Origin of the sequence: Pseudomonas parafulva (assembly GCF_000800255.1) — a bacterium.
Classification (GTDB): Bacteria; Pseudomonadota; Gammaproteobacteria; order Pseudomonadales; family Pseudomonadaceae; genus Aquipseudomonas; species Aquipseudomonas boreofloridensis.
In genome coordinates, this window is sequence record NZ_CP009747.1 from 1,821,858 (window position 1) to 1,937,200 (window position 115,343).

Consider the following 115,343-nt stretch of genomic DNA (forward strand, 5'->3'; position numbering starts at 1 on the left):
TGCGATTGGCTCCCATCCCCTTGTTCGACACCTTCTCGCGGTTCAATGAACTCAATTTCTTAGGGGTCAGTGCGGAACGTCCTGTAGTTATTGACTATCTGAGACAATTTGCGCCGGAGCGCGGTGCTATAGACAGCTACCTCATCGTTCGAAGCTTCTTAAAATCTTACGCTGGCAACGAATCCACTTTTATTTCGTTTCGCACTCATGTGGAGCGCCTTTTATTATGGTCTCTGCTTCTAGCCCAAAAACCCATAATAGAGCTCAGGCGCTCGGACGCTGAGAAATTTATGGAATTCTGCTTGCAGCCCCCTGCTTCTTGGGTCGGCCCAGTCGTGAAATCGAGGTTTGTAAGGCTTGGAGGAAGGAAACGTCTTGACTCGGACGACTATGTGATAAATGAAAAATGGCGTCCATTTAGTCACACGATTTCCAAACGTGAGCGGAAAATTTCTTCTGAGAATTCCGCAGATTTACGCGCCCGCCCCTACCAAATGGCGCAAGGTTCTGTAGCGCAAGTTTTTGCGGTATGCGGCAGTTTTTTTCAACACGCTATGGACGAAGGATTTACAGAGTCCAACCCATTTCGAGCCATCAAGCAAAAGTCGGTCTATAAGCAGCGTAATACTCTAGACGCTAGTGCTCGTTCGCTTTCGGAGCTGCAGTGGAGCTTTGTTATAGATTGTGCCGAGCAGATGGCCGCTGAAAATTTATCTCATGAACGCACCCTTTTTATAGTTGCGACAGTCTTTTCGATGTACTTGCGTGTGTCTGATTTAGTCGGTCGCGAAAACTGGCGCCCTACAATGGGCGACTTTCGCAGAGACTCTTCAGGTAATTGGTGGTTTCATGTAGTAGGGAAAGGCAATAAAGCTGCAAAAATTAGTGTCCGCGATGATTATGTAAGCGACTACTTGATTCGCTACCGTAAATACTTAGGACTGCCTCCCCTGCCCTCTGCCCAGGAAAAGACACCGGTGATTAGCACCCTCAAAGGTCGCGGCGGCTTGTCAGATCGGCACATCCGAAAATTAATTCAGGATGTGTTTGATCGAGCTCTGCAGCGGATGCAGAACGAGGCGTGGAATGATGATGAAATCGATGCTCTTCGTTCCGCCTCACTCCATTGGCTTCGACACACATCCGCTACTTTTGATGCGCCATACAGAGATATGAAAGATCTCCAGGCCGACCTACGACATAACAGCTTAAGCACTACACAGAATATCTACTATAATAGTTTAGATGAGCAGCGAGCTTTTTCAGCTAAACGCCTCAAGGTGAGAAAGTGACTACCCATTGCCAATAGAAATTCGCGTACGAATGTCCCGATTTCCGGGCTAGTGGCCTTTGCTTCAAATAAGCAGTGTTCGATCTACACGCGAACCGCGCTCATGAGCACTGAGCTTCGATACGTAACTCCAGTTGATGGATACGTTTGTATGTTTCATAAAGCGAAATCATGGCGCCCTGCGCCATGACCTCCAATGGCGACCTGCCATCAAAAAAAGCATTCTTGTTAGGCGCCCCTGGAAAACCGTAAACATTAGCGGGATTGTCGAATACGCTGCGCAGTGAGGCATGGATATTAAGTACGAGGCTGATCCGCTGCTGTTGATCTTTATCTAGCTTTCGTGGAGATGCCGGCGCTCGCACTGCTCGCCGGTAGGTTGCGTAAGAGATCCGTAAAACTGAGCAGATTTGAGCAGGCGTCGCCTGCCAATCGTGCAAAATGTGCAAGGCCACTTTCAAGCCCACTGCGGTCTTGTTAGGCGAAAGCGCTAGCTGATTTGGCATTTGCATTGACTCCACCTTCCGAATGCTCTCTCATAGTACATCTATAGTGATGTTTCAGCATCCGATCTAAGAGAGATTGGTCTCCACGGCCGCAAAACCGCATTAGTTGACACCTCTTCTGGGCGTTTACCTCACCGAGACTCTTAGCTGCTTAAACGGTAGTGAGGCCCGGCTACAGCGTAGAGGCGTTGCCTGCGATGGTAGCTAGCAAACACACCAGAGTAGGTCTTCGCTTGAGCCTTTTGGGCTACTGACTGCTCAGAGGAACGGTCGAAACGAGCGCAATCAGTGGCTCGTGGTCGGCAGTCGACCATGCTTTGTCTTGTATGTCACTCAGCGCGCGCTGCGTTAAAACCGGTCGAAACGCTTGTGCAATTTGGTCATAGACAGAAACGAAGAAACCTCCCTCAATCGCACGAGACATCTGGCGGTGCCAATAGAATTTACCACCTCCCGATACGTCCCCTTCCGTAAGGACAATGTCGTATTGCTGCGCAATGTATCCAAAGAGCACGCTCTGAGAGATATCGCGAAGCGCCGAAGAATGGCGATGGCTTGCCGATCGCCAAACCCGGTTGTGCGCTGTGTTTCGATTAGTGGGTTGCGGAATGAGAGCGAGCGTGACCTTGATGTAGTACGCGACTGATGATTGGGCATCGTCGACTAGCGCGATCTCGAACTCCTCGCCGCCAATCGAATTCAACTGGCGGTCAACACGGATCAATCGATATCCATTCTCAGCGCTATACCCCAGCTCCTCACCAATCTCACGCAGCCCGTCGGTTCCCGTTAGAGCGGTATAAAGCGCGGCATTATCTGCCTTGCGAGTTAGTCGCTCCGAGAGCATATCGGAAAGAAAAGCGGAAAGAGTCATGGCGGGATCTCTGAAAAGCTAGTGTCCAGTAATCAACAACGCTATCGGATACTCAAGGGCTCTACAAGCGTTCGCGACGAGCAGAGCACTCGGGCTTCTATACAGCGATTCATGCAACGCTTCCGGCCAAGAAAAGCGCTGGTTTGTTCCGTGCCAACTGAGCGCCCCGTTGCAGCAAGCTCTCGGCACTTTCGTGGCGGACCTGTTCGGCAAAATCGCCCACGCACTCTGCAGCTTGGCTCAAGTACTGCGAGAGCCCGCGACTGTCATTACCTTCCAGCGCTGCTGCTGCAGAGCGCGCACCTGCCTCAAGTGACCCCAACTGATCCGCTGCGGTATCATGGTAATGTTCAAACTGCTCACTGCCTTTCTGCTTGGCCTTGCCGAGTAACGGACTGGCCTCAGTAATGGCATGCACATGATCCCGAGTGCTACAAGGTGCGGGTGGGCCGCATTAGGCGACAAGCGGCCGTTCCATCTGTCCACCAGGCTAGAAGCGATTCACCGCTCACAGCCCGCCGGTCAGAGACGTTTCTCGGTCAAAGCAGTCCATGACGACGCGCATAGTCAGCCAGCCTGCGGTACTCTGCACTGTCAGCTAAGCGCGCCTGCGCCTGAATAATATCTTCCAAACACGGGCGAAGATCAGGAGATAGCCAAGCTTGATCGTCCACCACCGCCGCCAGCAGACGCAATGCATCCGCCGGGAACGCTGTGCATAGTCCCGACTCGCGTAACCTATGCACGGCATAATGCATATGCTCTGTGGGGACAAGCCAATCGTAGACGGCCTCCAAAGCGGCAGGAAATTTGTTCCCAGCCGCGATTGACATTCGGATCAATGACTCAGCAATGATAGGTGTCACTAGCTCTTGAGATTTTGGCCAAACATGTGTAAGCGGCTGGTGAACACGTCTTCCATTTTGATGAGGGCATCGCGTGGTCTGACCGTCATCTCGCATTGGCCGACGCGAAATCCTTGATTACACTGAAAAAGGTTTCAAGAGAGCGGGAGATAAACTTGTCTCTGTGATAAATCGCGTGCAACTGCCGTTTGTGCTCAGGAATCATGTGGTTCAACGTGATCAGGCTCCCCTCGGCGATGAGATCTCCAACCACCCAATAGGAAAGGCAACTGATTCCGACGCCAGCCGAGACCATCCGCTTGATAGCTTCTGAACTGCCAATCTGCCGGGCATTGCGCCAGGCACCCAGGTGTGGAAAAAGCCAGCGCTGAACCTCTTCAGCCGTACCCGATCCCTCTTCGCGTACCAGCCAGCGCGCTTCTTGCAGGTCACTAAGCGAAAGCCGCCCCTTGTGTGCCAGAGGGTCATCCGCCGCTGCGACAATGATCAACTCGTCCTCACACCAGGGCTGCACGGCCAGAGTGGGCTGATGGCTCGGCCCCTCGACCAGGCCAACGTCAATTGACAATTGTGCCGCCTGCCGGGCGATCTCTGCGCTGTTGCCCAGGATGACATCGATCTGTGTCCCGCCGGCACGCTCGGCCATGTGTTGCATCAGCAGCGGCATGATGTAGTTGCCAATCGTCGTGCTGCAACCTACCCGCAGCCGCGCGACCACGTCAGTCCGAAAACCACCCTCGATCTCCAGTGCAGCCTCCAGCAGGCGGATAGCCTTGGGCAATAGTGCCTGGCCGTTTTCGTTGAGCACCAGGCGTTTGCCGACGCGGTCGAAGAGTCGAATATCCAATGCGCCTTCGAGTTCTTGGAGTGCTGCGCTGGTGGCTGACTGCGAAAGAGCGAGGGTTGCGCTGGCTTGGGTGGTTGAACCCAGCTGGGCGATAGCGCGGAAGATGTGGAGTTGCCGAAGTGTGAGCTTCACTTTCTTACCTTGAAAATAGGTATGCCATATTCAAAATATCCGTTTTTCCAGATAGATGCATGCCGCTATTCTGAACCTGTTGCCGCATCGCAATCATTCGGAGGTTTTATGCGCGAGATCAGCCTAATCAAGGTCATGCAGGGCGGCCAGCCGCTCTCGGCGCTTTCCAATCCCAAGGAAGCGATTCGACAGTTCACGCCTAACTGGTTTGCCGCAACGATGGGCACCGGCATTCTGGCCTTGGCCCTGGGGCAGTTGCCGGGTCACAGTGTGCTGCTTACAGGTATTGGGGAGGCCCTTTGGCTGTTCAATATCCTGCTGTTTACCGTCTTTACCCTGATGTACGCCGCCCGCTGGGTGTTCTTCTTCGATGAGGCCAAACAGATCTTTGGGCATTCCACGGTTTCGATGTTTTTCGGCACGATACCGATGGGCCTGGCAACTATCATCAACGGCTTGGTTCAGTACGGCCTGCCGAACTGGGGAGACGGTGTGATCCCCTTGGCCCATGCGCTCTGGTGGCTGGACGTCGCCATGGCACTGGCGTGTGGGGTGCTGATCCCGTTCATGATGTTTACCCGGCAGGAGCACAGCATCGATCAGATGACTGCTGTATGGCTGCTTCCTGTGGTAGCGGCGGAAGTGGCAGCGGCGAGCGGCGGTACCATCGCACCGCATCTGGCTGATATCAGTGCTCAGTTCACGATGCTGATCACCAGCTACGTCTTGTGGGCCTACTCGGTTCCAGTTGCTTTAAGCATACTGGTTATTCTGGTACTGCGTCTGGCACTTCATAAATTGCCCCATGAGAGCATGGCGGCGTCGTCTTGGTTATCGCTGGGGCCAATTGGCACGGGCGCTCTGGGCATGTTGGTCATTGGTAACGATGCACCGGCAATCTTCGCTGCCCACGGCATGTCAGGCGTCGGCGTGGTGGCCGGGGGTATCGGGGTAGTATCGGGTGTCCTGTTCTGGGGCTTGGGCTTGTGGTGGATGCTGTTGGCGCTGTTGATCACCGCGCGTTATGCCAAGGGCGGCATACCCTTCAATCTTGGCTGGTGGGGCTTCACATTCCCGCTGGGGGTATATGCGGTGACCACGCTGAAGCTCGGCGCGACGCTGAACTTGGCCTTTTTTGATGTGCTGGGCATTATCCTGGTGATGATGTTGGCCATCATGTGGCTGGTGGTTGCGACCAAAACCGCTGCCGGTGCATACCGTGGCAATCTATTTGTATCGCCTTGTATCGCGTCGCTGAACGCCAAACGCGCCAGTCGCTAACGATCAGACACTCGCCACGTTCACCGCCCGGGCTAGCGTGGCGACAATGTCTTTAGCGACATCAGGATGCTGACACACCGAAAGCGGGCTTGGGTGCGGCATGGCGAACAGCCTGACCTCGGGGCGATGATGCTCGATTTCGGGTGCAGCTCTTTGAGCCACGCGTCCAGCCAAGACCACGACGCGCAGGCACGGGAGCAGATCCATTACCTCTTTCAGCAGTGTGACGCCCTCTGTGATTTTCGAGCGGGTGATCGCTTCGGCAGGACTGTCCAGCTCCGGCAGCCACGGATAAATATTCCACAAAATGGTCTGCTCGCGCGCGAGGCACGCCTGTTCAAGGAAGCGCTTCAGGTTGCGCTGGGAGGGCCCTGTGTTGTCGCGGGAAACGAAGCGTGGCCACGAGCAATCCCTGGCCGGAGATTCCAGCAATATCAGAACAGACGCATCGACCCCACCATCCAGCGGATCAAAGTACGGCAGTCGTCTAGCTCCCAGGCTCCGGGCGTCTACCCACTTGTTCAGAATACCAGCAGGCTGGGAGTACAGACGATGTCTGCGGGTATCTTGAATATTCATCTAGTCTCTAGCCATCGAGGGGAAACCGTGCTCGCGTCAACGATTGCAAAGCACTATTTACGTGACAATCGCGCGAGTGATATGTTGCTTCCAAGGAGATGGCATTCCTCCTCACAACCGCCCCGTGCTGATGATGCCTACGTGAACCCTGGACAGGGTGCGTAGGTGTGCCCCCTGTCCGCAAATCTAGGACAGGAAATTGACTCAAAATTTCGTATTAACTCTCTATCGCAATCTGCGGTTATCAGCACCTCCTCGGCCCTACCAGCTTCGAGGAGATTTGCAGTCATGCTGAAATCACTCTTTGTCATCGCCATCGGCGCATCACTTGGTGCCTGGTTGCGCTGGCTCTTGGGTATGAAGCTCAACGCTCTGTTCCCGACTATTCCCCCAGGCACTGTAGTGGCGAACATGGTCGGGGGATACATCATTGGCCTAGCCATCGCGCTCTTGGCCACATCTCCCTCCTTAAGTCCAGAATGGCGCTTGCTGATAATCACGGGCTTTTGTGGGGGACTTACCACCTTTTCCACCTTTTCAGCCGAAACAGTTGCCCTCATCCAAGAAGGAAGATTGCTGTGGGCGCTCGGCTCAATTTCATTGCACGTCGTAGGTTCGTTAGCGATGACCGCTGCCGGACTACTTTCCTACCAAATGATTGGTACTCGCTGAGGAAATTGAAATGAAAGGCTATATGGTCGTTTTCTTCACCCAACAAAACCGTCGTTATCAAGGAAAGATGCTCGGCGAATGGATCGTCGACATAGCTAAGGAAATGGGGCTGCGCGGTGCCACGCTATGCACCGGAATCGAAGGTTTTGGACACACTGGAAAACTTCACTCATCGCACTTTTTTGAGCTGGCTGATCAACCTACCGAGATTCGCTTGGCAATGACGGAGGAGGAGTCAGAGCTATTATTCAAGCGACTGGACTGTGAGGAAATTTCGGTGTTTTTCACAAAAACGCCAATCGAGATGGGCACACTTGGAAAAGCGCCTTCCAGCTCAGCCCCGTCTACAACTTCGGAGCTATGAACATGAGCTATACGGACATTTCAGCTGGTAAAGCGATTCCCGATGACTTCTTCACCGTTATTGAGATCCCTGCAAACCACTCGCCGATCAAGTACGAGGTGGACAAGCCAAGCGGACAGATCTTCGTTGACCGCTTCCTCAGCACGCCGATGTTCTACCCGGCCAACTACGGGTTCATTCCAAATACACTGAGCGATGACGGCGATCCTCTCGACGTCCTAGTGATTTGTCCTTACCCGGTATCACCTGGCGTTGTCATTCGTAGTCGCCCGGTTGGTGTGATGTACATGACGGACGAAGCTGGAGCGGATGCCAAGGTGATCGCAGTGCCTCATGAAAAACTCAGCTCTATGTACAGCGACGTTAAGGAGTGCTCAGACCTGCCTGCATTACTCCTCGCGCAGATCCAGCACTTCTTCGAAAACTATAAGGCGTTGGAACCGGGTAAGTGGGTAAAGATGGGGCGATGGGGTAGCGCAGATGAGGCTAGGGAAGAAATCCGCAAGTCAGTAGCTGCCTACGTTCCAAAGAGGCTGATGTCTCACTAGAGAATCTGGACTGTTAGAGTGAACCCACTTATGCGGAAGTAGCTCAGTAATCTCACTCGCCCGCTGTGTTGGCAGGCGGGTGAGCACGTCCTTTAGGTACGCATACGGATCATGTCCATTGAGCCGTGCCGTCTGGATCAAGCTCATAATTGCAGCCGCACGTTTACCGCTGCGCAATGAGCCCGCAAAGAGCCAGTTCTTACGCCCAAGAGCCCATGGTCGGATCTGGTTCTCTGCCCAGTTGTTGTCTATGGGTACAGCTCCGTCATCGAGGTAGCGCGACAGCGCTGTCCAGCGTTTCAGGCTGTAATCGAGTGCTTTGCTGATGGCTGAGCCCTCGGGCACAAGATCGCGCTGGGCAATCATCCAGGCATGCAGCTTTTCCATCACAGGGATGGCTTTTTCTTGCCGTATTCGGCGTCGCGCATCCGGCTCAAGATCGCGGACTTCGCTCTCGATTTCGTACAACAACTGGATATAACGCAGGGCCTGCTCAGCCAGCGTGCTTTTGTTCGTGGCGTGCAGTTCAAAGAACTTACGCCGCGCATGGGCCATGCAGCCGATTTCGGTCACGCCAAGTTCGAAACTGGCTTTGTAGCCGCCAAAATCATCACAGACCAGTTTGCCTTTCCAGTCTTGCAGAAAATTGCGAGCATGCTCTCCGGCACGGCTGAGACTGAAGTCGTACACCATCGCTGCCACGTCCGAGAACTGGCTGGTGGCATAGGCCCATACATAGGAACGGTGAGTCTTCTTCGTTCCCGGCATGAGCATCTGCACGGGTGTTTCATCGGCATGAATGACCTGCTGCCCGAGTACCACGTCACGCAGCGCGTCGACCAGTGGCTGCAACTGTACGCCCGTCACGCCCACCCATTGAGCCAGGGTTGAGCGTGGAATCGCCAGGCCAGCTCGACCGAAGATCGACTCCTGACGGTAAAGCGGCAGATGGTCGGCAAACTTGGCGATCATGACGTGGGCGAGCAGGCCCGAAGTCGGGATGCCCTTATCAATGACTTGCGCCGGAACGGGTGCTTGGATCAGCGTTTCGCAGTCGTCACAAACCCATTTGCCACGCACATGACGTTCAACGGTAAACACACCGGGCGTGTAGTCCAGTTTCTCGCTGAAGTCCTCGCCGATGCGCTTGAGGGCGCAGCCGCATGGGCAGTGGGTATTTTCTGGCTCGTGATGGATCAGTGTGCGTGGAAACTCTGCCGGCAAAGCCCTGCGCTTGGGCGTTTGCTTTTTCTCGGTCGGAGTTATCACGGCCTGCAAGCTCTGAAGCTCAGCTTCAATCGCAGCGATGTCGGTGTCTATCAGATCATCGAGCAGGCTAGCCTGCTCGGGATTCATCTGTTCGCTGCGCTTGGCAAACCTCAGACGTTTGAGCTGGGCGATCTCAAAGGTCAGCTTCTCGATCAGCGTTTTGTCTTGGCCGATCTTCTTGCCCATGAAATCAACGGTCTTACCCATCGTCTCGATTTGTTGGTCGAGTGTCGCGACACGCTGCATCAACTGCCCCGCCAAGGCGCGCAATTGTTCAGGGGGCAAATGATCGAGATCGGGTAGTAAATTCATGGCGCCGATATTGCCGGAGCAGGCCAATCGCGGCGATAGAGCGATAGGCTAATGGCAGCCGTTAAAGGAGTGTGATCGAACCTCCAGCACCTGCGCGCTGCCATGGCAGACCCAACACCAATGCCTGAAGTTGCTGGGTATCCAACTCCATTTCAGCGCCATGGCGAACGCCAGGCCAGTGGAATTTGCCTTGGTTCAGTCGCCGCGCCGCCAGCCATATGCCGAAGCCATCATGCACCAGAACTTTCATGCGATTAGCGCGGCGGTTGGCGAACAGATAAGCACAGTGCGGCTGCGCCGCACCGAACACCGCAATCACCTTGGCCAACGCCGTTTCAGTGCCCGCGCGCATGTCCATAGGCTCGGTGGCGAGCCAGATGGCGTCGATGCGAATCATCGGAGTAGGTCTCGAAGAAAAGTCGAGCAGGTAGCCGCATGTTCAGTGGGCCAGTTCACTTTGATGGTGGCGCGCGGATGCTGGATTTCAACGCAGATGCTAAATGCTGCCGGGTGCAAGTTCGCGCTGGTCAGCGAAACAGGTAATGGAACAAATGCAGGTTGCAGGGCTGTGCTTTTCTGCGCTTGGAGCCGAATCCATTTGTGGACGAGGTTTGCGTTGAGGCTGTGGCTGAGCGCGATGCTGGCAATCGAGGCGCCGGGGTGGGCGCACTCTTGAATGATTTGGGCTTTGAAAGACTTGGAATAGGTGCGACGTGTTGGCTGCATGAAATACCCGCTTAAAAGGCTAGAACTGGTGTCCACTTAAATTAGGTGGACACCATGGCCTTCGGCGGTAGTGTCGGGAAGGTGTGTTTGCCGGACGGATACAAACATGTCGCCAGAAGGGCAAAATCCGATTCTGCCAGTACTCCTCCCGCTGCTCTCCTGCCCCCTCCAGCGCTTGCGAAAGGGATTGAGCAGAATCTTGTAAAGCTTTCAAAGGAAAAGCGGCAAAAGCCAGACGGAATTCCTCAGAGCTATATCCTTCAAGGGGACCTAGGGCTGCATAGGTGAAAATCGCAGCAAACTGTTCATCGTGTTCCCCTAAATCCTCGTAATGGCCAGCGGTATCGAGGAAATCAGCCTTGAAAGCCAAGAGAAGCGGACGATATAGGCGCGGCGACCAAAGGAAACCCTCCCACGCCCTTCTAGCTTCGACTGGATTGTTAACCCAGCTGAAAAGCGGAAGTAGATTAGCCCTTGTCCAGGCCTCATCAACTCTGAACAGAGAGATGAGCCTGGACGCGAGTAAAACCCTGCCATGACGGTATCTTTCCACTCGTGCGTCGCATAGCTCCGTGAATAACAGACTGATCTCTTCTGGGAGTCTATCGTCATCGCTAAGCTCAGATTTCTGCCAGATATGCAGCAGCGCTTGGGTTACGTGGCCAATCGGATGGTTGATGGCTTCGGTAACCGGCTGGTTGATCGGTTCGCCATTACTGGTCATGCCCGTATCCGCATCAAGAGGTAGCCCCATTACTCTGCGGCAAAGCCTCAAGAATACTGCGAGGCCTTCAAAACTGGACTTGGAAACCTCATCAAGCCAGCGTGTGACATCGTAAATGGCATCGGAGAGAACCTCATCCGGCATTGCTTCAATCCATGGCGCTACGTGACGCCACGATTTTCGAGCAACACTTGACTCACTCCATGCCTGGAGAGCCTCCCGCCAACGCCTCGCAAGCCACTGTCCCTCCTTCGCGAGGTCCACAAGAGCATAGAGGCTGTTGAGAAGATGCTTTTTACAGACTTCCCGCCATGTGTCCTGATCGAAAAATTCATTTTCGGCTGGGGGATTCCGCAGCCATTGAACGAGCGCCTTACGCTTATAAGGTGCAAGCCTGATAACTCGCTGCTCCTCATAATCTGGGTCTCCGGTCCCGCTCATCCAATGAGAAAACTCATCGCTTTCGTTTTTCGCCAAGCGCAGATGCGGGTATGCCGCTGATAATTCATCAAACCTTTGCTGAGCGCGATTACCGAGGATAAGTCCACCCAGTCGGAGCTTCGCCAAGGTCCTCCAAACCGCATAGTCTACACGCTGTTGGTAGTGCTCATCAGTAATGTCCTCTACGAAATTTTCTCTCGGAGGCCCGAGCAAAACCGCCGCCTCCAGCATTCCTTGAGCCGCCAGAGATAGCCTTTGCCCTTGCAACACAAGCAGGCGATACACCTCTCGCTTCGTGGAAATTGACCACAACCACCACCCATTATCTCTCAGTAGCCATTCAGACCACTCATCTGAGGGAATAGCGCCATCCTGGCTCGCTGCAAAGAACGCCAGACGCTTGAAGGTGGGGTACGGAATCTCAAACCAACCGCGCGCGATCTTCGCGGCAGATTCAGGGTGCTCTCCAAAATTAGCCAACCATGAATCACGTAGCAGCTCAATGAGGACCACCCATTCGCGGAACCCGCGGTTTTGCCAGTGATGGCTTACCGAAGGTAGATCCCAGAATGAACGATCCTCAGAGGAATCAGCACTGCCTAATTCCTGCAAAAGGTCCAAGGCATCACGAAGCAATGCCTGGAAATCTTCAAGGAGCAACGGCAAGGCAGATGTCCACTCTCCATGAGAAGATTCGGAGAGCGTGGATCTCACATGATCAGAGCTTAATACCAACTCCCAATTCACTAGATGGCGCAGATTCGTTGGTGAGACTTCCACATCGTCCGACAATCGAAATGGCTTGGATATGGCAACCACGGGTGAAAGCAGCATCCGCAGTTGTAGTCGAAGGCTTGCAGTCAAACCATCCCGTTTCAATCGCTCGGCCCAGCTGTAAAGGTCCAGCTCTCTCCAAGGCGACTTGATCCGCTCAGCTAGGAACAACCCCCACAGCTTGCGCATGAGAGGTCCTGGCACCGCCCTCGGGGAGCTTTTCCGGATGGCATTTAATTCAGAGATGTTTCCTTGGGTCTCAAGCTTGGCTAGCTGCCCCAATTTATCCTGGATGAGAAATGCAAGACGCTCATGGGCGCATGCCCCTCGGGCAGAGAGCCAAAGCAAGAGGTCCGGATCATCGAGGTGTCTTACAAGCCATCGAGCTATCTGGAACATCACATCATCCCAGTAACCCGAACGCCCTCCGAGGAACGTCATCGGCGCTGCCAAGTGATAAGGGGTTGGCCTTTGAACCAGACTGAAGCTGAGTTTTTTGTCAGGCTCCTCGTGGGGAGAAATCCCAAAGCGCCCGAGATCTGAGTGGCTGTAACGTGGATCACTGAACGCGTCCAACAGCCACTCCAAGGACGGGGCGGGGCTGAAATCTGCAAACCTACGCGCCGGTATCCCTGAGCTATCCGAAAGTGCCCACATCATACGCCCGACAAAATCATCCTGCCGAGTGCTAGATGAGGGCTTGGACAAAGCGTGGGTGGTTACGATCCGCTCCTTTCCAGTCGTCCCATCCTTGTACGTCTCAGCCCAAACTTTCAGCGTCTGATGCAGCCCTCTATGTGAGTTAGCGCCAGGTTGGGTGTGATACAGAATTGGAGCTACGCCTTTGGCCTTCCACTCGGCAGTCTTTTGGCTTTCATCCCCAGGGCTACAGGAACCGAATGCCCATGCTTGGGGAGTGATTTCGCCCAGCATACGGTCAGCCGCCAACGCATCCATCATGTAGCGCAGAACCGGATCACTGACACTGTATCCGACGAAGCAAACCACGTAGTTGCGGAATAGCTCACTGACGAATCGGGCTGCCCAACGCTCGGTCAGGTACGCAAGTCCGAAGTCACCGCTTGTGATAACGAGTCGGTTGAGTTCGTACACGGTAGGTTTACTCGGCAGCAAGCCGTGCAGGTAAACCACCCCATCCCAGCGACTTTTTTTAGGAAGAGGAAGCATCGGGGCAGAGTAGGAACTGAAGGGCTGCTTTATGCGCCGGGCTGCGGCATCGAAGACTCGATCAAAATTTGTTGTGACAAGACGCAGCGCACCGGTCCGATTCCTCCCCAAACTCAGTAACGCTGCGTGCGTGTCTGTTGCCCCTTTGCGCCGAAGATTGGGCGTTAGTGCCCGTGCCAACGCCTCTCGAACGGCGGCCCGCCCGTTCGGCAAGCGCCGCTCAAGTAGATCCAGGGTGGCATCGAACTGATAGTTGTCGAAGGCCTTCTGCTCTGCGCTGTCGAAATTGGTAAGCGCCTCTTTGTAAATGAGCTGTACTAAGCCTTTGAAATCCAGGAGCCCAGCTGGGTAGGAGATACCTGCTCCGCAAAAGAAAACCACCCTTCCCTCTTCATGGGCCTGAAGCAGCTCGTCTGGGATATCCGGACCGTTCGTTACAAATTGCATCCCTGCTCCACCTCGCACCTGATGGCGACAGGCCACCTATCGATGGCCTATTTAGCACGGGTGGCTCGTTTTTACCATCGAAGGACGCTAGCTGAATGTTGCCATCCGGAATCTCTACAAGATGAGACTAAGGCGTAGCCGTACACCGGCCATTTGAAACGCCCCTAGGTTCGTACACACCTTTGGGGCGTCTGCTTTGGGCCGATTTCAGCCCCTCGGCGAAGGGCAACTTTGGGTCGAATCGCGACGGTCATTCCTCGACCGTCGCTGGACGCTGTCAGACCTCCGTCTGCTCTGCCATCTCCAATGCGTCATCGACTTCAATGCCCATTCGTTTGGCAAGGAATATCAGCGCTTGACCGGTAGCAGCGATGCTCCATTTCTGACCATGGGTGATGGAGTCCGCGCCTATTTGGTCACCGATCGAAGTGTGGTGGGGTTCAGGACGAAAGTGCAGGCTCAGCAGTTTCTGGGGCAATTGCAGGAACTGTTGGCCAGGTTCGGTCTATCGCTCAACGCCTCGAAAACACGGCTGATTGAGTTTGGTCGTTTTGCCGTGATGAATCGCAGGAAACGAGGTTTGAGAAAACCGGAGACTTTTGACTTCTTGGGTTTCACCCACTGTTGCAGTGTCAACCGACGCGGTGACTTTCAAGTACTGCGGCTGAATGTCAAAAAGCGTATGCGTGCGACACTTCTTGCGATCCGTGAGGAGTTGAGTCGCCGGCGTCATGACCTTATCCGGATTCAAGGGCAATGGCTAAAACGTGTGGTGAGCGGTTACTTCAATTACCACGCGGTGCCGGGAAACCTGATACGTCTTGGCGGTTTTCGTCTGGCAGTGTGGCGTCTCTGGCGGCAAGCTCTCAGGCGTCGCAGTCAGCGCCATCGGCTTCAATGGTCACGTTTTAGACGCCTTGCTGACCTCTATATACCGAGCCCTAAGAGTGCACATCCTTACCCTGAGGGTCGTTTCGCGTCACACACCCGAGACAGCATCCGTATGCGGTAGTTCCGCACGTTCGGATCTGTGCAGGGGGTGGCAGGTAACTGCCATCCCTACCGCGACCGAATATACTCGCTATCCACCTAGCAAGATTTTTTGTCTATCAGATACTACGCTGGATTTGGTGGCATCTCTTGGATGCCACCAAATCTGTTCGATTATTAATTTAAAATTGAAGGAAACTTAGTTTGGCGATAGAAGTTGATCCAGATGCTTAGCTAGCTTCTGGATGAAGGTATCATACTTTTCTGGATCTAAGTACTCCTCCACGATCTGGGCAATCCGTTCACTTGATGCCGAAACTGATCCTTTCTTAAGCACCGCCCGTTCAACTTCAAACAACCATTTTTCATCGCTTGGATCTGGGCTTGGCTCCGGGAGGCCGGGGAATCTCTCCGCATCAGTATAAATTTTGTTTAAGTCAAGCATCGCGATAAATGACGGTTCAAGGTACATGATTTGAGTCGTACCACTTGGTTCTATTCGTCTGGCCATACGCTTGGAGTGCGAGTCTCCGTCGAGAACGAACACAGCATATTTGCGTGAGTCGCGAAGAAGCTCGAAAAGGCGGACAGATTGCGCGAGCCCGCCCAACGCTACAGCACTCACATCTGAAACCCCTAACCGCTGCACTAGACCAAAACTTCCACGCATTACGTCTACAAAGCGCTCGTCGAATTTTCCTTCAACAAAAAGGGTGAGGTCGATCGCCTTTTTCTTAGGCGGGTGCTCTGTTACGTTAGGCTCTAACGCTGCTTCTGCCTCACGCTCAGCTTTAGCCTCCTTCAAAACCTTTGCCGTGCCTTGGATTCGACCAGCGCGCGCAAATAGTGGCGTCCAGCCATTGCCCCTAGCCCAGATCACAGGTAAGGATGTATTTGGAGTGTTGTGATCAAAAACCAGCAGACCACCAATACTGCCGTAACCCAAGTCTGACCGCGCGGCAATTCGACAGTAACGTTTGATACGATCCAAGGTTCTGGCACGCTCCGACATGGGAAGTCCGTTGTAAAAAATGCCATCGAGATCAGTCACTGTGTCTTTTATCGAGTATTCAAGGGCAGAAATCACCGAGGCCCCCGTCTCCTCGATCACTCTAGAGATTCCCTCTACGTAACCGGCAACCGTAAGAACATATACGTTCCGTGATCTTGACAAGCTGTGTACTTCCTCGATTACATGTGCAATGTCAGTTGCTATCGACTGTCCAGTTCCAATGACATCATCTAGCAAAACGATGTTATCAATTCTACTGAAGTCGATATCATCCTCCTCATCCTGCGTGAAGAAGTCAGCCTCAGAAATCTGAGCTGCTAACCTATAATGGTAGGCCATCACGGCACCACTTTTTGACGCCTGACCAACACCCGCATAGAGCGTGTTTGATTTTTTGATCGGTGTGCCTTTTTCGATAGCTGCTCGCTCCAGCTTGGCCTGAGCAACTTGAAATGCAGCACGGACGTCTCGTTGGGCCAGCACATCAATGTTTTCGAGAATGCGGATAGCCAAGCCGTAATCGTCTCGGTCAAATTGCAGTACCCAACGAATAACGTGGTCAATGGGGACGGACACTGGCCAGTCCCTAATCGCACGCTCTACCCGTTCGATCTCAGTGGCTATGGAAGATGGCAACGCGTTGAGCATTCCTTGACTCCAAAAATAATTTTCCGCGTGAACTGTATCATGTGGGACCTAGATCATAGCTAGATGACAGGAATCCACTATTGCTACCCGCACGAGAGGCAGCAGTGGGTCGACAGCAGCCAGTCGCGATTGACCGCTACCGACCCACAGCGGCCCTTCGCAAAGGGCCGAAATCGGCCAAAAGCAGCCGTATCGGCAATGACAACTTTTAGCCCATAGACTCGTTGTGGCTTTGATCAGTCAACGGTGCCGGGTTCCGAGCAAGGCAGCAGAACATCAGCACCATGGATTGGTGTGTCCGGGACGATACCGGCTTCCAACTCAAGTAAGCGCTGATGCCCAGGATGACTCTCCACTGCGAGCGCTACCAGCCGACGGCAGTTCACCATATCGTTCGCCATCCGGTACCGCTCTGCTAAATCCAGTGAAATCGCTGCTTCATAAAATCGTGGGAAACGTATTCCACTAGGAGAGCCACGTCGTTTGAAATAAGTCTTAATGGTTTGATCGTGTACCTCCAAGGTCCATCCAGGAGCCTTACCTGCGACCGTGTGTACTAGGAGAGCTTCCGGTGAAGGCTGCGATAGGTCTTGATGGATCAGCTTTTCCATCTTCTCAGATACAGGCGCCTTCTGCTCTACAGGGACCACCATGTTAAATAGTGTATAGAGCGCCAGGTACGGTAAACGCGGGTCTCTCTTAGCGCCCAACACATCATGAGCTACCGCACTCAAGACCGGGCGCAAGTCTGTAAGCACCGCACCCTCCTCACCCAACTGGCAAGAAACCAATTGCTCTAAAAAGCCCTCGAGCTTGCTTCGCCCAGCAGCCAGTAAGTCTCCTTCCTCATTACTCACCCAATACTGAGGGGCCATTCGCAGTTGAACGATTTTGGTCCTCTCCAAGTAGTAACCAGGGTATGGCTCTCGATCTAGGGATGGCTGACTAGCTACGAATTTAATAATCACGTTACGCATCAATCGGGATAACCCTTGGAGGGTTAGATAAGCCTTGCGTTCGTGAAGCACTGTTTCACCATAGCCATGACCAAGCACAACTACGCTAGGTAGTAGCATGAGCTGATGTACATATTTAGAGCGGGCCTGATAGGCCATGGACAAGGCCTCGGCAATGTCGGTGCTAGAGAGCGCCTGGCCTGGGACTAACGTTACGTCGCGAAAATATTCGGGCGGTGTATAAGCAATCGCGAACTCGCGGAAGCGACGTGCCAACGCCGTATGCTCCACTTTTATCAGCGCATCCCGAACCCTTTGTCCCAACGCTTGGTCCGCACCTGTCAAAGCTTCGTCAACTGCTTGCCGCTTGCGCTGGTCGTAGGAGGCCCAATCGCTTTCATGACCATCAAAATCCTGCGCTAGCGACTCTACCGATGCCACCAGCAGCGTGTACGCCAACTCCAGGTCATCCGCGATCCGATGCATACCGTTTATGTACGTCCGGATCGCTCTCATTACACCGCGATAGGTCTGACGCGGCAAAGCGATTAGCTGGCCAACAAACTCTTGGAAGAAAGCCACTTCCTCAGGCTTACACCAAAGCTCTGGCTCGAAGAAGCGGCTAACAAATTGATGCGGAGATGCACGAGTTGCTAGGCCCTTTTTTCCACTGGTCAGGCGCCGAGCGAGATCGATATCTGGTGAACATACGCAATTCAGCGCAAATGAAGCCACAACTGCAAAATCGCTTAGGTAGGGTTCAGCGCCACAGGACACGAGTACTCCTGGCCCCTCCTCCTCTGCCTCTATCCTTTCCTGCATCTCATAGACGACTACAGTCGGCTGAATCGAACTTATTGAAGATGGCACCAGCTTTCCTGCTGCCGTTTCTACTACAACCTCAGGCGCGAGATTGGCGTTGGTATAAAGCATGCCGCGTAACAAATTTTCTCTCCCTACGGGGAGACTGAAGAGCTTGCCAGTGGCAATCTGAAGCATACGACCTCCAATATTCCTCAGTGGCCCAGCGCCATTAAGCGGTTCCTGCCTCAGAAACTACTCCGGAGTCTGGAACTCTTGCCCTGTCATAACGCTGTCGTTTATTCCTTCCAAGTACTCCGTCAAAGTCGTTATCACGCGGCGAAACGACATGCGCTTCACCTTCCCATTCTGCAAAAATATGCAGTGCCCAAGGTCATAGTCGCCTTCATTTGGAAATCCGGCGGTATCAGCTGGCATGTTAATCATTCCCATAAACTCGCCAAGTACACCGACCACTACTCCAAAGCAGTCCTTGCCAGGCATAATGAGCACACATGAGCAACTGCTTTGCTGCACAATAATTCTGAACATTTGTAAATTGCTTGGATCGTGTAGCTCTTGCTCGCTTTGGAAGCGGGTGTAAAGCCTGACATCTGGCCGAATATCAGCCAGAGAACTAGCGTTTACTATCTTGCGGGCTTCTGAGTGCATGACGCCTTTTCGAAACAGATCTCCATATGCATAGAAACCCGCGGCCAGAGCTACCTTTGCTACAAATTTGATGTCTGCGTTTAGATCCAGCCTCAGGCCATCGATTTTTACCTGACCTCCTCGGCGCTCCCCTTTTTCCAAATATTTACGTTGCTTTACGTCGTAAATCTGTAAGCCGCTTTTTGAAAAAGTTATTTGTACGGGGGAGCCGTCAATCAGTGTCGCTCGGCGGGCTACTGGCTGCGGCTGGGCTCCCGAATGACCTTTGGCATTCGCCTTGTCCCGGTTAAAAAGCATCAAAAAGTCATTGGCCACAGCGCCATCGACTTTTGATCCCACGGCATTATTGAACTGCCTATCTGCCTGAATGCAGAAGCCGTCGAGCCCCCCGAGCGACATCGGGATGATGTGCTCTTTGCTCAGATCTGCACTGGGGCCATCTAAATAGATGCAGTAGTCGCTCATTACATCAACTCCGTGTTTGATTCTCGTCCGGTGATACGACTTCTGCTCTTGGCCGACAGCAGAAATCCATGGAGGGCTGCTTTGGGTCGTTTAGCGCCTCTGGATTGGGTTGACCATCCTTGTCCTACCTCACATGGAGGACAAGCCATGCCCGGCGAGCGAGTAGGTGAACGCGGCACTCCAAGCGCGGTTATCGACTTCTCCGTCGTTGTCATAGCCACTGCTGCGGTAGCCCTCTGCACGCCCGCTCTGGCTCGCATTCTTTCCTGTCGAGCCACTGATGAACGCGCGTAGATCCGTTTTCAACGAACCCTCGGGGAGCGGGTGAGTATAGGTGAGTCCGATGAAGTGTTGTACTTAGAAATCTTCTAATTTCGCGTAGTAATACTGTGCTGTCAGATTTTTCGAGACGGCATAATCGGCACCGGCAAACACGAAGCTGTTCACGAAGCGCCCGATGTTCGCGTTGTTCGCACCTAATATCGCCAGCCCTTGGTTATCGGTGGAGTTTCGCCCTTTCGCCTGAGTGAGCTTGCCTGCAGTAATTGTTAGCCCTTGCACTTCCTTGCAGCTGATCTGCCCGGCTTCATAGGTTTGAGGCAATAGCCTTCCATCGTTGTGAATCACTACGGGGAGGGTCGGCAACAGCGTACCGTGGCGCACTTCTGTCTTGCCGACACGCGCTTTGAGGGTGGGACCCAGGCTGGAAAACTCATCCACGGCACGGCCGTCACTGTCCGACCCAGCCGCGTGCCCGGCGTCGAACACGGGCAGTAGGCACGGAAGGTCACTGCTGGGAAACTTTCGACACACGCGCTGGGCGTCCGCTTTCTGAGTGGAGCCAAAGCAATTCGCGTTCTGCGCCAAACCCGCTGCCCGCTATGCACCCGCCATACGCGACAGACGGCCGATTGAGGACGCTCCTGCGCTCTACGCTTAGAAGGCGATGGGGAGCGAGACAGGAATCATGAAAATCCTCGAACGCGTGGAAAGCGAAGCGGTCACCGATGTCCGCTGTGATGTCTGCAGCGAATCCACCCGGCTGGCGACCGGCAGCTTGCAATACGGCAGGCTAGAGGCGCAGTGGGGCTCTAGGACGGCACACGACGGTGAGCGTTATGAAGTGCACTTGTGCGAGCACTGCTTTTTACGACCCTCGCCTACCTCCGACAAGAGCGGCGGACCATCCATTTTTTCGAGGATGACGCCCGTCCTGGCGAAGACGAATTGGGTTTGGTCAGCCGTCACGACTGATTCCGCGACGGTGGCTGGCAGATATCTTCAGACCCGCCCAGCTATCACGGTTGTGAACAGGCGTGGCGGCCCGGCTCCAGGGTGATCAAGGCCACAGCCGAGGAGACCAGCTTTTAATAGACAGACTCGCAAAGGCCGCGACCGCCTTGTGGCGGCCGCGCCATATCGTGGTGTTCACCGCCGGAGGTATCTCCGCTGAAAGCGGCATCCCGTCGTTCCAATCAGTTGACCGGCCTTTGGGCCCGCCACGATTCGCAGCACCTGGAAACGGAAGGCCTTTCGCGAGAATCCAGCGCTGCTCTGGTATTAGTATCTGTGGCGGCGCCAACAGGTGCTGCAAGACCAGCCCAATGCCGCGCACCAGGCGATTGCCTAACTGGCTGGCAGCGGACGCCACCTCACGGCGATCAACCGGGCACTTGTCCCGCGTGGGTATCATCAAAGGCTTTGGTGCAACGTGCACGCGACACTCTACTCGCTCACGGCTATAGCTCGTGTGTCGATGCGGTGAAGTCGCAGCTGGGTAGCACCGGCTTTAGGAGCAACCGTCCTGTGCAACCTGCAGCAACTGCTGCAACTTCCTCAGTTTGTCAGACGATAGAGTACAGGCCTTGATTGGCAGTTTAGCCCTGCGCCTCGCAGCCGATGCCGCCATAGCCGCGGACCGCGCTCGCCTGCAATGGCTGCGATGAGCAATCGATCAGCCTTGATTCGACACGGCAACTTGCCCACTACGCACTTCTGAAGCCCAGCACGTCCTTCTCTACTATTATCGTTACCATCTTTCCATTTGTAGATGGTGGACTGCATGCCGGTGGTTCAGGTTATAGCTAAGGTAGTGGTCGACGACACGGGAATCCAGAGCGAGATCCCTGTCTTGATTACTGAGCATGGTGTGGTCTCCTCGTTGGTTGATTACCTCCTGGACAACCACCACCTCAGTCCCAGCTGGCAGCGTTCGGTCACTCAGGCCACTAAGCTGCTGCTGGAGTACATGGAGGCCAGCCAGCACCACTTCTCCGCCCCTCGTGTCCTCTTCCAGACCTTCGCGTCACGCCTGTATACCGGGACTATTGGAGCTGACGGGCTAGATCCATCAGGTTTGGGCTGGATTCCGGCCAGTCGCCAGACATCTAACCGTCATGTCTCAATCCTCAGAGGCTTCACTGACTACCTGGCAGATCTGTACGACGCTCCGACCATGAATCCCTTAGTGACTGCCAGTACTTATGATCAGCGTCTTAACTATGCTGCTTGGCATCGCCGCAACAGTCATGACTTTCTGGGGCACATCAAAAGCAAGGCGATTTCGGAGAGTGTTGAGCAGGCACGGAATATTCGAGGCCGGCGTGTGCTCAGCAAAGCTGATAGCGACGTAATAGCGTTCCCCGAGAAGCTTTTCCAAGCGATGTATATGCATGGTTTTGGTGGAGCTGCTGATCCTAGATGTGCAGTTCGAGACCAACTGATACTGATAATGATGCATGGGGCGGGCTTGCGCGAGAGCGACGCACAGCACCTTTGGATAACGGATGTGGAAGATCACCCACTGATCGAGGGCGGTGCTATGGTTCGTGTCTACCATCCGGAAGAAGGCAGGGCGCCAAACAACTGGAGAGGTCGCAAAGGCACTACAACACGCGCAGCCTACTTAAGGGAACAATATGGGTTAATGCCTAGGAGCCTTCGCCAAGGCACGAAACGTGTCGGGTGGAAGACCAGGTTGGTGGACCACGCGGATAACTACATACAGCTTCACTGGTTCCCTCCACGCTTTAGCGTGCTTTTTATGAAGCTTTGGAGGGTGCATATACGTTATCTGACCACTGTAGAGCGGCACCATCCATACGCCTTCGTTTCCTATGAAAATTCCGTCGCTGGCCAGCCGTATACTCTTCAAGCCCTGAACGGCAATTACAAGCGAGCTCTGGCGCGCATTGGAAAAACCATTTCAAAGTCTGAGGGTCGTTCCACCCATGGCCACAGGCACGCTTTTGGTCGGCGGTTGAGGAAGGCAGAGATTCCCCCGCAGATTATCCGCAAGGCTATGCATCACTCCTCCCTGGAATCGCAGAAGAGATATACCGCACCAGGCATTGCAGAGGTTTCCACCACGCTTACTGCCGCTGGGGATAGGCTCGATGAACTGGCCGTCAGTGGCAAGATCATTTCGCCATTCAACGATTGGCTCGAAGTGCTGCCTGAACCCCTAGAGAATTTAGATTCGCCAGAAATTCGTTATGGAGCCAAAAAACATTGACTCGCACATTACGCCGCGGCTCGCGAAATGGCCGTTCTTCGGACATGAATTTTGACTGGCTCGTACAAGAGCGTGGCGAAGCTTGGGATTGCTGGCGCCAGCTCTTATCCGGCTGGATATCGACTCAGACCGGTTCGATTGGTGTGAAGATCAACGCAATTAATTGGTTCATGACCAATTACATACCGGCGGTGCCAGGTGGGGCCAGTCCAGACGTATTCTTCCAGGTCGCAGATAAGGGTCTGCTGCCTGAGTTAAGGCCGCTTATGGAAGTGTCCATGAATGCCGCGACTGCTGTAAAAAACCAGAACTGGATCGTGGATCTGTTTAGTTGGATCATCACCCAGAGCTACAGCGAGCCGAATGACTCTGGCGTATCTATAGCCCTGGTCAAGAATCCGTTCGCCAAGCGCAAGGAAAAGACGGTAATCACCGAGACTGTGCACAACCCCTTGCCCTACGCATACATTCGGGAACTTCGCGAAATTCTGTGCCCACAGCTCAGGGGGACATTCCGCAACTGGGAATGGGCCCAATCACAGTCCGGCCAACGGCGCTCTGATTTTGGAGATTGGTTTCCGGTCGATCAGTCAGCCATCGATGCTGATGACCCGGACTGCGTATGGCGCTATAGAAATGATGGCTACGAAATGTGGTCGCCCATCAGGTCAATAGCGCTGTACGTAAAGCTTCATTTGCCACTTCGCACCTATCAGGTACGTTTCTTGGACTCTGGTGAAGCAGATACATGGCGGTACGAATCTGGAGAGTGGATTCTGAACAATCGCCATGAATTCTGCCTAGGTCGTGAGGGTAACCCTTGGAAACGAGGGGTCTTCTGCCGAGTTCACCACCAAGATATCGGCGAAGTCATGACAGGCCTCTACATCAGTACAAACAAAACGGCAGATCAGAACAAGGAGTCTCGCGAGCGCGGCTACACGATTCCATGGCAGAACGAAGATGTTCTGTACTGGCTGGAACGCCTGAGGAACTGGCAAGAGAAATACAATCCCATAATCGGTCCTACGCCTTGCGCCGAGCTGGCCGAGAAGCACTTTGGCAGTGTCAAATCTCTAGAGCAGAGGAAAGACATGGGATCGATCTGCTTCCTTTTCCGCGATCCCACAGCGCCTTCAGGGGAGCGTCACAAGCCTATGGGAGGCTACACACTGCCCAACCTATGGTATCGATTGCTCTCCACGCTAGAGGATCGAGTTGCTGCCCGGGGCCACACACTCTCAGACGGCTCTAGATTGCGGTTTGTAAAGCCTCCCGGTCCCAAGAACGTGCTGCCTACCAAAACGGATTATCCACTCCATAGCCTCCGTGTTTCGCTTCTGACGTGCTATGCCATGGAAGGTCGGGTTCCGATTCAGGTGCTATCCAAGCTGATTGCAGGTCACTCTAGAATCATCATGACTTTGCATTACACCAAGCCGACCCCCGCGATGGTGTCCGAGGTGATGGACGTTGCAAGTGGGCGTATCAGTGCTGCCCAAGATGAAACCCTGAAGATCTTCCTTCGAGACGCTGAGATGCGTCAGATCTACTCTAGCACGGCGTTCATTGATGGCAGCGCAATAGAAATTGCGTTGGCTAATCGCAACGCCATTGGCTGGGAGCAGCGTCACATAGGCTTGTGTCTCGTAGGCGGCAACAGCACTCGATCTGATGAAATGAGCAATATAGGCGGTTGCTGGAACGGTGGTGAGATTATCACTCATAACAGTAAGGGCCCCGTCTATGGCCCAGTTCCACACGGCCTAGAGAACTGTTCCCGCTGCCGATGGTTCATCACGGATGCACGCTATCTACCAGCACTTGTGGCTCATCTCAACGTGCTGAGCTATCGAGCCTCTCTCGTCTCATCCCTTGCCGTTGGGATCGAGCAAGAACGGGACGAGCTGCTGAACCAAAGGTATTTCGCAGAGCAGGAAAAACGCCCATTCCTTCTGCACACGGAGCTGCAACAAGCTGAAAGGCGCTATGAGAAGCAGATCAAGGAAGCTGATGAGTATGCGAAGGACTTGGTTTCCTGCTTCCAGATCATCAGCAAGATCGTCGCAATCGAAGAGGGTCGCGATACAGCTGATTCTGCCACGAAGTTGGTAGCTGTGGGGTCTCTGGAGGATATCCAACGGCCCATCTCATTCATTGAAACTAGTAGTGAGCTGTGGCAGATCTCTCAGCTTTGCGAGGATGCTGAAATCTACGCAGATTTGACGGATGAGCTGAGGGCCACACCTGCCATCGAGAAGCGCTCCCGCGCTCTGAATCATCTGCTGATGCGAGGTGGCTACGCACCCATTTTGATGGGAATGGATGACCGCCTTCAGCTTATCGTTGGGAACGCGATGATGAGGTCTATGGCGTTGACGCTGTCTCCTAGCAATCAACTGGAGGGATTCCGAGAAGTTTCTAGCCTGCTCGAGGCCGGAGAAGGACTAATGCTTTTACCAGCCGCCATGGAGTCACTAGAGCGCCATACAAAGCAGCCGGTAGCAAAGCTATCCGATCTAATCGCAACTACCTCAAAACAAGTCCGGGAAGCCATACGTGATCGATCCACAACTCATCTTTGAAGAGCTGGTAGGCCAAGCTACTAAACAGCAAGCTAGGTCCCTATCGGTGCTGCATGGCGTCCTAAAGGCTCATGAGAAAACGGGGAGTCGCAACTTCTCAATTGCCACGATTGCCAGGCTTTCCGTTGAGGCTGGAGGGCCATCTGCCTCAACGATCCGCAATAGTGGAGGTTTCCGTTTCCGCCAACTGATTGAGGCCTGGGCTGCGAGCGTGGGCACAGATAGGAAACTGCCTGCGAAGCCCAAGGGTCGGGAACTACCAAGCGACAACGAGCTGCTTAGACGTATTGACGATCCAGCTCTGCGAGCGGTGTTTACTCAGGTCTTGGCCGAGCGCCGTCGCTATTTGGCTGAACTTAACCTTCTGAAATGCCAAACGGGCATCGTTGTCGACCGCCGTCCGAATGTGGTCGAGATACTCCAAGAGAGCGAGTCAGTTCAGTTGCTGCCCTCATTGAAAGGGGTTCTGAGTGAGATGGAGATCACAGCTCTCAGGGCAGCTATATCAAATGATTTCTTCAACAGCCAAGGCTGGATGGTGACCACGGCTGGCCAGGTGAAAGGGGATTCTGGTGAGATCTACAAGCATGGGTATGTACCTGCGATCAGTAAAATCCTGAAGGAAATCGAATGATCTGACAAGCAAATTAGTGGGTGTATAGTACATTGCCTTGGTACATGTACTAACTTCCCGTAGCGGCTCCAGGCCCTATCCTTGCTGGCCATTGACTATCTTAGTATAGTAGATGATCTTATCTGTGACTATTTAGTTTAGTTATCTACCAGCGTCAACCAAGCGCGGCGGCACGAAGTAAACAAGTTCCCGCTCAACTGTGCCTAGACCCAGATCTTTCCCGTCCCCACGGAACCATCACAACGCAAATCTCTCCAACCCCGCATCCGGTATTCCAGTCACTGGCAGGATGCCGGTCCACCCCAACTGACAAGGACGCTCCGCAATGCGCACCATGCTGCTCCCTTTAGCCATCCTCACCACCGCACTCGTCGGCTGCTCGGACCCCAAGAAAGCCTCCGAAGAAAACTTCGAAAAAGCCGCGCAGGCCTGGCTGGACAAGGCCTACCCAGAGTGCCTGGTCACATCGACGTTCCCGATGAACACCCTGGAGTTCGACGTCTACGGCACTAACAAGACCTTGAATGCCTTGGCCGAGGTCGGCGTGCTGACAGCCGTGGAGACGTCTCGCAAAGACTATCCCGAAAACATCTTTCAGAAAGCCCGTACCGAAATCAAATATCGGTACGAACTCACTGACGAAGGCCGCAAGTACCTCAAAGATGACGCGCGTACGAAGCCTGATGGCACCGTCATCCCGGGCCTGTGCATCGGCCGCGCAAAGGTCGACAAGATTGAGCAGTTCAGCGAGCCTGGGGACATGATGGGCCACAGGATTTCTGAGGTGACCTACACCTACAAGGTCGACGATCTGCCCAAGTGGGCCTCCACCCCGGCGTTGATGGACGTCAATAGCGACGTCAAACGCATGGTTGCCAGCCAGGAAAAACCCATCCGCGAAAAGCGCGCCTTCGTATTGACGAACAATGGCTGGATTCACGAGCGGCTGTTCCGCGAGTAACGGGCGTCAGTGCAGGCTGCGACGCCCTCGTATAGGGGGCGTCGCCCTTCCCCACTTCCTGCAACATCACTACGCCCACACGACCTAACGCGTCCCCGGCACCCAATCAAGAATCTCGTCGATCCCCAGGCACCGCGGTTCCACTTCCAGCGTCCGCCCATGTTCGAGAATCCCTGCCGCCACATCACGCATGGCCATGTAGGCACTGCGCAGCATGTGGTTGGCGTAGATCACCGCGTTGAGGCCAGCCTCCTCCAGTTGGTCGAAGCTCAAGTGCGCGTAGCTGGTGGGCACACAAATCAGCGGTATTCGCGGGCACTGGCGGCGGAACAGTCGGGCGAACTCGAGGACCTCAATGCTCGGCCTTGCCCCCGGTATCGCCGTCGAAAATCATCGGCAGCGAACACAAATCGAAAATTTCGATGCCTGCTCAAAGCTGCAACGCTCGAATCGACGTGGTGATCGCGCGCGCGCACTCCAGCACGGCCGGTGCCAGGCGCCGCTCGGCGTCCTCCACCGTCCAGCGGCTGGTGGGCGCTACCACGTGCACGGCTGCCACCGGAATACCGTCGCTGTTGCGCACTGGCGCCGCCAGCGCCATGTCTCCGAGGAACAGCTCCTCACAGTTGGTGGCGAAACCATTTCTGCGGGCTTGCTCGATCCGCTCGAAGATCTGCTCAAGGGTGGTCAAGGTCTGGTGGGTGTGCTGGACAAGCTCGCAGCCCTCGAGGCGCTCGAGCATCTGCGCCTGGTCGAGCGCACTCAGGTAAGCCCTGCCCGAGGCCGTGCAGTACATCGGGATGCGGCTGCCCAGCGGCAGATGGATAGGAATGAACTTTGGGCCCACGAAGCGCGCCACGTAGATCATGTCCTGCCCGACCGGCTCCGTGAGGTTGGTGGTTTCACCGGTGACCTGGGCCAACTCTGCGAGGAAGGGATTGGCCACATCCACCAGGGTGTTGGAGGCGAGGTAGTTGTAGCCGATCTCCATGATCTCGGCAGTGAGCTGGAATCGCTTGGTGACGGCGTTCTTTCTCACGTAACCGAGCGCTTCGAGGGTGTGGATCATGCGCTGGGCCGAACTCTTGTTGATACCGGCCGCCTGGGCAACCTCACTCAGATTCATCGTCCGGCGCCGGGCGTTGAACGCCTTCAGCACAGCGAGCCCTTTTCCAAGCGAGTGATTGAAAAGAATATTTTCGTCTTCACTCATTATTTTTCACCCTTTGAATATCGATATTCGATACTTATAAATCTCTTTACGATTTTTGTAAATCGCTTATAGTGCGACCAAGGCCCCTGCCCTGATCCCGAGGCCCCTTTCCACCAATAACGATAAAAATCATTCAGTCAGGAGTTCAGTCCATGCGTTCATCCCTTCGTGCTTTCAGTTGCGCCATGGCCGTCGCGGCCACTGTTCTTGCAAGCAATGCCCACAGCGCCGACGCGTATAAAGTGGGTGCAACAGCAACAGGCGTCCCGTTCACGTTCCTCGATGTGAAGACCAACACGATCCAAGGCATGATGATCGACTCGGCACAGGCCGTCGCCAAGGCGGGTGGTTTCGACGTCAGTGTCTTGCAAACCAACTTCTCGGCACTGATCCCCTCCCTGACAGCCAAGAAGATCGACATCATTTCCGCGGCGATGCTCAAGACCCCAGAACGGGAAAAGGTCGTCCAGTACTCCAAGCCCGTCTATGAATACGGTGAAGCATTGGTCGTACGCGCTGATGACACGACGCGCTACACCAGCATGGATGATTTCAAGGACGAAGTGGTTGGGGCTCAAGTCGGCACGGTGTTCATCGACGAACTCAAGCGTCGCGGCCTCTACAAGGAAGTCCGGGGTTACGACTCGATTTCCGACCTGTTGCGTGACCTGGCACTCGGACGCATCAAGGCGGCCTTCGCCGACAAACCCATTCTCACGTATCAGGCCTCCCAAGGCGTGCTGAAGAACGTTCGCCTGGTCGACAGTTATCAGCCGAGCCTCAAAGGCGAGGTGTGCTTGATCGTGCGCAAAGGCGATGAGCAACTGCTGGAGCAGGTCAACCGCGGTATCGATGCCATCAAGGCAGATGGCACGCTGGATTCGATCATTGCCAAATGGCACATCAACTGACGCGATGACCCTCCCCGGGCGCCTCTAGAAACGGCAGGTATTCCCATGCTTCTGCAGAACGTTCTGGACTTCCTCCCCATTCTCCTGGAAGGGGCGGTCGTCACGCTCAAGGTCACGGTGCTTTCCTTCGTGCTCAGTTCGGTGATCGGGCTTGTCTTCGCCTTGATGATGGTGTCTCAAAGCAAGGCAATCTCTCGGACGGGCTACACAGTCGTCAATATCATCCGCGGGCTGCCCATCATCGTGCAGCTGTTCTACATCTACTTCGTACTGCCCGATTTTGGCGTGCAACTCAGCGCCTTCCAGGCCGGTGTCCTGGGCCTCGGTATCGCCTACTCGGCCTACCAGGCTGAAAACTTCCGGGCGGGCATCCAGGCCGTTCAGCAAGGGCAGATCGAAGCAGCCGAATCGATCGGCATGCGCGGCGCGATGATCATGCGCCGAGTGGTGCTCCCGCAGGCCTTCAGGATCGCCCTGCCCCCCTACGGCAATACGCTGGTGATGATGCTCAAGGACTCCTCGCTGGTGTCAACCATCACGGTCGCGGAAATGACCCGTGCGGGTCAGCTGATCGCCTCCTCGACCTTCGAAAACATGACGGTTTATACCCTGGTGGCCGTGCTCTACCTGGCCTTCAGCTTGCCGCTGTCCTACGGACTGCGCCGCCTGGAAGCCCGCTTGGGAACGAGGAAGAACGCATGATCAGCATCAAGTCGCTGCACAAGAGCTACGGCTCGACTCGCGTGCTGGAAGGCATCGATCTGGAGGTCGACAACGGCGAAGTCGTCTGCCTGATCGGGCCTTCGGGCTCCGGGAAGTCCACGTTGCTGCGCTGCATCAACGGCCTGGAAACCTATGAAGGTGGCGATATCTTCGTTTCCGGAGCGCGCGTGGACAGGCACGGCAAGGCCATCCACACCATCCGCACCGAGGTGGGCATGGTGTTCCAGCGCTTCAACCTGTTCCCGCACCGCACGGCGCTGGAAAATGTCATGGAAGGCCCAGTGTACGTGAAGAAGGAAAGCGTCAGTGCAGCGCGCGAGCATGCCTTGGCGCTCCTTGAGAAAGTGGGCCTGTCACACCGTGTCGATGCGTATCCGGATCAGCTTTCGGGGGGCCAGCAACAGCGCGTGGCGATCGCACGAGCACTGGCCATGCGACCCCAAGCCATTTTGTTCGATGAACCGACCTCCGCCCTCGATCCGGAACTGGTGGGTGAAGTGTTGAGCGTCATGCGGGCACTGGCCAAGGAGGGTATGACCATGGTGGTCGTAACCCATGAGATGGCGTTCGCCAAAGAGGTGTCCGACAAAGTGTGCTTCCTGTACGGCGGCAACATCGTGGAATCCGGTGCGCCGCAGGACGTGTTCGGCAGGCCCTCTCACCCGCGCACCCAGGAGTTCCTGCGCCGGATTCTGAACACCGGGGAGTCGACGGGATGAGCGCGAACAGTCTTGCAATGCCGAAGTCCCTGTGGGCCGCCACAGGCGCGCCTGCACCGGCCACTCCTGCGCTCGCCAGCGACACCCGCGTGGATGTCGCGATCGTGGGTGCCGGCTATACCGGTATCACCACCGCGCTGCACCTGGCTGCGGCAGGCACAACGGTGTGCGTGCTCGATGCGGGGGAGCCTGGATGGGGGGCGTCCGGGCGTAACGGTGGCCAAGTGATTCCCGGCCTCAAATACGATCCCGACGACCTGGCCAAGATGTTCGGTGCGCGTGCCGAAGCCATCATCGAGGTGGCCGGGCATGCTGCAGATGAGGTGTTTCGCTTGATCGATCACTACGGTATCGAGTGCGATGCCGTGCGCAACGGCTGGATACAACCCGCGTTCACCCCTACGGCCATGCGTGCGATCGAAAACCGCGCGCGGCAGTGGCAGCGACGCGGCGTGCCGGTGGAGATCCTCGATGCAACGGCCACTGCGAAGAGGATTGGTAGCCAAGCCTACCTGGGCGCCTGGGTCGATCCTCGGGCCGGCAGCGTTCATCCGTTGAACTTCATCAGAGGCCTTACCCGCGCCGCCCTCCAGCACGGTGCGCAGATCCATGGCCAGACCCGCGTGGTCGGGCTCAAGCGCGAAGGCGAGCGCTGGACGCTGACCACGGCCCAGGGCAACCGCGTCACTGCGCAGCGCGTCGTGCTTGCGACGGATGGCTACTCCGACGATCTATGGCCGGGTCTCAAGCAAACCGTGATCGCGGCCAACAGCTTCATCGTGTCTACCCCGCCGCTGCCCGAGGACATCGCCCAGCAGATTCTGCCGCAAGGCGAGGTCTGCTCGGATTCACGCAGGCTCCTGCTGTACTACAAGAAGGATGCGGCAGGACGTTTCCTGCTTGGCGGGCGCGGGCCTTTCTCAGAACCGAAATCCCACAACGATTTCAACCCGCTCAAGCGTGCGGTGACCTCGATATTCCCTCAGCTCCAGGGCGTTGGGTTCGAGCATCACTGGAGTGGAAGGGTGGGCCTGACCCGGGACTTCCTCCCGCACGTGCATGAACCCGAGCCGGGCTTGAGCATTCTGCTGGGTTACAACGGCCGGGGGATCGCCATGTCCACCACGCTGGCCAAGCACCTGTCGCAACGCATTCTCGGCACGACCCAGGCTTTACCGTTTCCCATTACCACCGTGGATCCGATCCCCTTCCACAGCCTCCAGCGTTTGTACCTGGGCGCGGGTATAGCCTGGTATCGGATGCTGGATGCCATCGCTTGATGAGGCTGGCGTCAGGGCTTGCTCGGGCGTTGCCTGTATCGCGTCCCGAGCGATCCCGAGCGCGCACTGAAACTCGATCTGCCGTGCGCAGGGTTAGAAATCCACTTTGCCCCGACCCGCCTTGACCGTACTACGCCTGGCCTTGCCATCCAGGCGACGGGTCTTGGAACCCAGCGTCGGCTTGGTGGGGCGGCGTTTCTTCTCGGTCTTGCCCGCAGACACGATCAACTCGGCAAGACGCGTCAATGCATCGGCACGGTTCTGCTCTTGGGTTCGGTACTGCTGGGCCTTGATGATCAACACGCCATCGCCGGTGATGCGACTGTCACGCAGTGCCAGCAGGCGCTCTTTGTAGAATTCGGGCAAGGACGAGGCGCGGATGTCGAAACGCAGGTGCACGGCGCTGGACACCTTGTTGACGTTCTGCCCACCGGCGCCTTGTGCACGAATATAAGTGAGTTCGATGTCGGCATCGGGCAGATGCACGGTATTCGAAATGGTCAGCATCGCAGAGTCCTCGTGATTGCCACCATTATCACAGCCTCCGGGGCTAGCCCATAGCCTGGAGAGCCGGAGGCGTGAAAACACCGAGACCCATCCGGTCCACGGGCTGCGACTATTTTGACTGTGACCCCTCCCCTCATTCTTGTGCCAATCGCTCACCCAGGCTGCTTGCCACACCGGTTCATGCGTTAATCCCTGCTCCCCACTCCATTCGCACGCCCCGACCATGCGCCGTCTTCTCGCCCTGCTGACCTGCCTGATCGCCTCTACCGGCCATGCTGCCGACTCGCCGCCGCTGTCCCGAGACATCAAGGACTGGAACGTCACCTGCGACAACGTGCGCACCTGCACCGCCGTGTCCACCCGGCCTGCCAGCGCCGAGCTCGGTGAGTTGTATTTTCCACTGCGCATCGTGCGCAAGGCCGGGCCTGATGACGCGTTGCACATCAGCGTCTTCAGCTACAACGACCTGCATGGCGATCCGCTGATCGACTACGAATCGCTGCGCATGCCGCTGGTCGAGCGCAAGCGCGCGGACTTCGACGTGACCGAGGTACCTGAACTGCGCAGTGCGAGCGGTGCAGATGCCCTGACCTTCATCTACGCACTGCGCAACGCCAAGCAGTTGGCCTTCAGCACCTCGGATGGTCCCTCGAGCGCCTCGCTGATCGGCATGACCGGTGCGCTGTTGTTGATGGATGAGGTGCAGGGCCGGATCGGTACCGTCACCGCGCTCGCGCGGCCGGGAGACGCGCCGGCCAGCGACGTGCCGCCGGCCCCGCCCACGCCCACGTTGCCGGTCTGGACCGCTCCGTCCTCCCTGAGTGCCACGCAGACGCAGCAGCTACTGGACACTGCCATGGCTGCGAGCCGCGGCGACTGGCAACAAGATGTCATCGAAGGCGACGAGCCCACCGGGAAGGTTTATGCGCTGACGGACGAACAAGCGCTATTGATCGTGCAGACCGGCTGCAGCGCCTACAACTGCGATTATCGGCTGTACCTGATGCCCCTGGCGCACCCGGAACAGGTTCGTCCTGCCCCCTTCCAGACGATCGCCCAGTTGCCTGACCTGGCTCCCGACGGCAGCGTCCAATTCGATACGGCAACGGGCGAGTTGACCAGTCTGCAGTTGGCCAACGGCATGGGTGGCTGCGGTATATCGACACGCTGGCGCTATGACGGTGAGCGTTTCGTGCTCAGTCATGCCGCGCAGATGAGTGCCTGCATGGGCTTGAACGATGCCGATTGGCCGGTGCTGTGGGAGACCGCCGTACAGCCGTGATCGGGACCGACCTCATTGGCATCACAAAAAAGGCCGCGAGGCCAACTCCAGACCCAGCACTGCCAGAAAGATCAAAAAGCACTGCTTGAAACGCTTCGGACTGATCCGCGTTCGAATGGACTGCCCAACGAACATGCCCACCATCGCAGGAATGACAGCCAGCGTCGACAGACCCACCTGCTCGAATTTCATACCGCCATGCAGCAGCAACCCCGCAGCCAATGCCACCGTCGAGGTGGTAAAGGACAACCCAAGCGCCTGCACCAACTCGTCCCTTTCCAATCGCAACGACTGCAAATACGGAACCGCCGGCATTACGAACACACCAGTAGCGCCGGTGATGGCGCCCGTTACCAGACCTATGACCGGCGAGAGATAGCGTTCGGCACGCTGGGAAACAACGAAGGTTGTGGCGAACAGGGCATAAAGCGCGTAGATGAGCAGCGCAATACCCAAGGCAAACCCAGACCATGCCGGATTGACTGAGACAAGCAATGCCGCCGCCGGCAGCGTTCCCACGGCAATGGCAGCCTGCATGGGCCATAAGCGACGTATCAAGTGGTAGGTCCCTGGCCCGGATACGCACTGCCAGACATTGGTCACCAATGACGGAATGATCAACAGTGCGGCAGCGGCGGACGGTGGCATCGCGGTGCCGAGCAATCCCATCGCGACAGTGGGCAACCCCATACCTGTGACGCCTTTCACTGCCCCTGCGGCGATGAACGTCAACGTCAGCATCACCACTAAAAAATAGGTCTCGTTCATCCCTCGATTGAAGGCCATCGGACCCGGTGCGCACAATCAGGACTTTTTCCGCTACCCTTCGGGCAGTCCGAAGGGTTAAGGAGACGTTGATGCGATTCGATCTAGCCGACCTTCGTCTTTTTCTCTGTGTGCTCGACGCCGGCAGCATCACCCAAGGCGCGCTGTCGGCCAACCTGGCCTTGGCATCGGCCAGTGAGCGACTGCGTAGCATGGAGGTCGATGCAGGGGTTGCCCTCCTGGAGCGCCATTCACGCGGCGTCACCGCAACCCAGGCGGGCGAAGCGGTTGCCCACCATGCTCGGCTCATACTGCAACAACAAGCCGTTCTGAAAGGTGAACTCAGGGGATTTGCATCGGGTGCTCACGGCACACTGGCCTTGTACGCGAACACGGCAGCACTGACCCATTTCCTCCCCCCGAGACTTGCCGATTGGCTGGCTGACCGGCCACACCTGCATATGGACTTGCGCGAGCGAACCAGCGCAGAGATCGTGCAAGGGGTCACCGCCGGATTGATCGAAGCGGGCATCGTGTCAGATTCATCCAACGCTGCGGACCTGTGTGTTCGCCCAATTGCACGGGACCACCTCGTGCTCATCGTGCCCGCCACTCACCCGCTCGCCACGCGCAAAGCAGTGCATTTTCTTGAAGTGCTCAATGAGACATTTGTCGGCCTGGCTTCGGGTAATGCCCTGCAGGACCACCTTGAAGATCAAGCCAAGGCCCTTGGCCGTCGATTGACGCTGCGCATCCAGATGAAGACCTTCGATGGACTGTGCACGATGGTCAACCGGGGGATCGGAGTGGCAATCTTGCCTCAGTGCATCGCTGCCCGACATCGACGGCGTCACTCATACTCGACCTTGGCCATCGAGGATGAGTGGGCGCGCCGCCAATTGTGTGTGGTCTACCGAGAGTGGCTGACATTGTCGCCAGCCATGCAAAGCTTGCTGGAGCACTTGGGTGCCTGTGCCGATTGACCCCATCGTTTCAGCATGAAGAACAGCCCATCCCCAATAAAACTTTCAGCGCCCCGCACCACTCAACCAGGCACTGCGCCACTCTCTGTACAGGGCGCGCCGTTCCTCAACTGCGTAGGTAGAAACGATGATCGCTCGATGGCGCTGGGCTTTGGGTCAAATGACCAAGCGACTGTGGTTCCGTGCCACGCTGTTCTCGCTGACCGGCGTGATCACCGCGCTGCTCGCCATCACCTTGCGCGATTTCGTACCCCCCACGCTACCGGCGAAAATCGGCGCCGATTCGGTCGACAAGATCCTGGGCATCATCGCGTCGAGCATGCTGGCGGTCACCACCTTTTCACTGAGCACCGTGGTCTCCGCCTACAGCGCCGCCAGCAATGGCGTCACACCCCGGGCGACCACCCTGGTGATGGAGGACTCCACCACCCAGAACGCCCTTGCGACGTTCATTGGATCGTTCCTGTTCAGTCTGGTCGGCATCATCGCGCTGAGTACCGGTGCTTACGGCGCGCAAGGCCGGGTCGTGTTGTTCGCCGTGACCCTGGTCATGATCGTGCTGATCATCTACACCCTGCTGCGCTGGATCGACCACTTGTCCACGCTCGGCAGAGTCGGTGAAACCATCGACCGGGTCGAGCGCGCGACCCTCGCAGCCCTTGAGCAGCGTGCCCGCTGGCCGTTCATGGGGGCCGCCCCTTACCCCGTCGACGTCGCCCTCCCCGCGCAGGCAATGACGATCGTCAGCGTGGACACCGGCTATGTCCAGCACATCGATGTGAGCGCGCTCGCGGTGGTTGCCAAGCGGCACGACGTCGAGATCTACCTCGAGGTACTGCCTGGCAGCTTTGTCCACCTGGGTGCGCCCCTGGCACGCCTGCTCAACACGTCCTCAGCCAGCAGCGACCTGGAAACTGAACTGCGCCACGCGATCACCGTGGGGCTGCGCCGCACCTTCGATCAAGACCCGCGTTTCGGCCTGTCGGTGCTGGCAGAGATCGCCTCGCGCGCCCTGTCCCCGGCCACCAATGACTCCGGTACGGTCATCGATGTGATCGGTCGCGGGGTGCGCTGCTTCTCTAAATGGGCTCTTCAGCCCGCCGACACCGATGACATCGACGCACACTGCCGGCGCGTGCATGTACGCTGCGTTGAGGTACACGACCTGTTCGACGACTTCTTCACCTTGATCGCTCGTGACGGCGCGGGCCTGCTGGAAATCGACATCCGCATGATCAAGGCCTTGATCAGCTTGACCGAAATCGACTCCGCCCGCTTCGGCACGCAGTGCCGGTTGCACGCGGCACTGCTGGTCAAACGCGCCGAGACAGCGCTGGTCCTGGATGAGGAGAAGACACGGCTCAGGGCCGTGGCCGCCCCCTTACTGACTGAGTGACCGGCTCAGCCAGCACCGGCACTTACGGCGCGGCGACCCGGCCGCGCACCGCCATCTTGCGGTACAGCACCAGCGTTGCGCTCAACGCGCACAGCGCGGCGAAGGTCACCCAGTACGCGGGCGCGGCCTTGTCGCCAGTCTCATGAATCAGCCAGGTCGACATCGCTGGGGTGAAGCCGCCGAACAGCGCCGTCGCCAGGCTATAGGCCAGCGAGAACCCCGCCACCTTCACATCCTCGGGCATGATTTCGGTCAGCGCGGGGATCATCGCGCCGTTGTACATCGCGTACAGGAACGAGAACCACAGCAGCACTTCCAGCATGTGCGCGAAGCTCGCCGCTTGCGCCAGGTAGGAAAGCGCCGGATAAGCCGTGAACACGGTCAGCACGGTCATGGCGATGAGCATCGGCTTGCGTCCGAAGCGGTCGCTGAGCGTGCCGCCGATCGGCAGCCAGAAGAAGTTCGACACCCCGACCAGCAGCGTCACCAACAAGGCATCGGTGGTGCTCAGGTTGAGAACGGTCTTGCCGAAAGTCGGCGCATACACCGTGATGAGGTAGAACGCGCTGGTGGTCATCGCCACCATCAGCATGCCACCCACCACCACGCCCCAGTTCTGGCCGAGTGTGGCAATCACCTGCTTCATGGTCGGGCGATGGCTGCGGTTTTCGAAGGCTTCAGTTTCTTGCAGGTTGCGGCGCAGGAAAAAGATGAAGGGAATGATCAGGCACGCCACGGCGAACGGTATGCGCCAGCCCCACTCGCTGATCTGCAAGGGCTGCAGCGACTGATTCAAGGCATAACCCAAGGCGGCGGCAACGATGATTGCCACCTGCTGACTGCCAGACTGCCAGCTGGTGTAGAAGCCCTTTTTGCCGGGTGTGGCCATTTCGGCGAGATAGACCGAAACACCGCCCAGCTCTGCCCCGGCGGAGAAGCCTTGCAGCAACCGCCCGATCAGCACCAGCAGCGGCGCCCAGTAGCCAATGGTGGCAAAGCCGGGCACCAGCACGATCAGCAGCGTGCCACTGGCCATGATCGACAGCGTCACGATCAGGCCTTTGCGCCGACCGACGTCGTCGATGTAGGCCCCCAGGACGATGGCGCCCAGCGGGCGCATGAGAAAGCCTGCACCGAAGACGGCGAAGGTCATCATCAAGGACGCGAACTCGCTGGAGGCCGGGAAGAAGGCCCCCGCGATCTGGGTGGCATAGAAGCCGAACAGGAAAAAGTCGAATTGTTCGAGGAAGTTACCCGAGGTGACGCGAAACACCGCAGCGGCTTTGGACCGAGCGGCGTGAGGTGACGCAGGCATAGACGGTTCTCCAGCGTAAATCTTCTTGGTGTTGTGCACTTTACCGTCTGGAGTATGCCGGACACATCCTGAAACGATTAATGAAATCTGTTCATGCCACCCCTGGCGCTGTTCAGGGGTTCTCGGTCCAGTCGAACGCCATCTGCCGGGCCGTGCGCTCGGCCAAGGCTCGGCTGTGAAGACGCTCGACCAAGTGCAGGCTCATGTCGATACCGGCGCTGATGCCGGCCGAGGTGACCAAGGCGCCTTGGTCGACCCAGCGCACGTCCTCGAGCACGTCCAATGCCGGGAACATGGCCTTCAGATCAGCGATGTCTTCCCAGTGAGTGGTCGCCTGCAGGCCATCGAGCTTGCCGGTGCGGGCCAGCAGGAACGCGCCGGTGCACACCGACGCCACCGTGCGATCAGGCCGGCACTGTTCACGGATCCAGTCGATCACCTCGGCTTTGGCCAGCTCAGCAGTGACCACACCGCCCGGCACGATCAGGCAATCCAGCGTCGGGTGGTCGTTGATGCTGTAGTCGGGATCGATCTTCAAACCTGCGCGGGCATGAACGGCCGTCCGCGTGCGGCCGAGGGTGAAGACGCAGAACAGCGGCTGCTCGCTGGCAGCGCTGCGTTCGTGCATGCGTGTAGCCGTGGTGAAGACTTCGTACGGTCCTGCAAAGTCCAGCACTTCGACGTCATCGAAGACGTAGATACCGATATTCAGCGACATTCAAGATCACTCCATGGCACGGCGGACAAAGGCTCAGGCGAACAGTTGCAAGGCGTCGTCCGTCCACTCATGCCCTTCTTCGGACCAACCTTTGCCGACGGCAGGCGGGAAGCCGGTGCGGCAGTAACCGCGTTTGGCCTGGAAGTCGAAAATGGCGTGGGGGAAGTCGTTGATCAGCAGCACGGCTTTGAGGTGATCCTCGGACCAGCCGATCTTGACCTGCGAGGCTTTGTCGCGGTCGGAAATCTGCTCGACGTTATAGATGTGCAGCGCGTCCTGAATCGGGTTTTCAGCGCACGACGTGTCCAGAGCGTAGAAATAACCCGTCTCGCCATCATCTTCAAAGACCACGACATAGGCGCCCTGCTGCGCGGGGGCTTCAGCGACCAACTCGGTGCCGGGAAACAATTCGCTGTCTGCTGCTAGATAGATTGGCATCAGTTCCATCCTTGCTGTCGATAAAGACCTCGATCATGGTTCAGGTTCGCCAATCACTGCAAGCGGCCAGGCGCGCCGGATCGGTTGACGCATGGCCGACATAAATGCTCAGATGCGCCCCTTGTTTCAGGTGTCCCCGGCCGCCGCGTCGGGGATTAAACGGGAAGCCGGTGCCTCGCCCTTGGCGAGCAGTCCGGCGCTGCCCCCGCAACGGTAGGCGAGCGAGACATTCGATACACCACTGTGCCCAGGGCATGGGAAGGTGAATGTCTCAGGTTCCTCGCAAGCCCGGAGACCGGCCTGCTGCAGCTATTGGCAACTCCCGCGGCGGGCGGGCACTGGCCGGTTTTCGCGAGCGTCTGCGCGCGTCACCCGCGTGCACCTGCGCCGTAGGGGAATCTTCAATTCCGCGATGGTCGGCTCGTGCATGTCCTGCCCTACCCTGCATCTCCACGCGCTGCACTGGTCGCCTCACGGCGCGCCACGGCCATTGCTGGACAACATCGATCTGCACGTTGGTCCTGGCGAGTTCGTCGGCCTGATCGGCCCCAACGGCAGCGGCAAGACTAGCCTGCTGCGGTGTGCCTACCGCTTCAGCCGGCCCGATGCCGGCCAGGTACGACTCGAAGGTGAAGACATCTGGCAGCGCACGCCGCGCTGGGCTGCCCAGCGCATCGCCGTGATGCTGCAGGAATTTCCCGAAGACTTCGGGCTTAGCGTGCGCGACGTGGTGGCCATGGGCCGAACACCGCACCAGGGCTGGTTCGATGGCGACGCCGATACCGCGCTGATCGACACCACGCTGGACCGCCTGGGCCTGCTGCCCCGCGCATTGGACGCCTTCACGTGCCTGTCTGGTGGTGAAAAACAACGGGTATTGCTGGCCCGCGCACTGGTGCAGCAGCCGAGGCTGCTGATCCTCGACGAGCCCACCAATCACCTGGATCCCCGCTTCCAACTGGCCCTGCTGCAACAACTGCGCGGCACCGGCCTGAGCCTGCTGGCCAGTTTCCACGACCTCAACCTGGCCGCCGCCTTCTGCGATCGGTTGTACGTGCTCGACGCCGGTCGCGTAGTGGCCCACGGCACACCGCAGCAGGTGCTCACCGAGCAGTGCCTGGCCGAGGTCTTCGGTGTGCGCGCGCTGGTCGACTGCCACCCCTTGGCGCCCCATCCACGCATCACTTGGATCAGTCCCGCATGAAAGCGTTGTTCGCCTGCCTGGCCCTGCTGGCCGCCCTGCCCCTCGCCGCTCAGGCGGCGCCTTACCCGGTGACCGTTCGCAGTTGCGACCGCGACGTGACCTTCGATCACGCGCCGCAACGCGCGGTCAGCCATGACATCAACCTCACCGGCATGCTGCTGGCACTGGGACTGCGCGATCACATGGCCGGCTACAGCGGCATCAGCGGCTGGAAGACGCTGGATCCGAGCCTGCGCCAGGCGCTCGACGGCTTGCCGGAACTTGCCCCGCGCTATGTCTCGGTCGAAAACCTGCTCGATGCCGATACCGACTTCTTCTTCGCCGGCTGGGCCTACGGCATGCGCATCGGCGGTCCGGTCACGCCACAGACCCTGGCACCTTTCGATATACCGGTGTACGAGCTGAGCGAGTCCTGCTCTTGGATCATGCCCCAGCGTCACGCCAGTCTCGATGACCTTTACCGTGACCTGGACAACCTGGGACGGATTTTCGATGTCCGCGAGCGCGCCGCGGCCCTGGTGCAGCACATGCGCCAGCGTATCGAGCAAGTGGCGCAACGTACCGCCCACGCACCTCAGCGTGCGCGGGTGTTCCTCTATGACAGCGGCGAGGACCGGCCGATGACGTCCGGTCGCCTGGGAATGCCGCAGGCGCTGATCGATGCCGCGGGAGGGGACAACGTCATGGACGATCTGGCCGCCAGTTGGACCCACGTGAATTGGGAGAACGTGGTAGAGCGCGACCCTCAGGTGATCGTCATCGTCGACTATGGCCCGACGACCTGGCAGCAGAAACGCGACTTCCTGCTCGCCCAGCCGGCGCTGGCCAGCGTCGAGGCGATCCGCAAGCAGCGCTTCGTGGTGCTGTCCTACCTGCAGGTCACGCCGTCGGTTCAAAACGCCGAGGCGATCGAGGTCTTGGCCAAGGCCCTGCATCCTGAGTTGTTCGCCGAGGCCCAGCGGTGATGCCGATTCGCAACAGCGCACGCTATCGCCTGCTGATGCTGGCGCTGCTGGCCATGCTGCTGCTGTCGTGTCTGCTGTCGCTGGGCTTCGGCTCGGCCCAGGTGGCACTGGGCAAGGTGCTGGGTATCGTCCTGCACCACGTGGGCTTGGCCGAGTCGGGAGACTGGAGCCGTGGCCAGGCGCAGATCGTCTGGCAGATTCGCGCGCCACGCGTGCTGTTGGGCGCGTTGGTCGGCGCAGGCCTGGCGCTGGTGGGCGGCGCACTGCAGGCGGTGACCCGCAATCCGCTGGCCGACCCGCACCTGCTGGGCGTGAGTGCCGGCGCGGTGTTCGGCGCAGTCCTGGTGGTGCTGTTTCTCGGCCCCTTTGCCGGGGTCTTCAGCTTGCCGCTGGCGGCGTTCATCGGCGCACTGGGCAGCATGCTGCTGGTGCTCGGGGTAGCCAGCCGGGGCGGCCGACTGGAAAGTGATCGCCTACTGTTGGCGGGGGTCGCGGTGTCATTCGTCGTGATGGCCACGGCCAACTTGCTGCTGTACACCGGTGATCCGCATGCCGCCGCGTCGGTGATGTTCTGGATGCTCGGCGGACTGGGCTTGGCGCAGTGGTCGTTGCTGTGGCTGCCGGCGCTCTGCGTGCTGGCCGGGTTCGCGCTGCTGATGAGCCAGGCGCGGGCGCTCAATGCGCTGATGAGCGGCGAGCAAACCGCCGTGAGCCTGGGTTTCGATACCCGCGCGGTGCGTGCTCGGGTGTTCGTCGGTACGGCGCTGCTGACCGGGGTGCTGGTGTCGCTGTCCGGCGCCATTGGCTTCGTCGGCCTGATGCTGCCGCACATGGCGCGGCGTCTGGTAGGCGCGGAACATCGGCGGCTACTGCCCGCCTGCGCCCTGCTCGGCGCGCTGTTCATGATCTGGGTGGATGTGGGCGCGCGAACGCTGATCGCCCCGCAGGACTTGCCGATCGGCATCGCCACAGCGGCCATCGGTGGCGTGTTCTTCATCCTGCTGTTGCGGCGCAAGCACTGAGCCTGCGAGAGGAAGAAACGGGCCGCTTGCCCGAACTGCACCGCCAACTTGACGCCGGCGGTGCAGCGCTCAGCGCTTAGAACGCAGCGCTGTAGAACAGCGCATACGATTCGATACCGTCGTTAGGCTGCTTGATACCGGCGTTGGAGTAGTGCGTAGCGCGGATGCCGACCTTCTGCTGACCCGGCAGCTTCACGCCGAAGCCGATACGGTCTTCGAAGTTGAACGCCGAACCCAGCTTCTGATCGCCCACGTCGGTTTTAGAGAACACGGCGACACCGACACCGGCTTCGATGAACGGCACGTAGCCCGAGTCGCCGAATTCATAGGTGAATACCGGGCTGAACGACAGCGAGTGCGCGCCGCTGTAGTCACCGCCTTCCCAGTAGGTGTAGCCGGCATCCCAGTAACCGCTGACGTGGCCGACGCTGCTTTGCAGCCATTTCTTGTCCCAATCGAAGGACATGCCCAAGCGATAGGTCATGTCGCCCTGACTGGTGACGCCCACGGCGCCCGACACTTGGGCGGCCTGTGCCAATTGCGTACCGGCCAGCGCCAGCACTGCCACGGCCAACGAGGTGGCGAGACGGTTCTTCATCAATGACTACTCCAGATGGACTTCACGGGCAGGCAGTCGATGGTGGGCGGCCTGCAACAATTGGGGTTGTGCCCCTCTATTTTGCGCCTGTGCCCACAACATCCCATCTGGGACACAAGAAGTAATACATCGGCGATTATTAGCACGCCGACGCCAAGATGAAAGTCATTTGCCACTATTTCGTGAAAAAAATGTTAGCAAGACATCGATTTTGGCCAATCTCACCTGTTCGTCTGCTCTTCCAACAGCCGGATGAACATGCTCAAGCTTCGCGATACGGTACCGCGACGCCACACCAGCCAGGTCTTGAGGTAGCGAAAATCCTCACACAACGGCCAGGCGCTGACGGTGCTCGCCCCTGGCATGCTGTCGAGCATGCTGCGCGGCATCAACGCCAGACCGGCCCCGGCGCTGACGCAGGCGAGCATGCCGTGGTAGGACTCCATCTCATGGATCTTGCCTGGCACCGCGTGGTCTTTGACGAACCAGCTTTCGAAGTGATGGCGATAGGAGCAGTTGGCACGAAAGGCATAGATGTTCTGGCCGTTGACATCCTGGGCACGACCGATCGGCGCGTGGTTCAACGGCGCGATGACCATCATTTCCTCTTCGAAGACCGCAATGCCTTCCAACGTCGGGTGCAATACCGGGCCATCGACGAAGGCCGCCACCAGGCGTCCGGACAATACCCCTTCGAGCATGGTCCCCGACGGCCCGGTGGACAGGTCCAGGTCGACCTTCGAATAGCGCTGGTTGTAGGCCGCCAGCAGTGCCGGAATGCGCACCGCCGCCGTGCTTTCCAGAGAACCGAGGGCGAAGGTGCCCTGCGGATCCTCCCCGGCGACCGTGGCGCGGGCCTCCTGTACCAGATCCAGGATACGCCGGGTGTAGTCGAGAAAATTCCAGCCCGCCGGTGACAGCCGCAATCGGCTTTTCTCGCGGATGAACAACGCCACGCCCAAGTCTTCTTCCAATTGCTTGATGCGGGTGGTCAGGTTCGACGGTACTCGATGAATCTGTTGAGCCGCGGCGCTGATGCTGCCGTGCTCGGCGACTGCCTTGAACATCTCCAGTTGCACCAGGTCCACAGCCTTTCTCCATTCGTGAATGATTCGCTCAGTATTATTCAGTTTTCATCAAATCGATACGCTTTTAGTCTGGCCTCAATCGAAACGACACCGTCCAGGACAACAAGAGGAACAGCCATGAGTGCCATCAGCAGCCTGACCCATGCCATTTCCGTCGATCCCTTCACCGGCGAGCAGATCGGCGTCTACCCGTACGACACCGAGGCCGCACTGGACGCGGCCTTGCAGCGGGCCAAGCACGGATACACTCAATGGCGCCAAGTATCGCTGGCGCAACGCAGCGCTTACCTGCGTGCCCTGGCCGAGGCCTTGCAGAGCCGTCACGAAGCCTTTGCCCAGATGATCGCCCGCGAGATCGGCAAGCCGATCGTCCAGGCGCGCGGTGAAGTGAGCAAGTGCGTCGGCCTGTGCCAGTGGTATGCCGAACACGGTCCGGCCATGCTCGCCCCTGAGGCCACGCAAGTGGAGAAGGCGCGCATCGAGTACCGTCCGTTGGGCCCGATTCTGGCGGTGATGCCCTGGAACTTCCCGATCTGGCAGGTCTTGCGCGGCGCCGTGCCGGCCTTGCTGGCGGGCAACACCTATGTGCTCAAGCATGCACCGAACGTCATGGGCAGCGCCTATCTGCTGGCTGAACTGTTCAATCTGGCGGGTCTGCCGCAGGGCGTGTTCGAGGTGATCAACGTCACCCCCGACGGCGTGACCCGTGCGATCAACGACCCACGTATCGCCGCCGTGACCCTCACCGGCAGCGTGCGCGCTGGCATGGCCATCGGTGCCCAGGCCGGCGCCGCGTTGAAGAAGTGCGTGCTGGAACTCGGTGGGTCGGACCCCTTCATCGTGCTGGCCGATGCCGACCTGGACGAAGCGGTCAAGGCTGCGGTGATCGGCCGCTACCAGAACACCGGGCAAGTCTGCGCGGCGGCCAAGCGCTTCATCATCGAAGACAGCATCGTCGAGGCGTTCAGCGAGAAGTTCGTCGCCGCCACCCGCGCGCTGCAGCTCGGCAATCCGCTGGACGACGACACCTACATCGGCCCGATGGCGCGCTTCGACCTGCGCGACGAACTCGACGGGCAAGTCCAGGCCACCTTGGCCGAAGGCGCTACACGGCTGCTCGGCGGCCACAAGCTCGACGGTGCGGCGAACTTCTACGCCCCCACGGTGCTCGGCGACGTCACCCCGGACATGACGGCCTTCAGGCAGGAATTGTTCGGCCCGGTGGCCGCGATCATCCGTGCTCGCGATGCGGAGCATGCGGTGGAACTGGCCAACGACAGCGATTTCGGTCTGGCTTCGACGATCTACACCGCCGATCTGGCCCTGGCCGAGCGCATGATTCCTGCGCTGGACACCGGCGCGGTGTTCATCAACGGCTATTGCGCCTCCGACCCCCGCGTGGCGTTCGGCGGTGTCAAGAAAAGCGGGTTCGGCCGTGAACTGTCGCACTTCGGCGTACGTGAGTTCTGCAACGTACAAACCGTGTGGCTGGACCGTCACTGATTCCTGTTCGAGCGAGCGACGTCGCAGCGGTGCAATGCCGCTGCGAGGTCACATGATCTTCACTGGCCGCACCGTTCAAGCAAACCATTGCCCTGCCCTTGCGGTCCTATTCAGGACCCGCCCCTGACGCAAAAATGCACCCGAGCGCTGCACATTTGTCGATTGTGCCGGGTAAATATGCATGGCAGGATCCCTCGATCCTCCAGCGTATTTCCAGACTTCACATGGAAAATCAATAACAAAGCAGGGAGAACGCGATGACCGTCCACGCTCCACTTCCGTCCACCGATCATGTGCTGGCCGATGTCCGCAACCATATCGGCCACCTCACCCTCAACCGTCCCGGCGGCCTCAACGCCCTGACCTTGGATATGGTGCGCAGCCTCCACCAGCACCTCCAGACCTGGGCGCAAGACCCACAGATCAAGGCGGTGGTGCTACGCGGCGAAGGCCCGAAAGGCTTCTGTGCCGGCGGCGACATCCGCTCGCTGCATGACAGCTACAAGGCCGGCAGCGACCTGCACGAGCGCTTCTTCGTCGAGGAGTACGCACTCGACCTGTGCATTCACCACTACCGCAAGCCGGTCCTGGTGATCATGGACGGTTTCACCCTCGGTGGTGGCATGGGCCTGGCCCAAGGCGCCGACCTGCGCATCGTCACCGAGCGCAGCCGGCTGGGCATGCCAGAAGTCGGTATCGGTTACTTCCCGGATGTCGGCGGCAGCTACTTCCTGTCGCGCATTCCGGGTGAGCTGGGTACCTACCTGGGGGTCAGCGGCACGCAGGTTCAGGCCGCTGATGCCCTGTATTGCGGGTTGGCGGACTGGTATCTGGCCAGCGACCGGCTCAGCACCCTGGACCAGGGCCTGGACGCGTTGAATTTCGGCAGTCATCCGCTCAAGGACCTGCAAGGTCTGCTGGCTAAACTGGGCACCCAAACCCTTGAGGATGCGCCACTGGCACGCCTGCGCCCGGTGATCGATCACTACTTCGGCCAGCCCGACCTGCCCAGCATCCTCGAACAACTGCGCAGCGTGCGCATCGGTGATAGCCAGCAGTGGGCGCACGCCACCGCCGACCTGCTGGAAACTCGCTCGCCGCTGGCCATGGCGGTGACGCTGGAGATGCTGCGTCGTGGTCGCCACCGCAGCCTGGAAGACTGCTTCGCCATGGAGCTGCACCTGGACCGCCAGTGGTTCGCCCACGGCGACATCGTCGAAGGGGTGCGCGCCTTGATCGTCGACAAGGACAAGCAGCCGCGCTGGAACCCACCGACCCTCGCCGCGCTGTCCAGCCAGCGGGTCGATCAATTCTTCGAAGGCCTGTGAGCCGGGAGTCGTAGCATGCAAGACCTGGAACTGAGCGAAGAGCAGATCATGATCCGCGACATGGCCCGCGACTTCGCGCGCGGCGAGATCGCACCCCATGCACAGGCCTGGGAGAAGGCCGGCTGGATCGATGACGCCGTGGTACGCGCCATGGGCGAGCTGGGCCTGCTGGGCATGGTGGTGCCCGACACCTTCGGCGGCAGCTACACCGACTACGTGGCATACGCTCTGGCGGTGGAGGAAATCTCTGCCGGCGACGGCGCCATCGGCGCGCTGATGAGCATCCACAACTCGGTGGGCTGCGGTCCGCTGCTGGCCTATGGCACGGCCGAACAACAGCAGCAGTGGCTGCCACGCCTGGCCAGCGGCGAAGTGATCGGCTGCTTCTGCCTGACCGAGCCCCAGGCCGGCTCCGAAGCCCATAACCTGCGCACCCGCGCCGAGTTGGTCGACGGCCACTGGGTCATCGACGGGGCCAAGCAGTTCGTCAGCAACGCCAAGCGCGCCGGACTGGCCATCGTCTTCGCCGTCACCGACCCGCAGTTGGGCAAGAAGGGCCTGTCGGCCTTCCTGGTGGAGACCGACAACCCCGGCTTCAAGGTCGACCGCAGCGAACACAAGATGGGCATCCGCGCCTCCGACACCTGCGCCGTGACCCTCGACGCCTGCCGTATCCCCGAGGCCAACCTGCTGGGCGAGCGCGGCAAGGGCCTGGCCATCGCCTTGTCCAACCTCGAAGGCGGACGCATCGGCATCGCCGCCCAGGCCCTGGGCATCGCCCGCGCGGCCTTCGAAGCCGCGCTCACCTATTCGCGCGAGCGTATCCAGTTCGGCAAGCCGATCAACGAGCACCAGAGCATCGCCAACCTGTTGGCCGACATGCAGGTGCAGCTCAACGCCGCGCGGCTGCTGATCCTGCATGCAGCGCGCCTGCGCAGTGCGGGAAAACCCTGCCTGTCGGAGGCCTCGCAAGCCAAGCTGTTCGCCTCGGAAATGGCCGAACGGGTGTGCTCAATGGCGATTCAGGTGCATGGCGGGTATGGGTATCTGGAGGACTATCCGGTCGAGAAGTACTACCGGGATGCGCGAATCACCCAGATCTACGAGGGATCGAGCGAGATCCAGCGCATGTTGATCGCGCGGGAACTCAAGCACTATGCGGTCTGACAGCCCCTCATCTCCGGCACTCGTTGGACACGCGGGTGCCTGAATGCCGCGTGCAATCACCCCGATAGCATTTACCGATTGAACACCGCGCAGCGCTGCAGTAAGCTCGGTTTCATTCATTGGAGAGCAACATGTCGAAACACACCTGCAATCACGCCATCACCGCCGGACGCCTCGTGCGCCCTGTGCTGGCCGTTGCCGGTCGTGATGTCGCGGCCTGCTCCTATTTTGGGTATTGGTTTAGCCACTAGGCGCCGATACCCACCCGGCGCCCACCTTCGAGGGGCCGCCGAACATGAGACTACTCAAACCCCCGGTCGGCCCCCCGACCGGGGGTTTTGCGTTTAACGGCTTCTACATTCGTTCAGCACTTCTGAGGACAACACCATGAACTACGTCAGCTATCCCTACGCTTTCCCCCACGCCTGGCGATTTAGCCATTCCCGTTCGGGCCAGCCTGCCGCCTCCGTACGGACCCTGACCGGTGGCAATGCTGCACGCAACGCTCATCCGACAACCTGTCGAACACCTCGATAGGGCCGACGGCGCGGGCCCACACCCGCCGTCCGCCCAAGGAAAACCTCGCCATGCATTCTTCGAACCTCGCCCTGCCCCTGACCCAACCCATTGCGGCCAACGCCGCCGTCAGCCAACGCCTACCCAGCCCGCACCTGCTCAAGCAGCAGATGCCGCTCTGCAGCGAACTCGCGCAACAGGTCCATGACCATCGCCAGGCCGTGCGCGCCATTCTCGACGGCCGCGACTCACGTCTGCTGGTGGTGGTCGGCCCCTGCTCGATCCACGACCCGCGCTCAGCCCTTGAGTACGCCGACCGCCTCGCCGCCCTGAGCCGTGAGCTGAGCGACCAGTTGCTGTTGGTGATGCGCGCCTACGTCGAGAAACCACGGACCACCGTCGGCTGGAAAGGCCTGGCCTACGATCCCCACCTGGACGGCAGCGACGACATGCACGCCGGCATCGCCCTGTCGCGGGGCTTGATGCTGGGCATGCTCGAACGCGGTCTGCCGATTGCCACCGAACTGTTGCAGCCCATGGCTGCCGGCTACTTCGACGACCTGCTGAGCTGGGCCGCCATCGGCGCGCGCACCACCGAGTCGCAGATTCACCGGGAGATGGTCAGTGGCCTGGAACTGCCAGTCGGTTTCAAGAACGGCACCGATGGCGGCATAGCCGTCGCCACCGACGCCATGCGCAGTGCCGTCGCAGGTCATCGTCATTTCGGCATGGACGCCCAGGGTCATCCCGCGATCATCGAGACCTTCGGCAATCCGGATACGCACCTGGTACTGCGTGGCGGGCACAAAGGCCCGAACTACGACGCCGACAGTCTTGCACTGGCCCGACAAGGCCTGGCCAAAGCCGGTGTGCAGGCTCGGATCATGGTCGATTGCAGCCACGCCAACAGCGGCAAGGACCCAGCGCGTCAGCCGGCGGTATTCGAGGACGTCCTGGGTCAACGCCTGGCCGGCGACACCTCGATCATCGGCGTGATGATCGAGGGGCATCTGTTCGAGGGTTGCCAGACATTGGGCAAAGGCGCCTTGAAGTACGGAGTGTCGATCACCGATGGCTGCCTGGGTTGGGACAGCACCGCCGAGCTGCTGCGCGATGCAGCCCGGCGATTGGCCTAGACGGGATGCCGCAGCCCAGGGCCATCAGCGGTTCTGATCTTCGGGCCGGAAGATGAAGATCGCACCGGCGCCGGCCGTCAGGTCCACCCGTATCACCGGCATGAAACGGCGTGTGGCACTGAAGTACTGGCGCTGGATCAGGCTCGCCTGGTCCTCGCGTCCGTTGACCGGGTAGTAGATCGCTTCGATGGGCAGTTTCTCGGGAATGTTCGGGGGCCAGGCGGCAATGATCATCTCGTTGTGCGCCCCGCCGTTGCTGCGCACGTCCACGCTAATCTGGAACTGCGCGGCGTTGGGACGGGGCTCCATGCTGAAGGCACAGTTGCCTGCCCCACTGTTGCCGTACCGCGCCCGCCACTGCGCCACCGTAGTGATGCCCTGCGACAGGCAACTGGCGCGGCAACTGTTCGGTGTCGAACTGGTGGCCGCATTGGCCGGGTAAGCACACCTGAGCGTCGCCGGCTGGCTGACCGCGAAGTCGGTGGGTTTGAAGATAAAGCCCGCCTGGTCGTTGGCCAGGCGCACGGTGCCGACGTCGGCCCGGACATAGGAAAACGAGACACCGTTGCGACTGACCGAGTTGGGTGATGGATTCCAGGCGCGGAAGCTGTCCGCCGCGCCAGTGGCACGAATCAGCACCCCGTTGCAGTAGTACGAAGGGGTGTCGTTGCGACAACGTGTGGCGGTATTGCGGTAACGAACGTTCAACTGCTCGGCCAGCGCATAGCCGCTGTAGAGCTGATCTTGCTGATCGAAACCAAACGCGCTTGTGGCGCTAGCTGAATCCAGGCGCAACACCGGCAGCCACTGACGTGTACGCGAGAACCAGGCCTGCTGCGCACGCTGGGCCAACAGCAGCGCATCGGAACGCCCGGCGGGGTAATACAATGCCTCGATCGCCACCTGCGCGGGCTGTGTTTCGTCCCAGTTCGCCACGTACACCTGCGCTGCGTTCGGGCGCTGCCTGACCTGATAATCCTTGCCCTGCACCCTGGCATCCAGATGGCTCATCAGCACGTAACCGACTTGGCCCTGCCCACCTCGAGGCGCCAGGTCAGCGCGCAGATACTCCAACTGCTCGGTACCGCGGGCGCGGGCTTCGATATCGTGCTCCCAGAAGATCGCGGCGCGACTGTGCAGCACTGGCTTGACCAGGACACCGCTGCAGGCGTAGTCCGGTTGATTGCGTACGCACCGAATCGGCGTGCTGGCCAGGCGGGCGTTGAGTCCCTGCGCCACGTCCAGCCCCTGATCGACGGCAGCCTGAGCGAGCAGCGCCTGGGCCGCCATGCTTGAGGAAGCCGTCGTGTCGGGATCGGCCAGGGGCTGCAGCGCGTGGACAGGATGGAACGCCAGGCACAATGAAAGCAGCAGTGATCTGCCAAGGGTTGCGATAGTCATGACGGTGTCTCCACCTGTGCGGTGATCGATGGCTGAGACGCGAAGCCTTCACTATTGGACGTTCTGGTCGTCGGGGTTGTAGGTCACCAAGCGGTTGGGCGGCGGTGTGGGGTTCAGGAAAAGCACTGGGCGATACAGGCCACGGGTGTCCTGCAGGTATTCCCGCTGGAACGTCTGAGCGTTCATCCGGGCGCTGGCAGCGGAGTAAATGAAGGTCTCGAGGGGCAACTGCGCGGGGACGTTCTGCGGCCAAGCAGCCACTATCAGCTCATTCCAATAGTAGTTGAAGCCCGTCTGGCGGTTACGCAAGTCGCTCAGCACACGAAATGCCGCTGCATCGTTGCCAAAAGCGCAACCCGCATTGCTACCGTTACCGTATCTGGCGCGCCAGGCTGCTGTGGTAGTGATACCCAGCGCCGCACATTGGCCACGAAAGTTACAGGGATCTAACCCGGTGCTTGCGTCCCGAGGATAGCCGCAGCGTAGGTTGATGGGCTGCGGTACGGGATAGCCTGACTCACGCAGAGTGAAACCTTGAGTGTGGAGTGTCCCCAGAACAGACGTGTCCGCTGAGAACCAACTGAACGACACGCCATTGCTGCGCTGCGATATCGGGCTCGGGTTCCAGGTCCGATAGTGGCCGACGTCGTTGATATTGGTGGTCCTGACCCAGACACCCTGACAGTAATAACGCGCCCTGCCGTCAGGACAGGTGGCTGAAACCGTGGTGAAGCGCTGGTTGATCCGATCGGCCACCAGGTAGCCGTCATACAGCTGTTCGCTCTGATCGAAGCCGAACGTAGCACCAACACCGCCGCTGTAGCGCAAGATCGGCAACCAGGCTGCTGTTGCCTTGAACCACTGCAGTTGTGAGCGCTGAGCCCGGAACAGGTCATTGGGAACGGCGGGATTGTAGTAGAGCGCCTCGATGGCGATCTGGTTGGGCTGTGCCGCATTCCAGTTGTTGACCTGAACCTCGCCGGGCCTGGGGCGTGCCTTGACCTCATAGGGCTTTCCGTTGGCCAGCGCATCGAACCGTGACATTAGTACATAACCGCCACGCCCTGGCAGCGCCCCCTGCTGGCGATCACTGCGCAGATAGACGAATGCCTCACTGCCTCGGGCATTGGCCTCGGCGTCATGCTCCCAGAAACGGACCGCATGAGCAGCCGCCATGGGACGCACCAATACGCCACTGCAGGCATAGTCCGGCTGATTGCGTACGCAGGCTGAAGGTGTACTGACCAGACGTTGGTTCAGCGTCGCGGCGATGGACAGCCCTTGCTCGACCGCCGCCGTGGCTGCAGCCAGCCGGGTCTCGGTGAGCACCTCGATCGAGTCAGAGGGGGCGACCAACGCATGGCCTGGGGGTGACTGCAGATACGTCAGGACAAACAGTAGGCAGCAGGCCAGAGCGCTTGCCCTGGGCAGCATCGACTTTTTCATGGTGGCATTCCTCGTTGAATGCTGCTGGGTTACGCCCAATCGTGTGCGATCAGTCGATACCCACTACCTGGCGCAAATTGTTCGCTTGGGTCGACTCAGCAGTGATCTTCAGCGTCACCGGATTCAAGGTGACAGCGGTACCCGCCCCCAGTGACTCCCCCCACAACGGCGCACGGGGGTCCAAGGCCTGCGGCAGGTCAGCGCCGTAATACTCGACCATCGCCCTGAAGTCGCGCTCCTGGGGCATGGACATCCCCAGCGAATCGCACAGGTTTTTGGCGTTCTGCCAGGTCACTGCGCTGGTGGAGAGCACCTCGAGGCCTCTGATGCCGGTTACGGTCAGCGAGTACGACTGGGCGCCTTGCGGCGTCTGCGCGGTGATCGTGCTCTGGCCATTGCGCAGCAAGGTCACCCGACCTGCTTGGGTCACCGTCGCCACACTCGGGTCACTGCTGGTGTAGGCCGTGGCGCCGGGCAAGGTCCGTTCGTAGTACACGAACCCTGGCAGCGTTTTGGGCAGGCGGACTTGTCCGTTGGCATACAGCGGTCGGTAGAGATGCCTGCTCAGGTCGACCTGGTGGTCTCCGCTAAACCCTTGCTCCACTTCAAAGGCAATGCTGGGGCTGCTACCCGCTGCGGCCAGGGTGTAATAGATCGTCAGCCGATCTGCGACGTGGTCGAGGAATAACTGTTTGGGGATACGCAGCGTAACCGGCCGGCCGCTGGCGCCGATGGGCAGGTTCGCACTGGTGTACAGCCGTTGCCCGCTGCCCTCCATTTCCAGCACCAGGTTAAGCACATCACGCGCATGCGCTGCGCTCACAGTCATGACCACGGGCAGTCCGGTGCTCGGAATCTTCAGTGGATCGAGCTTGCCGTCCTGCACGAGGGCCACGGCCGGTACAGTTAGATCGTTCATGAACGCTCTCCAGATAAGCCGTCGCAGTGACGACTAGAAAGTACACACGGCGTCGCAAATCGCTCAGGCCAGCGCGCGCAGGTCGTTGTCCGGGGCTACGGCATGGCCGCTGCCTGGGCGCCCATAACGCAATGCGCGATTCAGTACAGCCTGCACCGATGCGCTGTTGCCACCGTTGGAGGGTTCGCCCCAGGTCACAGCACGACCATCGGCCGTCAGGGCGGTGAAGCCCACGGTGTTGGCGTAGATCGCGCGGACTTGTGTCAGTTGTGCCTTTACGGCAGACGGAATCTGGCCTCCCCGATCCTTATCACCCCAGGCCACTACCGAACCATCGCTGCACAATGCCGCGAAGGCCCAAGTGCTGCCGGTGACCTGGACGATGTTGGAAAGGCGGGCGACCTCTGGGGGCAGAGTTCCTCCAATGCTCGACGCCCCCCACGCCACCACATGACCACCGCGCCGTCGCGCGCAGAACGAATACGCGTTGCTCGAGACCTCGACAATGTCGTCGAGCTGGCTGACCGATGGCGGTACGTTTGCAGCCGAGCTGCCGCCCCAGACAACCACATGGCCGTCGTTGGTCAGCGCGCAAAAGGCTTCCTCAGACGCAGCCTCTAGCGACGCAATATCCCGGCGCGCTGCCAACTGGGCCGGCAGCGACCCGCCGGTCCCTGGGTTGCCCCAGGCAATCAGCGTTCCGTTCTGAAGGCGGGCGGCAAAAGCCGCGTAAGTACTCGCCAAATAGACGGGCCGCTGTTCAGGGCTGGAGGGCGGCGCCTTCAGGCTCGCGGGCAAAGTGGCGCCGGCAGTCGCATCACCCCAGGCGACGAAGCTGCCATTGGCCCGTTCTGCCACGAAGCACCTGCGACCGCTGTAGATCTTCACAATGTCCGTGAGGTTGGCGAGCCCGGCCGGCAACGCCCCGCCAAGGTCGGCATTTCCCCAGCAGGCCAGCCGACCTTGCGGATTGCCGGGTGAAACCTGGACGCGTCCGGCAAACGCCATGAAGTTGCCGCGCACGTCCAGGAACACTTTGTCGGCGTCGGCTGCATTGATCTGGCCGCCAAATCGAGTGTTACCCCACGTATGCACCTTGCCGTTACTCAGGCGCGCGGCGAACGCCCCGCGAGTGCTGCTCACTTCGACCACGGTGTTGATGTTCGCCAGCGCGCTGGGCAGGGCCCCGCCGTGGGTTGCCGCACCCCAACTGCACAGGCTGAACAGCCCAGGCTTAGGGGTGCTAAGCATGGCCACGAACGCAGCCCTCGTGTCAGCCGGCTTCTCGCCGGTCGACAACGCAATGCCAGTTCCGAGCACATTCGTGGTGTTCAGCCACACCGCATCGGTCGCTGTGCGGACCAGCAGCGGCCGGTGAGGTTGACGATCCAGCAGGCGGTAAGCGAGTCTGGACGTCTGGTCGCCCTCGTAGCGCCACTGCGCCAGAATGGGTTTGCCGGTGGCGGCGTTGAAAGCACTCACTACATGCGAGGTGTTATTACAGCGGAAGGCACTGGCGCTGTACCTGGCCCCAAACACTTGCAGCGTGCCGCTACCCAGTTCGCTCTGAATGACGTAGCGCTGTCCGCCACCTTGCTCGACGGTCGCCGAGCCACTGCGCTTGATCTCGTAGCGCAGGTTCACCGCGCTGCCGTCCAGCGCCTCGATATACGCGGCAGGGATGTCGATATCCAGGGTTCGGTTGGCACGCTCGGGCGGTACCGTGACTTCGAGGTGTCGGGAGGCATTGGATGCCTCGTCTTCGAGCCAGATCGTAACTTTATCCGAAGCCTGGAGTTTGGCATCGGCGCCAATACGCACTGTGGCCTTGTCAGGAACATCACCTGGGTTCAAATGCCCATCGACGCCTTCGAGAAAGTAGGCTTGAGGCAATCCGCCTTTCTTGATGAAGATCGTACGGCTCAAGGAGCTGTCCACGGAACCGGAGAGGCGTGTCACCTCGTAGCGCACGTCCGCTTTGCCGCCCAAGTTGGCAATCACATAAGGGTATTCAATCACCAAGCCCTCGGGAGACACACCCTCTTCGATCACGACATCGTTGACAACGGTGACACCGCCAGGATTGGAGCCATCCCAGTAGACATCGACGAAATCGCCGACCTGCAATTGCACCGAGGCGGGAATGACAATCAATGCGCCATCGATCACGGCGCCCGGATCCAGGTTGTCCTCCTGAGCTGCCGGGATCTCGACAGGCTCCAGGTCAGTCACCTGCGACACGTCGATGACGAAGTCCAGGTAATCCGAATAGCGCTCCGTTTCCCCGGGCTCGGTCACGAAGTAGCGCACTTGTACAGAACCGCCGAAGTTAGCCATCAGTTGATCGTGAGGCACTTCGAATACCAAGGGTTCACCTGGCCAGACGACCGTGCTGTCGTCCCATGGCGGTCCCATCTCGGGTAGCCACTGAAGCGAGACATCCTGCATCTCGTTCATGTTGAGGAACGGGTCGATATGAATTTTCAGACCGTTGGCGAACTGCGGCAGGTTTGGATCGACGATGCCATTGATCAACTCAGGCTCCATTCGTGCCGCAGGCAGCGCCGCTTGGGCTTCGCCAACCTGAATGATCTGATGCTCGGAATAAAGAGGCAGCAACATGCCCCGGCGCTGGATCTGGTAACTCAGGTCCAGCTTCCCACCGTCAAGCGGGGCCAGGTACTTCAAGCCATCTGCGACTGGGAAGGTGAGAATCAGCCCCACATCCTTGGTGTTGACGACCTTGGTGAACTGTTCATAGAGCGCCGTCCCGTTGGCGCGTGTGCCCAACCACACCAAGGTCACCCGGTCACCGCGCTGCAGATCGGCGGCGACTGGAATCTGCACGGTCACCGACGTGAGCGAGGGGTCTACGTTGCCATCAGCATCGGCCTGGACCAACTCCGGCTTGATGGCCGAGCGCTGGAGGCCGGCGAACACCGCGAAATCCTTGCCCGAGACGAATCCGCGGGTAGTGAGGTTCTCGTACGATGCACTGGCGCGACCACCACGCAGCGGTAGCAGCGAGGCGCCACTGACGGCGAAGAACAAGGTACGCCCCAGCCGGCGGATAGGTTGTGCGGCCGTCGGCAGCGTCACATCCGGCCCTTGGGCAGGGCTGCCAGTCAAGGTCACACGGATGCTGTCACCCAGTTTGAAGCTGGGATGGACGGTATCGACCTCGACCTGCAAGTCGTTGCCGCCCAGTTGATCCAGATCGATGAGATAGCGTGGAACGGCCGTGGGGTCAGGGTTGGCGATATACGGCGAAGGCGTCAGATTGGCAACCAGCCGCACAGGCACTTCCACCTGCTGCGACCATCGTTCGGAAATATTGCCGACCTCGTCGATCACCCGATAGGCCAGCGCCATGCGCTCGCTGTTGCCCGCAGCGATCAGAGTCCGCTCATCGATCACCAAGTTGATGCCGTTAGTCACCTCGGCCATCGTTACCGTATGGGAGACCTTCTGCGTGCCCCAGGCAAACTCGACCTGATCGTACTGACGAATCCCGTCATAGGGTGGGATATGCACCTTGACGCCCTGGCGAGCATCGTCCGGTCCCACGAACCCTGAGGCGGGCACTTCCGGCACGAGCAACGACAACTCGCTTAGAGGCGTGATCTGACTGATGACGGTGAGTCGGGTCGATTCCTCGACGACACCCGAAACACGCTTGACCTGGTACCAGAGCTCGGTAGTCCCTTCCGGCACTTTGCTTGCCCTGACGAACAACGCGATGCGATTGCCCACGTCGCTTTGCACGACCACCATCGAGGCCACCGAGACCCTGGAATCGTTCCAGAAGACCTCCACCCAGTCGCCGGGACGCATGTCGTCATAGGCCTGGAGGACGATCAACAAACCGCTCGGATTGTCGTAGACCAGTTTGCGATTGATACCGATTGCCAGCCGCGGCGCCGATTTCAAGCCCGAGATATGCCCGGGGATGAAGATCGCCGGCATGATGGGGGTCAGGGAGGAAGCACCCATCACCGACATGGTGCCCATGCCTTGGACGCCCATGCTCTGGACACCGGCAAGCTGGATCCCCATGCCGTGACCAGCCCTGCTCTGGATACCCATCGGTGGTGCGTCGTCTTCCTGGAAGCGCTGGTTGTACTGTTGGAGGATCTGGTCGAGGGTTTGCACGCCATCGGCGTCATGGTCGAAGTCTATGTCGTCTGTCATGGGAGTGCTCCTGATGTGAGGCAAGCCAACTGCAGGTCGGGTCAGCTGATTTCAGGGCACGGCAGCGAACGGCACAACTGGCAAAATTGTCAGGTAGGCGCTGCCAGGACGGGCTCGCAGGTGAAGCACGAGCACTGGGCACAGACACAGCGCGGCGCTATGCGGTAGTCTTGGGTTTTCTCTCACCCAAGGAAATCTTGTCATGGCACGTGCCACCGCCCGTCACATCCTCGTCAGCACCGAAGACAAGTGCAACGAACTCAAAGCCCAGATCGAAGCCGGTGCCGACTTCGGCGAAATTGCCAAGGCCAACTCCAGTTGCCCCTCCAGCCGCCAAGGCGGCGACCTGGGTTCCTTCGGCCCCGGTCAGATGGTCAAGGAATTCGATACCGTGGTGTTCAGCGCGCCGGTCAACACCGTGCAAGGTCCGGTGAAGACCCAGTTCGGCTATCACCTGCTGGAAGTGACCAGCCGCCAGGACTGACCCTCTCTTGTCCGCCCGCCCCTGCAGTGCCCTTGTGGGAGCGGGCGCCGCCTGCCCCCGTCTGGCCGTGTTGCTGGTCGGGGCCTGGCTGAGCACCGCCAGCCTCGCCGCCCCCTCGCATGCGTTGACCGTCTACGACGAAGCGCCTCGCTACCGCGCCGACTTTGCGCATTTCGATTACGTTGACCCGGACGCGCCCAAGGGCGGCAGTCTGCGCCGCTCGGCGCTCGAAATCGGCCAGTACGACCATGTCCTGCCCTTCATCGATGAAGGCACCGGGGTCAGTCAGGTCGATGGCTGGCTCTATGCGCCCTTGGCCGTGCGCTCGCTGGATGAGCCGTACACCGTCTATGGACTGATCGCCCGACGCCTGGAGCGCGGCCCTGACGATGCCTGGCTGCGGGTGGAGATCGATCCCCGCGCGACCTTTGCAGACGGTAAGCCGGTACGCGCCGAAGATGTACGCTTCACCTTCGAGCTGCTGATGAGCAAAGGTAGCCTCAAGTACCGCACCCAGTTCGCCGACGTGACCGCCGTCAGCGTCGAAGGTCCGCGCAGCGTGCGTTTCGATTTTCGCCAACCTCACGGTCGAACCCTGGCACTGGACCTGGCCAGCCTGCCGGTGCTGCCTGAACATGACTGGCAAACCCGCGACTTCGCCCACGGTGGCGGCTTCGACACACCGCTGGGCAGCGGCCCCTACCGCATCGCGCGCCTGGACAATGGCCGCAGCATCACCTTCGAGCGCGACCCCAACTGGTGGGCCCGCGATCTGCCCGTCAACCGCGGACGCTACAACTTCCAGCGCATCCGCGTGGAGTACTTCGGCGACACCGAGGTGGCCCGCCAAGTGCTCAAAGGCGGCGGTTACGACTACAACCGCGAGTTTTCCGCCACCGGGTATACCCAAGGCTACAACGGTGCCGCGCTGGCCGACGGTCGCCTGCAGCGCGCGCAACTGGGGCCGGACAAACCGCAAAGCGCCCAAGGCTTCGTGTTCAACCTGTCCAGGCCGATGTTCGCCGACCGCCGTGTGCGCCAGGCCCTGGGCCTGCTCTGGGATTTCGAGTGGAGCAACCGGCAGATGATGCGCAACCTCTACATCCGCCAGCAGAGCCTGTTCTCCAATACGCCCTTGGCCGCCCGCGAACTGCCCGATGTCGAAGAACTGAAGATCCTCGAACCCTTGCGCGGGCAGATCCCCGACCACGTGTTCAGCCAGGTGTTCAAGGCACCGGTGACCGATGGCTCGGGCATCATCCGCCCACAACAGTTGCACGCGCTGCAGCTGCTGCAAGCCGCTGGCTGGCGCCCCGAGGGGGATCGCCTGGTCGATGCCGAGGGCACGCCGTTGAGTTTCACCTTCCTCAACGGCCAGGCCGGCCTGGAGCGCCTGCTGCTGCCCTGGAAGCGCAACCTGGCGCAGATCGGCATCGAGCTGAACATCCGCAACGTGGACTCGGCCCAATACATCAACCGGCTCATGGCGCGCGACTACGACATGGTCATCACCGGCTATCCCGTCACTCTGTCGCCTGGGGCCGAGCAGTACAACTACTTCGGCTCCGCCGCGGCCCACGATCCCGGCTCGAACAACCTCATGGTGCTCCAGGATCCTGCCGTGGACCGGCTACTCGACGGCCTGGTCCACGCCTCGACCCAGGCCGACATGCAGCGCTACGCCCATGCGCTGGATCGGGTGCTGCAGTGGAATTATTACTGGATCCCCAACTACTACCCGCCGGGAAGTTCCACCGTCTGGTGGAATCGCTTCGGACTGCCCAAGGTGCAGGCCAGGTATGACGAGGGGCTGGACACCTGGTGGGAGGTCAGCCCAACGGCGCTGACCGATGCGCAGATGGCCGAGCGCTTGAAGGCGGCACCATGACCGGCTATCTGCTGCGGCGTCTGCTGCTGATCGTGCCCACGCTGCTGGCGATCCTGCTGGTGAATTTCGCCATCGTCCAGGCCGCCCCCGGCGGGCCTGTGGAACAGGCCGTGGCCCGCCTGCAGGGCATCGGTGGCGGCGCGCCGGGGGCACGGGTCGAAGCGCTTCAAGGCCAGTCTCGCGCCAGCCGGGGCCTGGACCCGAAGATGATCGAGCAGATCAAACACCAGTACGGCTTCGACAAGAGTGCCCCCGAGCGGCTCTGGCTGATGCTCGGCCAGTACGCCAGGCTCGACTTCGGCCACAGCTTCTTTCGCGGCGCCAAGGTCACCGACCTGATTCTCGACAAGCTGCCGGTCAGCCTGTCGCTGGGCCTGTGGGCCACGCTCATCACCTACCTGGTGTCGATCCCCCTGGGCATCGCCAAGGCCGTGCGCCATGGCAGCCGCTTCGACGCCTGGAGCAGTGTGCTGATCGTGGTCGGCTACGCCCTGCCCTCGTTTCTGTTCGCCCTGCTGCTGATCGTCCTGTTCGCCGGCGGCACCTCGCTGAACTGGTTTCCCGTGCGCGGGCTGGTCTCCGAAGATTTCGACCAACTGGGCCTGCTGGGCAAAGTCGCCGATTACTTCTGGCATCTGGTACTGCCGGTCGGTGCCCTGGTAATCGGCGGTTTCGCCACCCTGACGCTGCTGACCAAGAATGCGTTTCTCGAGGAGATTTCCCGGCACTACGTGGTCACTGCCAGGGCCAAGGGCTTGAGCGAGCGCCGGGTGCTGTACGGCCATGTGCTGCGCAATGCCCTGCTGCTGGTGGTGGCCGGCGTGCCGCAGGCCTTGATCAGCGTGTTCTTCGCCGGCTCCCTGCTGATCGAAGTGATCTTCTCCCTCGACGGCCTCGGGCGCCTGAGTTACGACGCGGCAGTGTCCCGGGATTACCCGGTGGTGTTCGGGACCCTGTTCATCTTCACCTTGGGCGGCCTGCTGATTCGCCTGATCGGCGACCTCTGCTACACGCTGCTCGACCCGCGGATCGACTTCGACGCGAGGGCGCACTGATGCTGTCGCCCATCGCCCGACGTCGCCTGCATCGTTTTCGCCGTAACCGCCTGGGCTGGGTGTCGCTGTGGCTGTTCGGCGCGATCCTGCTGCTGAGCCTGGGCGCCGAACTGATCGCCAACGACAAACCGCTGCTGCTCAGCTACCAGGGCGAGCTCTACAGTCCGGCACTCAAACGCTACACCGAGCAGCAGTTCGGCGGTGAACTGCCCTTCCAGCCCGATTACCGCAGCACCTACGTGCGCCGGCTGATCGAAGCCCAAGGCGGATGGATGCTGTTCGCCCCCATCCCCTTCAGCGCCGATACGCCCAACTACGACCTGCAGGTGCCCACGCCCAGTGCACCGAGCACGGTGAACTGGCTGGGGACCGACGACCAGGGCCGCGACGTGCTCGCCCGGGTACTGTACGGCACCCGGGTGTCGCTGCTGTTTGCCTTCGCGCTGACGCTGCTCAGCGTGCTGATCGGCGTCAGCGCCGGGGCCTTGCAGGGCTACCACGGGGGTTGGGTCGACCTGCTCGGCCAGCGACTGCTGGAGGTCTGGTCGGGGATGCCCGTGCTGTACCTGCTGATCATCCTTTCCGGGTTCGTGGAACCGGACTTCTGGTGGCTGCTGGGCATCCTGGCGCTGTTTTCCTGGCTCACGCTGGTGGATGTGGTGCGCGCCGAATTTCTCCGCGGCCGCAGCCTGGAATACGTCAAGGCCGCCCGCGCACTGGGCCTGAGCGACACCCAGGTGATGCTCCGGCACATCCTGCCCAATGCCCTGAACGCGACGCTGACCTATATTCCCTTCATGCTCACCGGCGCCATCACCACCCTCACCGCCCTGGACTTCCTCGGCTTCGGCATGCCCGCCGGCAGCGCCTCCTTGGGCGAGCTGGTAACCCAGGGCAAGCAGCACCTGGAGGCGCCGTGGCTGGGCTTCACGGCATTCTTCGCACTGGCGACGATCCTTTCGCTGCTGGTGTTCATCGGCGATGCACTGCGCGAGGCATTCGACCCGCGACGCTGACCCGGTCCCTGTTCATCCGTTCGCTACCAGGAGTTGCACATGACGCTCGCAGGCAAGACAGCATTGGTCACCGGTTCCACCAGCGGTATCGGCCTGGGCATCGCCCAGGTGCTGGCGCGCGCGGGCGCGAACATTGTGCTCAACGGCTTCGGCGATCCACAGCCGGCCCTCGACGCGATCCGCGGCCATGGCGTGAAGGTCGGCCATCACGCAGCGGACCTTGCCGACGTGGCACAGATCGAAGCGCTGTTCGCTTTCGCCGAGCATGAGTTCGGCGGCATCGACATTCTCGTCAACAACGCCGGAATCCAGCACGTCGCCCCGGTTGAGGCGTTCCCGGTACAGCGCTGGGACCAGATCATCGCGCTCAACCTGTCGGCCGTGTTCCATGGCATTCGCCTGGCCCTGCCGGGCATGCGCGCGCGTGGCTGGGGGCGCATCATCAACATCGCCTCGGTGCACGGGCTGGTCGGCTCCACGGGCAAAAGCGCCTACGTCGCCGCCAAGCACGGCGTGGTCGGGCTGACCAAGGTCGTGGCGCTGGAGACGGCGACCACCTCGATCACCTGCAATGCCTTGTGCCCAGGCTTCGTGCTGACCCCGCTGGTGCAGCAACAGATCGACGCGCGTGCAGGGGATGGCGATCCACTGCAGGCCGAGCATGAACTGCTGGCCGAGAAGCAGCCTTCACTGGCCTTCGTGACCCCGCAGCAGTTGGGCGAATTGGCCCTGTTCCTGTGCAGCGAGGCTGGCAGCCAAGTGCGTGGCGCGGCCTGGAACGTCGATGGTGGGTGGTTGGCGCAGTGACAGGGAGCGCTGCGTATTCGGCAGGTCCGAAGCGACGTCATCAGGCATAATGCCCCCTTTTTTCGCCGCAGTTACAGGTACGCCATGAAAGCACAAGCCCGCCACATCCTGGTCAAGACCGCCGAAGAAGCCGAGCAGCTCAAGCAGCGCCTGGCCAAGGGCGAGGCATTCGACGTGCTGGCCAAGAAATTCTCCACCTGCCCTTCCGGCAAACGCGGCGGCGACCTGGGCGAAGTGCGCCCAGGGCAGATGGTGGGCGCCATCGACCAGGTGATTTTCAAGAAACCGCTGCGGGTGGTGCACGGCCCGATCAAGAGCAAGTTCGGCTATCACCTGGTGCAGGTGTTCTACCGCGATTGAGGGGCTTCACGGAAGCGCGGTTCAGCGCGGCCGCGCGACCAGCAAGCCGATCCCGGCACACCCCAGCAGCGAGGCACTGACCCGGTTGAACAGCCGCCGCGCGCGTGGGCGGTTGAACCAACGCTGCAGGAACACGCCCAGGCCGGCGTAGACGGCGATAGCGATCCACTCCAGCAGCAGGAACCACAACCCCAGCCAGAGGAACTGCTCAGCGAACGGCGTGCTGCTGTCCACCGTCACGAACTGCGGCAGAAACGCAGTGAACAACAGGATCGCCTTGGGATTGCCCGCCGCCACCCAGAACTCTTGCCGTGCCAGGCGCCAGAGCCCCCTGCGCGGGCTATCGTCGATCGGCCCGGTTGCGACCGGGGCGCGCCACAGCTGCCAGGCGATGTAGAACAGATACGCCGCCCCCGCCAGCTTGATGCCCAGGAACAGGTACTCGCTGGTGTGCAACACCACGGTCAGCCCCATCGCCGCCAGGGCGATCATTGCGGCGAAGGCCAGCAGCCGCCCGCCTCCGGCCAGGCAGGCGGTGCGCAGGCCGTAACGGCTGGCATTGTGCAGCGACAGCAGGTTGTTCGGGCCCGGCGCCATGTTCAGGGCAAAACAGGCGGGGACGAATAGCAGCAGGTTCGACGCGTCCATTGTTGTTCTCCGTGACGGACGGCCGCAGCGTCGCGCCGCAGCCCCCGCCCGGTCAAGCACAGTGGCGCGTCATTTGGCCGACACAGTAGCGCCAACCTGAGGCAATCAAAGCCTGCGCCTAGCCTTGAGGCCGGGGATCGTGGTGGCCGCGATCTGCACCTCGGCGCGTGGCTGGCCGGCACTGGCCGCCAGTGCGGCCAGGGTCGGCTGACGGAACAACAGGCGGGCATCGGCCTGCAGCCCGGCTTGACGCATCCGCGCCACCACATTCACCGCCAACAGCGAATGACCGCCCAGCTCGAAGAAATTGTCGTCGCGGCCCACCTGTTCGACCTTGAGTACCTCGCTCCAGATGTGCGCCAGGGTGCACTCCAACTCCCCGCGTGGTGCCTCGAAAGCACGCGTGATCAGGGCTTGCGGGCCGGGTTCGGGCAGCGCCTTGCGGTCGATCTTGCCGTTGGGGCTCAACGGCATTTCGTCTAGCGCGACGAAAGCCGCAGGCACCATGTACGCCGGCAGCCGTGCCAGCAAATGATTGCGCAGCACTTCGAGCGACGGCGCGCACTGCCCTTCGCGGCAGGTAAAGTAGGCCACCAGGCGCTCATCGCGCACCCGTACCGCGCTCTGACCCAGCGCCGGATGCGCGGCCAGCAGGGCCTCGATTTCGCCCAATTCCACACGCAATCCGCGCAGCTTGACCTGAAAATCGTTGCGACCGATGAACTCCAGCTCGCCGTCTTCACGCCAGCGGGTCAGATCGCCCGTGCGGTACAGGCGGTCGCCCTGGACGAAAGGACTGGCGATGAAGCGGTCGGCTTCCAGCGTTGGCAGCCCGAGGTAGCCGCGGGCCACCCCAATACCCCCGATCAACAGCTCTCCCACAACGCCCTTGGGCACCGGCCGGCCATGGGTATCGACCACGTAGAGGCGGGTATTGGCGATCGCACGGCCAATCGGCGGTGCCACCGACGGCAAGGGTTGATCAGGTTCCAAGGTCCAGGCGGTGCTGTCCACCGTGGCCTCGGTAGGGCCATAGACGTTGTGCAGGCGCACCTGGGGCAGGCGCTCGCGCAGCAGCGTGGCCAAGGCCAGGGTCAGCTCGCCGCCGCCGCAGAAGATGTCCCTCAGGCTGGTGCATCGCTCCACGCCCGCTTGTTCGAGGAAGACATGCAGCAGCGCCGGTACGAACTTGACCGTGGTTACCTGGCGGTCCTGGATCAATTGCATCAGGTAGTGCGGGTCGCGGTGCCCGTCCGGGCGCGGCAGCACCAGGCGCAGCCCGGCGCACAGCGGCCAGAACAGCTCCCAGACCGAGCCGTCGAAGCTGAACGGCGCCCGCTGCAGCAGCGCGTCGCCGGGCCGTGGCGGACACAGCGTCGAGCTCCAGTGCATCAGGTTACCCAGGCCGCGGTGCTCGACCATCACCCCCTTTGGCGTGCCGGTGGAGCCTGAGGTGTACATCACATAGGCCAGGTTCGACGCGCTCAAGGCCACCTCAGGCGCCTGCTTCGACTGCGCCTGCCAGGCCGGCAGGTCGAGATCGACCAGCGCCACCGCCTGCGCCTCGAACAAGCCACGGGTCGCGGCCTGGACCAGCACGGCCACAGGCGAACTGTCCTGCACCAGATAGCGCAGGCGCTCGTCCGGGTATTCAGGATCGAGCGGCACGTAGGCCGCCCCAGCCTTGAGCACGCCCAGCAGGCCTACCAGCAACGGCAGGCCGCGCTCGAGGCATACACCGACACGGCTGTCGGGCTTCACCCCGAGGCCAATCAGATGATGGGCCAACTGGTTGGCCTGCTCGTCGAGCGCGCGGTAAGTCAGCGTGGCCTCGTCGGTCTGCAAGGCGATTGCCTCAGGCGTACGCCGCACTTGCGCCTCGAACAGCGACGGCAAGGTTCGACCCCGCAGTGCGTGGGCTTGCGCAGTATCGTTGAAGTCCTCCAGCAGCTCCCGTCGTTCGCCCGGCGGTACGCAGCACAGCCGCTCGAGGGGTTGCGAACTGTCCTGGTCGAGCGCCTCGCACAGCACCTCCAAGGCATGCTGCAGATACGTCAGCACTCGGCTGGCGCCCAGCGCCTGGGGCGCACGCACGCCCAGCCGCAGGCTGTCGTGCTGATCGTCCACCGACAGCACCAGGGCGTGACTCTGCACCTCGCTGGCCTCCAGGAGTTGCGCGCCGGGCAGCGTCGTCTGTTCGCGGGTCAGCCCATGGCGGAAATTGATCAGGCTGTTGAACAGCGGCACACCCGCAGGCAGACCACTGCACTGCTGGGCCAGCGAAAGCGGTGCGTCCTCGTGCTCCAACAAGGCAGCCAATGCGCCTTGAGTGTCACCCAGCGCCTGGGCCACGCTGCGTCCGGCCAGGTGCAGGCGCAGCGGCAAGCTGTTGACGAACATGCCCAGCGCGCGATCGGCGCCCTCGCCGGCCATCATCCGGCCCAGCAGCACCGTGCCGGTCACCACCTCGTCACGCCCGGCCAGCGCACCGAGGACCTGGGCCCAGGCCAGGTGCAACAGGCTGGGCAACCCGACGTCGTGCTGCCTGGCCAAGCGTCGCAGGCTCCCGTTCAGCCTACCGGACAGCGGCTGTTCGAGGCTTTCCAACGTTTGCGGCGACACATCGTGCGTCGGCATGCCTGGCAAGGATGGCGGCGCCTCGACCCCTGCCAGCAGCGCGCGCAGGAACACCTCGTGCTGCGCCTGGCGCGCCTCGGCGCCGCTGAGTGCGACGTAGTTGCGGTAAGGCACGGGCGTTGCCAAAGCCTGTTGTGTGCCGCTCAGCACGGCGCGCAACTCGCCCAGCAGCACCTGTACCGAGACGGCGTCGTTGACCAAATGGTGGAAGCGCAGCAAGCCCAGCCAGCGCCCGTGCTCGACGTCCTCGGTGCCGGCCAGCGCCATCATCGGGGCGTGGCGCAGGTCCAGGGAACGTTGCGCGGTGGCGAAATGCGCGCGCAACTGCCCAGCCGCGTCGTGGGAGGCGATCTGCAGGACTTCCACGGGCAGGCGAGCCTCACGCCACACCACCTGCTGCGGCTGCTCCAACCCGTCCCAGTACAGGCTGGTGCGCAGAATGTCGTGGCGCTCGACCACGTGCTGCAACGCCTGGGCGAAGGCCTCGAAGCCGGCGCGGTCGGCGAAGGTGAACAAGGCCTGCTGCTGGTAGGGATCGTCGCCGCCACGCAGGTGGTGATAGAGCAAGCCTTGTTGCAGCGGTGCCAGCGGGTAGATCTCCTGAACGTTGGCGGCGCCTCCCGGTACGGTGGCGACGATCAGGTCGACCTGGGCCTGATCCAGGCGGGCAAGGCTCAACAATTGCGGGGTTATGCGGGTGCAGCCGCGGGGTACGCGGTTCCCGGCGACCTCGATCACACCTGCCTGACTGGCGGCTGCAAGGCTCGCCAAGGTCGGCTGCCCGAACAGCACCTGGACATCGGCGCGCAGGCCCTGCTGACGCATGCGCTCGACCAGTTGCACCGCCAGCAACGAGTGGCCGCCAAGCTCGAAGAAGTGATCGTGTCGGCCGATAGCGGGTACGCCAAGCAGTTCGCTCCACAGCGCCGCCAGACGCTCTTCCACATCGCCGCGCGGCGCTTCGTGGACGCGGCGCACCCAAGCGTCCTGGCCCAACGCCGGCAGCGCGCGACGGTCGAGCTTGCCATTGGCGGTCAGTGGCCACTGCTCCACACGCTGATAACCCGCGGGTAGCAAGGCCGGTGGCAGCATGGCGCGCAGGTGCTCGTGCAAGTCGCCCGGGGTTGGCGCATCGCCGATGAACCAGGCCTGCAACTGCTCGTCGCGCAGCAGCACCACCGCTTCGTGCACCTGCTCATGGCTGGCCAGCGCGGCCTCGATCTCGCCAAGCTCCACGCGCACTCCACGGATCTTCACTTGATCGTCGTTGCGTCCCAGGTATTCCAGGGCGCCGTCGTCACGCCAGCGCACCAGATCCCCCGTGCGGTACATTCGCGCTCCGGCCCGAGAGCTGAACGGATCAACCAGGAAACGCTCGGTGCTCATCGGCTCGCGTCCCAGATAGCCGCGAGCAACACCCAGTCCGCCGACGTACAGCTCTCCGGGTACGCCAATCGGCAGCAACCGTCGCTGAGCATCCAGGACGTACAACTGGGTGTTGGCGATCGGGCCGCCGATGTGCAGTGCAGCGCCGGCGGTGACCCGCCCGGAACTGGCCACCACCGTTGCTTCGGTGGGGCCGTAGTTGTTGATCACTGCATAAGTTCGCTCACACGACAGCGTGCGCAGGCGGTCTCCACCAATCAGCAGGGTGCGCAGGGTCGGATGATCTGGCTGCGTGAAGGCGTATTCGGCCACGGGGGTCGGCAGGAAGCTCACCTGCAGCGGCTGGGCACGCCACCAGCGCAGCAGCGCGTCGAGATCCTCGCCTGCTTCACCGACCGGTGCCAAGTGCAGGGTGGCGCCCGCGCACAGGGCGGGCCAGATTTCCCAGGCCATCGCATCGAAGCCGAAGCCTGCCAAGCTCGAGGTGTGCGTATCCACCGTCACATCGAAGGCGGCGCAATGCCAATCGACCAGATTGGCAAGCATCTGGTGTTCGACCATCACCCCCTTGGGCTGCCCGGTCGAGCCGGAGGTGTAGATCACATAGACCAAGCTGTGGGAATCAAGGCCGGCGACGCTAGGGTTATCCAGTGCGCCCTCAGGCAGCGGGCAGTCGTCCAGCATGATCACCGGTACGTCGTGGCGTGGCAGATGCTCGAGCTGTCGGCGTTGGGTCAGCAGCGCCACCGGCGCGCTGTCTTCGAGCAGATAAGCCAGGCGCTCGCGAGGATGCGCCAGATCGATCGGCACGTAGGCTGCTCCGGCCTTGAGCACGGCCAACAGCCCCACCAGCGTGTCGAGTCCGCGCCGCGCCAGCACGGCCACCCGCTGCTCGGGCTGCACGCCTTGGGCGATCAAGCGCCAGGCCAGGGCGTTGGCCCGCTGGTTCAGTTCGCCGTAGCTCAGCGATTGCCCCTGATGGACCGCAGCCAACGCGTGCGGCCGCTGTGCGGCCTGGACTTCGATCCGTCGATGGACACAGGGTTCGCCTATCGGCTGCTGCGTCGCGTTCCAGTGACGTAGCCGATCATGTTCATGGGCGGTGAGCAGGTCGAAATCGGCAACCGTCAGCGTGGGCGTTCGCAGGCCTTGATCGAGCACATGCATCAAGCGCTCGCCCAAGGCGTGGGCCTCATCGGCCGAAAGCCAGGCACGGTGATGCACCAGGTGCAACCAGGCTTTGTCGGTGTGCCGGTTGCTGCGCAAATGGATGGCCAGCGGCGTGGATTCGTGGCTATTGGACACCTTGACCGTGTGGCCGCTGGCGGCGCCAAAGCGGTAATCATGATCGTCCTGTTCGTAGGACACCGACACTTCGAACAACTGGCGGCGCTCTTCGCCCAGCAGACCCAGCGCTCGATTCAGTTCGCTGACCGGCAGACGCTGATGGCGGAAATCCTGGCGCAGGGTATCGCGGATGGCCGCGATCAGCTCGGCGAAGGACAGGCTCGCAGAGAACGCCAGCGGCACCGCGCTGACCTGAACGAAGGTGCCCAGGGTGGTCTTGAACCGCGCCCCACCCCGATTGAGTATCGGCAGCCCCACCACCCAGTCCTCGCGCTGGCCGCTGCGCGTGAACAGCACATGCAGCGCCGCCAGCAACACATGAAACGCCGAGGCCTTGTGGGTCTGCGCCAGTTGTTGCATGCGTGCGTGCAGGCTCGCGGGAAACGCCTGCACGCAGGTGCGTGCCGGGGCTTGGTCGGTGGCGCGGCGGTGATGATGACGCGCGGCCAGCAAGGGTTCGGGCACCTGCGCGAAGCGGGCCAGCCAGTAGTCGCGGTCGCGTGCCAGGCGGGGCGAATGGCAATAGTGGTGATCCTCGTCGATGAACGCCGAGTAACAGGTGTGCGCGGCCGGCGGCGAGGTGCCGTCGACCAGCGCTGTGTAATGTTCGCCCAGCGTCTTGATCAACTGCGCGAAGCCCCATCCATCGACGAGCAAATGGTGTGCATGGCTGGCCAGCCAATGGCGGTCCGGCGCCAGACGCAACAGGGTGAACGTCAACAGCGGGCTGCCGTCGAAGCGATAGGTGTGCTGCATGTACGCCTGTACCCACGTGAGCGCGGCAGCGGCGGGATCGGTTTCTGCGGACAGATCCAGCATTGGCAACTCGATGGCTTCAGCTTCACCGGCGGGCGCGAAGCGCTGTAGCGGCAAACCCTCGGCACCGGCGTCGAGCAGCAACTCGGTACGCAGTACCGGATGGGCCGCCAACAAGGCCCGCAAGGCCAGGTGCAGCTGGTGCGGTTGCAAGCCACCGCGCAGGTCGATGTACCCACCGATGGTGTAGAGCGGCGAGTCACCTCGACTCAACTGGTCTAGCCAGATGTCGCGTTGAGCACTGGTCAGTGGGTAAGTATCGGCGGCAGGCATGGGCTGGGAGGTCCTTCTCCGTTGTTCGTCGGTCGATTCAAGCACCCTCCCCCTGCGACGTATGGCCCATTAAACCCGGACACCGGCGGGATAAGCGCAATTTGCGGATTCTTCTGTAGGACATTGGCTATTTGTCCGCCGCCGAGATCACTTACCCGTCCGCACTTAGCCTGGAAACGTGTTGCGATCATCGGCATTTTGACGCCAATTTGCTGACCATTACCACGCAAACGTTTTACTCCACCTGAAACCGCTCGCCAATTCGCCGCTTATCGGTGCCATTTTCTGTCCCCGGTTTCCACTACAGACGCGACCTGCACCGCCGGTCTTGAATAGCGCCGCCTTCGCTCGGGCAGCTTCTGCGCCGGTGGGTGACTCTTCGGTGTGGTACACGAATCAAGGATGAACAGACATGAAACTCGACCCCCGCCGCCTGAGGCCGCACGATGCGCGCCTCTATCTGCAACTGGGTGAACTGATCGCCAGTGCCAGCGAGCCTGACTTCGCCGGTCACATGCTGCGATTCGTCGACGGACTCGTGCCGGTGCACCGGCTCGACCTGAGTGAGTGGACGATCGACAGCCGCCAGGGCTGCGTCGAGCGGACCAGGATGCTGGGCAGTGCCGGGGCGAGCGACGCGCTCTGCTCGGCAACCCCCACCGGTCTTGCCTTGCTGCAGGACATCGTGCAGATGAAAGACCCGCTGCTGATCCAGCACAAGCGTTCACAGCGCAAGGGCAGCGCACACCAGCCTCTGCATCAGTGCAAGCTGGTGTCGCGCAGCGGTGACCGGCGCTGGGTGATCGGCTTTCATCGATCGCCCAGCCAACGCGCCTTTTCGCTCACTGAGCTGTCGCTGCTCAAGCGTCTGGCCGACACTCTGCTGCCCTTGCTGGAGTATCACGCGCAGCGCCTGACACCCGGCGCCGACGAGGACTCGGACAGTGCCGACCTATTGCGTCAGGGCTTCGACGAGCGTCTGGCGCAGGAAGCAGTGCAGCTCTCCAGCCGCGAACAGCAGGTGTGCCTGGGCCTGCTGACCGGAGGCACCGTGCCGGAAATGGCGCAGCGGCTGAACGTGAAGAACAGTTCGGTGGAAACCTACCTCAAGCGCGCCACCGCCAAGCTCGGCGTCAGTGGACGCCACGGCCTGGCCCGATGGATGGCCGGCGCTTGAGCCAGACAGAGAACACCATGCTTAGATACCCTGCCGCCCTGCTCGTGTTGCTGCTCAGCGGCTGTACCCTCACGCCCGATTACCAGCGGCCACCCTCGCCCGTGCCAGCGCGCTTCGCCCAGACCGAGGCGGCCCCGGTCGAACCTGCCGTTTCTGATGACCGCCTGCGCGGCCAGGCGGTCTTTCGCGATCCGCTGCTGCGCGAGCTGATCGAACGCGCCCTGCGCGACAACCGCGACCTGCGCGTGGCGGCGCTCAACGTCCAGGCCTACCGTGCGCAATTTCGCCTCCAGCGCGCCGAGCAGTTGCCGCACCTCTCCGCCGATGCCCAAGGCCAGCGCCAGTACCTGCCACGGCGGATGACCGGCAGCGATGACGGCGCCATCAGCCAGACCTACTCCGCCACGTTGGGCCTGAGTGCATTCGAGCTCGACCTGTTCGGCCGCCTGCGCAGCCTTAGCGACAAGGCCCTGCTGACCTACCTGGCCAGCGAGCAGGCCCGCCGCAGCGTGCAACTCACCCTGGTGGCCAGCGTCGCCAGCAGCTACCTGACCTGGCGCGCCGACCTGGAATTGCTGGCGCTGTCACGCCAGACCCTGGAAGCCGATCAACAGCGCCTGCGCCTGACTCAAGGTCAGCGTCGTGCCGGCAGCGTGTCGGCCTTGCAGGTGCTGCAAGCCCAGACCCGCGTCGAGACGGGCCGTACGGCGGTTGCTCGCTACCAACGCCAGGTCGCCCAGGACGTCAATCAGTTGTCCCTGCTGGTGGGCTCAACGCTCGACGAGCGCCTGCCGGGCTTGCCGCTGGCGGCCGAACAGGTGGTCGAGCTACCCGCCGGGCTGCCCGACGACCTGCTGCAACGGCGGCCCGATATTCTCGAGGCCGAGTACCGTCTGCGCGCGGCCAACGCGGATATCGGAGCAGCGCGCGCCGCCTTCTTCCCTGGCATTCGCCTGACTGCCAGCGCCGGCAGTGCCAGTCGCGAACTCTCCGGGCTGTTCGACGGCGGCAGCGGCACGTGGCTGTTCCAGCCGCAAATCAGCCTGCCACTGTTCACCGCCGGCAGCCTGCGCGCGAGTCTTGATTATGCGCAACTGCAGAAAACACTCGAGGTGGCGCGCTACGAAAAATCCATCCAGACCGCGTTCCAGGAGGTGTCCGATGGTTTGGCTGCGCGCTCGACCTATCGTCGGCAACTGCTGGCGCAGCGCGACCTGGTGGACGCCACTCAGCGCTACTACGACCTGGCGAGCAACCGCTACCGGGCAGGAGTGGACAGCAGCCTGACCTTCCTCGATGCGCAGCGTTCGTTGTTCAGCGCGCGTCAGGGGCTGATCGATGATCGACTGGCACAGCTGCTCGCCGAGGTGAACCTGTATGTGGCCTTGGGCGGCGGGTGGGCAGTGGACGAACAGCACCGTCGGTCGGCCCCTTGAGCGTTCGCATGGACACTGCGGGTGTTGGCTGACTCACAGCCTATGAGGGCGGCCAATGGACTGCCCCTCACTCCTGTGTTGGCCTGCCTGCGGGCAGGCCTTTTTTCCAGCCTGCGGTACAGCGAGAGTCTCGAGGTGAATACCATGAACGACAAACACCGGATGGGTGGCGGCGATGCGCAGACCGAATGGCCTGACCTGGATCCTGAACAGCGCAACGACCGCGTCGACGACCCCGACGCGGCACCCGACCTCACCGACGATGACCAGGAAAAGCACCCCACCGTGCCACGTGTCGACCCTGACTCGGGCGCCTGAGCCCAACACCTGCCGTCACCCGGTGCCGGACACACGCATGATCAGCACCGCCTTGATCACCAGAAGATGCAACGGATAGAACCCGTAGGCCCAACGTCCTACAGGGCTGATGCGCCAGCGGTTGCACGCAAGCATTCGCCACCCAAGCGGAATCGCCAAGGCAGCGCTGGCCATTACCATCCATGTGAAGGGCTGTGCCAGATGCGAGGCCAGCCAACTGTTGGTCATGTTGCCGGCGATGGCCAACACCATCGGCAACACGAATCCCACCGGCAGTCCGTTCCACAGCAAAAGGCAACCGGCGGGCAGTAACACGCCCGGCAGCCCGTACATCAACCGATCACGGATTAGCCATGCCACCAGCACCGCCGAGACGGCTGCCAGCCGCGCCAGCCGTTGTGGATGATGCACGCCCCATGCGCAGAGCAGACCCAAGGTCAGCGTCGGCATCACGCTGAAGGTCGTTGTTTCCGTGTCCAGCCAGCGATAAGGCGGCTCCGAAAGCACGCAGAACGCCAGCATCCAAACCAGGTAGCGCGCATGGGTCGAGCGGTACAACTGCCCCGATGGCACGCGCATCACATGGCAGGCGATCACCAGACAGAACAACGGGAACGCCAGCCGACCGATGACGAACAGATCGACGGCCTCGGGCCACAGATAGCGCAGGTGATCGGCGACCATGCTGAGGATGGCCACCCACTTGATCAGGTCGAGCCCGGCCGAGCGCCCGTTCAGCGAGACACCCCGGACGCTGCCGCAGGCGTCATCGCCCGTGCCGTCCACGCCTGCAACGGCAGCGGCGGGTGCTGGTCGAGGATGCGCCGCCCGATCAGCGCCAGATCACCGCCGTTGAACATCGAAGTGCCATTGTCGCGCCAGCGCGACGGCGTTTCGACCTGCCACTGACCTTGTTCGTCGCGACGAGCCATGGCGAAGCGGAAATTGTAATTACCAGGAATCCCCATGCGCAGGTCGGTGACTACCAGCGTACTGCCGACCACGTCGTAGCGCAGCCAGTCATCGGTAAACCAGCGCAGACGCGTGTACAACGGGTCGTCCTGCAACACCTTGGCCAGCGGCGCATTCAGCGACAGGTAGTGCATCTCCGGCGGCTCGCGGTCGAACAGACTGCTCACCCCTTCGTAATAGCCGCCGTCCTCAGTCTTGGCCAGGACTCGCCAGAGCAGGTTGTTGAAAGCCATCGGCATGGCGCGAACTTCGCGCGGCGCCACGCCTTGCGCCTGCAAGGCCTGCTCGAAGCGCTGCTCGACGGTCATGCGCCCGGCCAGTCCGAAACCCAGGTACGCCGTGCTGAAGATCAACGCCGCCGTCATCAAACCCCGGGCTCTGCGCCCCGGCCCGCGCCAGAAGGCGTAAGCCACGGCCATCAGCAAGGGCAAGGTGTAGATCGGGTCGATGATGAACACGGCGGCCCAGCTCAGCGGCGTCAGTGTCAGCGGCCAGAACAACTGGGTGCCGTAGACCGTGAAGGCGTCCAGCAGCGGATGAGTGACCAGCACCAGCCAGAACGCCACGAACAGTCGCGGCCAGCGGTAGCCTGCGTCCGGCCTGCGGCGCTGACCGATCCAGGCCACCAGCCAGGCGAGCAGCAAGGCCACCCCGGTGAGGACGAAGATCGAGTGGGAAAAACCGCGGTGATAGGTCATCTGCGACACCGGATCGGCGTAGTGGATCACCACATCCAGGTCCGGCACAGTGGCCAATGCCGCGCCATAGACCAGCGCACGGCGTCCCTGCAGACGGCCGAGCAAGGTGCCCTGCAGCGCCGCGCCCAGTACAGCTTGGGTAATCGAGTCCACGATCAGCGTTCCATTGACAGTATCGGAGAAAGCTAACCCTCCTACGCCACTGCGAGCAAGGACCGGCCTGGCTGTTGTGCCGTGAGCGACACAGCTTGTAACCCTGTCGCCGAACCGCTCGGGGAAAATTTCCTACAGCCAGCAGCGAGGTTCTGCTAAAACGCTTCGGTGCCTTGTCCTGCGACCTTATTCATGACCGCAACCCTGTTCTCTCATCTCAAACGCCGCTGGTTCACCTGGCTGGCCGTGGCCCTGCTGGTGATCGGCCTGCCAGCGGGCTGCGCCGTGCTGCAACATAAAGAGCGTGAGCTGGTGTTTCGTATCGAACCCGGTCAAGCCAGCTGGTTCCATGGCCTGCCGGCTGGCGTACAGGAGCTGGACTTGCGTGCGCGCAGCTTCACCCAGGGGCAGAGCCTGCATGCCTGGTGGTGGCCTGCCAAACGCGCGGATGCACCGGCGATCCTTTATCTGCATGGCGTACGCTGGAACCTGACCGGCCAGTTGTTCCGCATCCAGCAACTGCATGCCATGGGTTATTCGGTACTGGCGGTGGACTACCGCGGCTTCGGCCAGAGCCGGGGCGGCCTGCCGTCGGAAACCACGGTCTACGAAGACGCGCGCATCGCCTGGGACCGCTTTGCCCAGCTGCAGCCGGTACCGGGCAAGCGCTTGATCTTCGGCCACTCGCTCGGTGGCGCCGTAGCGGTTGAACTGGCCTCCGAGCTTTCCCGGCAGGCCCGCAGTGACGGCACGCCAGTGCCCGCACGCGGCCTGATTCTGGAATCGACCTTTACGACACTTGGCGACGTCGCCGCAGCCGTGGCCAATACCAGCCTGCCGGTGCGCTGGTTGCTGTCGCAGAAGTTCGACTCGCTGGGCAAGATCGGCGAAGTCGGCCTGCCCGTGCTGCTGGTGCATGGCCTGGACGATCGCTACGTGCCGCCGCGCTTCAGCCAGGCCCTGTTCGACGCCGCCCAGGAGCCCAAGGCACTGCTGCTGGTGCCCGGCGCGACCCACAACAACAGCATGAGCCTGGCGGGCCAGCGCTATCGGCGCGCAATCGAAGCCTTGCTGTAGGGGCGCCTAGGGCTCATTGCACGGGCAGGAAATTCATCAGCAACAGGCTTTGGGCGTAGTTCAGGCCAATGCGCCGATAGCGCTCGTCGAGCATCTGCGCCAGCAGGTCCAGGCGCGCGACGATCTTGCCGAACTCCACGGCGAAACTCAGGTTGCTGCCCTCCTCGGAAATCTCGTTGGAGAACAACAGCAGCACGCCGTTGGCGTCCTGGCGTTGGCTGAGCATCCAAGTAGCCTTCTCGATGTTGCGCGCGGCGTTGTTGACGAACAATGGATCGATGGCGTCGGTCATGTAGAACTCGGTGCGCCCGCCATGGGCGGTCACCAGCATGCTGCCGATGGCATAGATGAAGGCGCCCACCCGGTCACCGCGAAACTCGGGACTCAAGGCATAGCTCAGGGCAGCCAGGTCACGGCGTTGGCCCAGTTGCGCCAGCGGCTGGCGCTGCTCGATGGCTTGGCGGATCTGCCGCTCGGCGGTGGCAGCGTCCAGGTAGCCGGACTGACGCCACTGGTTGGGGTTGCGCAGGTACAGCTTGTTCATCAGCAGATAGAGGCTCTGCAGGTTGTCGCGCATCGACAGGGTCGCCATGCGGTCGACGCTGGTCTGGAACAGTTCGCTGGGATGGCCATTGCCCAACTGGGTGAAGACATCCTGACCCTCCTGGCGAGTGCACGCGCACAGGGTGATCAACGTGCCCACCAGCAACAGGCGAGCGCCATGACGAAGAGCAGGAACAGGCATCGGCACCGTGGTCCGGGTCAGCGGCCAAGCCGGGAATCGGCGCAGCCAGGCCCTGCATAGAGCCTGCAAATGTAAAAAAGTGCGACGCCTGTGCACAAAGCCCGTCCATGGCGAGGGTATTTGGTAACAAGAATTGACGGCGCGCGCATGACCGTGATCTGCTTACACCCTTACGTCGGGTGCCCCTTGCAGGGGTGAAACGGGAAACCGGTGCGTCGAGGCCCATTCCAGGGTTCGATCAGTCCGGTGCTGCCCCCGCAACGGTAAGCGAGCGAGCGTCTGATCCACTGTGTCCAAGGCATGGGAAGGTGACGCTGCTGTTGGAGGCCTTGCTTCTGCTCGCCAGCCCGGAGACCGGCCCGACGTTCAGTCATCACACCCCGCGGTGGGCGGGCGCTGTTGCCGATTCCTGGACGTTGTCGCTCCGGGCTCGCCGCGCTTGCTGTCGCCATGAAAAAAGCAGAGGAATGCGTCATGTCCGTCACCAGCGCCAAACACAGCATTGCCACGCCCGTCAGTCTCAGCCAACGCCTGGTGGTCGCCATCGGTGCCAGTCTGCTGGGCCTGTGCCTGGTCTACTTCGCCGGGTTCTCGCACCTGGAAGCCGTGCATAACGCGGCCCACGACACCCGCCACAGCGCCGCCTTCCCTTGCCATTGAGGGCCCAGCGATGATTACGCGTATTGCCCGCACCGCAGGCTTCAGTGGCCTGCTCGCCGCCCTGCTGCTGACCCTGCTGCAGAGTTTCTGGGTAGCTCCGTTGATTCTTCAGGCCGAAACCTACGAAAGCGCAGCCCCGGCCGAACAGCATGAGCACGCTGCAGGCCAAGCCGTGCCTGCCCATGAGCACGACAGCGAAGCCTGGTCTCCGGAAGATGGCTGGCAGCGTGTGCTATCGACCACCGGCGGCAACCTGGTTGTGGCGGTCGGGTTCGCCTTGATCCTCGCCGCGTTGTACAGCCTGCGCGAGCCGGGGCGGGTCAGCACGGGCGCCCTCTGGGGCCTGGGCGGCTTCGCAGTGTTCTGCCTGGCACCGACGCTGGGGCTGCCGCCGGAGCTACCGGGCACGGCCGCTGCCGACCTGGGCCAGCGCCAGACCTGGTGGATCGGCACCGCAGCGGCCACAGCCGTGGGCCTGGCCCTGTTGGTGTTTGCCCGGCATTGGTTGTTCAAGGCATTGGGCGCCGCGCTGCTGGTCGTTCCCCACCTGATCGGCGCCCCTCAGCCCGAGGTACACGAGAGCCTGGCGCCCGAAGCACTCGAAGCGCAATTCAAGGTGGCCTCCTGGTTGACCAACGCGGCGTTCTGGATCGCGTTGGGCCTGCTTAGCGCCTGGCTCTACCGTCGCCCCGCCCAGGCCTGATGAGCGCGCTGTACGCAGGCTTCGGTTGCCGTCGGGGCTGCTCCGTAGAGGTGCTGGAGCACCTGCTACGGCGCAGCCTCGCGGCCCACGGCCTGGCCATCACGGCCGTGCGCGGAATCGCCAGTATTGCGTTGAAGGCCGATGAGCCGGGTCTCAGTGCGCTGTCACGGCGCCTGGCCCTGCCTCTGGTGTGCTACGACGCGCAACAACTGCAGCCCTTCCTGAACCAGCTCAGCCACCGCTCAGAAAGATCCCACAAAACCACGGGCTGCTGGGGCGTCGCCGAAAGCGCGGCACTGGCACTGGCACTGGCCGACGGTCATGGCGACCAGCCGCGCCTGCGCATTTCCCGCCAAGTGTTCGCTAGCGCTACCCTGGCAATTGCCTGCAACGGCTAGTGCTGCTTCTCCTACCCAAGGAAGTCTCATGACGGTCTACTTCATCGGGGCCGGCCCCGGCGATCCCGAGCTGATCACGGTCAAGGGCCAGCGCCTGATCCGCCAATGTCCGGTGATCATCTACGCGGGATCCCTGGTACCGGCAGCGGTGCTCGAGGGCCATAGCGCTCGCACCGTACTCAATAGCGCCGAACTGCATCTGCAGCAGATCGTCGACGCCATGCACGATGCCCACCAGCAAGGCCTGGACGTGGCTCGCGTGCACAGTGGCGACCCGAGCCTGTATGGGGCGATCGGTGAGCAGATACGCCATCTGCGCGAACTGGGGATCGACTACCAGATCATCCCGGGCGTCACCGCCACGGCCGCCAGCGCCGCCTTGCTCGGCTGCGAGCTGACGCTGCCCGACGTGGCGCAGACGGTAATCCTCACGCGTTACGCCGATGCCTCACCGATGCCCGCCGGCGAGCAGTTGGCTGACCTGGCACGGCATCGCAGCACGCTGGCGATCCACCTGGGTGTGCGTCACCTGCCGAAGATCGTCGCCGAACTGCTGCCGTATTACGGCGCCGATTGCCCGGTTGCCGTGGTCCACCGCGCCACTTGGCCGGATCAGGACTGGGTGCGCGGCACACTGGCCGATATTGTCGAGGGTGTGGCAGCGAAGGGTTTTCGGCGTACCGCGCTGATTCTGGTCGGCCATGTCTTGGGCGATGCACCGTTCTCTGAATCGGCGCTCTACCGGGCAGGCCACGCCCACCTCTACCGGCCGCTCGGCTGACCGGGGCCCTTCCCTGCCCAGGCCGCGTCCTACACGCTCGCGACAGCGCTCGCCGCGAGCGTCATCTCAATCCCACATCCTCAGCCGCTTTTGTAGGGAAGATCTACATCCTGTGGCGGCTTTTTCCACACGCCTATACTCGCCATTATCAAAGCGTTCTGATGGACGTATCGTGCGCGCAGCCAGATTGGCCCTACAGACGCATTCCTGGGTAATGCCAGGAACGAACATAAATTCTTACAGGAGCTTGCCCATGACCACCGTACTGATGGTCGATGATCACCCAACCGTCCGCCTGGCCGTGCGCATTCTGCTCGAGCGCGAACGCTTCGAGGTGGTCGGCGAATCCGGAAACGGGATCGAGGCCGTGCAAATGGCGCGTCAGCTCTCACCGAAGGTGGTGATCCTCGATATCGGTCTGCCGGGGCTGGACGGCATGGAGGTGATCAAGCGCCTGCAGATGCTGGAGCCGGCGCCGAAGATCATGGTCCTGACCGGGCAGTCTTCCGAGCTGTACGTACGCCGCTGCCTGGATGCCGGTATCGCGGCCTTCGTCAACAAAGACGAAGACCTCGACGCCCTGCTGTTCGCGCTCAAGGCCTTGGTCAAGGGTTATTCGACATTTCCGCAGATGTCGGTCAACAGCAACACACTGGAGTCGGAGACGGTGCGCCTGAACAGTCTGTCGAACCGCGAGATGGAAGTGCTGCGCCGGCTGTCACGCGGTGAGAACAACAAGTACATCGGCACCGCCATGAACCTCAGTGCCAAGACCATCAGCACCTACCGTGGCCGCATCGGCGACAAGCTCAAGACCGAGTCGCTGGTGGAAATGGTCGACCTGGCCAAACGCAACAACATCACCTGAGCCCGCGCCCATGACGCCCTGGCTGCGCGGATTGTTGCTGATACTGACGCTTACAGTGTCGGCAGCGGCCCTGGCGGACAGCCAGGCGCGACAACTGCTGGCCCGCTCGCTCAGTGCCAGCCCTGCGCTGGTATTGAGTCAGGACGATCGGCAATGGCTCGATGAGCGCAAGGTGCTGGTGCTGGGTAGCTCCCAGCCCGACTATCCACCGTTTGAAATCAACGTCAGCCCGCAGGACTACGAAGGCCTGAGCGCCGACTATGCCGGTCTGATCGGCGAGCAGTTGGGCATTCCGATCACGGTGCGGCGCTTCGCTAGCCGTACAGAGGCCATCGATGCACTACGGCGCGGCCAGATCGATCTGCTCGGCAGTTCCAACGGCTTCGAGGCGGAAGATGGCGGCCTTGCACTGAGCCATTCCTACGCCGACGATCTGCCGGTCATCGTGACCCGCCAGGACCGCCCTCAACTCGACGATCAAAGCCTGGCCGGAATGACCTTGGCCATGGTCGATCACTATGTGCCTGCCAGCACGGTGCGTGCGCTTTACCCCCAGGCTCGACTACAGCTCTACCGCTCGACCCAGGCCGGCCTGAGCGCCGTGGCGCTGGGCAGTGCCGACGCCTATATCGGCGATGCGATCAGCTCGGACTATGCCATCGGCCGCGCCTACCAAGGTCTGGTGCGCATCGATCACTTCGTGCCAACGCCTGCCGGCAGCTTCGCCTTCGCGTTGGACCAGCACAACGTCAGGCTGCTGAAGCTGGTCGATCAGGCACTGGAGCGCATTACCGATAGCGAACGCCTGAACATTCTGCGCCGCTGGTCCAGCGGCAACACCAGCCTGCTGCTGCAACGTCGACTGGCCACGCTCACTGCCGAGGAGCAACAGTGGCTGGTCACGGCGCCGACGCTGCAGGTGCTGGTCAATCCCAGCCTGGCGCCCCTGACCTTCAATGACAGCCAACAGCAGCCAACCGGCATCACCCTGGAAGTGCTCAAGCAGATCAGCCTGCGCACCGGGCTGCGCTTCGAAATCGTCGAACGCGATTCAGTGGCGGCCATGGTCGATGAGGTGGCAAGCGGCGCCGCACACATGGCCGGTGCGCTCGACTACAGTCGCGAACGCGCCTCGCGGGTGCGCTTCACCCGCCCTTATCTGATCAGCCCGACCGTGCGTGTTGTCCGCCGCAACGCACCGCTGACACAGCGCTTGGACGATCAGCGCATCGCCCTGGTGCGCGGCGCCTCCCCGCACGTGGCGCTGCTGCAACGCTACCCTGCGGCCAGGGTCATCGAGAGTGACAACGCGCTGACCATGATGGAGTCGGTGGCCAAGGGCGAAGCCGATGTCGCGCTCATCAGCCAGATCGCCGCGGCCTATTACCTCACCCACGTGTTCAAGGACAAGCTGCGCATCGCTGGCTTGCAAGACGACGAACAGTCCGTCGCTGCGTTTGCCGTGTCACCGGATCTGCCCGTGCTGCAATCGATTCTGGACAAGGCGCTGCTGAGCATTCCGCCGGACGAACTCGACCAGTTGATCAACCGCTGGCGCACCAGCACCATCGCCAGCGATAGCCTGTGGGGCAACTACCGTTCACTGGCCCTGCAAGTGCTGGTGCTGTCGGCGGTCCTATTGGCCGGCGTGGTGTTCTGGAATGGCTACCTGCGCAAGCTCATCCACCAGCGCAGCGAGGCGCAACAGGCATTGCAGACGCAGTTGACGCTCAGTCGCAGCTTGCTCGAGCAATTACGTGTGGCCAAGGAGGAGGCAGAGCGTGCAAGCCAGGCCAAGAGCAGTTTTCTGGCGATCATGAGTCACGAAATTCGCACGCCGATGAACGCCATCATGGGTCTGCTGGAACTGGCGCTGAACGATCACCGCGAAGGCCGCAGCGATCCGCAGGGCCTGCAAACCGCGCATGATGCAGCGCGTGGCCTGCTCGACCTGATTGGCGACATTCTCGATATTTCACGGATCGAATCCGGCCATATGACCTTGCAACGCGTTCCAGCCGACCTGGTCGAGCTGGTCAGGTCCGTGCTGCGTGCATTCGAGGCCAATGCACGCCTGAAGGGTCTGGCGCTGCAGGCCAGCCTGCCAGACGCGCCGACCTGGGTCAGCGTCGATGCGGTGCGCTTGCGCCAGATCATCGCCAACCTCATCAGCAATGCCATCAAGTTCACCGACCAGGGTCAGGTCGATGTCCGGCTCAGGACCGAACCCGACGCCGAGGGCTGGCTGCACGTCGAGCTGCAGGTGCAGGACAGTGGCATCGGCATCAGCCAGGCGGACCAGGCGCGGCTGTTCAAAGCCTTCGGCCAGCTCGACAGCCAGCGCGTACGTCACGGTGCAGGACTGGGCCTGATCATCAGCCGAACCCTGTGCCAGCTCATGGCAGGCGAACTGCATTTGCAGAGCCTGGAAGGCGTCGGCACGCGGGTCGAGGTCAGACTCAGGCTACAGAGCGCCACCCCCGTGCCCAGCAGCGGCTCAGACTTGCCCATCGAAGTCGTCGGTGGCAACCCCTTGCGCATTCTGGTGGCTGACGACTATCCCGCCAATCTCATGCTCCAGGAAAAGCAACTGCATAGCCTCGGCCACCACGTCAGCCTCGCGGAAAACGGTGAGGCGGCGTGGGTCCTGTGGCAAGCGGAGGATTTCGACGTGGTGCTGACCGATTGCAGCATGCCGGTGATGGACGGCCATGAATTGACGCGTCGCATCCGCGCCTTGGAGCGCGAACGCGGCCTATCGCCTTGCACCATTCTGGGGATCACGGCCAATGCCCAGGCCGAAGCGCGAGCGCAATGCCTGGCCGACGGCATGGACGACTGCCTGTTCAAGCCTATTGGCCTGCAACTGCTCAAGGCCCATCTGCCACAGGCGCCCGCGCGCGCATTGGATAGTCCGCAAAGCGGGTTTGACCTTTCTCAGTTGCGCCACCTGACCCAGGACGACGCCAGTCTCACCCGGCGCCTGCTCGAACAACTCGCACGCAGCACCGCCGAAGATCTCCAAGCCCTGCGCGCGCTCACACCCGACAGCGCGCCTGCCGAGCTGAAAGCGCTGGTCCATCGGATCAAGGGCGGCGCGCGCATGCTCAAGGTGCGTGGCGTGGTCCGCGACTGCGAGGCCTTGGAACAGGCCCTCGCCGATGACAGCCCCAGCGCCGAGCACCTACGGCGCCTGGAGACGAATCTGCAGGGGCTGGAGCTGGAACTGCGCCGAGGGCTCAATGCAATTGCAGGGTCGAACTGATCTGGCTGATGGCATCGACCACGTGCCGCGAGCCCTGCTGGATCTCCATGATCACTGTGCCGGCTTCATTGGCCAACTCAACGCCCATCCCCGTGCGTGACAGGCTCGACTGCATGCTGGCAACTGCAGTCAACGACAGATCCTGGTTCTGGCGCACCACCTCGACGATCTCCAGCGTCGCCTTGCTGGTGCGTGCCGCCAGGCTGCGCACTTCATCGGCGACCACCGCGAACCCTCGACCATGCTCCCCGGCGCGTGCCGCCTCGATGGCTGCATTGAGCGCAAGCAAGTTGGTCTGGTCGGCGATCCCGCGAATGGTCAACACGATCTGCCCGATCACCTGCGACTGTCGACTCACGGCATCGATGCTGCGCGCGGCGTCGTTGAGCTCGACGGAGATCTGTTCGATCACCTGCACGGCCTGCTGCACCACCTCGGTGCCCTTGCGCGCGCAAGCGTCGGTCTGCACCGAACTGGCATGGGCGGCCTCGGCTGCGCTCTGCTGGGTGCTGATCTGGTCGGTGATATCGCTGGCGAACTTGACCACCTTGTACAGGCGGCCCTTGCTGTCGAACATCGGGTTATAGGAAGCCTCCAGATACACTGTCCGGCCTTGTCTATCGATGCGCTCGAAGCGGTGGGAATGGTACTCGCCGCGGTTCAGCGATGCCCAGAACTGTCGGTACTGCTCCGATTCACGCTCATGGGGTTGGCAGAACAGACCATGGTGGCGTCCGACCACCTCATCGAGCTGATAGCCCATGGTGTCGAGGAAGTTCTGGTTGGCGGTGATCACCCGCCCTTCGGGGGTGAATTCGATGACCGCCATCGAGCGCCCGATGGCCTGGAGCAGGCTCTCGCGCTCATGGGATTCGCGGGAGCGCTGGGTGACATCGGCCGCCACTTTGATCACGCTGGTCACCTGCTGCTGCTCGTCGAGCACCGGCATGTAACTTGCCTCCAGCCACACCTCGCGGCCCGCCTTGTCGAGGCGCTCGAAGGTGCCGCTGATGGCCTTGCCCTGACTCAGTTCGTGCCACAGTTGCTGATACTCGGCACTCTTGGCGTACTCGGGTTCGCAGAACAGGCGATGATGCTGGCCGAGGATCTCGTCGACCGTGTAGCCCATCGCAGCACAGAACTTGGCATTGGCTTGGAGGATGACGCCGTCAACGGAGAACTCGATCATGGCCATCGACCGGCTGATCGCGGCCAGCTTGGCTTGCACCGCAGTCAACGCCTCCCGGCAGCGCTCGTTGTGCATCGAATCGGACTTGCGCTGAAAACCGAACATGCGCCGAACCTCCTTGTATGGGCGGGAATATGCAGAGCATATAACGGAATTGGCACCATGCAAGCGATGTGACATCGCCGTTTGTCCAGTGCCCCAACGACCGCAACGCGGGCTCACGAACTCTCCCGCACGACCAGTTCGAAACCCATGTCCTGGCGCTCATCGACCACGCGTTTTCCGTCGAGCAGGTTCAATAACGCCTGGGCAGCATGGCGCCCCACGGCGGCGCGCGGGGTTCGGATGGACGTCAGTCGCGGCACCATGTGCGCCGAGGCCGGCAGGTCATTGAAGCCGACCATGGCCACCTGCTGCGGCACCTCGATACCCTGGCGAAGGGCTTGCAACACAGCGCCTTGAGCCAGGTCGTCATTGCAGAAGAAAATCCCGTCCACCTCCGGCGCCTGTTCCAGCAGGCGACTGAACAATTCGCCGCCCAGGCCAATGGACGACGGTTGCGGATCGAGCACCTCCAGCGCCGGTGCGGCCAGCCCCGCTTCGCGCAGGGCCTGCCGGAAGCCCTCGGCGCGCTGCATCACCCTCGGGTCCAGCTGCGCCGCGATGAAGGCCAGACGCCGCCGACCACGGGCGATCAAATGCTCGGCGGCGGCGCGACCGGCGCACTGCTGGGAGAAACCCACCGACAAATCGCCCGGCTCACCGCCCAGTTCCATCATGTGCACGCAAGGCACGCCGCTGGCCGCGAGCATCTGCCGCGAGGCCTCACTGCGCTCGAAGCCGGTCAGCAGGATGCCGCAGGGCTGGTAGGCCAGATAATTGCGGATGAGGTTCTCTTCTTCGCCGACATCGTAGTGGTAATTGCCGATCAGCACTTCCAGGCCACGCGGACGCATCACCTCATGGATCGCTTCGAGGGTGTCGATGAACAACTGGTTGGACAACGACGGAATCAGCACCACCACCGAGTGGCTGCGCGCCGAAGCCAGGGCGCGTGCAGCGGGATTGGCCACGTAGCCCAGGCTCGCGGCCGCTGCCATGACTTTTTCCACCAACGCCGGGGCAACGGTGCTGACGCCGCGCAACGCGCGCGAAGCGGTGATCGGGGAAACCCCGGACAATCTGGCGACTTCGGCCAGGGTGGGACGACCGGTGGTGCGGGAGCCGATGCGGGTCATGGATGTTGTAATTTTACTACTTGCAAGAAGGGGGAACGGTCTCTAAGGTAGCGCTGTCTCAGGATGCAGGCAACGCCTCAATCGTTGCAGCAGTCCGAACTGCGTATCACAAAATCAATAACACCCGGGAGGGTGGCGCCTGCACCACTGCTCGTCGAGCGTGAGACAGCGCTGTCTTACCCCGCAGGAGGTACCGATGAACCCTTCCCTTTGCGCCATCGTGGTCATGGGCGTGGCAGGCTGCGGCAAAAGCTGCGTCGGCTCGGCCATCGCGGCCCGAAGCGGCGGTCGCCTGATCGAAGGCGATGCTTTCCACCCTGCCGAAAACATCCGCAAGATGAGCGCCGGTATTCCCTTGGACGACAACGACCGCGCCGGTTGGCTGACGCGCCTGGGCGAAGAACTGCAGGCCATCGTCAAGGCCGGCGAGCGCCCCATCCTCACCTGCTCCGCGCTCAAGCGCCGCTATCGTGAAACCTTGCGCCAGGCCATGCCGGGCCTGGGCTTCGTATTTCTCGAGCTGAGCCCCGAGGAAGCCGAGCGCCGCGTGCTGGCCCGCCCCGGCCACTTCATGCCCGCCAGCCTGATCGACAGCCAGTTCGCGGCCCTCGAGCCGCCTCACGGCGAACCCCTCACGCTTGCGCTGGATGCCACACGTCCGATCGCGGCGCTGGCCGAGCGTGTGAACGACTGGCTAAAGCCCTGCGGTGAGCGGAGCCTGGCGCGAACCGCCTGAATGCGGTTTTCCGGCTCACCAAAGATAGCGCTGTCTTGATGCCTTGCACTCAAGACCTACCCTGCTCCGCCACTACAACAACGACAAGACCGAGGCATAGACTCCCATGTTCGGACTGGCTACTGATACCTACCTGCTGCTCGACGCGCTGGTCACCATCGTCGGACTGATCCTGCTGATCACCCATTTCAAGGTTCACCCCTTCGTCGCCCTGACCCTGGCTGCCGGCTTTCTCGGCCTGACATCGGGCATGCCGGTGGCCAAGGTCATGAAATCGTTCCAGGACGGCTTCGGCGGCGTGCTCGGCTTCGTCGGCATCGTCCTCGCGCTGGGCACCATGCTCGGCAAGCTGATGGCCGACTCCGGCGGCGCCGACCAGATCGCGCAGACGCTGATCCGCGCCTTCGGCAAGCAAAAGGTGCACTGGGCGATGATGTTCGCCGCCTTCCTCGTCGGCATCCCGCTGTTCTTCGAGATCGGCTTCGTGCTGCTGATCCCGCTGGTATTCATCGTCGCGCGCCGCTCGGGCGTGTCGCTGGTGAAGATCGGCATCCCGCTGCTGGCGGGTTTGTCAGTGGTGCACGGCCTGGTGCCGCCGCATCCGGGACCGCTGCTGGCGATCGGCATCTTCCACGCCGATATCGGCAAGACCATCTTCTATGGCCTGCTGGTAGCACTGCCCACCGCCGTGATCGCCGGCCCGTTGTTCGGCAACTTCATTTCGCGCTACATCCCCGGCAACCCCTCCCAGGAACTGATGGACCAGATCGCCCGCGAATCGGACCAGAAGAACCTGCCCAGCTTCACCGTCACTCTGGTCACCGTGCTGTTACCGGTCGCGCTGATGCTGCTCAAGACCTTCGCCGACGTGGTGCTGCCGACCGACCATATCGTGCGCCAATGGATGGACCTGATCGGGCACCCGATCACCGCCCTGCTCGCTGCCCTGCTGCTGGCCTTCTACACCTTCGGTTCGGCGCGCGGTTTCAGCCGTCAGCAGATCATGAAGATGCTCGACCACAGCCTGGCGCCCACCGCAGCCATCGTGCTGATCGTCGGCGCCGGGGGCGGCTTCAAACAGATGCTGGTCGATACCGGCGTCGGCAACGTGATCGGGCAGATGGCGGTCCAGGCCGAAATCTCACCGATCCTGCTGGCCTGGCTGGTGGCCGCGGTGATTCGTATCGCCACCGGTTCAGCGACGGTAGCCACGATCACCGGCGCCGGCATCGTCGCGCCGGTGATCGAGCTGGTGCCTGGGGTCAACCGTGAGCTGCTGGTATTGGCCACCGGCGCCGGTTCGCTGATCCTCTCCCACGTCAATGACGCCGGCTTCTGGTTGGTCAAGCAGTACTTCAACATGACCGTCGCTGAAACCTTCAAGACCTGGAGCATGATGGAAACCCTCCTCTCGGTGGTCGGCATCATCTTCATCATGTTGCTGTCGACGGTTGTCTGACCGTCGGTCGGGATAATGGCACCTTGCCGCGCATGACAGGGCCCAAGGAAAACACGCCCTGTTCTGCGCAAAGGAGTTTGCCCCATGAAGCGATCCCTGACCCGTTCCTGCCTGATGGCTGCCCTGCTGTGCTCACCGCTGGCGATGGCCGTCGGCACTGGCACCACCTACCCGGACGACCCGCACAACCCAGGCCCTGCGCCTGGGGTGGACAGCACCCTCAATCCCATCCAGCAGCCCATGCCTCGGGACACCGACCCACGTGTGCCCAACGCCGAGAGCGAAAGCCCGTCGATCAAGCAAAAGGATGATGCTGACCTGCCAGGTATGGATCAAACCGGGTCAGAAGGCGCTGGCGCGCAGGGCGATGGCGGCGCCAATCGCTGAGTGGCATTGACGCGGTGCAATCCGCTACACCGCTGCCTGCCCAGCAATACTCACTCGTTGACGCGACGCAGTACTGGCGTGCCTTCATGGCGCGCCAGAATCCGCCCTATCTGCTCGGCCAAGGCTCGCTCAGGTTCATCGAGGTGAAAATGGTGCCCACCCGGGTACCACGACACCTGTGCATGAGGGGGCAAGGCGGATTTACGGCGGTTGAACACGGGGCCTGCACACATGCCCTGGCGGGCCAGAATCAGGTACAACGGGCAGTGAATCTGCTGGAGCAGTTTGCACGCCTCTTTCTCGGTCAAGGGCATGCTTTCCGGGAGCGCCAGTCGTTCATCATGGCGCCAGCGATAACCATCGCCCGTCTGCAGCAGGTCTCGCTGAGCCAGTAACCTGATTGCCTCCTCGGATACCTCAGCGCCCAATCGGTCGCGACGCTGTCCCATGGCTTGCTCGAGGTTCTCGAATCTACTGCCCGACAACGGCTCGGTGCTGCCCGCTTGGCTGCGCTGCACCATGCGCTTGAGCCGATAGGCGCGGGCCAGATGCGGCAGCCGCTCGCCCTCATCGACGGTGAAGGGAACTCCCATGCCATCGAGAAAGGTCATGCTGACGACAGTGCTGGTGAGCAGGGCGAGTATCGAGGCGATGCCACTGCCCATACCGTGCGCCACAACATGAAAAGGCCCAAGCCCCAGGCGATCGACCAATGCCAGAACATCTTCGGCATGCTCCCAGAGGTAGTACCCGCTGTCTTCGCGTCGATGATCGGAGCGACCGTGCCCAATCAGGTCAGGGGCCACGATGAAACAGTCCTCCATGAGCGGCGCCAGGCGCTCGAACGAGGCCGCGTTATCCAGCCAGCCGTGCAGCGCGAGCACCGGAATGGCTCCCTGCTCTCCCCACGTGCGGACTGCCATCTCGATACCGTTGAGGTCCAGCAGGTAATCCTTGGGCATGGACTGCGTAGGCATGGCGCGCTCCCTGGCATGGCCCGACGTCCGAAACAACGCGGGCGAGTGAACCACCTTGGACCATCAGGGCACTGGCCAAAGGCCCGAGCGCGACCGTCACTTAGGCAGACGCGACGCCGCCGGCTAGCTATTTACCGCTCAGGCGCACGCCGCGCGGTGTTCAATGCGGCCTCCTTCGAGGAGAACCGCCATGACCCCACCCCTGCACCAACGACAAATCCTCACCGCCTTGCCGAACTGGAGCACCCAACTGCATGCCGACCACGCCCGGCAACTGCTGGGCAGTCAGCGCAAGCCTTATCTCGATGCGCAGGGTCAACCTCTGGCCTGGTATGCCGCCGCGCCAGACAGCGATCAGCGCGCCCTGGACAACGCGCTTGAGCAGCGCGACGGCAGCCTGCGCGAACTGCAGGGAGCGCTGGCGGGACTACAGGGCGTCACAGAGTTCTGCCGACCGCTGCTGCAAGCGCGTGTGCCCCGCAACGTCTCGGTGGATCGCACGTACTACCGCAGCCAAGCGGCGCGGGTTGAGCAGCCAGGGAGCTCGCCGCAGCACATGGAGTACACGCCGACTGGCAAGCCGAGACTTTCGAGTCTGCTGGAAGCGGCCCTGCACAATTTCGCCGGCCCGCTGGACACCCCTGCATTCTCCAGCCTGCAGTGCGGCGACGATCCGCGCGTGGCGCCGCCGCTGAGCCTGCGCGAGTTCATTACGCTCTGCCGCGAAGTTGATCTGGGCCGGCGCTATCAGGAGCATCTGGCCTCAATCTACGACACGGCCGATGCCCAGCGTATCCACAGTTTGTCCATTCAAGCGCGACAGGATGAGTTACGCGTGCAGACGCGCCTGGCGCAGTTGAAAAACGATATAAGCCAGCGTGAATCGGTGGCTTTGCACGCCTTCTGCGTGGCGACTGCGCCATCGAACTGCGGCTTCACGCGGATCAGTTGCCAGCGCTTGGAACTGTTCGGCATCCCCCTGCATGAACTCCTCCTGCTCACCCTGCATGGCCCGGCTGGAAACCGGCATATCCTCTATCTGCCAGGTATCCAGACGGCTGCGCTCAGGAGTTTCGCCTCGCTGCCCGAGGCCCATGCCGACCTGGTCTGTCGGCTCAAGCAGGCGACCCAGCGCCGCGCGCTGCTCGGTCTGGCCCCACTGAGCCTGCAACCTGAGTTGGCCACTCATCTGCGTAGGGCCCTGTACAGCAACCCAAACGTCAGCGACGACAGCGCGCTGCAGCCACGTGATCAAGTGCATCTGCAGGCGCAGCTCAAGGACCTGCCGGACATGCCCTGGACACACCTGCAGCAGTTGCACCTGCAGCGGATCAAGGGCGATGCACGCTGCGTCGCCGTACCGACCGCCGACGTGGATGCTCAGGCGCGCCTGCGGCGCTTGGCGTTCTGGGAGGACATTGGCCTCAGCGTCCTCAATGTGGCGGCGGCCTTCATTCCCGCCCTCAATCCGTTGATGCTGTGGATTGCCGGATCGCAGTTGGTGGGCGGGCTGTTCTATGCCATCCAGTCCTGGGAGGCTGGCGATACCGCACAGGCCCTGGCCCAGGTCGAATCGCTGCTGGTCAACGTGGCCATCGCCGGGGTCAGCGTGGGGGCCGCCAAGGTCGTGGGTGCACGTCTGGTCGATGACCTGCAACCGATCGAGGTCAACGAGCGACCGCTGTTGTGGCGACCCGATCTGGAGCACTACCGCAGCGCTGCGACGTTGCCGCAAACCCTTGCCCCCGATGCCCAGGGACTGTACTGGCAGCAGGGCCGCAGCTACATCCGTCTGCAGCAGTCCATGCATGAGGTGGTGTCGGACATGCAAGACCAGTGGTACGTCCGTCATCCCAGCGATGAACAGGCCTATCGACCGCCCTTGCAACACAATGGTCGCGGCGCCTGGCGCTTGGCATACGACAACCCGCTGGAGTGGGAAACCGACGAACTGCTCGCGCGCCAGGGATCGGTGGGTGAATCACTGAGTGCCGCCCAGCGAAACGCAGCCCTGCAAATCACGGGCCTTTCGGCCGACGTGCTACGACGCCAGCTGATCGACGGTGCCGCGCTGCCCTCCCCCCTGGAAGATCTGCTGCTGCGTCTTGAGGGGCGCGAAACGGCGTTGCCACAAGGCACGTCCGCCGCCGCACGGCTGAGCGCTCAATTCCCGGAACTGCCCGCATGTGCATTGGACGAATTGCTCGACCACGCCAGTCCAGCCGAACGCCAACGCATGGCCCCAAGCGACGGCAGAATCCCCCTGCGTGTCCTTGAAGAAGCACGCCTGCTGCAAGCGACGATACGCTTGAACAGGGCCATCCTGGGGCTGTACCAACAGCACCTGGCAACCCGCGATACCGCCTTGCTGCGCAGCGGGCTCTCAGGTGGCGCAGTAACGAGCGATGCCGAGCTGTTCGCTGTCGCGGTAAACGACCGCCCGCGCGCAAGCCACGTCTTAGGCCAGCAAAGGCGTCCTGGAGCGTTCCGCTCGCCGCTGCGCTTGAGTGAGGGCCGTGTCGGCTACCCGCTGAGCGGTCGTGGCACCCCGCTCGATCATCCCACCGCCGCCCAGCGACGACTGGCACGTCTGTTCCCTGCCGCGTCGCATAGCCAACTGCAGGATGTGCAGAAAACCCTGAGCGCCGCGGGCGATCTTGGCCAGGGCCTGCTCGACCTGGAGCGTCAGTGGCAAGACTTGCACCAGACCCTGCTGCGCTGGAAACACAGTGAGGCTGGCCTCTTCGAGAACGATGCCCGTATCGAGTGCGCCAGACGACTGTACCGTGCCTGGCGTCGGGAGACCGACGGCGAGCTGGTGCTGGACCGGATGACACTCGATGAGCTGCCCGAGCTGACGACGGTCTTCCCGACTATTCGCCACGTGCGCATCGACAGCTTGGGCCTGTTGCGCCTGCCCGCCAAGCTGTTCGAGTGCTTCCCGGCACTTGAGTCTCTCTCGATCACCGGTAACTTCGAGATCGACAGCGCCGCATTGACCGAGGCGCTGCAACAGGCGGTGAAAGTACGCAGGCTGGACCTCTCCAGCAACGCCCTGACCGACCTCGGCGTGCTGGCGCCGGCGCTGCGTGCCATGCCGCACCTGCGTCACCTGGTGCTCAGCCGCAACGCGCTGAGATTGAGCGTGGCGGACGTGGAAATGCTCGCCCAGCGGCGGTTGGACAGCCTGGATCTGCACAACAACCGGATCCAGCTCGATGCCGCGACCGCCGAGGCGTTCCAAGGACTGATCGACCTGCGCGAGCTGGATTTGAGTATCAACCCACTAACAGTGGCACCCGACGTCAGCTACATGGCACGCCTGTCACGCCTCGACCTCTCCCGGGCCAATCTCGATCGCTGGCCCGAGGGCCTGATCCTGCTCATGAGTCAGTTGCAGTATCAACTGCGCCAGGTCGATCTCTCCTTCAATAATCTGCACAATCTCGAGGCGCTCGACACGGTGCTGGCCACGCCCTTTGTACGTGATGTCGCCCAGCAACGCCCAGGGCTGCGCCTGAGCCTGCACTACAACCTGATGGATGAAGCCCCGCTGAGCCGCCTGCGCCGCAGCGGCCTGACGATCTACGAGCACGATGAGGTTCGGGCGTCGAATTGGCAGCAGTTCTACCTTGACGGACGCACGGATGAGCACGTCCAACTGTGGAACGAGTTGCACGGCATGCCAGAAAACCAGGCGCTGTTCGAGCAGTTGCAGATCGTGACCGACTCGGCCCAGGCGCAACGTCAGCCGCAGGCCATGAGTGCCCGTGCCTGGGCGATACTCGAGCAAGCGGCCGCCGACACCCGCTTGCGAGACCAACTGAACGCGGTGGCCGAGAGCTATCCGGTCACCTGTGGGGACGCCGGCACCGATGCGCTCAGCGCTCTGGAAACCGAGCTCTACCTGCACCAACTGGCCAACGACCCCACACCGCTACACAGTAAATGGCAGGCGCTGCGCAAGGTGTATCGACGCAGCCTGGTCAATCGGTTGGCCGACCGGATCGCTTTGGCACGGACCTTACGCAAAGCGGCCCTGCAAGCCGTCGAAGCCCACGCATCGATCCCTTCGCTCGATCCACTGGACGATCCCGAAGCGGTTCCCGATACCTGGCTGCGCCACGGCCTGGTCGATGATATCGAGATACGTCTGGCACTGCGCCAGAGCCTGGCAGTGATACTCGACTATCCGGAGCCTGAGGCCGGCATGCTGTACGAAAGCACTGCCAACCTCACGCCCACCGTCAGGAACAAAGTGGTCAAAGAGGTGCGACGCCTTGAAGAAAGCTCGAATCTGCGGCGCGCCTGGCTGCTGGAACAGCCGACGTGGCGGTACAGTGTGCGACGCGCCCATGAGCAGGCCTTTAGCACAAGCACGGACTTCTGGCAGCCGGGCATGGACTACCTCGACAGTTGCGTGGACGCGCTAGCGCCCAGGGTGGACCACCTATCGGCCTCGGTGAAGGCCTGTCTCGAACAGGCGCTTGGCCTGGTCTTGCCGCAAGCAGAGGGCCGCTTGAGCCCGGTTTCGCTCACCGATGCTCAGTACACCCAGGCCGCCAATGCGCTGCTGGCTGAGCAGCAGCGCGTGGAGCTGGGCTTGTTCGACAGCTTTACGCGTGAGGTGGAACAGGCATGATGCCTGCCCCGTTCAGCCTCGCAGATCGTCGAAACAGGGCAGCCGGGCATCGACCCTGCGCGCAGCGCTAGGCAGCGTCCTGGCCTCGCCATCCGGCCGCTCCACGTACCAATAGCAGTGCCTGATCGCCCTGGTCACGCCGACGTAGGCCAGGCGCTGCACTTCGTCTTTCTGCGCGGTGTCGTAGCCTTGTGCATCGCCATCGCGAGCCAAGCCTGCCAGACGGTACAGCTGGTTCTTGTGGGGTGAGCGAGTGAGGTACTGGCAATCGCCAAGCATGAAGACGGTATCGGCTTGCAGCCCCTTGGCACTGTGATAGGTCAGCAGGCGGATTCGCCGGCGCTCAGCCGGCAGTTCAGACTCCACCTTAAGTAATTGATCAATACTTTTTAAAATCAGTGTTTTATCTGAGGATTTTCGAAACAGGATTAGGATACTTTCCCCTTGTTCGTAGTGCTCGGCCACAGTGCGGCCCATGGTCTCGTCGTCGCGCTCGAATACCTTCACGGCCGACAGCGGCAGCTCGGCGGCGGCGCCGCTGGCCCTGGCTTTCTTGCCTCCGATCGCCGGCGCGCCACGCACCAAGTGCTCGGCGGCGTCGATGATGTGCTGCTGGCTGCGGTAGTTCTCGACCATCAACACACGGGTGTTGGCAGGTGATGGAAAGGTCTGGGTGAAGCCGATGAAGTAGTCGGGCGAGCTGCCGCGCCAGCCATAGATCGACTGCCAGTCGTCGCCCACGCACAGCAAGGAAGAATGCGCCGCCGTACGCCCCGTAGTCAGACTCGGACCGCGCCGGCGGATTTCAGCCAGTGTGGCGCGCAGCCAACTGACGATCTGTGGCGAGACGTCCTGGAACTCGTCGAGCATCAGGTGAGCCATCGGACGCAGCAGCGTATCAGGCAGCAGTCGTAGATTCTGCGGGTTGAGCTCGCCGAACAGCGCGAACATGCGGTTATAGGTCATGACCGGCGGCGACATGCCCAGCAGATGGTGTTCGAACGCCTTCCAATACAGCGCCAACGCTTCGAAAAATGACGCATCGACATCGCCTGACGGGAAGCTCAGGTCCGCCACCGCACGCCCTACATCGAGGCCCAGGTTCTCGATGAAACCGGCAGCGGAGACGAACGCGTCGAGCAAAGGGGCCGCTGCCAGTTCACCCTTGACCTTGAACTCGAACCCTGGCCCGGCGACGGCATCCCCGGCGAGGGAGCCGGCCAGGCGTTTGGCGCTGTCGTAGTTATCCAGCCAAATCAGTGGCTTGTCGCAGAAAGCTTGAAGCAATGTGCGCTTGACCGACCATTCTGCCCGCACCGAAAGCTTGGCGCCGGGTCGCTGATACTGAGCACTCTCGCCGGGGTCGAAGCCCAACACGACCCAGGTGTCCTGCCCTGCGAGGCGCCCATGCACGTGAAAGCGCTGCCCACGTATCTGCACGGTCTCACGGCACGGCTCGATTCCCTTGATGGGCCAGGCGCCGGCTGCGAACCACAGGTCTTCGATCACATCGCACAGTTCTTCGTCCCGCTGCGCAGCCAACTGGGTGACCTGCACGCGCTTCTGCACATCCGGATGGTCCGGATCCAACGGTTTGAGCAGCAGCGCCTCGCGACGCAAGGAGGCCACCAGTTCAGCGAAGCGTGGGCTTTCAGCGAGCAGATCGCGGTAGCACAGGTTCATGGCCTGGCGCTGGGCGTCATTCAGGCGCAGGTCGAACGCGGTACTTTCTGCCAACGCCTCGCTGCCTGCCGGCAGGTCATTGCCCAGCGTCTCGAACGCCCGCAGTTGGGAAAAGCCCGGCAGGCTGCGCACCAGCGGCAGGATGCGTGAGTGGAAGGTGCGCACCAGCTCGCGGGCAGTGGCCGGAGTCATCTCGACGTGCCACAGCCCGAACACCTGCACCAAGCGTTTGATGAAGTCCTTGCGCGACTCCCGGGTGAAGGTCACCACGGTCATGGCATCGAGTTCGAAGCCCAGGTAATGACGCAGCAGCAGGATGCGCAGCACCAGGGACGTGGACTTGCCCGCCCCCGCACCGGCCACCACGCAGGTGCTGGGCGTGTCGCTGAAGATCAGCTTCCACTGCGCCGCACTGGGCTGGGCGGTGGCCGGCAGGCGCTGGGCGACGTCGGCCTTGAAGCGCTTTTTCAGGTCGGCGGTGAGCGGCAGACGCCAATCGTCGAACAGGTTGTTGTCCTGCCCCGGCACGGCAGGCGTGTCATCGCGGCAGTCACGAATCACCAGCACCTGACGCCCGGCTTCATAGCCTTCGGCGCGCCCACGCTCGTAGCCATCGCGCACACCGTCGGTGTGTCCGCTGCGCTGGCCGACGGCGTGACCCAGGAACCAGGAATCGCGATGCTGCGCCTGTAATCGGCTCAGTCCGCGACCCAACAGGCGCGCAGCCAGGCGGCGTAGCCACGGCAACTGCGCGGGCGGGGTCAGGTCGGGCGGCGACGATGGCGGCTGCTCGTGGGACACGGTCACTCCAGGGCTAAACGAATCAGGCGAGCATGTTCCAACGATCCGCCGAAAAGTACCAGCTTCGGCTTGCAGATCAGGCAATTAGGCGATGAAACGTAGAAAGCACAGCATATTGATCAATCAACTCAGCCGATCAATCTAAGTCGATATTTACGCTTAATTTCGATATTAAATCGGCGCATCATGGCTCCATCACGAATTAACGAGGACCTCACCATGCTGCAACTGCGCCCCTTCGAGAGCCTGGGCCACGCCAATCATGGCTGGCTCGACGCCCACCATCACTTTTCCTTCGCCGAGTACTACGACCCGCAGCGTATGAACTGGGGCAACCTGCGGGTATGGAACGACGACCTGATCGCGGCCGGCAGCGGATTCCCACCCCATCCTCATCGGGACATGGAAATCATCACCTACGTGCGTGAGGGAGCAATCAGTCACCAGGACAACCTGGGCAACAAGGGCCGTACCGAAGCCGGGGACGTTCAGGTGATGAGTGCCGGGACCGGCATCGTTCACGGCGAATACAACCTGGAGCCGGTCGACACGCGTATTTTCCAGATCTGGATCGTGCCGGAGAACGTCGGTGGAGCGCCGTCCTGGGGCACTCGTCCGTTTCCCAAAGGCGAGCGTGGCGAAGGCTTCGTCACCTTGGCCAGCGGCCGTGAGGAACCCGGCGATACCCTGCGCATCCGCGCCGATGCACGCTTGGTGGCGGCCACCCTGCACGCTGGCGAAAGTGCCGAGTACCGATTCGATGAGGGGCGCCGTGGCTACCTGGTGCCTGCCAAGGGTGTGGTCGAAGTCAATGGCGTGCGCGCCCATGCACGAGATGGCGTCGCCGTCGAAGATGAACGGGTCGTGCGGGTCACGGCCATCGAAGACAGCGAGATCGTGCTGGTGGATGTCGCCTGAGGTTCTAACCCCCTGAATGCATGAATCCGAGGGCTGCAAGGCAGTCCTCGGATTCATGTTGGCGCTCATGCATCAGCGGCTTCAGCGGATCGCGGCATCCACCAAGACCTGCGCTTCCTGTACCAGTCGCTGCAGGTGCGCTTCGTCGATGAAGCTTTCGGCGTAGATCTTGTAGATGTCCTCGGTGCCCGATGGACGTGCGGCGAACCAGCCATTGGCGGTCATCACCTTCAGACCACCGATGGCCTGACCGTTGCCAGGCGCGTGGCTGAGAATCTGCTCGATGGCTTCGCCTGCCAGCTCGGTGGACGTTACCTGCTCGGGCGCCAGCTTGCTCAGCAGCGCTTTTTGCCGGGCATCGGCCTTGGCCTCTACACGGGTGGCGTAGGGTTTGCCCAGAGTGGCGGTGAGGTCAGCGTAGGCCTGGCTCGGGTTGCGTCCGGTGCGGGCGGTCATCTCGGCCGCCAGCAGTGCTGGAATCAGGCCGTCCTTGTCGGTGGCCCAGACGCTGCCGTCCAGGCGCAGGAACGAGGCGCCGGCACTTTCCTCGCCGCCAAAGCCGAGCGTGCCTTCGAACAGGCCTTGGGCGAAGTACTTGAAGCCCACTGGCACTTCGTAGAGCTCACGGCCCAGTTGTGCGGTGACCCGGTCGATCATCCCACTGCTCACCACGGTCTTGCCGACGGCTGCGTCCTGACGCCAGTGCGGGCGATGACGGAACAGATAGTCGATGGCCACGGCCAGGTAGTTGTTCGGCTGCAGCAGCCCGTCAGCAGTGACGATGCCATGGCGGTCGTGGTCCGGGTCGCAGGCGAACGCCACGTCGAAGCGCTCGCGCAAGCCGATCAGGCCTTGCATGGCGTGGGGCGAGGATGGGTCCATGCGGATCTGCCCGTCCCAGTCGACGCTCATGAAGCGGAAGGTTGGATCGACCTCGGTGTTGACCACTTCCAGATCCAGGCCATAGCGCTCGGCGATGGCCGACCAGTAGCGCACGCCAGCGCCACCCAATGGGTCGACGCCCAGGCGCAGCTTGGCGTTGCGAATCACCTCGAAGTCGATGACGTTTTCCAGGTCGGCGACGTAGTTGCCGAGGTAGTCATGGCGCTCGGTGGTCGCGGCCTGCAACGCCTGGGCGTAGCGCATGCGTTTTACGCCAGCCAGCTCGGCCGCCAGCAGTTCATTGGCCTTGGCCTCGATCCACTTGGTCACATCGCTGTCGGCCGGCCCGCCGTTGGGCGGGTTGTACTTGAAGCCGCCGCTCTGGGGCGGATTGTGCGACGGGGTGATGACGATACCGTCGGCCAGCCCCTGCTGGCGCCCACGGTTGTAGCAGAGAATGGCGTGGGACACTGCGGGTGTCGGGGTGTATTCGTCATCCTTGGACAGCCGCACCTGCACGCCATTGGCCGCCAAGACTTCGAGGGCGCTGGCGGCAGCCGGGGCTGACAAGGCGTGGGTGTCGGCGCCGATGAACAGCGGGCCATCAATGCCTTTTTCCTGGCGATACAGACAGATCGCCTGGGTGATGGCCAACACATGGTGCTCGTTGAAGCTCAGCTCGAACGAAGTGCCACGGTGCCCCGAGGTGCCGAAGGCCACGCGCTGGGCGGCGATGGAGGCGTCCGGGCGACCGGTGTAGTAGGCCGTCAACAGGCGGGGAATATCGACCAGCACGCTGGCGGGAGCCGGCTTGCCTGCCAAAGGACTGAGCGTCATGCAAAACCTCGAGTTCTACGGATGTAGGTGTTGGAACGCGCAGTGTACTGGGAGTTGCACGGCGGCGCGATGGCCACACGCCGCTCACTCGGCGATCTGCCACCAGGCGGGAAACATCTGCTGCACGCGCGGTTCGCTGAAGCGCTCGTCGATCAGAAACAACACGCCGCGATCCTGTTCCCCCCGAATCACCCGACCGGCCGCCTGGATCACCTTGCGTACGCCCGGGTACAGGTAGGTGTAATCGAAGCCGGCACCGAACTGACGTCCAAGGCGCGCCTTGAACTGTTCATTGACCGGATTGACCTGCGGTAAGCCCAAGGTGGCGACGAAGGCGCCGATCAGACGCGTACCGGGCAGGTCCACACCTTCACCGAACGCACCGCCGAGCACCGCGAAGCCGACACCCTGCCCCTGCTCGACGAAGCGCGCCAGGAAAGCTTCCCGCGCCGCCTCGTCCATACCCGGGGCCTGACACCATTGCGTCACCTCGGGGTGCCGCTCGGCGAACAGCGAAGCGACCTGCTGCAGATACTCGAAACTGCTGAAGAACGCCAGATAGTTGCCGGGTTGACGATGATATTGCCCGGCGATCAGCTCGACGATGGGGGCCAGGGAGCGCTGCCGTTGCTGGTAGCGGGTCGACACTTGGCTGACGATGTGCACCTGTAGCTGCTCGGCACGAAAGGGCGCGGCGACCTCCAGCCAGCCGGTGTGGGCGGGCATGCCCAGTAGATCGGCATAGAACCGTCGCGGGCCGAGGGTCGCCGAGAACAGCGTGACGCTGCGCGCGGCGGCCATGCGCGGTGCGAGCAAGCGCGCAGGCACCACATTGCGCAGCGTCAGCGTCGCCAGCCGCCGGCGCCGGGGGCCGTTGCGCAGTTGAATGTCGAACAGGAAGTGTTCGTCGAACAGCTCCGCCACGCGGGTGAACTGCAGGAGCTGGAAATAGAACTGCAACACCTGTGGATCGACTTGGGCAGGCATCTGTTCCAGGTGCTCCTGGATCACCCCGGTACACTGCTGCAATGCCCTGATGAAGGCGTCGGGGACCGGCTCGCTGGCGTGATAGGGGGCCTGTTGCTCTTTGTACAGGGCGTTCCATTGACGATTGAGGCGCTCCAGCACAGTGGTCAATCCGGCCGGTTTGCGTTGTCGCAGCGCCATCAACTGACCCTGATCGAGACTGGCGCTGTACATGGCCCTACCGCGCTCGACCAGGTTGTGCGCTTCGTCCACCAGCACCGCCACGCGCCACTGGTTGAGCTGGGTCAGGCCGAATAGCAGCGCGTGGGCATCGAAGTAGTAGTTGTAGTCGGCAACCACCACGTCAACCCAACGCGCCATCTCCTGCCCCAGGTAGTAAGGACAGACCTCATGGGCCAGGGCCACCTCGCGCAGCGCGGCGCGATCGAGCAGCGGCACGTGCGACGCCGCCTCGCGCGCCGCCGGCAGACGATCGTAAAAGCCCTTAGCCAGTGGGCAGGACTCGCCGTGGCAAGCGCGGTCGGGATACTCGCAAGCTTTGTCCCGGGCAATCAGCTCCAGCGCTCGCAGCCCAGGTTGTGCGGTGGCGGCGCTGATCTGGCGCAGTGCATCGAGCGCCAGAGCCCGGCCCGGGGTCTTGGCCGTGAGGAAGAACAGTTTGTCCAGTTGCTGCGGGACCATGGCCTTGAGCAGCGGGAACAGCGTACCGAGTGTCTTGCCGATGCCGGTGCTGGCCTGGGCCATCAGACAGCGCCCGGTGGCGACCGCCTTGTACAGGGTTTCGGCCAACTGCCGCTGGCCCTGGCGAAACTGCGGGTAAGGAAACGCCAGACGTTGCAAGTCGCGGTTGCGTTCGGCCTGGCGCAGGCGCTGGGCCTGGGCCCAGCCAATGTAGCGCTGGCACAGCGTCTCGAAGAAACGCTGCAGATCGTCGGCCTGCTGCTGCTCGCTGAACAGCGTCTGGCGGTCGCTGTCGATGTCCAGGTAGACCAGGGTGACCTCCATCTGCGCCAGCCCTCGCGACTGACACAACAGCCAGGCATAGACCCTGGCCTGGGCCCAGTGCAGTTGGCGGTGGTTGTCCGGCTGGCGGGCCAAGTCGCCACGGTGGGTCTTGATCTCTTCCACGCGATTGCGCACCGGATCGTAGCCGTCGGCGCGGCCACGCACACGCAAACCTTGGTACTCGCTTTCGAGCGACACCTCCGACTGATAGCCGGGGTCGCGGCGTGCAACCACCTGTCGATGGCCTTCCATGCCTTGCTGGGCGGTGGGCGACGGGGTGAAACGCAGGTCCAGATCGCCCACCTTGGCGGCGAACTCGCACAGTGCTCGGACGGCCACGCTCAGGCTCACGCCACCGCCTCGCACCAACGCACATGACACACCGCCACCGGCATGGCGTGCTCCCGACAGAACTCCAGCCAGCGCAACTGGTTGTCCTGCAGGCGATCGCCCGGCCCCTTGACCTCGATCATCTGGTAGCGCGCCTGTTCGGGCCAGAACTGGATCAGATCGGGCATGCCGGTGCGATTGTTGCGAATGTCCTGCAACAGCCGCACGAAGCAGTGCTTCAGATGCTGCGCCGGCACACAGGCCAGCGCTTGCTCGATCAGGTTTTCATTCAGCGCGGCCCAGAATACGAAGGGCGACTGCAACCCGTATTTGGCGGCGAAGCGGTCGCGGATGGTCTGGCGATAGCGACCGTCGTCGAGCTGAGCGAAGCAGGCCTCGAACAACGCGGCGCGGCGGGTCTGGAAGTCGTCGTCGTGAAGGTCCTGCGGCGCGGCTTGGTAAGGGTGGAAGAAGGCGCCGGGCAGCGGCGCGAAAACCGCCTCCCAGCACAGCAGGCCGAACAGGCTGTTGAACAGGGTGTTCTCCACATAGTGCACCTCGCCCCCGGACTGCTGCAGATGCGCACGCACGGCACGCTCGACGCCTTGCCCGGCACTGTCCAGAGGCAATTGCAGCTCGATCAGTTCCTGCACCGCCGAAGCCCTGCGCCGATGCGGTGGCCCGCCGAGCTTGCGGTTCAGGCGCGGCAGCATGCGCGCCAGTGCCTGCACCTCCAGCGGGTTGGCCGGCGCCTGGGCCATGTGCCGAGCAAGTGCATGCGCCCTCTCCCACTGCTCGCTGCGCTCGAACACCCGCACCCGACGAATCCGCGCCTGCGGGTGGGCGAGCCCTTCATACACCGCAGCCGCCTGCGCCCAGTCACCCAGGCGCTCACAGCGCTGGCCGATGGCATACAGCAACCGGGTGCGGCGCCGCGCCAGCCAAGGGTTGTCACTGACCAGACGACCCAACAGCAGCACCAGCCCCTCCGGCGCCTCGCCCTGCTCCAGTCGCTCGGCGCAGGCGTGCAGCGCCATGGCCAGATCGACATCGGCGCGCTGGCGCAGGGCGCGCGAGTCGCGGCTGAAGCTGACCTGCTCGTAGCGCAGCAGCCCCAGATCGGCCAGCACGAATTCGGACCAGTCCTGATACAGGTTGCCGAAGAACAACAAGCGTAAGCGGTCGCACAACGGTTGCAGGCGCCAATGCAGGATGCGCACCGGCGCCTCGGCGTACCAGGCGTGCAACGGGCGCTCGACCAATTCCAGCGCTTGCAGCTCAGCCAAAAGTCGCGCTTTGGTGGCCTTGGGCTGGCTGAGGTGGCCGGCGAAGCAGCACGCGAGTTCGTCCTTGCGCAGCAGCGCGAACAACTGCTCCAACGTCAGCACCGGTTCTGCACAGACCCAGCCGAGGCTCAGCAACGGCGCCAGGGCCTGGGCGGTATCGCCGATCTCGGCATAGTGCAGGCGATCATCGCGAAACAGCTCGCCCTTGCGCATCACCATGCGCACCAGCAGGGCCTGGGCAGGCTGGGGCAGGCCTGCAAACTGTACGAGAAACGCCTGATCTTCGGCATCGAGCAGGTCGGCATAACGTTGCTCGACCCAGCGCAGCACTTGCCGGAAGTTGTGCAGGTAATAGAACGGGTCGTCGACGGAGTGGGCAATCACGGCGAAGGATCGGAAGCTGAACAAAGAAGCACTGGTTATACATACAGATCGCCGATTCTGGCAAGCGCGCCGGATCGGCGGTCATCCCGCAACCGGCTGGTCGGCACCGTGGAGGTCTGACAAGGCTCGGGCCAGCTCCGCGAGCGCCTGACCCAGTGCCGCTGCATCGTCGCCCTCCCAGCTCAGCGCCAGGCACTGTCCAAACAGCCCCTGCACACTGAACCGAGTACCGGCAAGCACCCGCAGCGCCGGACTGTGCAGGCGGGCGCAGAGGCTATCGATGTCGATGGAACGATGCAAACGGCACCATAGCGTGTATCCGCCCTGCGGTGCAGCATAGGCCAGCCAGTCACCGAGGTGGTGCTGATCCATCAACTGGCAGAGTGTCGCCATGCGCCCTCGCAGCGTCGATCGGACCTGCTCAAGCTGGCTGTCCAGATCGGACCGGCTCAGCACACGCGCCAAAGCCAACACACGTCGGGGTGGAAGCCGGAAGTTGCGCCGCGCGATGGCTTCGCGCACCTCAGCATGCGGGCTGAGCAGATAGGCAATGGGGGCTTCTGCGCCGACAATCGCCTCCAATGTGCCGTGCACCAACAGCCGGCGCGGGTCCACCCAATCGCGAAGGTGCGATGCCGGCGATCCTGCGAAACACTGTTCGCTGTCCTGTTCGCTCTCCAGCAGCCAAACCCCATGAAGGCCCAGCAAGCGTGCCAACTCGCGTTGTTCGTCAGGCGAAAGCCAGCGCCCGGGCGGGCTGGCAAGGCAGGCGGGCATTACTACCAAGTGCACCTTTTCCGCCTCCAGCAGCCGCGCCAGTGCGTCGAAGTCCGGCACCTCAAGGGGCCACTCCACAATCCGCATGTCCAATTGCTCAAGCACCTGAACGTCTCGTGCGCAACAGGGCGTGGCCACCAGGATCGTGCTGCCCTGCAGATTCAAGGCGTGCAACGAGGTATAGAGCAATGCCGGTAAGTCGGGCGACAGACTGACGTCTTCGGCCCGCCAGTAACGGCTTGATGAATGCGTCAGCCGCGCGGCAATCGCGCGGCGCAGCACCGCCTGAGCGACCCGCTCCTCCTGCGCCTGACCACCCAGCCGCCGCTCGTGGGCCAACAGCAACGGTTCGAGGGTCGCACAGGGTGGCGGGGAACCGCTCAAAGGCAGGACCTGGTGATGAACTGTCTCATTGGGCCCCAGGTGCGCGGGTCGAGCGTAATAGCCCGACTTGGGCACCGTATGTACGCGACCCTCGGCCTCCAGCAGGCTGTAGGCGCACTGCACGGTAGCCAGCGAAACGCGCAGCCGTCGTGCCAAATCGCGCAACGAAGGCAGACGTTCATCCTCAGCCCCCCGCATTTGCGTGATCTGCGTCAGCAGATAGCGATAGACCGCCTGATAGGCGAACTCCCCACGTACCGAACGCCCCATCAGCAGGCAATCGGCGCGGTGACGCCTACGCGCAGCATCGGTGGTAGCACCAGGCGCAGACGCGCATCGCGGCGAGCCACTCGGTGCATCAGCCGCGCGGCCGTCGGCTCGATACGTCCGTTATAGATACCGCGCAGTTGAGCCAGGCTCAGCCCACTGGTATCGAGCAACCACTGCACCACCGCTTCCGGGCACGGCTCGCCCTGAAGCGCCCGGTGCAGATACGGCAGCGCCACACGCATGGCCGGATGACAGCGCTGGACGAAGGCCGCCAATCCTTCGCCTCGCTCGGCAAAGGGGGCGAACAGCAGGCAGGTGGACTGAACGTCGTCGATGCCGAAAGCGCGCTGGAGCATGGCGTGCCCTGGCTCGCTTGCCAACCACGCGGTATCGCTGGCGCTTCCCAGCCAGTGGGTGCGCAGGCGTTGCAAGTGCGCCAGATAGGCAGGATCGGAGAACGCGGCCAGAGGTGTCGGGCTGGCAGATGATGCCGCGCCGAGGCCCAGCGCCTCGACCAGATGATCATCGTCGCGCCGCTCGTTGAGCAGGTCATCGACGGCGATGATGCGCAGCGCCAATTTGCCGTTACGTCCGTAAGGCACAGGATCCGGCCGCTGCAGCGGAGAGGCTAGCGTGCAGTGCATGCGCCCGAGCAACTCGCACAAGGCACCTGCACAGCGATGCAAGGCCGCGTCACCACGCTCACCGCTGACACGCATGGCGGCGCGGCTCCAGGCCAGGAAGCGCTGACGCTGTCGCAGGGGCACGGCAGTGATCACGGCGCTGGGTTGCGCCACGCGCTGCAATAGCATGCGCACGGTATCGCCCAACTCCAGGTGCAAGCGACTGCCCAGCACCGCCTCAGGCTGGCCTGCACACAAGTGGCCGAACATCAGCAAGGCGTCGCGGTCGGCTTGCTGCGACTCGGCTGTACACGAAGGGTCGCGACTGAACGGCTGCACGTAGCCTGCACCTGCCAGCAGCAACTCGACCCGCGGGTCGTCATGCAGAAACAGTGCGCCGAAGGTTCGTTCCAGGTGGTCGAGCAGCGTGTCGGTCAATGCCGGTCTGGCATTGACGACCACTTGCAGGCGAAAGGTCTCAGGGCCGCGCAAGGCAATACTCAGTTGCGCCGCCCGTAGAAACGCCAACAGACTGACATTGCTGCGGTCGTGCCCCAGCAACACCAACAGCCGGAAATCGCGCAGATACTCGACGCCGCCAGCCGACACCAGCAGCCGCTGAATCATCAACTGAACCGAGGCACGCTGGGCTTGGGTCATATGGTCGAGCAACCGCTCCAGCACTTGCTGATAGATGTAGTGCATTGCTTGATCATGGATACTGCTCATGTGTTCCACTCCATTCCTTGAGCGCAATAAAGCCTCGGGTCATCGAACTGCTGAATATGCTTTGTTCAGCATTCCGGAGATTTCCTACAGCTAACTAGGAAAACTTGAAGCAGCTTCTCGCAACTATTTTGGGTTAGTGACGCGCCACAGCTTCAATCCCCGCGCTCGCTAGCCGAAAACTGAAGCAACTGGCCACTCCGCAGGCGTTCAGCCTGGGTGTCACAGGGCCATTATCGAGGGTTGTACGCTGAATAACAGATACAGATGAGCGTAAAAAAACCATTCAGATAGTCGTAATTCAAAGGTGACTATAGAGATTAAGCCCCTTGTTTAAGGATATGAGCCGCCGCATGAGATGCCGATAATATTGCATGCGTTTTAGATATCAGATACACACTAAATATTTGTAGGAAGTTTCAGTGCTTGACCAGCAAACGAACAGTCTATGCGCATCAATGCAAAAAGCCGCCCCTGTAACCCCGCGCCCGACAGGGCACATAGTGGGATTACAGGGGCGGCTGTCGGGGGCACCCAATCAGCGCATCGCTTCGATCAGGGGGCGGCCCCCAAGTCCAGCACGATTCGTCCGCCGCACGGGCAATCATCCATGAGGCGGTGCGCCTGCACGAAATCATCGAAGGGAAAGACCCTGATGATCTGTGGCGTCAGCAGTTTGTCGGCAGTGAACTGGTTGATATCGCGCAGCGCGCGCTGCATCGCCACCTGATCCTGAGCAATGCCCAGCTCAGGCTTGCCGGTGAAGTTGCCGATGCAGTGCACATGGAACTGGATGTTCTTCTGAAACGCCGCACACGCCGGGAAAGGCGTCTGGTTGCCGCCTTGCAGGCCATAAAGCACCAGGCTGCCACGCGGCGCAAGGACATCGCCGAGCAGTGACATCTGCGGACCGCCCATGCCGTCGAGCACCATATCCACGCCGCGGCCATCGGTGTACTTGCCGATCTGCATCAGCAAGTCCTGCTCTTCGGTGACGATCACCTTGTCAGCGCCCAAGCCCAGCAGATAGTCGCGCTGCTCGGGCTCCTTGGTGGCCGCGATCACCTTCAGGCCCAGGGCCTTGCCCAATTGCACGAAAGCCGGGCCTGCGCAGTGGCTGGCATCGGTCACCAGCGCCGACTGCCCGGCCTTGGCCCGTGCCAGGTCGACATAGGCGAAATAGGCGATCAGCAGCGGCGTGTAGTGCACGCTCGCTTCGATGGGCGTCAAATGTTCGGGGTAGCGGGTGATGGCCGTGCGCGGCAAAACGATGACATCGCCGTACACCGGATGCTCGTTCGGGCTGGTGGCCGGGAAGCTGGCGACGCGGTCGCCCACCGCGATGTCATCGACACCCTCGCCGACCTGGGTCACCACCCCGGCCATTTCATGACCGATACCGGCCGGCAGTCGCGCGTGGGACGGCGCCAGGTTCTGCCGCCAGAGCACGTCGTACCAACTCAGGCCAATGGCCTGGACGCGCACCTGGACTTCGCCGGCCGCCGGCGACGGCTCGGGCTGCTCTTCGCAGCGCAGCACGTCGGCCGGGCCGAACTTGTGGAACCGGATCATGCGGGACATCGCATACCTCGCCTGTGTGAATCTCGTATTACCACGAACTTTATCGGGGCTTTGCCGGTTAGACCATCAGTGGCCATTAATAGTCGACATGCCTGCGATTGATCCGAGGCCGGTAAATCCGTGCAGGTTAACAGCCTTTGGCCGTACTATTCATCCCGACCCACCAGAGCAAGGCGACACGCACCGATGAATCGCAACGACCTGCGCCGAGTAGACCTCAACCTGCTGATCGTGTTCGAAACGCTGATGCACGAGCGCAGCGTGACCCGCGCCGCCGAGAAATTGTTTCTCGGCCAGCCGGCGATCAGTGCGGCGCTGTCACGCCTGCGCAACCTGTTCGACGACCCGCTGTTCGTGCGTACCGGCCGCAGCATGGAGCCCTCGGCCCGCGCCCAGGAGATCTTCGCCCTGCTCTCTCCCGCGCTGGACTCGATCTCCACCGCCGTCAGCCGCGCCGCCGAGTTCGACCCCGCCACCAGCACCTCGGTGTTTCGCATCGGCCTGTCCGACGACGCCGAATTCGCCCTACTGCCGCAGTTGCTCAAGCGGATCCGCGCCGAAGCGCCGGGCATCGTCCTGGTGGTGCGCCGGGTCAACTACCTGCTGATGCCCACCCTGCTGGCCTCCGGCGAAATCTCGGTGGGCGTCAGCTACACCGCCGACCTGCCCGCCAACGCCAAGCGCAAGGTCCTGCGCCGCAGCAAGCCCAAGCTGCTGCGCGCCGACAGCGTACCCGGCGCCCTGACCCTGGACGACTTCTGCGCCCGCCCGCACGCGCTGGTGTCGTTCGCCGGCGACCTGTCCGGCTTCATCGACGAAACCCTGGAAACCCTTGGCCGCAAGCGTCATGTGGTACTGGCCGTGCCCCAGTTCAACGGCCTGGGCACCCTGCTCGCGGGCACCGACATCATCGCCACCGTGCCTGACTACGCGGCAGAGACGCTCACCGCGGCGGGCGGACTGCGAGCCGAGGACATGCCGCTGGACGTGCAGACGTTCGAGTTGCACATGGCGTGGCGTGGCGCGCAGGACAACGATCCGGCGGAGCGGTGGTTGCGGTCGCGGATACAGATGTTTTTTGGGGATCCTGACAGTCTCTAGGGAAACTCCGAACAAGTTGCCATCAGCCGAAAATTGACGGCATGAGGATGCCGAAAAGCCCGATTTTCAGCCGCTAATTATTGGATAACCAAGGCACAGCCTTGGTTTTCTGCCCTCACGGGCGCACCTCTCCCGCTCCAGGCAATAATTGCCGGCGTACCATCCACAGATTCGACAGGGCAAACAGCGTGGTCAGTTGCGCCGTGTTCTTGGCCAAGCCACGGAAGCGGGTTTTCACATAGCCGAATTGGCGCTTGATCACACGGAATGGATGTTCGACCTTCGCTCGCGTCTGCGCTTTGACCTTCTCGATCTTGCGTCTGGCTTTGTAGAGCACGCTTCGTTTGCTCAAGTATTTATAGGTGCTACGACGAGCCGCAATCTGCCAGATTACCGGCCTTCCTTCATGCTCCGGCCGCTTCTCCATGCCGGTATAACCCGCGTCGGCACAGATAACATTTTCATCGCCATGCAACAGGTGACCGACCTCCGTTACATCGGCCACATTCGCCGCTGTACCGTGGACGTGGTGCACCAGGCCCGACTCAGCATCGGCACCGATATGCGCCTTCATGCCAAAGAAATACTGATTACCTTTCTTCGTCTGATGCATCTCGGGATCGCGTTTACCTTCCTTGTTCTTGGTCGAACTGGGTGCGTGGATGATGGTGGCGTCGACGATGGTGCCCTGGCGCAACGACAGGCCCTTGTCTCGCAGGTAATTGTTGATGGTTTCCAGAATGCCCGCCGCCAAGTGATGCTTATCCAGCAGGTGCCGGAAATTCATGATCGTCGTGTCTTCGGGGATCGGAGCGCTGAGCGTCAGACGAGCAAACTGGCGCATCGAAGTAATCTCGTACAGTGCCTCTTCCATGGCTGGATCGCTCAACGAGAACCAGTTTTGCAGCAGGTGAATGCGCAGCATGGTTTCCAGTGGATACGGCTTGCGGCCACCGCCAGCCTTTGGGTAGTGAGGCTCGATCAACGCCACCAACCCGCTCCACGGAACCACCTGTTCCATCTCGGCCAGGAAACGCTCGCGACGGGTTTGCTTGCGCTTACCGGCGTACTCGAAATCGGAAAAGCTCATCTGGCTCATGGGATGGCGGGCTTGTAGAAGGCAGTTGGACGGAGGGCTATTTCAGCACAGGTCAGATGGCCTGTGCTGACTTGATCGGAGAATCCCTAGCCCGATTAATAACATGAGCCGCTTCCGGTTACGCCTTCGGATAAGTCATCCAAGTCAACGTTGGAAACGCTTAATTATCAATGGCTTATACGCATTAAAAAAACTTCATATTGCGAACTCTAACGGTCGTTTATATGCTGGCCTGGTGCCACACACCCAGCCGACCTAGGACGCACAGGCGAAAGGACCGCAACCATGATCACGAAAATAAAAAAATTAAAAAATTTTGGCATCTTCAGGGACTACAACGGCGACAGCACCCAGACGTTCGGAAAATTCAATTTAATTTATGGCTGGAATGGAAGTGGCAAATCCACACTCTCCAAATTATTTGAATCATTAGAGAAGCGCCGTAATTTGCAGGCCGCCGCCGACGCGAACTGCGAGTTCTCCGTTATGCTAAGCAATGAAGCCTCCATCACCGAAAAAACGATTACCCAGTCAAGTGCCGCTGTACGCACCTTTAACGCGGGCTTCATAAAAGAGAATATTGATTGGGACAACTCGGTCAAAAGCATCCTGTTAGTCGCAAAAGAAAAAATTGATGATCGAAAGCAGCTTGAAGCCCTAAAAAATCAGCAAGAGGCTGATTTGAAAGCCATTGAAAAATCGAATGGTGACGCATCAAAGGCCACGGCCGATCTGCAAAAATTCTTGACGGACAGTGCAAAACGAACCAAATCCAGCCTTCAAATTATCGGCACCGAAGATAGTCACTACCTCAACTACAATCGTACGAAGCTGGAAAGCTTCATTGCAGCCCATTCAGATGCGGTTCGTGACTCCTCTTCAATTCTTCCAAATGACGAGCTGGTATCCCTGGTCGTGGCGGCCAAGCCAGTGTCAAAACCGCAAGTGCCAAGCATCACTACCAGGCTTGAAGCAGCGAAGCTCAATGACGCACAGTCCCGCCTTCAAGCTCTCCTCAAACAAACTGCAACTAGCATCGTGTTATCCCGCCTCAAAGACAATCCAGATATCCAGGCATGGGTGCAGACCGGCCTAGGAATTCATGACAACCACAAATCCGGAAATTGTGAATTTTGCGGAGCCAAACTTTCTCAGGCTCGACTTGACGAGATCAATGCGCATTTTAGTGACGAGTACCGTCAGTTTCAGGCGCGCCTCGTCAGCGCTGAGCAGTGGCTGAAGCAGCAACTCCTCGACGTAGTGGACCTAAGCCAAGGCGACCAGTTATACGAGGAGATGCAAGAAGAGTTTGCCACTGCCAAGGCTCTGCTAGTGACCCACGTTACGAGCATCAACAGTGGGATCGATCACTGGCAGGAGCTTCTACAGGAGAAAATTGCCGATCAGTTCAGGACTGAGTTCATCGTGCCGGCTATCGACCCAGCAGCATATGCTGGCTTCGATGCTGCCCAAGTACAGATGAATAATCTGATAGCCCGCCACAACAAGAAGACAGAGGACTTCGCGAAAGAGACGGGAGCCATCAAGCGTAAGATTGAGCTTCACTATGCAGCGATGGAGGTCAAGGCATTCGGCTATTTCGCCAAGATCCAAAAACGTGATGCTTTCTCAAAGCAGGCATCCGAAGTCCAGTCAAAAACCAATGCCCGTCTGCGAGAGATCCTGGCGCTTGAGGCCTCTCTGTCAAATGAGGTACTGGGCGCTGAGGAGTTCAACAAACATCTTCACAATTTCTTGGGTCGGTCTGACCTATGCCTTCGATTCAACCCTCAGTTGCTTGGCTATGAAATCAACCGAGGTAGCGAACAACGCCATGCAAAAGACCTGAGCGAGGGAGAAAAAACTGCGATAGCTTTCGTATACTTTATTACGAAGCTTTCGGAAGGCGACAACGACATTGCAAAGTTAATTATTACAGTTGACGACCCAATTTCCAGCTTTGACTCCAACCACCTATTTCACGCTTACTCCTACTTACGCCATCATTGCACGCCAGCGCTTCAGCTATTTATCCTAACCCACAACTTTAACTTCTTTAAGCTCGTCAGAGACTGGCTTGAGGGTAACAATATAAACCGAAAAAACAGGAGGCCATCCCGCCCAGCCAACAGTTTCTTCTACATAGTCGAAGCCAACACTGGCAACCCAAGAAAATCGACCCTAAGAGATGCACCTAAGAGCCTTCACGCTTATAGCTCGGAGTATCACTATATCTTTGGGCGTCTTTACACCTACAAGGAGCAAGCGCAGATTGATCGGGATGAGGCGTTTCTTACAGCCAACCTAGCTCGCAAAATCCTTGAGGCCTTCTTTAGCTTCAAGTTCCCGCTACACAAAGGAGATATGGCGACGCTCTTCCAGCAGGGGCTCAGTGGATGTACATTGACTACATCTCAAACCAAGGAAAAAATTTACCGCTTCATTAACAAATACTCACACAACGCACTGATTGAGATCGGAGAGGATTCTCCGGAGAATCTCGTTGGTGAAAGCCACAATATCATCGCAGACATTTTCACATGGATGAAAGAAGTCGACTGCACGCATTATGAGCAGATGGTCTCGGCTTCTGGCTTCGATGCTATGGCCCTAGCCGAATCGGTTGCACCTCCAACAGAGGGCGTGCCTAGTGTACCAATCGTTGCGGGAGGTGAGACGGGGGCAGCTGCTGTACCACAAAGCTAGGCGCTGCCGTCATCTGAAGGTTGCAATAGCCAAGCTGCAAGGGTGCGCAACGGGGGGGGGGCCGGTTCACAATCGTAGCACCTAGTCGAGTGCGCTCAGTCGATGTGCCGCCCCTACCGCTCCGCAGCTTACCCACAAATTGCCATGCCCAGAAGACTCCCGTTATGATTCATGGCTATGTGCCACAAATGACAGTGGTGCCCTGTATGAGGGATGGCTATGGCGGGTGTATGGGAGGCAACGGGTGGAGTGTTTTGGAGTTCAGCGCCGCTGTTGCCTAGTTTAAACTTCGTGCGTGATTTCGGCTGGTTTTCATTCTTCATGACGCTCGCGGCTACCTTAGCCGGTGCTTTTGCTGGAGCCTGGGCGGCGCAACGCAACAATGAGAAAGCGAAGAATATTGAGGCTATAAAAAAGGAAATCCAGGTATCAAATCGCGGAATTATGCTTACACTCTCCTCATTCAACGTGGCACTGGCAATCAAAAAGCAGTATGTTAACGATCTGAAAGAGCAATATGAAAGCGAACTCAAGCGCCTTAGTGAATATAGGAATACGCGCCCTCGACCGCCAAAGCCTTTTGAAGCAGTCCTGATGCTGCACCAAATTCAAACGATGAACTTCCCAGTTGAGGCCTTGCAAAATGTAGTCATGAACCAAAGCTCAGACAAGGCTTTACGCGCACTCACGTCTTTGAGCGAGTCGATTGAACTACTGAACAACGCCATCACTAGACGAAATGAATTGATCGAAAGTTTCAAAGCAGGAGCCATTCCGCATGGCTACACTCTGGACGCTATGTATTTTGGTCTACCCGTCAACGGAAATACCAACAAAGAGTACGGCTCATCTATTCAAGGCATATTTTTGTACAACAACGATGTAATTTTCTACTCACTAAAGCTTTGTGAATATCTTCGAGAGCACGCAGTTAGGTCCGCCAAAAAGCATAAAGATTTAACAAAAGCCAAGGCAAGCGTGTGCGAGTTTGATGTCAGCGAAGCAATAGAAAACGGGTTAATCCCAGATGATCCCGCACACAAAAAATGGGAAGAAGCGTTTATAGAGAAGGAAGATGATGCAGAAGGCAATAAAAAGTGGTACACATTTCGCATTCGAAGATGAATTTGCGATGTGCAGATTCTGCACATTGCAATCCGAACAGCCTCGACAGCACGTAAGGTGACGCCCCCATACTTGATAGGAAGCCACGATGCGCCTGGTTTGAGCCTTCTCACATACCTAGTCGCTTTTCACACCATAGCGACGCGCCTCTCTCGGAGAATCTGCCTGGCTTGTCGCTCTTGAGTGAATTCGTACCTGGCCTCAGCGTCTATCGACTTTCGCATTGCGTACTCAATGCTTTTGAACCGCCCCGGGTATCGCGGAGGGTATTTTGTTAGAGTCAGGCAGCAATGGGGATGGCTACCTGACCTTGCTCGTATAGTGCCTCAAACTCTGCTGGTGGCCTATTTCCAATCGGCTCCAGCAGGCGCTGATGGTTGAACCAGTTCACTCATTTCAGCGTTTCCCACTCCAGGCTTTCCATGCTTTTCCATGGACCTCGCTCATGGATCAACCCGGTCTTGTAGAGTCCCTTGATGGTCTCGACCATGGCGTTGTCGTAGCTATCCCCGACGTTGCCAACCGACGGCTCTATACCGACTTCACCCAATCGTTCACTGTAGCGAATCGACAGGTATTGTAAGCCCCTGTCGCTGTGATGAACCACCCGGTGAGGCTCGGGCCTACGGGCGTGAAGCGCCTGCTCAAGTGCATCCAGGACAAACTACGTGCGCATGTGTCGGCTGATACGCCAGCCGACGATAAATCTCGAGTAGACATCCACGATGAATGCGACATGGGCAAATCCCTGCCAGGTTGAAGCGAAGGTGAAGTCGGCAAACCAGAGCTGATTGGGGCGTTCGCCGGTGAACTGGCGCTTAACCAGATCCCTGGGATTGGCATTACCCGCATCTGCTAGCGTGGTCTTCACGGACTTACCGCGCATGGCACCATGTAGCCCATTGCCCGCATCAACCGCTTCACTGTACCGCGCGCCACAGCCTGGCGCTCGCGTAGCATCTGCCGCCAGACCTTCCTGACGCCATAACCTCGTAATTCTCCTGCCAGACGCAGCGGAGCTGCATGGCAAGCGCCTCGTCACGAATCGCTCGGGCAGAGCGCCGTGAGCGGTCGCGTAAACGTGCAGCATGGCGCCGATAAGCCGATGGAGAGACTTGCAGCACATGGCAAAGTGGCTCGACCCCAAAGGCTTTGCGGTGCTTGTCGATGAGCGACCAAATCACTTCAAACGGCGGTCGAGCTCCGCCTGGGCGAAAAAAGCGCTGGCGACCTTGAGGATCTCGTTGGCACGCTTGAGCTCACGAATTTCACGCTCCATCGCTTTGATCCGGGGATCCTCCGGGGCACTGGACTTTGCAGGGGAAGAATCCTTGCGAATCCAGTTGCTCAATATCTGGGCGGTGCAACCGATCTTGCTCGATACGGCCTCGATGGCTGCCCACTGAGAGTCGGGCGACTCACGGACTTC

89 protein-coding genes, 3 pseudogenes, 3 riboswitches and 1 other annotated feature (2 of these 96 cut by a window edge) are annotated in these 115,343 nt (G+C 60.9%); of the genes and pseudogenes, 48 read left to right on the forward strand and 44 right to left on the reverse strand.

Features of this window, described 5'->3' with window-relative positions; genetic code table 11:
• Positions 1–1,292, forward strand: the 3' portion of a protein-coding gene (locus NJ69_RS22365) for a tyrosine-type recombinase/integrase (protein WP_209435525.1). It extends 1 nt beyond the left edge of the window; 1,292 of the gene's 1,293 nt are visible here — the last part of the coding sequence; the start codon is cut by the window's left edge — 2 of its three bases fall inside, at positions 1–2; the stop codon is at positions 1,290–1,292.
• 100 nt (positions 1,293–1,392) lie between these two features.
• On the opposite strand, the gene NJ69_RS22370 is transcribed toward NJ69_RS22365, so the two are convergent.
• From NJ69_RS22370 to NJ69_RS08055, 4 genes are all read right to left on the reverse strand, one after another.
• A complete protein-coding gene (locus NJ69_RS22370) occupies positions 1,393–1,797 on the reverse strand; it encodes an antitoxin Xre-like helix-turn-helix domain-containing protein (protein ID WP_155290563.1) in 405 nt (134 codons plus the stop codon).
• 247 nt (positions 1,798–2,044) lie between these two features.
• Entirely contained in the window at positions 2,045–2,671 is a 627-nt protein-coding gene (locus tag NJ69_RS08050; RefSeq protein ID WP_039577891.1) for a hypothetical protein, read from the reverse strand.
• A gap of 109 nt (positions 2,672–2,780) precedes the next feature.
• Positions 2,781–3,089, reverse strand: coding sequence for a hypothetical protein (locus NJ69_RS22375; protein WP_245219524.1), 309 nt, complete (start codon positions 3,087–3,089; stop codon positions 2,781–2,783).
• A gap of 533 nt (positions 3,090–3,622) precedes the next feature.
• The gene (locus tag NJ69_RS08055; RefSeq protein WP_039577894.1) at positions 3,623–4,516 is read right to left on the reverse strand and encodes a LysR family transcriptional regulator; all 894 of its coding nucleotides are present in this window, start codon (positions 4,514–4,516) and stop codon (positions 3,623–3,625) included.
• A gap of 135 nt (positions 4,517–4,651) precedes the next feature.
• On the opposite strand from NJ69_RS08055, the gene NJ69_RS08060 reads away from it, so the two are divergent.
• Positions 4,652–5,797, forward strand: a complete 1,146-nt coding sequence (locus tag NJ69_RS08060; protein WP_392474827.1) for a TDT family transporter — start codon at positions 4,652–4,654, stop codon at positions 5,795–5,797.
• 3 nt (positions 5,798–5,800) lie between these two features.
• Here NJ69_RS08060 and NJ69_RS08065 read toward each other — a convergent pair whose 3' ends face one another.
• Positions 5,801–6,376, reverse strand: coding sequence for a uracil-DNA glycosylase (locus NJ69_RS08065; RefSeq protein ID WP_052192043.1), 576 nt, complete (start codon positions 6,374–6,376; stop codon positions 5,801–5,803).
• An 85-nt stretch (positions 6,377–6,461) separates the two neighbouring features.
• Positions 6,462–6,523, forward strand: a riboswitch (Fluoride riboswitch).
• A gap of 141 nt (positions 6,524–6,664) precedes the next feature.
• Between NJ69_RS08065 and crcB the strand changes: the two genes are divergently transcribed.
• The 3 genes from crcB to ppa are packed head-to-tail and all read left to right on the forward strand — an operon-like array spanning position 6,665 to position 7,960.
• Positions 6,665–7,048 (forward strand): fluoride efflux transporter CrcB, encoded by a 384-nt coding sequence (crcB, locus tag NJ69_RS08070; protein ID WP_039577899.1) that lies wholly within the window; start codon positions 6,665–6,667, stop codon positions 7,046–7,048.
• Positions 7,049–7,058: 10 nt separating this feature from the next.
• Entirely contained in the window at positions 7,059–7,412 is a 354-nt protein-coding gene (locus tag NJ69_RS08075) for a DUF190 domain-containing protein (protein ID WP_039577902.1), read from the forward strand.
• A gap of 2 nt (positions 7,413–7,414) precedes the next feature.
• A complete protein-coding gene (gene ppa / locus NJ69_RS08080) occupies positions 7,415–7,960 on the forward strand; it encodes an inorganic diphosphatase (protein ID WP_028697115.1) in 546 nt (181 codons plus the stop codon).
• Here ppa and tnpC read toward each other — a convergent pair.
• The 4 genes from tnpC to dsr1 all read right to left on the reverse strand — a co-directional run bounded on the left by tnpC (position 7,919) and on the right by dsr1 (position 13,841).
• Positions 7,919–9,541, reverse strand: coding sequence for an IS66 family transposase (tnpC, locus tag NJ69_RS08085; RefSeq protein ID WP_039577912.1), 1,623 nt, complete (start codon positions 9,539–9,541; stop codon positions 7,919–7,921). The genes ppa and tnpC overlap by 42 nt on opposite strands.
• A 61-nt stretch (positions 9,542–9,602) precedes the next feature.
• Positions 9,603–9,938: an IS66 family insertion sequence element accessory protein TnpB gene (tnpB, locus tag NJ69_RS22880; protein WP_039577914.1), complete on the reverse strand. Its 336-nt coding sequence runs from the start codon at positions 9,936–9,938 to the stop codon at positions 9,603–9,605.
• On the reverse strand, positions 9,935–10,267 hold the full coding sequence (gene tnpA, locus NJ69_RS22380) for an IS66-like element accessory protein TnpA (RefSeq protein ID WP_155290564.1): 333 nt from the start codon (positions 10,265–10,267) through the stop codon (positions 9,935–9,937). The genes tnpB and tnpA overlap by 4 nt, the downstream gene beginning before the upstream one ends.
• Positions 10,268–10,286: 19 nt before the next feature.
• Entirely contained in the window at positions 10,287–13,841 is a 3,555-nt protein-coding gene (gene dsr1 / locus NJ69_RS08095; RefSeq protein WP_245219526.1) for an anti-phage defense-associated sirtuin Dsr1, read from the reverse strand.
• 355 nt (positions 13,842–14,196) lie between these two features.
• Here dsr1 and NJ69_RS22385 point away from each other — a divergent pair, with 355 nt between their 5' ends.
• The gene (locus NJ69_RS22385) at positions 14,197–14,853 is read left to right on the forward strand and encodes a maturase (RefSeq protein WP_245219528.1); all 657 of its coding nucleotides are present in this window, start codon (positions 14,197–14,199) and stop codon (positions 14,851–14,853) included.
• Positions 14,854–15,030: 177 nt separating this feature from the next.
• On the opposite strand, the gene NJ69_RS08105 is transcribed toward NJ69_RS22385, so the two are convergent.
• The 4 genes and pseudogenes from NJ69_RS08105 to NJ69_RS22190 all read right to left on the reverse strand — a co-directional run bounded on the left by NJ69_RS08105 (position 15,031) and on the right by NJ69_RS22190 (position 20,198).
• Entirely contained in the window at positions 15,031–16,491 is a 1,461-nt protein-coding gene (locus NJ69_RS08105; protein WP_039577918.1) for a phosphoribosyltransferase-like protein, read from the reverse strand.
• Positions 16,492–16,727: 236 nt separating this feature from the next.
• Entirely contained in the window at positions 16,728–18,446 is a 1,719-nt protein-coding gene (locus NJ69_RS08110) for a hypothetical protein (protein ID WP_039577921.1), read from the reverse strand.
• 57 nt (positions 18,447–18,503) lie between these two features.
• The gene (locus NJ69_RS22185; RefSeq protein ID WP_052192044.1) at positions 18,504–19,385 is read right to left on the reverse strand and encodes a hypothetical protein; all 882 of its coding nucleotides are present in this window, start codon (positions 19,383–19,385) and stop codon (positions 18,504–18,506) included.
• A 129-nt stretch (positions 19,386–19,514) separates the two neighbouring features.
• A pseudogene (locus tag NJ69_RS22190) lies at positions 19,515–20,198 on the reverse strand (OprD family outer membrane porin).
• Between the two features lie 1,249 nt (positions 20,199–21,447).
• On the opposite strand from NJ69_RS22190, the gene gmtY reads away from it, so the two are divergent.
• From gmtY to NJ69_RS08140, 4 genes are all read left to right on the forward strand, one after another.
• Entirely contained in the window at positions 21,448–22,899 is a 1,452-nt protein-coding gene (gene gmtY / locus NJ69_RS08125; protein ID WP_039577922.1) for a gamma-mobile-trio recombinase GmtY, read from the forward strand.
• A 44-nt stretch (positions 22,900–22,943) separates the two neighbouring features.
• Positions 22,944–25,484: a gamma-mobile-trio integrase GmtZ gene (gene gmtZ, locus NJ69_RS08130; protein ID WP_080754733.1), complete on the forward strand. Its 2,541-nt coding sequence runs from the start codon at positions 22,944–22,946 to the stop codon at positions 25,482–25,484.
• Positions 25,459–26,118, forward strand: coding sequence for a gamma-mobile-trio protein GmtX (gene gmtX / locus NJ69_RS08135; protein ID WP_039577924.1), 660 nt, complete (start codon positions 25,459–25,461; stop codon positions 26,116–26,118). The genes gmtZ and gmtX overlap by 26 nt, the downstream gene beginning before the upstream one ends.
• Positions 26,119–26,443: 325 nt before the next feature.
• On the forward strand, positions 26,444–27,079 hold the full coding sequence (locus NJ69_RS08140; RefSeq protein WP_039577926.1) for a hypothetical protein: 636 nt from the start codon (positions 26,444–26,446) through the stop codon (positions 27,077–27,079).
• Between the two features lie 84 nt (positions 27,080–27,163).
• Here the strand turns inward: NJ69_RS08140 and NJ69_RS08145 are convergent, their stop codons facing one another.
• Together NJ69_RS08145 and NJ69_RS08150 are read right to left on the reverse strand one after the other, a co-directional pair.
• Positions 27,164–27,373: a hypothetical protein gene (locus NJ69_RS08145; RefSeq protein WP_052192048.1), complete on the reverse strand. Its 210-nt coding sequence runs from the start codon at positions 27,371–27,373 to the stop codon at positions 27,164–27,166.
• Between the two features lie 136 nt (positions 27,374–27,509).
• Complete coding sequence (locus NJ69_RS08150) at positions 27,510–28,292, reverse strand: IclR family transcriptional regulator (RefSeq protein WP_039577928.1); 783 nt, start codon at positions 28,290–28,292, stop codon at positions 27,510–27,512.
• A 152-nt stretch (positions 28,293–28,444) separates the two neighbouring features.
• On the opposite strand from NJ69_RS08150, the gene NJ69_RS08155 reads away from it, so the two are divergent.
• Genes NJ69_RS08155 through NJ69_RS08170 form a run of 4 tightly spaced genes read left to right on the forward strand, consistent with a single transcriptional unit; the run spans position 28,445 to position 31,925 of the window.
• The gene (locus tag NJ69_RS08155) at positions 28,445–29,203 is read left to right on the forward strand and encodes an ABC transporter substrate-binding protein (RefSeq protein ID WP_029614806.1); all 759 of its coding nucleotides are present in this window, start codon (positions 28,445–28,447) and stop codon (positions 29,201–29,203) included.
• A gap of 45 nt (positions 29,204–29,248) precedes the next feature.
• Positions 29,249–29,905, forward strand: coding sequence for an ectoine/hydroxyectoine ABC transporter permease subunit EhuD (gene ehuD, locus NJ69_RS08160; protein ID WP_029614807.1), 657 nt, complete (start codon positions 29,249–29,251; stop codon positions 29,903–29,905).
• Positions 29,902–30,645, forward strand: a complete 744-nt coding sequence (locus NJ69_RS08165; protein WP_039577929.1) for an amino acid ABC transporter ATP-binding protein — start codon at positions 29,902–29,904, stop codon at positions 30,643–30,645. The genes ehuD and NJ69_RS08165 overlap by 4 nt, the downstream gene beginning before the upstream one ends.
• A complete protein-coding gene (locus NJ69_RS08170) occupies positions 30,642–31,925 on the forward strand; it encodes an NAD(P)/FAD-dependent oxidoreductase (RefSeq protein WP_039577932.1) in 1,284 nt (427 codons plus the stop codon). Before NJ69_RS08165 ends, NJ69_RS08170 begins: the two co-directional genes overlap by 4 nt.
• A 93-nt stretch (positions 31,926–32,018) precedes the next feature.
• Here the strand turns inward: NJ69_RS08170 and arfB are convergent, their stop codons facing one another.
• Positions 32,019–32,432 (reverse strand): alternative ribosome rescue aminoacyl-tRNA hydrolase ArfB, encoded by a 414-nt coding sequence (arfB, locus tag NJ69_RS08175; protein WP_029614809.1) that lies wholly within the window; start codon positions 32,430–32,432, stop codon positions 32,019–32,021.
• Positions 32,433–32,655: 223 nt separating this feature from the next.
• On the opposite strand from arfB, the gene NJ69_RS08180 reads away from it, so the two are divergent.
• Entirely contained in the window at positions 32,656–33,714 is a 1,059-nt protein-coding gene (locus NJ69_RS08180; protein WP_039577934.1) for a DUF1176 domain-containing protein, read from the forward strand.
• Positions 33,715–33,735: 21 nt separating this feature from the next.
• On the opposite strand, the gene NJ69_RS08185 is transcribed toward NJ69_RS08180, so the two are convergent.
• Positions 33,736–34,482 (reverse strand): sulfite exporter TauE/SafE family protein, encoded by a 747-nt coding sequence (locus NJ69_RS08185; RefSeq protein WP_039583182.1) that lies wholly within the window; start codon positions 34,480–34,482, stop codon positions 33,736–33,738.
• Between the two features lie 89 nt (positions 34,483–34,571).
• On the opposite strand from NJ69_RS08185, the gene NJ69_RS08190 reads away from it, so the two are divergent.
• Positions 34,572–35,462, forward strand: a complete 891-nt coding sequence (locus tag NJ69_RS08190; protein ID WP_039577935.1) for a LysR family transcriptional regulator — start codon at positions 34,572–34,574, stop codon at positions 35,460–35,462.
• A gap of 127 nt (positions 35,463–35,589) precedes the next feature.
• Positions 35,590–36,858, forward strand: coding sequence for a DUF2254 domain-containing protein (locus NJ69_RS08195; protein WP_039577938.1), 1,269 nt, complete (start codon positions 35,590–35,592; stop codon positions 36,856–36,858).
• A 22-nt stretch (positions 36,859–36,880) separates the two neighbouring features.
• Here NJ69_RS08195 and NJ69_RS08200 read toward each other — a convergent pair whose 3' ends face one another.
• The 3 genes from NJ69_RS08200 to NJ69_RS08210 all read right to left on the reverse strand — a co-directional run bounded on the left by NJ69_RS08200 (position 36,881) and on the right by NJ69_RS08210 (position 39,329).
• Positions 36,881–38,173, reverse strand: coding sequence for an MFS transporter (locus NJ69_RS08200; protein ID WP_039577940.1), 1,293 nt, complete (start codon positions 38,171–38,173; stop codon positions 36,881–36,883).
• A 112-nt stretch (positions 38,174–38,285) separates the two neighbouring features.
• Positions 38,286–38,891, reverse strand: a complete 606-nt coding sequence (locus NJ69_RS08205; protein ID WP_039577942.1) for a DJ-1/PfpI family protein — start codon at positions 38,889–38,891, stop codon at positions 38,286–38,288.
• 33 nt (positions 38,892–38,924) lie between these two features.
• Complete coding sequence (locus NJ69_RS08210) at positions 38,925–39,329, reverse strand: DUF2251 domain-containing protein (protein ID WP_029614815.1); 405 nt, start codon at positions 39,327–39,329, stop codon at positions 38,925–38,927.
• Positions 39,330–39,440: 111 nt separating this feature from the next.
• Positions 39,441–39,647, forward strand: a riboswitch (cobalamin riboswitch).
• 109 nt (positions 39,648–39,756) lie between these two features.
• On the opposite strand from NJ69_RS08210, the gene NJ69_RS08215 reads away from it, so the two are divergent.
• From NJ69_RS08215 to NJ69_RS08225, 3 genes are read left to right on the forward strand one after another with little or no spacing between them, the layout of a single operon-like run.
• Positions 39,757–40,533, forward strand: a complete 777-nt coding sequence (locus NJ69_RS08215; protein ID WP_039583185.1) for an ABC transporter ATP-binding protein — start codon at positions 39,757–39,759, stop codon at positions 40,531–40,533.
• Complete coding sequence (locus NJ69_RS08220; RefSeq protein ID WP_039577944.1) at positions 40,530–41,498, forward strand: ABC transporter substrate-binding protein; 969 nt, start codon at positions 40,530–40,532, stop codon at positions 41,496–41,498. Before NJ69_RS08215 ends, NJ69_RS08220 begins: the two co-directional genes overlap by 4 nt.
• Positions 41,498–42,520: a FecCD family ABC transporter permease gene (locus NJ69_RS08225; protein WP_039577950.1), complete on the forward strand. Its 1,023-nt coding sequence runs from the start codon at positions 41,498–41,500 to the stop codon at positions 42,518–42,520. The genes NJ69_RS08220 and NJ69_RS08225 overlap by 1 nt, the downstream gene beginning before the upstream one ends.
• 76 nt (positions 42,521–42,596) lie before the next feature.
• On the opposite strand, the gene NJ69_RS08230 is transcribed toward NJ69_RS08225, so the two are convergent.
• Positions 42,597–43,118 carry an acyloxyacyl hydrolase gene (locus tag NJ69_RS08230; RefSeq protein WP_029614246.1) on the reverse strand — a complete coding sequence of 174 codons (522 nt, stop codon included), beginning with the start codon at positions 43,116–43,118 and terminating at the stop codon, positions 42,597–42,599.
• 221 nt (positions 43,119–43,339) lie between these two features.
• Positions 43,340–44,206 carry a putrescine utilization regulator PtrR gene (gene ptrR / locus NJ69_RS08235; protein WP_039577962.1) on the reverse strand — a complete coding sequence of 289 codons (867 nt, stop codon included), beginning with the start codon at positions 44,204–44,206 and terminating at the stop codon, positions 43,340–43,342.
• Between the two features lie 117 nt (positions 44,207–44,323).
• On the opposite strand from ptrR, the gene NJ69_RS08240 reads away from it, so the two are divergent.
• From NJ69_RS08240 to NJ69_RS08255, 4 genes are all read left to right on the forward strand, one after another.
• Positions 44,324–45,709: an aldehyde dehydrogenase family protein gene (locus NJ69_RS08240; protein WP_039577965.1), complete on the forward strand. Its 1,386-nt coding sequence runs from the start codon at positions 44,324–44,326 to the stop codon at positions 45,707–45,709.
• Positions 45,710–45,966: 257 nt separating this feature from the next.
• Complete coding sequence (locus NJ69_RS08245; RefSeq protein ID WP_039577967.1) at positions 45,967–47,037, forward strand: enoyl-CoA hydratase/isomerase family protein; 1,071 nt, start codon at positions 45,967–45,969, stop codon at positions 47,035–47,037.
• A 15-nt stretch (positions 47,038–47,052) separates the two neighbouring features.
• Complete coding sequence (locus tag NJ69_RS08250) at positions 47,053–48,204, forward strand: acyl-CoA dehydrogenase family protein (protein WP_039577970.1); 1,152 nt, start codon at positions 47,053–47,055, stop codon at positions 48,202–48,204.
• A gap of 587 nt (positions 48,205–48,791) precedes the next feature.
• On the forward strand, positions 48,792–49,856 hold the full coding sequence (locus tag NJ69_RS08255; RefSeq protein WP_039577973.1) for a 3-deoxy-7-phosphoheptulonate synthase: 1,065 nt from the start codon (positions 48,792–48,794) through the stop codon (positions 49,854–49,856).
• 24 nt (positions 49,857–49,880) lie between these two features.
• On the opposite strand, the gene NJ69_RS08260 is transcribed toward NJ69_RS08255, so the two are convergent.
• From NJ69_RS08260 to NJ69_RS08275, 4 genes are all read right to left on the reverse strand, one after another.
• Positions 49,881–51,257, reverse strand: a complete 1,377-nt coding sequence (locus NJ69_RS08260) for a hypothetical protein (protein WP_155290525.1) — start codon at positions 51,255–51,257, stop codon at positions 49,881–49,883.
• 51 nt (positions 51,258–51,308) lie between these two features.
• Positions 51,309–52,703, reverse strand: coding sequence for a hypothetical protein (locus NJ69_RS08265; RefSeq protein ID WP_039577976.1), 1,395 nt, complete (start codon positions 52,701–52,703; stop codon positions 51,309–51,311).
• Between the two features lie 49 nt (positions 52,704–52,752).
• Positions 52,753–53,622 carry an Ig-like domain-containing protein gene (locus NJ69_RS08270; RefSeq protein ID WP_039577978.1) on the reverse strand — a complete coding sequence of 290 codons (870 nt, stop codon included), beginning with the start codon at positions 53,620–53,622 and terminating at the stop codon, positions 52,753–52,755.
• Between the two features lie 63 nt (positions 53,623–53,685).
• The gene (locus NJ69_RS08275; RefSeq protein WP_039577980.1) at positions 53,686–57,813 is read right to left on the reverse strand and encodes an RCC1 domain-containing protein; all 4,128 of its coding nucleotides are present in this window, start codon (positions 57,811–57,813) and stop codon (positions 53,686–53,688) included.
• Positions 57,814–58,015: 202 nt separating this feature from the next.
• On the opposite strand from NJ69_RS08275, the gene NJ69_RS08280 reads away from it, so the two are divergent.
• The 6 genes from NJ69_RS08280 (at position 58,016) to NJ69_RS08305 (ending at position 63,423) form a co-directional block, all read left to right on the forward strand.
• Positions 58,016–58,297 (forward strand): peptidylprolyl isomerase, encoded by a 282-nt coding sequence (locus tag NJ69_RS08280; protein ID WP_029615238.1) that lies wholly within the window; start codon positions 58,016–58,018, stop codon positions 58,295–58,297.
• Positions 58,298–58,358: 61 nt separating this feature from the next.
• Positions 58,359–60,185, forward strand: coding sequence for an extracellular solute-binding protein (locus tag NJ69_RS08285; RefSeq protein WP_052192208.1), 1,827 nt, complete (start codon positions 58,359–58,361; stop codon positions 60,183–60,185).
• Complete coding sequence (locus NJ69_RS08290) at positions 60,182–61,240, forward strand: microcin C ABC transporter permease YejB (protein ID WP_039577983.1); 1,059 nt, start codon at positions 60,182–60,184, stop codon at positions 61,238–61,240. The genes NJ69_RS08285 and NJ69_RS08290 overlap by 4 nt, the downstream gene beginning before the upstream one ends.
• Positions 61,240–62,256: an ABC transporter permease gene (locus tag NJ69_RS08295; RefSeq protein ID WP_039577986.1), complete on the forward strand. Its 1,017-nt coding sequence runs from the start codon at positions 61,240–61,242 to the stop codon at positions 62,254–62,256. Before NJ69_RS08290 ends, NJ69_RS08295 begins: the two co-directional genes overlap by 1 nt.
• A 39-nt stretch (positions 62,257–62,295) precedes the next feature.
• Positions 62,296–63,063 (forward strand): 3-hydroxybutyrate dehydrogenase, encoded by a 768-nt coding sequence (gene hbdH / locus NJ69_RS08300; RefSeq protein WP_039577988.1) that lies wholly within the window; start codon positions 62,296–62,298, stop codon positions 63,061–63,063.
• Positions 63,064–63,147: 84 nt separating this feature from the next.
• A complete protein-coding gene (locus NJ69_RS08305; protein WP_039577991.1) occupies positions 63,148–63,423 on the forward strand; it encodes a peptidylprolyl isomerase in 276 nt (91 codons plus the stop codon).
• A 21-nt stretch (positions 63,424–63,444) separates the two neighbouring features.
• Here the strand turns inward: NJ69_RS08305 and NJ69_RS08310 are convergent, their stop codons facing one another.
• Both NJ69_RS08310 and NJ69_RS08315 read right to left on the reverse strand, forming a co-directional pair.
• On the reverse strand, positions 63,445–64,071 hold the full coding sequence (locus tag NJ69_RS08310) for a LysE family translocator (RefSeq protein WP_039577994.1): 627 nt from the start codon (positions 64,069–64,071) through the stop codon (positions 63,445–63,447).
• A 105-nt stretch (positions 64,072–64,176) separates the two neighbouring features.
• Positions 64,177–70,530 carry a non-ribosomal peptide synthetase gene (locus NJ69_RS08315; protein ID WP_039577996.1) on the reverse strand — a complete coding sequence of 2,118 codons (6,354 nt, stop codon included), beginning with the start codon at positions 70,528–70,530 and terminating at the stop codon, positions 64,177–64,179.
• Between the two features lie 412 nt (positions 70,531–70,942).
• Between NJ69_RS08315 and NJ69_RS08320 the strand changes: the two genes are divergently transcribed.
• The 3 genes from NJ69_RS08320 (at position 70,943) to NJ69_RS22755 (ending at position 73,461) form a co-directional block, all read left to right on the forward strand.
• Positions 70,943–71,707 (forward strand): helix-turn-helix transcriptional regulator, encoded by a 765-nt coding sequence (locus NJ69_RS08320; RefSeq protein ID WP_039577998.1) that lies wholly within the window; start codon positions 70,943–70,945, stop codon positions 71,705–71,707.
• Positions 71,708–71,724: 17 nt separating this feature from the next.
• Complete coding sequence (locus NJ69_RS08325; protein WP_039583189.1) at positions 71,725–73,143, forward strand: efflux transporter outer membrane subunit; 1,419 nt, start codon at positions 71,725–71,727, stop codon at positions 73,141–73,143.
• A gap of 144 nt (positions 73,144–73,287) precedes the next feature.
• Positions 73,288–73,461: a hypothetical protein gene (locus NJ69_RS22755; RefSeq protein WP_167335966.1), complete on the forward strand. Its 174-nt coding sequence runs from the start codon at positions 73,288–73,290 to the stop codon at positions 73,459–73,461.
• Between the two features lie 15 nt (positions 73,462–73,476).
• Here the strand turns inward: NJ69_RS22755 and NJ69_RS08335 are convergent, their stop codons facing one another.
• On the reverse strand, positions 73,477–74,247 hold the full coding sequence (locus NJ69_RS08335; RefSeq protein WP_280790899.1) for a TraX family protein: 771 nt from the start codon (positions 74,245–74,247) through the stop codon (positions 73,477–73,479).
• The gene (locus NJ69_RS08340) at positions 74,196–75,284 is read right to left on the reverse strand and encodes a metal-dependent hydrolase (RefSeq protein ID WP_039578003.1); all 1,089 of its coding nucleotides are present in this window, start codon (positions 75,282–75,284) and stop codon (positions 74,196–74,198) included. The genes NJ69_RS08335 and NJ69_RS08340 overlap by 52 nt, the downstream gene beginning before the upstream one ends.
• 192 nt (positions 75,285–75,476) lie before the next feature.
• On the opposite strand from NJ69_RS08340, the gene NJ69_RS08345 reads away from it, so the two are divergent.
• On the forward strand, positions 75,477–76,361 hold the full coding sequence (locus tag NJ69_RS08345) for an alpha/beta hydrolase (protein WP_039578006.1): 885 nt from the start codon (positions 75,477–75,479) through the stop codon (positions 76,359–76,361).
• A 13-nt stretch (positions 76,362–76,374) separates the two neighbouring features.
• Here the strand turns inward: NJ69_RS08345 and NJ69_RS08350 are convergent, their stop codons facing one another.
• Positions 76,375–77,106, reverse strand: a complete 732-nt coding sequence (locus NJ69_RS08350) for a hypothetical protein (RefSeq protein WP_029613507.1) — start codon at positions 77,104–77,106, stop codon at positions 76,375–76,377.
• 160 nt (positions 77,107–77,266) lie between these two features.
• Positions 77,267–77,483, forward strand: a riboswitch (cobalamin riboswitch).
• Positions 77,484–77,580: 97 nt separating this feature from the next.
• Between NJ69_RS08350 and NJ69_RS08355 the strand changes: the two genes are divergently transcribed.
• From NJ69_RS08355 to NJ69_RS08380, 6 genes are all read left to right on the forward strand, one after another.
• Entirely contained in the window at positions 77,581–77,766 is a 186-nt protein-coding gene (locus NJ69_RS08355; protein ID WP_039578008.1) for a CbtB domain-containing protein, read from the forward strand.
• 10 nt (positions 77,767–77,776) lie between these two features.
• Positions 77,777–78,469 (forward strand): CbtA family protein, encoded by a 693-nt coding sequence (locus NJ69_RS08360; protein ID WP_039578011.1) that lies wholly within the window; start codon positions 77,777–77,779, stop codon positions 78,467–78,469.
• A complete protein-coding gene (locus tag NJ69_RS08365; RefSeq protein WP_039578013.1) occupies positions 78,469–78,867 on the forward strand; it encodes a cobalamin biosynthesis protein in 399 nt (132 codons plus the stop codon). Before NJ69_RS08360 ends, NJ69_RS08365 begins: the two co-directional genes overlap by 1 nt.
• 28 nt (positions 78,868–78,895) lie before the next feature.
• Entirely contained in the window at positions 78,896–79,648 is a 753-nt protein-coding gene (gene cobM / locus NJ69_RS08370; RefSeq protein WP_039578022.1) for a precorrin-4 C(11)-methyltransferase, read from the forward strand.
• Between the two features lie 253 nt (positions 79,649–79,901).
• Complete coding sequence (locus NJ69_RS08375; protein ID WP_039578027.1) at positions 79,902–80,516, forward strand: response regulator transcription factor; 615 nt, start codon at positions 79,902–79,904, stop codon at positions 80,514–80,516.
• A gap of 10 nt (positions 80,517–80,526) precedes the next feature.
• Complete coding sequence (locus tag NJ69_RS08380; RefSeq protein ID WP_039578029.1) at positions 80,527–83,781, forward strand: transporter substrate-binding domain-containing protein; 3,255 nt, start codon at positions 80,527–80,529, stop codon at positions 83,779–83,781.
• Here the strand turns inward: NJ69_RS08380 and NJ69_RS23140 are convergent.
• The 3 genes and pseudogenes from NJ69_RS23140 to NJ69_RS08390 form a co-directional block, all read right to left on the reverse strand.
• Complete coding sequence (locus tag NJ69_RS23140; RefSeq protein WP_432416635.1) at positions 83,756–84,250, reverse strand: methyl-accepting chemotaxis protein; 495 nt, start codon at positions 84,248–84,250, stop codon at positions 83,756–83,758. The genes NJ69_RS08380 and NJ69_RS23140 overlap by 26 nt on opposite strands.
• A gap of 42 nt (positions 84,251–84,292) precedes the next feature.
• Positions 84,293–85,150: pseudogene (locus NJ69_RS23145) on the reverse strand (PAS domain-containing protein); the annotation flags it as partial.
• A 38-nt stretch (positions 85,151–85,188) separates the two neighbouring features.
• Entirely contained in the window at positions 85,189–86,208 is a 1,020-nt protein-coding gene (locus NJ69_RS08390; RefSeq protein ID WP_029613503.1) for a LacI family DNA-binding transcriptional regulator, read from the reverse strand.
• A 196-nt stretch (positions 86,209–86,404) separates the two neighbouring features.
• Here NJ69_RS08390 and NJ69_RS08395 point away from each other — a divergent pair, with 196 nt between their 5' ends.
• The 3 genes from NJ69_RS08395 to NJ69_RS08405 all read left to right on the forward strand — a co-directional run bounded on the left by NJ69_RS08395 (position 86,405) and on the right by NJ69_RS08405 (position 88,790).
• Complete coding sequence (locus NJ69_RS08395; RefSeq protein ID WP_039578034.1) at positions 86,405–86,944, forward strand: gluconokinase; 540 nt, start codon at positions 86,405–86,407, stop codon at positions 86,942–86,944.
• Positions 86,945–87,050: 106 nt separating this feature from the next.
• Positions 87,051–88,403, forward strand: a complete 1,353-nt coding sequence (locus NJ69_RS08400) for a GntP family permease (protein WP_029613501.1) — start codon at positions 87,051–87,053, stop codon at positions 88,401–88,403.
• Between the two features lie 84 nt (positions 88,404–88,487).
• Positions 88,488–88,790, forward strand: a complete 303-nt coding sequence (locus tag NJ69_RS08405) for a hypothetical protein (RefSeq protein WP_029613500.1) — start codon at positions 88,488–88,490, stop codon at positions 88,788–88,790.
• 50 nt (positions 88,791–88,840) lie between these two features.
• On the opposite strand, the gene NJ69_RS08410 is transcribed toward NJ69_RS08405, so the two are convergent.
• Positions 88,841–89,767 carry an alpha/beta fold hydrolase gene (locus NJ69_RS08410; protein WP_039578036.1) on the reverse strand — a complete coding sequence of 309 codons (927 nt, stop codon included), beginning with the start codon at positions 89,765–89,767 and terminating at the stop codon, positions 88,841–88,843.
• A gap of 190 nt (positions 89,768–89,957) precedes the next feature.
• On the opposite strand from NJ69_RS08410, the gene NJ69_RS08415 reads away from it, so the two are divergent.
• A complete protein-coding gene (locus NJ69_RS08415) occupies positions 89,958–94,409 on the forward strand; it encodes an NEL-type E3 ubiquitin ligase domain-containing protein (protein ID WP_052192051.1) in 4,452 nt (1,483 codons plus the stop codon).
• Between the two features lie 12 nt (positions 94,410–94,421).
• Here the strand turns inward: NJ69_RS08415 and NJ69_RS08420 are convergent, their stop codons facing one another.
• Complete coding sequence (locus tag NJ69_RS08420; protein ID WP_039578039.1) at positions 94,422–96,893, reverse strand: UvrD-helicase domain-containing protein; 2,472 nt, start codon at positions 96,891–96,893, stop codon at positions 94,422–94,424.
• 219 nt (positions 96,894–97,112) lie between these two features.
• Here NJ69_RS08420 and NJ69_RS08425 point away from each other — a divergent pair, with 219 nt between their 5' ends.
• On the forward strand, positions 97,113–97,811 hold the full coding sequence (locus NJ69_RS08425; protein WP_039578042.1) for a pirin family protein: 699 nt from the start codon (positions 97,113–97,115) through the stop codon (positions 97,809–97,811).
• 81 nt (positions 97,812–97,892) lie between these two features.
• On the opposite strand, the gene pgm is transcribed toward NJ69_RS08425, so the two are convergent.
• The 6 genes from pgm to NJ69_RS08455 all read right to left on the reverse strand — a co-directional run bounded on the left by pgm (position 97,893) and on the right by NJ69_RS08455 (position 107,883).
• On the reverse strand, positions 97,893–99,530 hold the full coding sequence (pgm, locus tag NJ69_RS08430) for a phosphoglucomutase (alpha-D-glucose-1,6-bisphosphate-dependent) (protein ID WP_039578045.1): 1,638 nt from the start codon (positions 99,528–99,530) through the stop codon (positions 97,893–97,895).
• Between the two features lie 84 nt (positions 99,531–99,614).
• Positions 99,615–101,873 carry an ATP-dependent DNA helicase gene (locus tag NJ69_RS08435; RefSeq protein ID WP_039578047.1) on the reverse strand — a complete coding sequence of 753 codons (2,259 nt, stop codon included), beginning with the start codon at positions 101,871–101,873 and terminating at the stop codon, positions 99,615–99,617.
• Positions 101,870–103,522 carry a VRR-NUC domain-containing protein gene (locus NJ69_RS08440; RefSeq protein ID WP_039583193.1) on the reverse strand — a complete coding sequence of 551 codons (1,653 nt, stop codon included), beginning with the start codon at positions 103,520–103,522 and terminating at the stop codon, positions 101,870–101,872. Before NJ69_RS08440 ends, NJ69_RS08435 begins: the two co-directional genes overlap by 4 nt.
• An 81-nt stretch (positions 103,523–103,603) precedes the next feature.
• Positions 103,604–104,953, reverse strand: a complete 1,350-nt coding sequence (locus NJ69_RS08445) for an aminotransferase class I/II-fold pyridoxal phosphate-dependent enzyme (RefSeq protein ID WP_039578050.1) — start codon at positions 104,951–104,953, stop codon at positions 103,604–103,606.
• Positions 104,953–106,305, reverse strand: coding sequence for a hypothetical protein (locus tag NJ69_RS08450; protein WP_039578053.1), 1,353 nt, complete (start codon positions 106,303–106,305; stop codon positions 104,953–104,955). The genes NJ69_RS08445 and NJ69_RS08450 overlap by 1 nt, the downstream gene beginning before the upstream one ends.
• Positions 106,306–106,857: 552 nt before the next feature.
• Positions 106,858–107,883, reverse strand: a complete 1,026-nt coding sequence (locus tag NJ69_RS08455; RefSeq protein ID WP_039578056.1) for a zinc-dependent alcohol dehydrogenase family protein — start codon at positions 107,881–107,883, stop codon at positions 106,858–106,860.
• 186 nt (positions 107,884–108,069) lie between these two features.
• Here NJ69_RS08455 and NJ69_RS08460 point away from each other — a divergent pair, with 186 nt between their 5' ends.
• Positions 108,070–108,984, forward strand: a complete 915-nt coding sequence (locus tag NJ69_RS08460) for a LysR family transcriptional regulator (RefSeq protein WP_039578058.1) — start codon at positions 108,070–108,072, stop codon at positions 108,982–108,984.
• A 115-nt stretch (positions 108,985–109,099) separates the two neighbouring features.
• Here the strand turns inward: NJ69_RS08460 and NJ69_RS08465 are convergent, their stop codons facing one another.
• Positions 109,100–110,083 (reverse strand): IS5 family transposase, encoded by a 984-nt coding sequence (locus tag NJ69_RS08465; RefSeq protein WP_080754734.1) that lies wholly within the window; start codon positions 110,081–110,083, stop codon positions 109,100–109,102.
• A 285-nt stretch (positions 110,084–110,368) separates the two neighbouring features.
• Between NJ69_RS08465 and NJ69_RS08470 the strand changes: the two genes are divergently transcribed.
• A complete protein-coding gene (locus NJ69_RS08470; RefSeq protein ID WP_052192053.1) occupies positions 110,369–112,789 on the forward strand; it encodes an AAA family ATPase in 2,421 nt (806 codons plus the stop codon).
• 219 nt (positions 112,790–113,008) lie between these two features.
• The gene (locus NJ69_RS08475; protein WP_039578062.1) at positions 113,009–113,914 is read left to right on the forward strand and encodes a hypothetical protein; all 906 of its coding nucleotides are present in this window, start codon (positions 113,009–113,011) and stop codon (positions 113,912–113,914) included.
• A gap of 280 nt (positions 113,915–114,194) precedes the next feature.
• Here the strand turns inward: NJ69_RS08475 and NJ69_RS08480 are convergent.
• Positions 114,195–115,343, reverse strand: a pseudogene (locus NJ69_RS08480) (IS3 family transposase); it runs 60 nt beyond the window's last position.
• Positions 115,021–115,137, reverse strand: a sequence feature (AL1L pseudoknot). (Overlaps the previous pseudogene by 117 nt.)

What these genes read in the sequence shown, in the direction of transcription:
- NJ69_RS08230 (WP_029614246.1), bottom strand. Translation starts at nt 43,118, where the DNA reads ATGAAGAACCGTCTCGCCACCTCGTTGGCCGTGGCAGTGCTGGCGCTG.
- NJ69_RS08355 (WP_039578008.1), top strand. Translation starts at nt 77,581, where the DNA reads ATGTCCGTCACCAGCGCCAAACACAGCATTGCCACGCCCGTCAGTCTC.
- tnpB (WP_039577914.1), bottom strand. Translation starts at nt 9,938, where the DNA reads ATGATTCGCATCGACGCCATCTGGCTCGCCACCGAGCCTATGGACATG.
- NJ69_RS08255 (WP_039577973.1), top strand. Translation starts at nt 48,792, where the DNA reads ATGCATTCTTCGAACCTCGCCCTGCCCCTGACCCAACCCATTGCGGCC.
- NJ69_RS08345 (WP_039578006.1), top strand. Translation starts at nt 75,477, where the DNA reads ATGACCGCAACCCTGTTCTCTCATCTCAAACGCCGCTGGTTCACCTGG.
- NJ69_RS08395 (WP_039578034.1), top strand. Translation starts at nt 86,405, where the DNA reads ATGAACCCTTCCCTTTGCGCCATCGTGGTCATGGGCGTGGCAGGCTGC.
- NJ69_RS08225 (WP_039577950.1), top strand. Translation starts at nt 41,498, where the DNA reads ATGCCGATTCGCAACAGCGCACGCTATCGCCTGCTGATGCTGGCGCTG.
- NJ69_RS22370 (WP_155290563.1), bottom strand. Translation starts at nt 1,797, where the DNA reads ATGCCAAATCAGCTAGCGCTTTCGCCTAACAAGACCGCAGTGGGCTTG.
- NJ69_RS08315 (WP_039577996.1), bottom strand. Translation starts at nt 70,530, where the DNA reads ATGCCTGCCGCCGATACTTACCCACTGACCAGTGCTCAACGCGACATC.
- NJ69_RS08320 (WP_039577998.1), top strand. Translation starts at nt 70,943, where the DNA reads ATGAAACTCGACCCCCGCCGCCTGAGGCCGCACGATGCGCGCCTCTAT.
- NJ69_RS08325 (WP_039583189.1), top strand. Translation starts at nt 71,725, where the DNA reads ATGCTTAGATACCCTGCCGCCCTGCTCGTGTTGCTGCTCAGCGGCTGT.
- NJ69_RS22755 (WP_167335966.1), top strand. Translation starts at nt 73,288, where the DNA reads ATGAACGACAAACACCGGATGGGTGGCGGCGATGCGCAGACCGAATGG.
- gmtZ (WP_080754733.1), top strand. Translation starts at nt 22,944, where the DNA reads ATGAATTTTGACTGGCTCGTACAAGAGCGTGGCGAAGCTTGGGATTGC.
- NJ69_RS08180 (WP_039577934.1), top strand. Translation starts at nt 32,656, where the DNA reads ATGCGCCGTCTTCTCGCCCTGCTGACCTGCCTGATCGCCTCTACCGGC.
- NJ69_RS08155 (WP_029614806.1), top strand. Translation starts at nt 28,445, where the DNA reads ATGCGTTCATCCCTTCGTGCTTTCAGTTGCGCCATGGCCGTCGCGGCC.
- NJ69_RS08365 (WP_039578013.1), top strand. Translation starts at nt 78,469, where the DNA reads ATGAGCGCGCTGTACGCAGGCTTCGGTTGCCGTCGGGGCTGCTCCGTA.
- NJ69_RS08375 (WP_039578027.1), top strand. Translation starts at nt 79,902, where the DNA reads ATGACCACCGTACTGATGGTCGATGATCACCCAACCGTCCGCCTGGCC.
- NJ69_RS08220 (WP_039577944.1), top strand. Translation starts at nt 40,530, where the DNA reads ATGAAAGCGTTGTTCGCCTGCCTGGCCCTGCTGGCCGCCCTGCCCCTC.
- NJ69_RS08295 (WP_039577986.1), top strand. Translation starts at nt 61,240, where the DNA reads ATGCTGTCGCCCATCGCCCGACGTCGCCTGCATCGTTTTCGCCGTAAC.
- arfB (WP_029614809.1), bottom strand. Translation starts at nt 32,432, where the DNA reads ATGCTGACCATTTCGAATACCGTGCATCTGCCCGATGCCGACATCGAA.
- NJ69_RS08140 (WP_039577926.1), top strand. Translation starts at nt 26,444, where the DNA reads ATGCGCACCATGCTGCTCCCTTTAGCCATCCTCACCACCGCACTCGTC.
- NJ69_RS08195 (WP_039577938.1), top strand. Translation starts at nt 35,590, where the DNA reads ATGATCGCTCGATGGCGCTGGGCTTTGGGTCAAATGACCAAGCGACTG.
- NJ69_RS08275 (WP_039577980.1), bottom strand. Translation starts at nt 57,813, where the DNA reads ATGACAGACGACATAGACTTCGACCATGACGCCGATGGCGTGCAAACC.
- NJ69_RS08215 (WP_039583185.1), top strand. Translation starts at nt 39,757, where the DNA reads ATGTCCTGCCCTACCCTGCATCTCCACGCGCTGCACTGGTCGCCTCAC.
- NJ69_RS08060 (WP_392474827.1), top strand. Translation starts at nt 4,652, where the DNA reads ATGCAGGGCGGCCAGCCGCTCTCGGCGCTTTCCAATCCCAAGGAAGCG.
- NJ69_RS22185 (WP_052192044.1), bottom strand. Translation starts at nt 19,385, where the DNA reads ATGAGCGACTACTGCATCTATTTAGATGGCCCCAGTGCAGATCTGAGC.
- NJ69_RS08305 (WP_039577991.1), top strand. Translation starts at nt 63,148, where the DNA reads ATGAAAGCACAAGCCCGCCACATCCTGGTCAAGACCGCCGAAGAAGCC.
- NJ69_RS08075 (WP_039577902.1), top strand. Translation starts at nt 7,059, where the DNA reads ATGAAAGGCTATATGGTCGTTTTCTTCACCCAACAAAACCGTCGTTAT.
- NJ69_RS08310 (WP_039577994.1), bottom strand. Translation starts at nt 64,071, where the DNA reads ATGGACGCGTCGAACCTGCTGCTATTCGTCCCCGCCTGTTTTGCCCTG.
- hbdH (WP_039577988.1), top strand. Translation starts at nt 62,296, where the DNA reads ATGACGCTCGCAGGCAAGACAGCATTGGTCACCGGTTCCACCAGCGGT.
- NJ69_RS08390 (WP_029613503.1), bottom strand. Translation starts at nt 86,208, where the DNA reads ATGACCCGCATCGGCTCCCGCACCACCGGTCGTCCCACCCTGGCCGAA.
- NJ69_RS08290 (WP_039577983.1), top strand. Translation starts at nt 60,182, where the DNA reads ATGACCGGCTATCTGCTGCGGCGTCTGCTGCTGATCGTGCCCACGCTG.
- dsr1 (WP_245219526.1), bottom strand. Translation starts at nt 13,841, where the DNA reads ATGCAATTTGTAACGAACGGTCCGGATATCCCAGACGAGCTGCTTCAG.
- tnpC (WP_039577912.1), bottom strand. Translation starts at nt 9,541, where the DNA reads ATGAATTTACTACCCGATCTCGATCATTTGCCCCCTGAACAATTGCGC.
- NJ69_RS08450 (WP_039578053.1), bottom strand. Translation starts at nt 106,305, where the DNA reads ATGAGCAGTATCCATGATCAAGCAATGCACTACATCTATCAGCAAGTG.
- NJ69_RS08410 (WP_039578036.1), bottom strand. Translation starts at nt 89,767, where the DNA reads ATGCCTACGCAGTCCATGCCCAAGGATTACCTGCTGGACCTCAACGGT.
- NJ69_RS08150 (WP_039577928.1), bottom strand. Translation starts at nt 28,292, where the DNA reads ATGAGTGAAGACGAAAATATTCTTTTCAATCACTCGCTTGGAAAAGGG.
- NJ69_RS08245 (WP_039577967.1), top strand. Translation starts at nt 45,967, where the DNA reads ATGACCGTCCACGCTCCACTTCCGTCCACCGATCATGTGCTGGCCGAT.
- NJ69_RS08400 (WP_029613501.1), top strand. Translation starts at nt 87,051, where the DNA reads ATGTTCGGACTGGCTACTGATACCTACCTGCTGCTCGACGCGCTGGTC.
- NJ69_RS08460 (WP_039578058.1), top strand. Translation starts at nt 108,070, where the DNA reads ATGAATCGCAACGACCTGCGCCGAGTAGACCTCAACCTGCTGATCGTG.
- NJ69_RS08260 (WP_155290525.1), bottom strand. Translation starts at nt 51,257, where the DNA reads ATGACTATCGCAACCCTTGGCAGATCACTGCTGCTTTCATTGTGCCTG.
- NJ69_RS08350 (WP_029613507.1), bottom strand. Translation starts at nt 77,106, where the DNA reads ATGCCTGTTCCTGCTCTTCGTCATGGCGCTCGCCTGTTGCTGGTGGGC.
- NJ69_RS08405 (WP_029613500.1), top strand. Translation starts at nt 88,488, where the DNA reads ATGAAGCGATCCCTGACCCGTTCCTGCCTGATGGCTGCCCTGCTGTGC.
- NJ69_RS08185 (WP_039583182.1), bottom strand. Translation starts at nt 34,482, where the DNA reads ATGAACGAGACCTATTTTTTAGTGGTGATGCTGACGTTGACGTTCATC.
- NJ69_RS08250 (WP_039577970.1), top strand. Translation starts at nt 47,053, where the DNA reads ATGCAAGACCTGGAACTGAGCGAAGAGCAGATCATGATCCGCGACATG.
- NJ69_RS08170 (WP_039577932.1), top strand. Translation starts at nt 30,642, where the DNA reads ATGAGCGCGAACAGTCTTGCAATGCCGAAGTCCCTGTGGGCCGCCACA.
- NJ69_RS08110 (WP_039577921.1), bottom strand. Translation starts at nt 18,446, where the DNA reads ATGCTTCAGATTGCCACTGGCAAGCTCTTCAGTCTCCCCGTAGGGAGA.
- NJ69_RS08465 (WP_080754734.1), bottom strand. Translation starts at nt 110,083, where the DNA reads ATGAGCCAGATGAGCTTTTCCGATTTCGAGTACGCCGGTAAGCGCAAG.
- NJ69_RS08165 (WP_039577929.1), top strand. Translation starts at nt 29,902, where the DNA reads ATGATCAGCATCAAGTCGCTGCACAAGAGCTACGGCTCGACTCGCGTG.
- NJ69_RS08265 (WP_039577976.1), bottom strand. Translation starts at nt 52,703, where the DNA reads ATGAAAAAGTCGATGCTGCCCAGGGCAAGCGCTCTGGCCTGCTGCCTA.
- NJ69_RS08475 (WP_039578062.1), top strand. Translation starts at nt 113,009, where the DNA reads ATGGCGGGTGTATGGGAGGCAACGGGTGGAGTGTTTTGGAGTTCAGCG.
- NJ69_RS08445 (WP_039578050.1), bottom strand. Translation starts at nt 104,953, where the DNA reads ATGGGGCGTTCGGTACGTGGGGAGTTCGCCTATCAGGCGGTCTATCGC.
- cobM (WP_039578022.1), top strand. Translation starts at nt 78,896, where the DNA reads ATGACGGTCTACTTCATCGGGGCCGGCCCCGGCGATCCCGAGCTGATC.
- NJ69_RS08425 (WP_039578042.1), top strand. Translation starts at nt 97,113, where the DNA reads ATGCTGCAACTGCGCCCCTTCGAGAGCCTGGGCCACGCCAATCATGGC.
- NJ69_RS08205 (WP_039577942.1), bottom strand. Translation starts at nt 38,891, where the DNA reads ATGTCGCTGAATATCGGTATCTACGTCTTCGATGACGTCGAAGTGCTG.
- NJ69_RS08240 (WP_039577965.1), top strand. Translation starts at nt 44,324, where the DNA reads ATGAGTGCCATCAGCAGCCTGACCCATGCCATTTCCGTCGATCCCTTC.
- NJ69_RS08190 (WP_039577935.1), top strand. Translation starts at nt 34,572, where the DNA reads ATGCGATTCGATCTAGCCGACCTTCGTCTTTTTCTCTGTGTGCTCGAC.
- NJ69_RS08455 (WP_039578056.1), bottom strand. Translation starts at nt 107,883, where the DNA reads ATGTCCCGCATGATCCGGTTCCACAAGTTCGGCCCGGCCGACGTGCTG.
- ehuD (WP_029614807.1), top strand. Translation starts at nt 29,249, where the DNA reads ATGCTTCTGCAGAACGTTCTGGACTTCCTCCCCATTCTCCTGGAAGGG.
- NJ69_RS08105 (WP_039577918.1), bottom strand. Translation starts at nt 16,491, where the DNA reads ATGCTCAACGCGTTGCCATCTTCCATAGCCACTGAGATCGAACGGGTA.
- NJ69_RS08360 (WP_039578011.1), top strand. Translation starts at nt 77,777, where the DNA reads ATGATTACGCGTATTGCCCGCACCGCAGGCTTCAGTGGCCTGCTCGCC.
- pgm (WP_039578045.1), bottom strand. Translation starts at nt 99,530, where the DNA reads ATGACGCTCAGTCCTTTGGCAGGCAAGCCGGCTCCCGCCAGCGTGCTG.
- NJ69_RS08065 (WP_052192043.1), bottom strand. Translation starts at nt 6,376, where the DNA reads ATGAATATTCAAGATACCCGCAGACATCGTCTGTACTCCCAGCCTGCT.
- NJ69_RS08470 (WP_052192053.1), top strand. Translation starts at nt 110,369, where the DNA reads ATGATCACGAAAATAAAAAAATTAAAAAATTTTGGCATCTTCAGGGAC.
- NJ69_RS08280 (WP_029615238.1), top strand. Translation starts at nt 58,016, where the DNA reads ATGGCACGTGCCACCGCCCGTCACATCCTCGTCAGCACCGAAGACAAG.
- NJ69_RS08200 (WP_039577940.1), bottom strand. Translation starts at nt 38,173, where the DNA reads ATGCCTGCGTCACCTCACGCCGCTCGGTCCAAAGCCGCTGCGGTGTTT.
- NJ69_RS08050 (WP_039577891.1), bottom strand. Translation starts at nt 2,671, where the DNA reads ATGACTCTTTCCGCTTTTCTTTCCGATATGCTCTCGGAGCGACTAACT.
- gmtY (WP_039577922.1), top strand. Translation starts at nt 21,448, where the DNA reads ATGCCGGTGGTTCAGGTTATAGCTAAGGTAGTGGTCGACGACACGGGA.
- crcB (WP_039577899.1), top strand. Translation starts at nt 6,665, where the DNA reads ATGCTGAAATCACTCTTTGTCATCGCCATCGGCGCATCACTTGGTGCC.
- NJ69_RS08210 (WP_029614815.1), bottom strand. Translation starts at nt 39,329, where the DNA reads ATGCCAATCTATCTAGCAGCAGACAGCGAATTGTTTCCCGGCACCGAG.
- NJ69_RS08270 (WP_039577978.1), bottom strand. Translation starts at nt 53,622, where the DNA reads ATGAACGATCTAACTGTACCGGCCGTGGCCCTCGTGCAGGACGGCAAG.
- ppa (WP_028697115.1), top strand. Translation starts at nt 7,415, where the DNA reads ATGAGCTATACGGACATTTCAGCTGGTAAAGCGATTCCCGATGACTTC.
- tnpA (WP_155290564.1), bottom strand. Translation starts at nt 10,267, where the DNA reads ATGCAGCCAACACGTCGCACCTATTCCAAGTCTTTCAAAGCCCAAATC.
- NJ69_RS08415 (WP_052192051.1), top strand. Translation starts at nt 89,958, where the DNA reads ATGACCCCACCCCTGCACCAACGACAAATCCTCACCGCCTTGCCGAAC.
- NJ69_RS08380 (WP_039578029.1), top strand. Translation starts at nt 80,527, where the DNA reads ATGACGCCCTGGCTGCGCGGATTGTTGCTGATACTGACGCTTACAGTG.